Origin of the sequence: Poseidonocella sp. HB161398, assembly GCF_005870025.1 — a bacterium.
Classification (GTDB): Bacteria; Pseudomonadota; Alphaproteobacteria; order Rhodobacterales; family Rhodobacteraceae; genus Mangrovicoccus.
In genome coordinates this window covers 57,672-170,585 of record NZ_VATA01000006.1, presented here as the reverse complement: position 1 = coordinate 170,585, position 112,914 = coordinate 57,672, and the positions used below count along the sequence as shown (strand labels likewise).

Here is a 112,914-nt window from a genome sequence, read left to right as displayed (position 1 = left end):
GAGATCACCGCCCTGCGCGGCGCGGACCGCCGCCGCTGGCAGAGCCGCTGCGCGATGATCTTCCAGCAGTTCAACCTGGTGCCGCGGATGGACGTGGTCTCGAACGTGCTGCACGGCACACTGAACCGCCGCTCGACGCTGGCCTCGCTGTTCAACCTCTACCCCGAGGACGACATCCACCGCGCCATCGGCATCCTGGAGCGGCTGGGCATCGCCGAGCACGCGCCGAAGCGGGCCGAGGCGCTCTCGGGCGGGCAGCAGCAGCGCGTCGCCATCGCCCGCGCGCTGATGCAGGAGCCCGAGATCATCCTGGCCGACGAGCCGATCGCCTCGCTCGACCCGATGAATGCCCAGGTCGTCATGGACACGCTGCGCCGCATCCACGAAGAGGACGGCCGCATGGTGATCGCCAACCTGCACACGCTGGACACCGCGCGGCGCTACTGCGACCGGGTCATCGGCATGCTCGACGGCCGCATCGTCTTCGACGGCACGCCTGCGCAGCTGACCACCGGCGTCGCCCGCGACATCTACGGGGCCGGCGCGGATTTCTCGGAACACGCGACCTCGACCGCCATCGCCCCGGCAGACCGCGCCTGGCGCGAGGCCGAGGCCTATCTCTGACCCCGTTCAACCGGCCGCGTCCCGGTCCGGGGCGGCCTTCCCAAGGAGAGAGAAGATGAAAGCTCTTGCACTTGCCCTGGCCGCCTCCACGGCCCTCGCCTCCGCTGCCTCCGCCCAGGAGATCAGCGAATTCCGCCTCGGCATCCTCGGCGGCGAGAACGCCCAGGACCGCATCGCCAACAACGAATGCCTGGCCGAGCAGCTGAGCTCGTCGCTCGGCGTGCCGGTCAAGATCTTCGCCCCCGCCGACTACAACGGCGTGATGCAGGGCCTGCTGGGCGGCACGATCGACGCCGCGATCCTCGGCGCCTCGGGCTATGCCGGCGTCTACCTGCAGGACCCCGAGGCGGTCGAGCCGGTGCTGGTCAAGACCAACCTGGACGGCTCCTACGCCTACTACTCCATCGGCTTCGCCCGCAAGGACAGCGGCATCGCCACGCTGGCCGGCGCCAAGGGCAAGGTCTTCGGCTTCGGCGATCCGAATTCCACCTCGGGCTACCTGATCCCCTCGGTGGAGATCCCCGCCTCGAACCCCGAGATCCCGGCCGCCGCGATGCAGGACGGCTCCTCCGACTATTTCGCCGACGTGAAATTCACCGGCGGGCACGAGCAGACCATCGTCGCGGTCTATAACGGCGATATCGACGCCGGCGTGACCTGGGCCGACGGCCAGGGCGCCTGGGAGGACGGCTACAATTCGGGCGCGCTGCGCAAGGCCGTGGATGCAGGCCTCGTCGACATGAACGACATGGTCGAGATCTGGAAGTCGAAGCCGATCCCGGAAGGCCCCTTCGTGCTGCGCAAGGCGCTGCCCCAGGACGTCAAGACCGAGGTCACCGCGATCATGGACAACCTCTACGAGACCGACGCGGACTGCGCCTATGGCGTGGCCGGCGGCGACACGCTGGGCTTCAGCCCGATCACCCATGACGCCTACGAGTCGATCATCGCCGTGCGCCGCGCGAAGATCGAGCAGGGCTCCTGACGCCTGGCCTTTCCACCGCAGGCCCGGCCCCGCGCCGGGCCTGCGCCGTTCCGCGAGTCTCTGCATGACCGACCTAGCCTCCCCGCCCCCCGGCGCGATCCGCGACAGCTACATGGCCGAGCTGCGCCGCCGCAGGCTCTATGGCGGGCTCGCGCTGCTGGTCTTCGCCGCGCTGATGATCGCGGGCTTCCAGACGGCCAATGACCGCAATGCCGGCGGCTTCCTCGACGGGCTGCACCGGATCGGCGACTATCCCGCCATGGTGCTGTCCGAAGCCTGGGAGAAGCGCGCCCAGCTGCCCGGCAAGCTGCTGGAATACCTGCCCGACCTGGTCGAGACCCTGAACATCGCCGCCGTCGCCACCCTGACCGGAGCGATTGCGGGCACGGTTCTGGCCTTCCTGTCGATCCGCGGGCTCGCGCCCTGGCCGCGGGCCGTGCCGCTCTTCCGCCGGCTGATGGACATCCTGCGCGCCATCCCCGAGATCGTCATCGCGCTGATGCTGATCTTCGTACTGGGCGGCGGGCCGGTGCCCGCGGTGATCGCCATCGCCTTCCACACCGCCGGCGCGCTCGGCAAGCTCTTCTCCGAGGTCGCCGAGAATGCCGACCAGAAGCCGGTCGAGGGGCTGGCCTCGGTCGGCGCGCGCTGGGGCCAGCGCATGGCGCTCGGCGTGCTGCCGCAGGTCGCGCCGAACTTCCTCAGCTACGCGCTCCTGCGGTTCGAGATCAATGTCCGCGCCTCCGCCATCCTCGGCTTCGTCGGCGCCGGCGGGATCGGCTACGAGCTCAAGAACGCCATGGCCTGGGGTCCGGGCCGCTTCGGCGATGCCGCGGCGATCTTCCTGCTGCTCTTCGGCGCGATCGTGCTCTTCGACCAGCTCTCGGGCCATCTCCGCCGCCGCCTCGTCGAAGGAACCCGCGCATGACCGCCATCGACACTGCCGATCTGCGCGCCTCCGCCGGACGCCTGTTCCGCCGCAAGCAGCTGGCGGGGTTCGGGCTGCTGGCGGGCGTGATCCTCTATCTCGCCTATGCTGCCGTGGCCTTCGACATCGCCGGGCTGATGGGCCGGGCGCGCTGGGACAATGCCGTCGTGCTCGCCTCCGACACCTGGAGCTACAAGACCCATGTCGAGCGGCAGCACCGCTCGGGCGATATCGAGATCGCCATCGAGGGCGAGCGCCGCGGCACCTATGCCCCGGGCACATCGCCGGACTGGATCGTGCTGGGAGACACGGTGACGGTCGATCTGGGCCATGGCGCCACCGCGCGGCTGCTGCCCGGCAATGTCACCGAGCTGGACATCCCCGGCCACGGCACGGCGCGGATGGCGCTGCAGGGCCGCAGCATCTCCGGCGATTTCGGCGAGGTGCCGCCCGATTGGATCAGCGCCTCGGCGAAGCGCGTGATGATCACCCTGCCCGGTGCGCGCGTGACGATGACCCCGGCGCGGACCGAGATCTTCCGCTATTTCTTCGGCTGGGACCTCTTCTGGTTCACCCTCGACAGCCCGTATTTCGGCCATGGCCCGGCCGAGATCCTCTTCGGCCCGCGGATCGACCCGCAGCGGGGCAACATCGCCGGCGCCGCCCATGACTGGTGGACCAACGCCGTCTGGCACCACAAGGACGTGGCCTGGGCGATCGGCGAGACCATCCTGATGGCCTTCCTCGGCACTTTCGGCGCGGCCATTGCGGCGCTGCCCCTGGCCTTCCTCGCGGCGCGGAACTTCACCCCGGTCTGGCTGCTGCGCGGCGCGGTGCGCCGGGTCTTCGACTTCATCCGCGGGGTGGACTCGCTGATCTGGACCATCGTGCTGGCCCGCGCCTTCGGCCCCGGCCCGCTGACCGGCGCGCTGGCGATCCTGGTGACGGACACCGGCACCTTCGGCAAGGTCTTCTCCGAGGCGCTGGAGAATATCGACGGCCGCCAGGTCGAGGGCATCCGCTCCACCGGCGCCAATGCCGTGCAGCGCGCGCGCTTCGGCGTGCTGCCGCAGCTGGTGCCGGTCCTCCTCAGCCAGGTGCTCTACTTCCTCGAGTCGAACACCCGATCGGCCACGGTCATCGGCGCCATCACCGGCGGCGGCATCGGGCTCCTGCTGACCCAGGCGATGCAGACCCAGAAGGACTGGGAGGAGGTCAGCTACTACATCCTCCTGATCGTGCTGATGGTGATGGCCATGGACTGGCTCTCGGGGCGGCTGCGCGCGCGGCTGATCGGCCGCGGGAGCGCGCGGTGATGGCGCGGCTCGGCCCCGATCCCCTCGTCCATCCCGATTGCGAGATCACGGAAAGCCGTCTCGGCGCCTTCTGCGAGATCGGCCGCGGCAGCCGCCTGTCGCGGGTCGGGATGGGAGATTACAGCTATTGCGACCGCCAGGCCGATATCGCCAATGCCCGGATCGGCAAATTCGCCAATATCGCCGCCTTCGCCCGGATCGGCGCCACCGACCACCCGCTGGACACCGCCGCCTGCCACCACTTCCTCTACCGCTCGGACGACTACTGGGACGATGCGGCGCCGGATGCCGATTTCTTCGCCCGCCGCCATGCCCGGATCGCGGTGATCGGCCATGACACCTGGATCGGCCATGGCGCGATGGTGAAGCCCGGGGTGACGCTGGGCCATGGCGCGGTCGTCGCCGCGGGCGCGGTGGTGACGAAGGACGTCGACCCCTACATGATCGTCGCGGGCCTGCCCGCCATGCCCCTGCGCGAGCGCCTGCCGCGGGCGCTGGCGGCGCGGATGATCGCGCTCGGCTGGTGGGACTGGGACCATGCAAGGCTGCGCGCCGCGCTGGAGGATTTCCGCAGCCTGCCGGCAGCGGCCTTCCTCGAGCGCCATGGCGGCTAGCTGTTCGACCCCACGGTTTGATGGCGCGATCCATTCTCTGGAATGGAAGGAAGCCCTACGGGACAGGTTCGTCACGGCAGCGCCACGATCGGTTGACCGGCAGGCGCATGCGCCGGGAGGAGCGCACGCCATCCGGCTGCACTGCAGCGATCGCAAGCCTCGACCGCGGCGCCAGGCCGGGACCTCGGGATCCATCCGGAGACGGTCGCAACGTGGCGCAGGCGCGAGACGGCCGAGGATCGCAAGACCGGTCCGAGGGAACCGCGCCCGACCGTTCCCGGCGAGACCGGTGAGGCGACGATCGCCGCGTTTCGAAGGCACGCGCTGCTGCCACTGGACGATTGTCTCCATGCCCTTCAGCCGTCGTCCCCGCACCTGGCCCGCTCCGCGATGAGCCATGATGCGCCACTGGGTCAAGCACCATGACGAATGCATCTCTCGCCTGCCGGATGTGCAAGGCGGCAAGCCCGAGAGACAGCGCTTCGATAGCTGCCCCGTCCATGCCCGGCAGGCGATTGCGAACCAATCTGCCGAGAGGGGGGCTTTCACATGGAGATTGCAGAACTGCAGACCGCCGAGGGAAGGCGCTATCTTTTCCTTGCCATCGGCCGGACCGGCAAGGCCGCGGCTGCCCAGCCGGCCGAGAAGGCCGGCAGGCGGACAGCATGGGAGGTCCTGGAGTTCCGTCCGGAGGCCGTTCCCTGCCGCATCCGCACGATTCCGACCGAGCGGGCCATCGGTCCGAGCCCGATGGCGAGCGGTATCCAGGTCGCCGAACAGCCGCGCAACCGGAACACCGCCCAGCCCCGGCAAATGCGCCTCGACATGATCCGCAAAGCCAATGGGATCGAAAACCGGCTGGCAAAACCCGATCATCCATGTAGCCACGAGGATCAGGAAACGGTCCGGGGGACCGTTTTCCCGAGAGGCGGCCAGGTCGGGCGGATGAACCGGACGGTCAAAGACGCCACCGTCAAACGCTTCCGCTTCGGCAGCCATGATCAGCTTCGCAGTCACCTCGCCGACGTCTTGAATGCCTGCAACGTCGCCCGCCGGCTCAAAACACTCAGCGGGCCCACGCCCTGCGAATGCATCTGCAGAATCCGGGCTTCAGAGCCGCACAGAGTCATCGCCGGTCCGATCCACCAGATGCCGGGACTGAACAGCTAGCCCTCCTCGCCGAGGGTCAGGGTGATCCGCTCTCCGGCCCACCAGGTGCGGCCATGCTCGACCGGGCGGCCCTCGGGGTCGCAGTTGAGGCTGGTGGTGACGATCAGCGGCGCGCCCTCGGGCAGCTCCAGCAGCCCCGCCTGCGTCGCGCTGGCCGGAACGGCGGTGATCCGCGTCCAGGCGCGGGTGTAGTCCGCCACCCCCGCCGCGGCCAGCGCCCGCGTCACCCCTTCCCCCGCGGCCAGCGCCTCGGCGATGCCGGGCAGCCGTGTCACCGGAAAGAGCGACTCCGCAATCGCCAGCGGCCGCCCGTCGGCCAGCGAGCGGCCCCGGCTGACCAGCAGCAATTCGCCCGGCGCGAGGCGGAGCCAGCCGGCCTCCTGCTCCGTCGCCGCGCGGGTCTCCTGGCCGAGGCTCTCGCGGCCGGGCCGGCGCCCCTGGGCGAGGAGGTTCTCGGTGAAACGCGTGCGGCGGGTGATCGGGTAGTCCGCGGGACGCCCCGCGACGAAGGCCCCCGCCCCGCGGCGGCTGCGCACGAGCCCCTCCGAGGCCAGCGCGGAGAGCGCATGGCGCACGGTGTGGCGGTTGACGCCGAAGCGCGCCGCCATCTGCGCCTCGGTCGGCAGCTTGTCGCCCGGCTCGTAGCCGCCCTCGGCGATGTCGCGCCGCAGCGCACGGGCGATTTCTGCCCAGATCGGCGTCTTGTTACCCAAAATTCACAAATCCCCTCTCGCGCCGCGGCGGCTGTTCCGGCATAATGTGTCTAGTTGTATAGTATAGCGGGAAGTTGTCGGGATGGAAAGCCGCGACGCAGATCGGAAGGCCTGGATGGGCCTCCTGGCCAAGGCGCCCCCGGGGCGCGCGGCCGGTCTTCTCGACGCCGCGATGGCGCGGCCGGACTTCGCCTGGCTGCGCGCGCCCGAGACCGGCAGCGTCATGGTCCGCGGCCGGGCGGGCGCCACCGGCGCGCCGTTCAACCTCGGCGAGATGACGGTCACCCGCTGCAGCCTGCGGCTCGGCTGCGGCACGGTGGGGCACGCCTATCTGCAGGGCCGCTCCAAACCCGATGCCGAGGCCGCGGCGCTGATCGACGCGCTGATGCAGACGGACCGCGCCGGGGCGCTGCAGGCGGCCGTGCTCGGCCCGCTCGCGGCGGAGCGCGCCGAGGCCCGCCGGGCCCGCGCGTCGAAGGCGGCGGCGACCAAGGTGGATTTCTTCACGATGGTGCGGGGAGAGGACTGATGCAGGCGCAATCTCTCGAAGGCGGCTTCGCCGACCCGGCGCTGGAGGCCGCAAGCGGCTTCCGCGAGCTGATGGAATGCATGGCCCGCCCCGGCCGCATCGTCGAGGTGGCAGGCGCCCGCCCGCCCGCGCCGCTCTCGCCTGCGGCGGGGGTGGTCCTGCTCCTGCTCTGCGATGCGGACACGCCGCTGCATCTGGCGGGCGCGGCCGACTGCCCGGAGGTGCGCAGCTGGGTCGGCTTCCATTGCGGCGCGCCGCTGGTGCCTGCCGCGGACTGCGCCTTCGCGCTCGGGGACTGGGCAGCGCTGGCGCCGCTCGGCCGCTACCGGGCCGGAACGCCGGACTATCCCGACCGCTCCGCGACGCTGATCGTCGAGCTGCCCGACCTCGCGCCCGGCGGCACGCGCCTGACCGGGCCGGGGATCGCGGAGGAGGCCCGGCTGCCCCTGCCCGATCCGGAGGCCCTCCGCGCGAACGCGGCGCGATTTCCGCTCGGGCTCGATGTCATCTTCACCAGCGGCACGCGCCTTGCAGCGCTGCCGCGCAGCACGCGGATCGGCTGATGTATGTCGCAGTGAAAGGTGGCGAGCGCGCCATCGCCAATGCCCATGCCTGGCTGGAGGAAGAGCGCCGCGGCGACCCGGCCGTCGCCGAGCTCTCTGTCGCGCAGATCCGCGAGCAGCTGGCGCTTTCGGTCAACCGGGTGATGGCCGAAGGCGCGCTCTACGATCCGGACCTGGCGGCGCTGGCGATCAAGCAGGCCCGCGGCGATCTGGTGGAGGCGGTGTTCCTGATCCGCGCCTACCGCACGACCCTGCCGCGCTTCGGCGCCTCCCTGCCGGTGGATACCGGCGCGATGGACTGCGACCGGCGCATTTCGGCGACCTTCAAGGATCTGCCCGGCGGACAGGTGCTGGGTCCGACCTTCGACTACACCCACCGCCTGCTGGAATTCCGCCTCGCCGCCGAAGGCGGGGAGGCGGCCGCCGCCGCGGAGCGCCGAGCCGAACCCGCCCCGGTGCCGCATGTGGCGGAATTCCTCGGCCGCGACGGGCTGATCGAACCGGCCGGGGACGGCGGAGAGACGCCCCCCGACCTGACCCGCGCGCCGCTGGAACTGCCCGCGGAGCGCGCGCTGCGGCTGCAGGCACTGGCCCGGGCCGACGAGGGCTTTCTGCTGTCCCTGGCCTATTCGACCCAGCGGGGCTATGCGCGCAACCATGCGTTCGTGGGCGAGCTGCGCATCGGCCGGGTGGCGGTCGAGATGGAGATCCCGGAGCTGGGATTCGCGGTGGAAATCGGCGAGCTGGCGCTGAGCGAATCCGAGACGGTGAACCAGTTCAAGGGCTCGAGGACCGAACCGCCGCAATTCACCCGCGGCTACGGGCTGGTCTTCGGGCAAACCGAGCGCAAGGCGATTGCCATGGCGCTGGTAGACCGCGCTCTGCGCTGGCAGGAACTCGGCGAGGCGTTCACCGGCGCGCCCGCGCAGGACGCGGAATTCGTCCTGAGCCATGCCGACAACGTGCAGGCGACGGGCTTCCTCGAGCATATCAAGCTGCCGCACTATGTCGACTTCCAGTCCGAGCTGGAGCTGGTGCGCAAGCTGCGCGCCGAAGCCAGAACGGAGGACGGGCGATGACCCCCCTCACCCCGGCCCTCTCCCCGGCGGGGAGAGGGAGCCATCGCATCGGCAAGCAATCGGCGTTAACCAGCCCTTTGCCATTCATGCCGACCCTCGGAACCGTCAGGAACCTCCCTCTCCCCGCCGGGGAGAGGGCCGGGGTGAGGGGGAAGCGGCAGATCAGGAACCATACCGTCGACATCCACAATGCGCGCCTTCTGCGCCACGCCGCCCCGCCGGGCGAGGCCTGGCTCTGGGAGCAGCTGCGGAACCGCCGCTTCCACGGGCTCAAGTTCCGCCGCCAGCCCGTGCTCTGCGGGCTCTCCGCCAGCTTCTCCTGCCCCGCACGGCGGCTCGTGCTGCAGATCGACCGTCCCGATGCGCGAACCGAGGCCGGGTTCCGCCGCCTCGGCCATGCCACGCTCCATCTCACCGGAACCGCGATCCTGGCCGCGCCGGACGCGGTCCTCGACCGCATCGCGCAGGAGGTCCTGCCATGACCGACGCCGCCTATAATTTCGCCTATCTCGACGAGCAGACCAAGCGGATGATCCGCCGCGCCATCCTCAAGGCGCTGGCCGTCCCGGGCTACCAGGTGCCCTTCGCCAGCCGCGAGATGCCGATGCCCTATGGCTGGGGCACCGGCGGCGTGCAGCTCTCGGCCGCCGTGCTGACCCGGACCGACCGCCTCAAGGTGATCGACCAGGGCGCCGACGACACCACCAACGCCGTTTCGATCCGCAAGTTCTTCGAGCGCACCGCCGGGATTGCCACCACCACCCGCACCGCCGAGGCGACCGTCATCCAGACCCGCCACCGCATCCCCGAAACACCTCTGGCCGAAGGACAGATCCTCGTCTTCCAGGTGCCGATCCCCGAGCCGCTGCGCTTCCTCGAGCCGCGCGAAACCGAGACGCGGCGGATGCATGCGCTCGGCGATTACGGGCTGATGCATGTCAAGCTCTACGAGGACATCGCCCGCCACGGCCATGTCGCCACCGCCTATGCCTATCCGGTGATGGTCGAGGACCGCTACGTGATGGACCCCTCGCCGATCCCGAAATTCGACAACCCGAAGCTGTCGGACTGCCCGGCGATCCAGCTCTTCGGCGCCGGGCGGGAGCAGCGCATCCATGCGCTTCCGCCCTGGACCAGGGTCGCCAGCCTCGATTTCGAGGACCACCCCTTCGAGCCCTCGAAGCCCGACCACCCCTGCGCGCTCTGCGGCGCGACGGAGAGCTATCTCGACGAGGTGATCACCGACGACCAGGGCACGCGGATGTTCGTCTGCTCCGATACCGACTACTGCGAGACCCGCCGCGCCGGAAGCCCCGGCAATGCGCGCCGCACGGACTCCCCGGAGACTGCGCGCCGCACGGGCGCGACAGAGGTTGCGCGCCGAACTTGCGCGACGGAGGCCGCGAAATGACCCCGATCCTCTCGGCAAGGCAGCTCTCGAAATCCTACGGCGCGCAGCTTGGCTGCCGCGATGTCTCCTTCGATCTCTGGCCGGGCGAGGTGATGGGCATCGTCGGCGAGAGCGGCTCGGGCAAGTCGACGCTTCTGAGCTGCCTGGCGGGCCATCTGGCCGCGGATGCGGGCCAGGTCGTCTTCGACACGCGCGATCACGGCCCCCGCGACGTGCTGGCCATGGCCGAGCCCGAGCGGCGGGCGCTGTCGCGCAGCGACTGGGCCTTCGTCCACCAGCATGCCCGCGACGGGCTGCGCATGGGGGTCTCGGCCGGCGGCAATGTCGGCGAGCGGCTGATGGCGGCCGGGGCGCGGAACTACGGCGCGATTCGCGGCACGGCAGAGGACTGGCTCGGCCGCGTCGAGATCGACCCGGGGCGGATCGACGACCGGCCCTCCACCTTCTCGGGCGGGATGCAGCAGCGGCTGCAGATCGCGCGCAACCTCGTCACCGGGCCGCGGCTCGTGTTCATGGACGAGCCGACCGGCGGGCTCGATGTCTCGGTGCAGGCGCGGCTCCTCGACCTTCTGCGCGGGCTGGTGCGGGACATGGGGCTCTCGGCCGTGATCGTCACCCATGACCTCGCCGTTGTGCGGCTGCTGGCCGACCGGCTGATGGTGATGAAATCCGGCGAGGTGGTCGAGCAGGGGCTGACCGACCAGGTGCTCGACGATCCGCAGCACGGCTATACCCAGCTGCTGGTCTCCAGCGTGCTGGCGGCCTGAGGAGGCAGGATGGAGAACGGACAGATGATCGAGATCGCGGGCGTTTCCAAGCGCTTCGTGCTGCACAACCAGGGCGGGGCGGAGATCCCGGTGCTGTCGGGCGCGGGCTTCTCGGTGGCGCGCGGCGAATGCGTGGCGCTGACCGGTTCCTCGGGGGCGGGCAAGTCGACGCTGATGCGGATGATCTACGGCAACTACCGCACCGATCAGGGGCGCATCGCCATCGGCGGCATAGAGATCGCCGGGGCCGCGCCGCGCGAGGTGATCCGGCTGCGCCGCGAGGTGCTGGGCCATGTCAGCCAGTTCCTGCGCGTCGTGCCGCGGGTGCCGACGATCGAGGTCGTGGCCGAGCCGCTGCGCCTCCTCGGCATGGCCGCGGAGCCCGCCCGCGACCGCGCCGCGGCGCTGCTGGCGCGGCTGAACGTCCCCGAACGGCTCTGGGGGCTCTCGCCCACCACCTTCTCGGGCGGCGAGCAGCAGCGGGTCAACATCGCCCGCGGCTTCGTCCATCCCTATCCGGCGCTGCTGCTCGACGAGCCCACGGCCAGCCTCGATCCGGCGAACCGCGCCGTGGTGCTGGACCTCATCCGCGAGGCCAAGGCGCGCGGCACGGCGATCGTCGGCATCTTCCACGATGCCGCCGCCCGCGCCGAGATCTGCGACCGCGAGATCGACATGACCGCCTTCGCCCCGGAGCGGGCGCAATGAGCCGGCCGGGGCGGCTGGTCGCCGTGGTCGGCGCCTCGGGCGTCGGCAAGGACAGCCTGATCCGCGCGCTGGTGCGGGCGGCGCCGCATCTCGCGCCGGTGCGCCGCGTCATCACCCGCGCGCCGGGGCTCGGCGGCGAGGAGTACGACGCCGTCACCGAGGCCGAGTTCCGCGCCCGCGCCGCCGCCGGGGGCTTCTGCCTCAGCTGGGCGGCGCACGGGCTCTGCTACGGCATTCCCGCGGAGGTGGCGCAGGACGTCGCCCGCGGCAACGGGCGGATCGCCAACCTGTCGCGCCGGGTGCTCGGCGAGGCGGCCGCGGTCTTTCCCGGCCTCGCCGTCCTCAATGTCACCGCGCGCACCGAGACGCTGGCCCGCCGCCTGACGGGCCGCGGGCGCGAGGACCCGGCCGCGATCGCCCGGCGGCTGGCCCGCACCGCCCCGCCGCTGCCGCCCGGCCTCGACGCCGTCACCCTCGCCAATGACGGACCGCTCGAGGACACCGTCGCCCGCGCCCTGGCCATCCTGGCCGCCGACCCTGCCTGACGGCGCCCGCGCCGCTCCTTCTCCCGAGGATCTCCGATGAACCAGATCGCCCCCGCCGCCCTCGAACCCGCCATCGCCGCCGGCAGCCTGTGCCTCGGCAATGCCCGCCTCGTGCTGCCCGACCGGGTGGAGACCGGCTGGATCGCGGTCGAGGACGGCGTGATCGCCGCGACCGGCAGCGGCGCGGCGCTGCCCGCGGGCGCCCTCGACTGCCGCGGCGACCTGGTGATGCCGGGGCTCGTCGAGCTGCATACCGACAACCTGGAGCGCCATATCGAGCCGCGCCCCGAGGTCGCCTGGCCGCACCGCCCGGCGCTCCTGGCGCATGACGGCGAGCTGGCCTCGGCCGGGATCACCACGGTCTTCGACGCGCTGCGCGTCGGCTCGATCACCTCGCAGGGGCAGGGCTACGGCAAATACGCCCGCAGCGTCGCCGACGAGCTGATCGAGCTGCGCCGCGCCGGCGCCTTCCGGATCTCGCATTTCGTCCATCTGCGCGCCGAGATCTGCTCGGAGACGCTGCTGGAGGAGCTCGCCGAATTCGGCCCCGGCGACCGGATCGGCATCCTCAGCCTGATGGACCACACGCCGGGCCAGCGGCAGTTCCGCGACATCTCCAAGCTGAAGGCCTACTGGGCGGGCAAGCGCGGCTTCAGCGACGCGGCCTTCGACGCCCATGTCGCCCATCTCTACGCGCTGCAGGAGCGCTTCGGCGCGGCCAATGAGGCGGGCGCGGCGGCAGAGGCGCAGAGGCTGGGCGCGGTGCTGGCCAGCCATGACGACACCACGCCGGAGCAGGTGGCGCAGTCGAAGGGCAAGGGCGCGGCCTTCGCCGAGTTCCCGACCACCGCCGAGGCCGCCGCCGCCTGCCGCGAGGCAGGCATCGCCATCATGATGGGCGCGCCGAACATCGTCCGCGGCGGGTCGCATTCGGGCAATGTCGCGGCGCTGGCGCTGGCCGGGGACGGGCTGCTCGACATCGTCTCCTCGGATTACGTGCCGTCCTCGCTTCTGCTCGCCGCCTTCCGCCTGGCGGCCCATTGGGAGGATCTGCCCCGCGCCGTGCGCACCGTGACCGAGGCGCCCGCGCGGGCGGCGGGACTGGCCGATCGCGGACGGCTGGAACCGGGGCAGCGCGCCGACCTCCTTCGGGTCGCCGGGATGGGCGGCCAGCCGGTGCTGCGCGGTGTCTGGAGCCGCGGGCTGCAGGTCGGCTGATCCCCCGCGCCCCGCGGGGTCAGGAGACCGGCCGGGCGGCGAAATGCGACATCATCTGGGCATCGGCCGTCTGCTGCCAGCCCTCGGAGATGTCCTTGCCGATATAGGTGACGACCCGGCCCTTCGTGGCCCCCGGCACGACGCGCAGCCCGCGGGCGAAGCGGTTCTCGAACCGCGCCCGCAGCCGGCTTTTCAGCTGCAGGGTGTGGCGCAGCGAGAAGGGCGAGACATAGTCGATGAACCACAGCCGGTCGCCCGAGGTCCAGTCCTCCAGCCGGATCGCGGAGGGCGTCTTGATATAGCGCAGCTCCGCCTCCTCCGAGAAGAAGGCCCAGCTTGCATAGGCGACGGGCACGCAGCCCTCGCGCAGGATCTCGTACTGGCCGAGGCTGACCGGCGGGATGACATTGCGCATCATCAGCCGCGTGCTCCAGTCGGCATGGAGGCCCGAATTCATCCACAGCCAGGAGATCTGGCCGAGCTCGCCGAAAGTCTGATCGTTCTTCATGGTCCTGTCCTTTCCGTCACATGGTCCCGCGGCGGGCGGACCCTTGCGGCCCGCCCGCGCTGCCGGGGCTAGCCGAGGTCGAAGTCGTAGAGATTTGCGGTATTGAGATTGTCGTCGTCCCAGGCGCCCTTCTCCTGGCGGATCAGGTCGGCATCGCCGTCGCCGTCATAGTCGCCGGAGATCAGGTTGGTCAGGTGCTGCGGCGTGGCGATGTCGAAGCTCGCCTCATGGGCGAAGCCCGGCACCAGCGCCTGCGCGAGATAGACGTCCAGCGCGCGCTCGCCGTCCTGCACCAGGATGTCGTCGCGCCCGTCGCCGTCGAAATCGTCAACGGTCAGGGTCGTGTCGCCGCCGCGGAACGGATTGCCGGACTGGCCGGTCAGCGCGCCCAGATCGCCCAGCAGCTCGAAATCGCCGCCGCCCGTGGCCAGGTAGATCTCGGTGGTGAACTGCCCGTCGCCGCCCGCCGCCTTGTCCTGCCGCAGAAGGTCGTCCAGCCCGTCGCCGTTGAAATCCCCGGCGATCAGCAGCGTCTCGTCGCCCTTGAACGGATCGCCCGATTGCCCGGTGGCGGCGTTCAGGTTGGCATGGAGCGCGAAGCCGCCATCCGCCGTCGACAGGTAGACCTGCGCGGTGTTGGCGTCGTCATCGTCCCAGGCGCCCTTCTCCTGCTTGATCAGGTCGTCGCGCCCGTCGCCGTCGAAATCGCCGACGATGATGTTGGTCAGGTCGCCCTTGAAGACATCGCTGCGCCCGGCCAGCTGGTTCACGTGTCCGGCCCGCTCGAAGCTGCCGCCGCCGGTCGCCAGGTAGAGCTCGGCCGTGTTCTTGCTGTCGTTGTCCCAGCTGCCCTTTTCCTGGCGGATGAAGTCGTCGAGCCCGTCGCCATTGAAATCGCCGACCAGCAGATCGGTCAGGTCGCCGCGGAACCGTCCGGAATTCATCCCGGAATTCTGGTAGAGCAGCCCGTCGAAGGCGAAATCGCCGTCGCCCTGCGACAGGAACACCTTGGCCGGGGCATCGCCGGTGCTGCTCTGCACGATGTAGTCGTCCTTCCCGTCGCCGTCGAAATCGCCCGAGACGATCTTCGTCCGGTCGCCCTTCAGCCCCGAGAGCAGGCTCTGCAGCCCGAAGAAGCCGCCGCCCGCACCGGAAAGATCGGCCGCCTTCTCCAGCGTCAGCGCGCCGCCGCTGCTGCGGGCGATGAGCCCGGGGATCTCGCCGAAGCCGGCCGACCCCTCGCCATAGGCGCTGTCGAAGGAGAGGACCGGGCCGGCCTGGCTGGCGTCATAGGCCTCGGTGAAGAAGGACTCGATGACCACGGTGGCGGTGCCGCTGGCCACCACCAGATCCGTCCCGCCCGCGACCGAGAAGGAGAGATCCGCCGTCGGCAGGTTCGTCAGGTCGAAGCGGAACGTGTCGCCCAGGGTCTGCGTGCCGAAATCGGTGACCCCGTCCTCGAGGCTGAAATCCACCAGCGAGACGGTCGTGTCCGCGTCGAGCGACATGTCGAAGAGGAAGCGGTCCGCCCCCTCGGCGCCGATCAGGACATTGCTGCCCGCGCCGCCGTCGAGCACGTCGTCGCCGTCGCCGCCGAAAAGCAGGTCGGCGAAGGCGCTGCCGATGATGCCCTCGCTCTCGGCGGTGCCGCGGATCGCGTAGCCGATCTGCTGCCCGCCTTCGGTGGCGGTGGCGGCGAGGCCCGAGGCGTCATAGGTGATGATCCCCTCGTAGTCGCCGACCGTGCTGCGGTCGAGGATCGCGCGGGCAGCGTCGCGGAACTCGCCCAGGTCGAGATTGCCGCCAAGCGCCGCTGCCTCCTCGCCATAGACGACGTCGATCATGCCCTGCAGGTCCCAGGTCACGTTCTCGATCCCGGCGAAGGCGAGGATCGAGGTCATCGCCCAGCCGTCTTCGGACAGAAGGTTGGCGATGGTGGCGACCGCGATGTCCTCGCCCAGTTCCGAGGCCAGCTCCGCGGGCATCAGCGCGTCCATCAGTTCGGGGTCGTCCTCCAGGATCTGCCCCGCCACGAGGTAGTGCGCGCCGAGCTTGAAGAGCGTCTCGCCCCAGGCGCCGTTCAGGAGGATCGTGTCATGGCCCGCGCCGCCGTCGATCTCCACCGTCTCGGGCAGGTCGGTGTCGGTCTCGCCCACGGTCGAGAAGCCCCGCGCCGGCAGGAAGGTGTCGTCGCCCTCGCCGCCCAGGGCGGCATGGCCCTGGCCGAGCTTGATGAAGTCGTCGCCCTCGAGCCCGGCGAGCAGCAGCGCCTTGTTGTAGTTGGCGACCAGGATCACGTCATCCTGCTGGCTGCCCGCCAGCATCTCGATGTCCTTGAGCTCGTCATGGAGCGTCGTGATCTCGCCGACCTCGCTGACCGTGATGTAGCTGTACTCGATCCGCTCGGTTTCCTTGCCGCGCTTCACCTCGGTCGTGCCGATGGCGCCCTCGAGGATGGTCGTGTCCGCGTCGAGCATCTTGCGGACCACCAGATTGCCCGCGCCGTTCGTGGTGACGCGCAGCCCCTCCGCCAGATGGGTGAGGTTGGCATAGGTGACGGAGTCCTGCCCTTCGCCGCCGTCGATATTCGGCCTGCCGCGGGTCGCCGCCGAGGTGCCCGAGGTCTCGGTCATCAGGAACATGTCGTCCCCGGCATTGCCCTCGATCTTCATCGGGACCTCTTCCAGCGCGGCATTCCGGGCCTCGCGGGCCTGAGTGACGACATTGCGCAGGTCGAAGGTCGTGCTGTCGCCGCCGTCGATCAGCGTCCAGCCCGAGAGATCCTCGATCTTCAGCGTGGTCTCGTAGGAATGCTTGCCGGTCTTGTCGCGGTCGAGCTCCTCGTCGCCCGAGGCCGCCATCGGCGTGATGAATTGCAGCAGCGTCTGCTTGCCGGTCGCCTCCTCCGCCGCGTCGCCGAGCAGGATCGTGCCCTTCTCGATCAGGATCTCCTCGCGGTCCCAGTCGCCGGTGCCGAGGTCGCCTTCCTCCAGATGGCCGGCGAAATGCGCCTGGGTCTTGCCCATCTCGCCGCCGATCCCAGCGAGCCCGGCCAGCTCCAGGTCGCTCGCCGTCATCTGCACCGAGCCAAGCGCCGAGACGCTGTCGAAGCCGCTCTCGATCAGCGCCTGGGCCTCGGCGAAGAAGTCGTCGAGCTCGCGGTCGCTCTGGAAGTCGAAGCTCTGGTCGAAGAACCCCTCGACGCCGCCGTCGAAGTCGCGGATCTTGTCGGCGATATTCTCCGCCGCCTTGTTCAGCGCGGCCTGCTTGGTCGCCGCCAGGATGCCCTGAAGGCCGGCCGTGATCCCGGCAATGGCCAGCGCGACCGGCGCGCCGACCCCGGTGGCCGCCGCCGCGGTCGCGCCGACGCCGCCGGACACGCCGACCGCCGTTTCGGCGACATAGAAGCCGACATCGATATTGCGGAAGGTCTCCAGCAGCTGTCCAAGATAGTCGGCGCTGGTCTCGTAGGCGGCGCTCTCGATATCGGCCTTGTCGCGGACATCGTCGAGATGGTCATTGGCCTGCGAGAAGGACGCCCATTGCAGCGGGTTCACCGCCGAGGCGAGCGAGGCCATCACCCCCAGCACCGGCACCGCCGAGGACACGGTCGTTCCCGCCATCGCCGCGTAGCTGGTGAGCGCGCCGATCGCCAGGCCCATCGCCAGGTTGGCGCCCTGCACCACGGCCTCGCCGATATAGTAGCCCTCCATCCCCTCCGGCGCGTCCTTCAGGTCGATGATCGACTGCGCGAAGGTGGCGATCTGCGGGCCGACGCCCACCACGCCCGAGAAGGCGCCCGCGCCGGCCTGGAAGTTCTTGGCCGCGTCCCGGTACTTCTCCACCGCCGCGAAGAGATCGGCCAGATCGGCCGCCATCGACATGCCCCCGGCGACATAGCCCGTCGTCGTGGCGGTGTCGCCGACGCCGCTGGCCACCATGCCGGAGATCGAGGAGCCGAGCGACAGGAGCTTGTAGCTGCCCTCGCCGAGCGCCACGGTCCGGGAGGCCGCCTTGAAATCCTCCGCCGTGCCGTCCAGCGCCTGGCCCAGATCGGTGTATTCGTCGATTGCCAGCCTGCGGTTGTCTAGATCGGCCTGCGTGTCGGCAATGCCCTGGTTGAGCACGTCGATTTCGCCCTGCAGCGCCGCCTTCTCCCGGTCGAGCGCCGCCGACGCTGCCGCGACCGGGATATCACCCCCGGTCAGCGCCGCCTTGCGGGCCTCCAGCTCGGCGATCTCCGCCTCCTTGGCCTCGATCAGCGCGGTCTGCGCGCGCATCTCCTCTTCGAGCCCGGGGCGGTCCGCCGCAAGCTCCTCCTGCATGCGGGCCAGATCCTCCGCCAGCGACTCCGCCAGCGCCTTCAGCCCGGTCTTGTAGTCGGGATACTTGGTCTCGCCGTCCGCCTCGACAGGCTGCGTGGTCAGCGATCCGCCGACCGGATCGGCCGTGACCCCGGCGAGGAAGGCGTTGATCGTCCCGCGCAGCCCCGCATCCTGGATCTCGAGCGCCGAGAGCGCGTCGAAGCTCTTCTGCGCCAGCCCCTCGGCCAGGCCGACATCGAAGATCATCTTGGCCTGGGTGGCGGTCTTCAGCGCGTCGAGCGCGAAGGTGGCGATCTGGGCGCCCTGCCCGTCGCCCTCGGCAAAGAGCGAGTCCGAGGAACCGATCTGGCGGCCGAGATTCTTCGCATTGTCGATGACCGAGAGCGTGTAGGCCATCTCCTTGCGGAAGACGTCGACCTGGGATTTCTTCGCGGCCGCATCCGTCCATGTCTCGGGCCGCTCCGGGGCGGAGAGCGCCTTCATGACCACGCTGCTGTTGTTGAAGACCTTGTCCATCGCCGAGACCATGGCGGCGGCGCGGGCCTTGTAGGACAGGTCTGCCTCCTCTCCGATCGCGCCCGTGTCGGGCCCGAAGATGGTGCCTGCGATCTCGGCCATCTGCTGCTGCAGCGTCTCGCCCACCGCGGCCTGCAGCTCGACGAGGCTCGCGGCCCCCGCGCCGGGGGCCGAGACGCGTTCGCCCAACATGGCGAGCTGGCTTTCCAGCAAGTCGCGGTCGAAGCTGCCGGGGTCGAGATCGAGCCCGTCGAGGGTCTCGAGAATGCCGGCGAGATGCGCGCTCCAGTCCTGCGGAGCCGCGTCGGTCGGGGGGGTTGCGTCTTCGGTCATGTCGGGTGCCTCGTCCTTTGGGATGGGGCTCGCGCAGGGACGTCCGGGCGAGCGACAACCGTTGGTCGCCGCAGCTCGGCAAGAGGTTCATTCTTTTCCCGAACTTTCCTCCGGCGCCCGCCGGGGACAGGCCCGCACGGCGCCGCAGGGCGAGCCGGAACCGCACGGGGCGGCGCAGGCCCCCGAGGCAGGAAGAGCGGCCCGGCGCGTTGCCGGTGCCGCTCTTCCCATTTTCAAGATACTGAAATCATTAAGCAAAAACTTGGAAAAATTGGTGACCGCCGTTTCCGGCGGCCACCGGCTTTCACAAAAGAAATCGCGGGCCCCCTCCAGCCCCGGCCGGGACCGGCTACCGGAGGAGGGTTCGAAATTGAGCCCCGCTACCTTGTTTATCCGTCTTATCCGGAGGTCTGCGGAGCATTGCCCCGCTTCGTCCGTGAAGGTCTTGGTCAATCAATGTGTTAAACTTGTAGCCCCGAGGCACCTTCACATTGAAGGCCCGCGAAGGGGTGAACCGACCGGCAAGACGGATCGATTTCCTACTCCTTCGGGTAGCTTGCCGCGCCCGATGCGCGCCGCCTGCCCCCTTGCGTGGTCAGGGGCATAGGTAGAATCGCCTAGGCCGGTGCCCGGGCCTCCGACACGCGGCAGACGCCCGGAGCGCAGGCCCCTCCGGCCGGCTTCCGGGGCAACCACCTTTGGTGGAGTGATTTCGACAGCAGTTCGCGTTTTTGGAGTTCGCCGGGATCCGGTGGGAACGCCGATGGCTCCCACGCGAAACACGCCGGACGGGCCTCTTGGAGCCCGCTCTTCCGGCTCCCCGTCCCGCTCGCGGTTCCGAGCCAGCGCGGTGCGATCTTCTTCAGCCTGACGGGCACCCGTCGCCCGCGGACCGGCATCGGGCCCTTCGCGATATGCCTCGGCCTGCCGGCGCCGCTGCCTGCCGGGACCAGAGCGGCAGAGCGCGGCCCGGAGGAACCGGGCGCGCGCGCCGCCGCCCCCCCCCCGGGAGGCGGGGCTCAGGGCGCCGCCGCGCCAGAGAAGCGCAGGAGCAGCGGGCCGCCGCCGGGCGCCGCAGGCTCTGGCTGGAGGCCGTCCGCCTTCAGGAGCGCCAGCGCCGCGGCCTCGGCCCGGGCCGGCGCCGCCCCGTCATGGCGGCCCTCCGCGGCGAAGGCCCAGGCCACGACCGGCGCGCCTTCCGGCGCCTGCCCCGCCAGCCACAGCCGCAGGAGCCCGCCCGGCGCGGGCGCGCGCAGGGTCGCCCCGGCCGGCTGCGCATCGAGAAAGGCCAGCGGCGCCGTCGCCCCGGGACGCGGCGCATCGGCGAAATCCTGGCGCAGGGCGGCGAGGCCCGAGGCCAGCCCGGGCGGCGGCACCCGGCTCCAGCCCCCGGCCTCCAGCCGGGCCGCAATCGCCTCGATCCCCGCCCCGGAGGAGAGGAGGCCCACCCCCGGCAGGGCATCGCCCGCCAGCGTCACCACCCCGAGCGGCAGCCCGCCCTGCGCCGCCTGCGCGAGATCGGCGATGGGGGCGGGATGCGCAGCATCGCGCGCGACCGGCTCGGGGTGATGGCGCACGGCGATCCAGAGCGCCGCCGCCAGGCAGGCCCCGGCCGCCGCCAGCCCGGCAAACGGCCGCGGCCGCGCCGCCCGCCCCGGTCCCGGACGCAGCGCCTCGGCGATGGCGAAGCCGATCACCATCCAGATCGCGCCGATCACCCAGCCGTTCAGCACGTCGGAGAGGAAATGCTCCACCAGGTAGATCCGCGTCATCCCCAGCGCGGCGGCCATGCCGACCCCGGACCAGATCGCCAGGGTCGGGCCGATCAGCCGCTCGCGCCACAGCAGCAGCGCCAGGCTGCCATAGAGCGCCACCGAGATCGCGGCATGGCCGGAGGGGAAGCTGTGCGAGGTCTCGAGGAAATAGGAGATCTCCGGCCGTGCCCGCCCGAAGGCGAGCTTCAGCAGCGTCACCGTCACCGCATTGCCCGCCACCGCCGCGGCCAGCCCGATCGCCGCCGCGCGGCGCCCGGCCAGCGCGAAGCCCAGTACCCCGGCCAGCGCCGCGAGCGCCGCCACCGGCACATGGCCTGCCTGCGTCACCCAGCCTGCCAGCGACAGCCCGGCCGGCGTCCAGTAGGCATGGGCCAGGTTCGAGACCCGCGCATCGAGCGCCGCCGTGTCGGGCACCAGCGCGAGATCCAGCGCGCCGTCGACGAAGACCCCGGCGAGATAGAGGAGCAGGAGCACGATCCCCGTGGCCAGGAGCCCGCCGCCATGGGACGGGTCGAGCCTGCGGTGCAGGAAGGCGGTGCTGCGCGGATGGCGCGCGACCAGCCTTGCGGCGGGCGGCCAGGCCGCCAGGCGCTGGCGCAGCACCGAGAGCCCGGCCCTCAGCGCGGGCGCGCCGCGGCGCGCCTGCCGCGCCACGATCCAGGTCACGAGGACAAGCGCCGCCAGGACGCCCAGGGGCAGCGCCAGCCGCGGCAGATAGGGGGCGATCCGCGCCAGCAGGTCGCCTGCCGCATAGCCCGCGGCGACATGGACCAGCGCATAGACGATGCCGCTGACGATGTTCCACAGGTGGAAGCGCCGCCGCTCCATCCCCGAGAGCGCCGCGGCCAGGGCCGCGAGGCTGGCCACCGGCCCGAGGAACCGCCCCAGGACCAGCGCCAGCGGGCCGCGGGTCCGCACCAGCTCCTGCGCGCGGCGGAAGGCGCGGCTCTCGGGCAGCTTCACCCGGCTGCCGAGCCAGCGCCCGGTCAGCCAGCTTGCCTCGCCGCCGAGGATCGCGCCGACCGCCACGAACCAGGCCAGATCGAGGAAATCGAGATGGCCGAGCCGCACCAGCGCGCCGCCGGCATCGACGATCACCGTGCCCGGCACGATCACCCCGGTGACCCACCAGCCCTCCAGCATCGCGGCCAGGCCGATGATCCAGTAGGACCAGACCCCCAGCGAGTCGAGGGCCGGGAGGAGATGGGAGAGGAAGGCATGCATCTGGGATAGGTCCGGTCTGGCGTGTCGTCTGGCAGGGGGCGGGCAGGCCGCATCGTCAGGGTCTGGCCCGGGATCTGTGTCCCGGTCCGGCCTTTTGCCACGCGGAACCGCCGCGCGGCAGTCACGATATCGGCAAGTGCCATCGGCCCCGGCAGCCAATCAGCCCGCGCCGGGCCGCGGCGTCAAGAGCCCGGGCGCCCGATCCGCCGACGCGATGACGCCCGTCTGCGCAGCGTCCGGCGCGATCTGCCGGTCTGGCTCCTCCCGCGGCCCGCCACTTCCGCGCCTGCCCCGGCCGCCAAGGGGGGCTGTCCCTGCGGCCCGTGATGGCCGTCCGCGCCGAGGCGGTCCCGAGCGGCTGCGGGACATCCGTCCGCGCCCAGGCCGAAAATCGCTCGCCTCCGGGGCGGCTTTCGCGGCAGCCGGACTTCTTTGCCCTGACCGCTCGCGATCCTTTCCCCGGGGCCGGCAGAGCCGTGCCCTCGGCCCTCTCCGCGATGTCCGGGCTGGTCGGGCTGGTGCTCCGTCAACGGCGGCGGCGGGCCTCGCGCAGCACCGCCTCGGCCAGGACGCCGAGACAGAGGAGCACCAGCGCAGCCCCGCCCGCGAGCGGCGGCAGGAGGCCGGTGCCGAGCCCCGCCCCCGCCAGCGCCACCCCCGCCAGCGTCGCCAGGGTCAGCCGCAGATCGGCGACGAACATCTTCAAGAGCTCCCGCAGGACATCGCCGAGAAGCGTCATGCCGCGCTCCCTTCCGCCTGGGCGCGCGCCAGCCGCGCCAGGCCGAGCCCCGCCGCCAGGAAGAGCGCCGCAAGCGGGACCAGCGCCAGATCGCCGCCGGGCCAGTCCGCGCCGAGACCCTCGCCCGTCCAGAACACCCCGAAGGCGGAGAGCATCACGCCGACGCCGAATTTCAGCGCGTTCTCCGGCACCCGCGCCAGCGGGCGGCGCAGGAGGAACCCGGCCGCCAGGACCAGGAGGCAGGCGCCGAGCGCACCGAGCGCCGCCTCGCGCAGCAGCCCCTTGCCCGCGCCCACCGCGACGACGATGAAGGCGACCTCCAGCCCTTCGAGAAGCACCGCCTTGAAGGCGGCGATCCCGGCGATCCATTCGAGCGTGCGGGCCCCGCCTGCCTGCCGCCCGAGCGCCGCGGTCTCCTGCGCGAAGGCCGCCTCCTCGTCATGCAGCGCCAGGATGCCGGCGGCGCGCAGCACCGCCTTGCGCAGCCAGCCCATGCCGAAGAGCAGAAGGAGCACGCCGACGGCAACCTGCAGGAGCCGGATCGGGACCAGCTGCAGCGAGGGCCCGAGCAGCGCCACGACCGCCGCCAGAAGCGCCAGCGCCGCGCCGGTCCCCGCCAGGGCCGGACGCCAGCCACGGGTGAGCGCGACGGCCAGAACGATGGTGAAGGCCTCCACCACCTCGACGACCGAGGCCAGGAAGGCGGCCGCGACGGCCGGGAAGAGGACAGTCCAGAAATCAGCCGGCATGGGGCATCCCCGCACTTGTAATGATTGCGACTCGACTGTAGTCATTACTACATCACGGGACGGCACAGCGCAACGGCCGCCCCGGAAGGGGGCTCCGCCGATGACCGATGACAGCTTTCCCGCCCGGCTCGCCGCGCTGCGCGACCGGCTTTCCCCGGCCGAGGCGCGCGTGGCCGGCTGGCTGGCGGAGAACCGCGAGACGATGCTTTTCGCCCCGGCCGCCGAGATCGCCCGCGGCGCTGCCACCAGCGACGCGACGGTGGTGCGCACGGCGCGCAAGCTCGGCTATGGCGGGCTCGAGGCGCTGCGCCGCGCCATGGCGGCCGAGCTGCGCCGCGACCTGACGCTGGCGGACCGGATGGCGCGCGACCTGGCGGACGTTCCGCGGGAAAACGCGCTCGCCGTCTCGACCGCAGCGCTGCGCGAGGCGCTGGCGGCGATCGACGCGCTTGGCGCAGAGGATATCCGCCGGGCCACCGAGGCGATGGCGGCGGCGCGGCGCATCCATGTCTTCGGCATCGGCCCGTCTGGCTTCATCGCGGGGTATTTCGCCGCCCAGCTGGCGCGGCTCGGGCTGGACGCGCGGGCCGTCACCCGCACCGGGCTGCAATTCGCCGACGATCTGGTCGGGATCGGCACCGGCGACATGGTCGTCGCGCTGGCCTATGACCGCGCCTATCCCGAAATCCGCGCGCTTTTCGACCGGGCCGAAGAGCTGGAGCTGGCCTCGGTCCTCGTCACCGCGCAGGGGCCCGTCCTGCCCGACAGCCGCGCGGGACTGGTGCTGCGCGTGCCGCGCGGCCGGCCCGGCGGGGTCGGGCTGCATGCCGGGACGGTGGCGCTGCTCGAGGGGCTGCTGATGGTGCTTTCCGCCGCCGATCCCGACCGCGCGCGCGCCGCGCTCGAGGCGGTCAATGCCTGGCGGAGCGCCCTGGCGGGCGGCGGCATGGAGCTCTGAGCCCCGGTCAGGGACGGCCCAGCCCCTCGGCCATGGCATGCAGAAGCCGGTCCGCCGTTTCCGGATCGGTTGCCAGCGGCAGGCGCAGCCCGCCCTTCTGCACGCCCTCGCTGCGCTCGTAGACCAGCCTGCCGTCCTTGATCGTCGCCATCACCCGCAGCTGGTCCAGCGTCTCGGGATCGACCGCGGTCGGATCGCCCGAGAGCAGGACGAAATCCGCGCGCTTGCCGACCGCGATGCTGCCCTTGCTGTCTTCCTCGAACTGCTGCCAGGCGGGCCAGATCGTCATCGCCCTGAGCGCGGTCATCACGTCGACCCGCTGCGCCGGGCCGAGGATGTCGCCCGAGCGGGTGCGCCGGGTGACGGTCGCGTCGAGGATGCGCATGCTGTCGGGGAAGGCCACCGGCGCGTCATGGTGGCTGCCGAACATCATGCCGCGCTGGCGCACCCAGCCGGTGGGCGAGATGTTCTCGGCATTGACCGGTCCGACGGTATGCTCGCGGTGCCAGTCGCCCCAGTAGAAGGTGTGCATCGGGAAGAGCGAGGGGAAGACGCCCAGCCGCTGGTAGCTGTCGACCTGGTCCTCGCGCAGGAACTGGCCGTGGATCAGCACCGGGCGGTTGCCCGGATCGCCGTATTCCGCCTGCGCCGCCCCGAGCGCCGCGATCAGCATGTCCGAGGCGCCCTCGCCATTGGCATGGGTGATCACCTGGATGCCGCGGGCATAGCACCAGTCCACCGCCTCCTGCACCTGCGCCATGGTCACCGCCGAATAGCCCGCATAGCCCGGCGAGTAGTCGCCCACCGGATCGTAATAGGGCCGGTCGCGCAGCGCGGTGAAGCCCTGGGGCGAGCCGTCGATGGTCAGCTTGCAGCCGCCGGTGCGCACATGGCCGTCATAGGTCTTCGAGACCGTCGCCTCGATGAAGTCCTTCGCCTCCAGCACGTCGGGATAGGCGATCACGTCGACCGGCAGGCGGCCTGCGGCATCCACCGCCCGCAGCGCCTCGACCACCCCGGCCGAGGACCGCCCGTCCTGCGCCGTGGTATAGCCGTAGCTCGCCCAGAGCTGCCCGCCCGCCTCGGCGAAGGCGGCGATCCCGTCCGGGCCGAGCGACGCCAGGAGCGGGACGATCGCGGTGAAGAAGGCATATTCCTCGAGCACGCCATTGGGTGCGCCATCCGCGGCCCGGCGGATCACGCCGCCATCGGGATCGGGAGTGCCGGCGCCGATCCCGGCCAGCTCCAGCGCCTTCGAATTGGCGACGCCCAGATGGCCCGACTGGTGGACGATCATCACCGGCAGATCGGCCGAGACCGCGTCGAGCTCCTCCCGCAGCGGGTGGCGCAGCTCGGCGAGCTGGGCATTGTCGTAGCCGAAGCCGATGATCATCTTCACCTCGCTGACGATCGCGGCATTCTCCGCCGCCCAGGCGCGCAGCGTTTCCTGCAGGCTGGCGATGTCGGTGACGCGGCCATCGGGCGGCGCCAGCAGATTGGCCGAGAGCGCCTGCAGCCCGCCCATCACCACATGGCCGTGGCTGTCGACGAAACCCGGCAGCATGGTGCGTCCGCCGAGATCGAAGACCTCCGTCGCCTCGCCCTGCAGATCGACCATGGCGGCGAGCGGCCCGACCGCGATGATCCGGCCGTCCCGGACCGCGACGGCCTCGGCCCTGGGCTGCGCCTCCACGATGGTCAGGATCGGGCCGCCGGCATAGATCGTGTCCGCGGCCTCCTGTCCCTGCGCCGCCGCAGCGGCGGATATGGCGGTGCCGAGCAGAACGGCACGGCGGAACCTGGCAGTCATGGCGATTTCCCTCCTCCGCGGGGACGCACCCCGGCCCTTGCGCAAGAGGCTACACGACAGACCCGCCGCCGCGAAGCGGCCTTTGGCGCGGCGGCCTCCCGGAACGGTCCGGTGCAACTCGCGGAGCCGCGCGGCGGCGAACCGCGACGCCGGGGCGCGCCCGATGTCCCCGCCCTTGTGCCGGGCGCTTGCCCGGGCGGCGGCATGCCCGGGAACGCGCGGGCCGCGGGCCAATCCCGGTCCCGTCCGGCCTCCCCAGTGCAATGCAGCACCCGGTGGAGGCCGCGGTGCCGGCCAAGCGCCGCGCGGCATCGCCACAGCCGGCCGGAAGCCGTTTGACAAAGCCGGATTGCCGATTGACAATTGTCGCCAATCGAGACGGGACCTATTCTGGAACTGGTCGCCGGAGGCGGACAGTGGCAGACAGGCAGGCAGCGGAGAGGGCGATGCAGGCACGGATGACAGCAGAGGGGCGCGCGGCATGAGCGTGGCAGCCCTGCAGAGCCAGGGCGCCGGCGTGCCGGGCTATTTCCGCAACCGGGACATCCTGGCCGGAGCCGGCGAGGCCGGACTGCGGCGCCAGCTGCTCGACATTGCCGAAGCCGGGCTCGCCGCGGCCGATCCGGGCAGCGCCGCGCAGGCGGCGATTGCGCTAGAGCCCGGCGGGCTCAGGCTCGGGGCGCGGCTCCACCCGCTTCCCGCCGAGCGGCAGGTCTTCGTCATCGGCGCGGGCAAGGCGAGCCTGCCCATCGCCACGGTGCTCGACCGGGTGCTCGGCGCGCGGATCACCGGCGGGCTCGTCACCGTCAAGCGCGGCGCGGCCGCCCCCCTGCCCCATATCCGCGTGATCGAGGCCGACCATCCGCTGCCCAGCGACGCGTCCCTCGAGGCGGCGCGGCAGACCCGGGCGCTGCTGTCGCGCGTCGGGCCCGGCGATCTGGTGCTGGCCTGCTTCACCGGCGGCTCCTCGGCGCTGTTCTGCGACCCGGTGCCGGGGCTGGCGCTCGCCGATCTTGCCGCGGCCTCGCGCATCCTGCTCGGCTGCGGCGCGGGCATCGTCGAGATCAACGCCGTCCGGAAGCACATCAGCACGGTCAAGGGCGGACGTCTGGCGCGCAGCCTGCCCGCAGGCGCCACGCTGGCGAACCTGACCGTCTCGGACGTGATCGGCGACCGGCTCGACTGCATCACCTGCCCGACCGTGCCCGACGGGTCGCGCTTCGCCGATGCCGCCGCGGTGCTCGGCCGCTACGGGCTGCGCGACCGGCTGCCGCCTGCGGTCATCGCCCATATCGACCGCGCCGATCCCGCCGAGGAAACCGCCACGGCGGCGGATCTGGCGCATCTCGAGCTGCAGACCGAGCTTCTCGTCACCGCCGATGCCGCCTGCCTCGGCGCCGCGGAAGCCGCCCGGGCGCAGGGGATCGCGCCCCTGATCCTGTCGACCGCCTTCGAGGGCGAGAGCACCGCGCTGGCGCGCGCGCTTTCGGCCATCGCCCGCGAGATCCGGGACCACGGACGGCCCGCCAAAGCGCCCTGCCTGCTTGTCGCGGGCGGCGAGACCACCGTGCTGCTCGGCCCGCTGACCGGCGCGCAGGCTGCGGGCGGGCCCAACCAGGAATTCGCCGTCCAGGCGGCGCTGGAGATCGACGGGCTCGACGGCATCGCCGCGCTGGCCATGGACAGCGACGGCACCGACGGGCCGACGCCCTTTGCGGGCGGCCTTGCCGATGGCGCCAGCGCCGCCGCCTTCCGCGCCGCCGGACTGGATGCCGCCTCGGCGCTGGCCCGCCACGATGTCGCGCCGCTCCTCGAGGCGACGGGCCATGCGCTTGTCACCGGCCACACCGGCACCAATGTCAACGACCTCAAACTGCTGCTGATCGCACCCTCCGAAAGCTGACCCGATGAAAGACCAGGATCCCGCCATGACGCCCCGCCACGTGCCCACCATGGTCAACGGCTTCGACCCGGCGAAGACCGCCGGGCTGGAGCCCCGCATCCGCCAGGCGGTGGAGCGCCGCGCAAAGCTGCTGGGCCCGGCCTACCGGCTGATGTATGCCGAGCCGGTGGAGATCGCCCGCGGCGAGGGCTCGAAGCTCTTTGACAGCGAGGGGCGCGACTATCTCGACGCCTATAACAACGTCCCCTCGGTCGGCCATGCCCATCCGCGCGTGGTCGAGGCGGTCAGCCGCCAGATGGCGTTGCTGTGCACCCATACGCGCTATGTCGGCGACGGGATCCTGGATTTCGCCGAGGCCGTGCTGCCGAGCTTCGGCGGCGGCATCGAGCACTTGATGTTCACCTGCACCGGCTCGGAGGCCAACGACCTGGCGCTGCGGCTGGCCTGCCACCACACCGGCAAGCGGGGGGTGATCATCACCTCCGAGGCCTATCACGGCAATTCCTTCATGACCGCGGGCTTCTCGCCCTCGCTCGGGCCGCGCTCGCCGCTGGGGACCTGGGTGCGCCGGGTGCCGGCGCCGGACAGCTACCGGATGGATCCCGCCGGGATGGGCGCCCGGATGGCCGCCGAGGTGCAGGCCCAGATCGACGACCTGGAGCGCCATGGCGACGGGCTGGCCGCCTTCTATGCCGACAGCGTCTTCTCCTCGGACGGGATCTATTCCGACCCGGTCGGGCTGCTGGCGCCGGTGGCCGAAGTGGTGCGCCGCGCGGGCGGGGTCTTCATCGCCGACGAGGTGCAGTCGGGCTTCGGCCGCACCGGCGAGGCGCTCTGGGGCTTCCAGCGCCACGGCATCGCGCCCGACATCGTCACCATGGGCAAGCCGATGGGCAACGGCTTTCCGGTCGCCGCGGTGGCGCTGCGGCCCGAACTGGTCGAGCGTTTCGGCCGCGAGATGCGCTATTTCAACACCTTCGGCGGCAACAACGTCGCGATCGCGGCGGCGCAGGCGGTCTGGGACGTGCTGCACGAGGAGGAGCTGCAGGCCAATGCCGCGCGGGTGGGCCGTCATCTGCGCGCCGGACTGCGCGAGCTGATGGCCCGCCACGAGGGCATCGGCGACGTCCGCGGCACCGGGCTCTATACCGGGGTCGAGTTCGTCAAGAACCGCGAGACGAAGGCGCCGGACGGCGATCTGGCCCTGGCGGCGGTGGCCGGGCTGCGCGCGCGGCGCGTCCTGATCTCGGCGACCGGCTTCCATTCGAACACGCTGAAGATCCGCCCGCCGCTGTGCTTCTCCACCGCGGATGCCGACCGCCTGGTGACCGAGCTGGGCGCCACGCTCGACGCGCTCGGCGCCTGACGGCGCGGCCCGTTGCGGACCGGCGCGCGCCCAGGACGGCGGCGCCGGCCCGCGAAAGGCCGGACTGCAAGTTTTAATCCTCAAGAAAGCGTTTCCGTTGCCGGGAGTTACCCCGGAATCCGATGATATGTATCAAAATATTACGTTGCGAAAACATGTCTCCATGGCTAGGTTTTCCGCCAGGGAGAGGTGCATTGGATATCATAAACAAACGCGAGGGCCCGCGTCCCGAGGACGTGCGAGCGAAACGCCTGATATCTGAGAACGCGGCGACAATCCGGAAGCTTGCGGACCAGATAAGCGGCGGCGGCTATTCTGCAATGCAGAACCGCCAGAAACAGGAGGCGCCCAGGCCGGACGGGCTCGTCCTTCACGACATGGGCGGGGCGGCGAAAGCGCTGGAACCCGAACCCTATGTCAGGATCAGCCTGAATGGGCGCGTGGTTCTGACCTGCCGGAGAACCGGCCGGCAGATCCAGCTTCTGGGCGAAATCAGGCACGGATTTCCCGCCGGGACCTTCCGGATCGCAACTGCGGAGCGCGGCTATCTCTCGCCGGTGGCGGACGAAATGCTCGGCGCCATCGGAGAGCTCGACGGCTGCGAGATCGGCTCCGCCATGCCGGAGGCGGACCTTGCCGCCGAGCTGGAGCGGCGCCTCGGCCTCGGCTGACGCCCTCACGAGACATAGGCCGCCACGTCGCAAGACCCGGAAATCAATGAGAGATCCATGTCACGCAGCAGCTACTTCGACAAGATCCGGAAGACCGGCCCGGGGCCGGCCGCGGAACGGGACTATTCCGAGGCGAGCACGCGCAAGGCCTGGGAGACCTATGTCTCGGGCGCCTGCGACGATGGCAGGCCGCTGCCGATGGTTCGCTCGGAGATCGTCCAGTCCTGGCGGCGCAGCCTGATTTCAGGGGTCGACGCCTCGCGGGCGGCCTCGCGCAAGATCGTCGAGTCGAACGAATTGGCGCGGCTCCGGCGCAAGAACGAGGCGCTGCGCAATGCCGCCCGGGCGGCGTTTTCGCGGCTGGCCCCGCATTTGTCCGAAGCCAAGGCCATTCTGATCCTGACCGACCGGAATGGCGTCATCATCGAGGCGATCGGCGACAATTCCGTGATCGACCAGGGACGGGAAATCCACCTGGAAGTCGGCGGGGTCTGGAGCGAAAATGCCATCGGGACAAACGGAATCGGCACGGCGCTGAAAACCGGAAAGCCGACCTATGTCCATGCCGCAGAGCATTTCTGCGAGGGCGTCAAAAGCTGGACCTGCGCCGGGGTGCCGATTTTCGATCCTTTCGACCGCAGCGTGATCGGCGTGGTGGATCTGTCCGGCCCGCCGCAGATCTTCCGCAAGCACAATATCGCGCTGGTCGTCGCCGCGGGACGGGAAATCGAGATCGCCCTGGCCGAACACCAGCGGCGCGAGCGCACCATCCTGCTGGAGGCGTTCCTGAATTCCGAAACCGGCCTTTCGAGCCGCAGCGTGCTCCTGCTCGACAATAGCGGGCGCATCGTCTACCGCCGCGGGCTCGAGGACCGGCTGGAGCTGCCGAAGCCCGAATTCGCCGTCGGCCGCCAGCTGCTGCCGCTGACCTCCTCCATGTCCGAGCCCGATATCCGCGCCGCGCTGCCGCCCGATCTGGAGACCTCCGGGATCGAGCGGCTGACCTGCGACGGCCGGCTGCGGGGGGCGGCGCTGTTTCTCGGCGACGGGCGGCGGCCCGCGCCGCGGGCGGACAGCCATGTGCGCATCAAGCCGCGCGCCAATGTCGACGAGGACGAGATCGTCATCGTCGGCGAGGCGCCGAAGATGCTCGAGGCGATCGAGCTGGCCGAGCGCGCCGCCGAGGCCAATGTCACCATCCTGGTCCATGGCGAGACCGGCGTCGGCAAGGAGCTCTTCGCGCGGCTGGTCCATAGCCGCCTGCCGGGGCGGACCGCGCCCTATGTCACCGTGAACTGCGCGGCGATCTCGAAGGATCTGGTCGGCGCCGAGCTCTTCGGCCATGTCGAGGGCGCCTTCACCGGGGCGGTGCGCGGCGGCAAGCCCGGCAAGTTCGAGCTGGCCGATGGCGGCGTGCTGTGCCTCGACGAGATCGGCGACATGCCGATCGAGCTGCAGCCCTACCTGCTGCGCGCGCTGGAGCAGCGGGCGATCTACCGCATCGGCGACAGCACGCGGCGCCCGGTCAATGTGCAGCTCGTCGCGATGACCAACCGCGACCTGCGCAACGACATCGATACCGGCCGCTTCCGCCGCGACCTGTTCTACCGCATCGGCATCATCACCATCGACGTGCCGCCCCTGCGCGAGCGCGGCGCGGATATCCGCCAGCTCCTGCGCTATTTCAACGAGATGTTCGCCCGCCGTTTCGAGCGCGAGCCGCTGGCCTTTTCCGATCCGGCGGTGGCCTGCCTCGAGGCGCATCGCTGGCCCGGCAATGTCCGCGAATTGCGCAACCTGATCGAACGGCTCTACCTGCTCAGCGTTTCGGGCCGGGTCGGCCCCGGGGACCTGCCGCGCGAGATCCGCGACCCGCAGATCGGGCTGATGGCGATGGACATCTCGGGCGAGGAGGCGGCCGTCTCCAGCCTGGAGAATGTCGAGCTGATGGCGATCCGGCGGGCGATGCGCTCGGCCAACGGCAATCTCACGCGGGTGGCGGCGGCGCTGGGGATCTCGCGGCCGACGCTCTACCGCAAGATCAAGCAGTACGGCATCCCGCGCTACTGACCGCGCTATTGGCCGCGCTATTGGCCGGGACGCGCGGAAGCGCCCCGGCCGGATGGTCAGAGATTGCCTGCCGACATCTCGCTGGCGATATGGTCGGCCTGGCGGATGGCCAGCGCGACGATCGTCAGCGTCGGGTTCTCGGACGCGCCGGTCGTGAATTGCGACCCGTCCGAGACGAAGAGATTGGCGATGTCGTGGCTCTGCCCCCAGCGGTTCACCACCCCGTCGCGCGCATTCTCCGACATGCGGTTGGTGCCGAGGTTGTGGGTCGAGGGATAGGGCGGCGTCGGGAAGGTCCGGGTCGCGCCGACCGCCTCGTAGATCGCCTTACCCTGGGCATAGGCATGGGCACGCATCGCCAGGTCGTTGGCGTGGTTGTCGGAATGGACATTCGCCGCCGGCAGCCCGTAGGCATCCACCAGATCGGCATTGAGGGTGACGCGGTTGGTCTCCTGCGGCATGTCCTCGCCGACGATCCAGAGCCCGGCCATGTTCTCGTAGGAATCGAGCGCGGTGGCGAATTCGCGGCCCCAGCCGCCCGGATCGAGGAAGGCCGCCATGAAGGGCAGGCCCAGCGACAGCGTCTCCATCTCGTAGCCGCCGACGAAGCCGCGCGAGGGATCGTGCCGCGCCTCGTCCTGGATGATCCCGGCCATGGTGGTGCCGCGCCACATCCGCACCGGTTTGTCGAAGGTCGCGTAGACCGAGCCCGTCAGGTGGCGCATGTAGTTCCGCCCGACCTGGCCCGAGCTGTTGGCCAGCCCGTCGGGGAATGTCGAGGAGGCCGAGTTCAAGAGAAGCCGCGGGCTTTCGATCGAATTGCCCGCCACGCAGACGATCCGCGCCTTCTGCATCTGCAGCGCGCCGTCGGCGTCGAAATACTCCACCCCCGTCACCTTGCCCGTGTCGTCATGCAGGATGCGCGCGACATGGCTGCGCTCGCGCACTTCGAGATTGCCGGTCGCCTCGCCGCGCGGGATGTCGGTATAGGCGGCCGACCACTTGGCGCCCCATTTGCAGCCCTGGAAGCAGAAGCCGGTCTGCTGGCAAGCCATGCGGTCGTCATTCTCGGCCGAGTTGATCGCCATCCGGCCGGTATGGACCTCCTTGTAGCCGAGCGCCCGCGCCCCGGCCTCGAGCACCTTGAAGTTGTTGTTGCCCGGCAGGCCCGCGCGGCCGCCGGTGCGGGTGACGCCCAGCTTCTCCTCGGCCTTGTCGTACCAGGGCGCCATCTCGGCGGCGTCGATCGGCCAGTCGATCAGGTTCGCCCCCTCCACCGCGCCGTAGCTGCTCAGCGCCTTCCACTCGTGCTCCTGGAAGCGCAGCGAGGCGCCCGCCCAGTGAATCGAGGTGCCGCCCACCGCCTTGACGATCCAGGCGGGCAGACCGGAGAAGTCGCGCGCCACGCGCCAGTCGCCGCTGGTGCTGCGCGGATCGAGCCAGGAGAGCTGGCCGAAGGCCTCCCATTCGTCATTGACGTAGTCGTCGGGCAGGTAGCGCGCGCCGGCCTCCAGCGAGACGACGCTGACGCCCTTCTGGGCCAGCTCGTTGGCGAGGACGCCGCCGCCCGCGCCGGTTCCGATGATGACGACAACGCTGTCGTCGTTCATGTCAAATGGTGCAGTCATTCCGGTTCCCTCCCCTCAGAGCCAGGAAATGTCGTCGAAGCCGCGGTCGATATAGCCGCCCTTCGAATAGCTCTCGCCCTCGTAGCCGAAGATCGGCCAGACGGCTTTCTGGTTGTAGAGCCCGGTGACCAGCCCGCCGCGGACGGTCTGGAAGAAGGCGCTGTCCTCCATGCCGCGCAGGATGTCGACGCGGTCGCGCTCCCATCCGGTGCCGAGATAGGAGCCGAAGCCCTTCTCCGCGGCGGCCGCGTCCAGCGCGGCGACCCCGGCTTCGATATCCGCCGAGACGGCCGGATCGTCATAGCCCTTGACCGCGATGGCGTAGTTCTCGTCCGGCACCTTGTCATGGGGGTAGATGTCGCGCGCCATCTGGATCAGCGTCGCCATCGTCCCGGGCGCCAGTGTCGTCACCTCCAGCGCCCAGGCGCCGGATTTCCCGGCGACATAGCCCGCGCCCACCAGGAACGCCGTTCCCGCCGCCATGCTCCGTGCCAGGAGCTGGCGCCGCGTCATCGCGCGCGGGTCTGCGTTAGTATCCTTCGGCATAGTGTCCTCCTCCCTGAAGACGTCCGCTAAAAGGGAGCCGGTTCAGGCGAACCGGCCGCTGCGTTGAAGCACTTCGATCTGGTATCCGTCGGGATCCGCCACGAAGAAGAAGCGGGCGATCAGCGTGCCGTCCCGCTCGAATTCGACGATCTTGCGCGGCTTGAAGCCGGCCGCCTCGAAGCGGGCATGCTCGGCATCCAGATCGTCGACGCTGAAGGCCATGTGGCCGTAGCCGCTGCCCAGCTCGTAGGGCTCTTGCGTCCCCTTGTTGATCGTCAGTTCCAGCTCGAACGCCGCCTCGCCGTTCCACAGGTAGACGAGCGTGAAGCTGTCGAAATCCAGCCGGTCGCTTTCGGTCAGCCCGAAGGCCTCGCGGTAGAACGCCACCGAGCGTGCCTCGTCGAGCACGCGGATCATCGAATGTATTGCCTTGGCCAAGTTCCCTCTCCTCCGGTCCCTGACTGTCCAGGGTCCCAGGATAGCCGCGGCTGCGCCCCGCCCTGGTAGTAAGCTGCTACTACGGCGGGCGGAAAATGCGCTATTCGGCGGCAACCCCGAGCCCCGGCCCGGCCTTGGCCTCGATATGCACGAGGCAGGCGCAGCGCAGCAGCGAGGTGAAGTTGCTGGGCTCCCCGCGAAGCTGCAGCACTTCGGAATGAAGCGTCGACAGGAAGACCGGCGTGCTCAGGCCCTGTCCGGCCGCGATCTCGTCGATGATCGCCCAGAAGGAGTTCTCGAGCCGGATCGAGGTGCTCTGCCCGTTGAGCCGCAGCCGCCGCGTGGTGGAGGCGTATCGCTGCGGGTCCTGCCCCGAGAACATCTGGCACATGGTCTGGCTCCTCGCTCTGCCGTCCCGGGCGGTGCCCGGCGCGGAGATGACGGCAGCCTGTCGTCCATGGGTAAGGAGGCCGGAGGGCCCTGTCCACCGAGACATTGGTATCCGCTCCGGCACCGGATCCCGCCGGCCTGCCGGTCAGGGGACGATCACGCCGCGGCCCGTGAAGCGGCGGTGCTTGAAGTCGTCGATCGCCTGGTTGATGTTCGCCAGCTTGTACTCGGTCTGGTGCATCCGCACCTTGCCGTCGGCATTCAGCTCCATCAGCTCGACCAGCTCGGTATAGTCGCCGACCAGGCTGCCGCCGATCTTGATCTCGTTGACGACCAGTTCCAGCGTCGGGATCTCGATCTTGCCGCCATAGCCGACGACGATCATCTCGCCGCCCTTGCGCAGGAGCTTCCAGCAGATGTTCTCCACCCCCAGCTCGCCGACGAAGTCGATCACCACATGCGCCCCGCCGCCCGTCAGGTCGCGGACCTGCTCCACCAGGTCCGGCCCGCCATCGAGCACCGTGTCCGCGCCAAGCTCCTTCGCCAGCACCTGCGCCGCGGGCTCGCGGTCCACCGCGATGATGCGCGCGCCGCTGGTGTGCTTGAGGCATTGCAGCGCGATATGGCCGAGCCCGCCGACGCCCAGGATCACGCAGGCCGCGCCGGGATGCATCAGCCCCGCGGCGCGCTTCGCCGCGCGGTAGGCGGTGATCCCGGCATCGGCCATCGGCGCCACCTCCAGCGGCGTGATCCCGGTGTTGAGCTTGATCAGCGAGCGCTCCGAGGTCTTGAAGTACTCGGCGAAGCCGCCGTCGAGACCGAGCCCGGGAAACAGGCTGTGCTCGCAGTACATGTCATGGCCGTAGCGGCAGTTCAGGCAGATGCCGCAGCTCTGGTGCGGATGGCAGATCACCGCGTCGCCGGGCTTGACCGAGGTCACGGCGCTGCCGACATCCTCCACCCAGCCGGCATTCTCGTGGCCCATCACATAGGGCAGCAGGCTGCCCTTGGCGTCCATGATGTCCTTCCAGACGCCTTCGATGATATGCAGGTCGGTGCGGCAGAGCCCGGCCGCACCGACCTTCACGACCACCTCGTCCGGGCCCGTGACCGTCGGAGGAGACACGTCTTCGATCCGGAGCTCGACATTCATCGCGGGGTCGTATTCGTAGAGTCTTGCAGCTTTCATCGGTTCCTCCCCTGAGCTGGCATGGCAGGCCCGCGCCGGTCGCGCGGGCCGGAGGGATCAGGCGCGGCCGAGCCGCTCGGCACCGCCGCCGAGCGCCGGACCCTCGGTCGGGTCGGCCTCGCCCTCGGCAAGGTCGCCGACCAGCGTCTCGGTGGTCAGGATCAGCGTCGCGACCGAGGCGGCATTGACCAGCGCGCTGGCCGGCACCCGCGCCGGGTCGATGATGCCGGCCGCGAACATGTCGCCATAGCTGCCGTCGGCGGCGTTGTAGCCATGGCCCGGCGCGCCCTCCTCGGTCACCGCGCGGACGACGCTGGCCACATCCGCCCCGGCATTCGCGGCGATGCGCATCATCGGCTGGGTCAGGACCGAGCGCACCAGCGCCACGCCCTTGCCGACATCGCCAAGCACATGCACCTCGTCGAGCACGGGGGCGAGCTGCGCCAGCGCCACGCCGCCGCCTGCCACGACCCCGTCCTCGGCCGCCGCCTTCACCGCGCAGAGCGCATCCTCGATCAGCTGGATCTTGCGCTTCTGCTCGACCGGGGTGAAGCCGCCGGCATAGATGATCGCGCTGCCTCCCGAGAGCTTGGCCAGCCGCTCGCGCAGCTTGTCCTGCTCGATATTGGGCGGCGCGGCGTCATGCTGGCGCTGCACCTGCGCCCGGCGCGCGGCAATCGCGGCGCGGTCGCCCTCGCCGCGCAGCACCGCCGTGACCGAGGCCGTCGCGCGGACCATCTCGCAGCCGCCGAGCTGCGCCAGGGTGACATTCTCCAGCTTGCGGCCAAGATCGCGGGCCAGCACCTCGCCGCCCGTCAGGATCGCCAGGTCGTCCATCATCGCCGAGCGCCAGTGGCCGTATTCCGGCGGATGCACGATCAGGTACTTGCCCGCCCCGCCGTCGTCGAGCAGCGAGACCACGACCTCGGGCGCGATCTCCTCGGCGACGATCATCAGCGGGCGCTTCTCCGCCGCCGCGATTTCCCGCGCCCGGTCCAGCATGGCGGGCTTCAGGATCTTCTGGTCGGTCAGCAGGATCAGCGGGTGGCGCAGAACCGCGGCCATGGCGTCGCGGTCGGTGACCATGTGGTGCGAGATATAGCCCCGCTCGAAGGACATGCCCTCCATCACCTCCATCGTGGTCTCGATGGTGACGCCGAAATCGGCGCTGATGACGCCCTCGCGCCCGACCTTGCGATAGGCCTCGGCGACGAGATCGCCCAGCTCGGCCTCGGTCGCCGAGACCCGCGCCACGGCATCGAGATATTCGGGATGCTCGGCGCAGTCGCGCGAGGAGGCGTCGAGCGCGGCCACGACCCGCTCCACCGCCATGTCGATCCCGCGGCACAGATCGACCGGGCGCGCGCCGTTCTCGGTCAGCACCACGCCCTTCTGGATCAGCGCATTGGCGAGCACGATGGCGGTGGTGGTGCCGTCGCCCGCGACCTCGTTGGTCTGCATCGAGACCTCGCGCACCACCTGCGCACCCATGTTCTCGAACCGGTCGGCCAGCTCGATCTCGCAGGCGATGCTGACCCCGTCGCGGGTGATCAGCGGGGTGCCGACCGGGCGGTCGACCATCGCGTTCAGCCCCTTGGGGCCCAGCGTCGGCTCGACCGCGGCGGCCAGCCGCGCCACGCCGCGCGCCAGCGCGCTGCGCGCCGAACGGCCGTGAACTAGTAGTTTCGACATATTGTCCTCCCTTCACCCGGCGGGATGCCGCGGGTGCCTTCCAGGTCGTTTCGTTGGTGTCAGGACCGGCCCTCCGCCGCCTCCCGCGGCGGCACGCGGCCGACGATGAAATCCACGAGCGTCGGGCCCTCGGGCCCGATCTCCACCTCCTTGTAGCGGGCCGCGGCCAGTCCCCGGCAGAGCGCGCCGTTGAACTCCATGTTGATCCGCGTCGCCCGCAGGCGTGCCAGATGCGCGGGCAGTTCCGCGGCGCCGATCGCCCCTCCGTCCCAGCGGGGAAAGGCCGGATCGTCCGGCGCCCGCGCCAGCCCCCGCTCGAGCAGGAGCGCGCGGTAGCGCGGCCGCTGCCGCGCCGCCTCCGCCCCGGAAAGGCCCGCGCGATCCAGATCGCCGAGCGTCATTGCCGCGATGGCCGCGTCGTCCCGGCCCGCGGCCCGAAGGCCGAGGATCACCGCCTCCTGGCGGCGGTCGAAGGCCTTCGCCAGGAAGGTCCCGGCCACGTCCGACAGGTCCGCCCCGTCGCAATGCGCGGCGAAGACCTCGGCGAAGTCGCGCCCGCCATTGACCGCCTCGTTCACCTTCTCGCCGAGGCAGTGGTCAAGCAGCGTCACCCTTGCGGCGCGCACCCAGGGCAGGGCCATGATCTCCCGGCGGATGCCGATGCTCATGAGAAAGGCGAAATTGGGCGAGCACCAGTAGGTCGGCAGGCGGAAATCGACCTCCACCCGGCAGGCATCGGCGACCGCTACGCGCTCGACGAAGCCCATTTCGGTCACCGGCTCGTCGAGCTCGGGATCGGTGACGCGCTCCAGCACCTCCCAGATCTCGAGCTCGAGCCCCTCGCGTATGAAGCGCCGCAGCATCGGCCTACTCCGCCGCCATGGCGACCGGCCGGGCGCCGAGCTGCTTCATCTTGGCCTCGACATCGATGCCGTAGAGCCGCGCCGCGTTCAGCCCCAGGATCTTCTCCTTGACCGCATCGGTCAGCTGGACGCCGCGCTCCTCGGCGATGTCCCCGGGCAGCTGGAAGTTCCAGAACCGCTCCACCAGCCATTTCGGCGTCCAGATCGCGTAGTCCGAGCCGAACAGGATCTTGTCCTCGCCGATCCAGAACAGCAGCTCCGCCAGCACCTCGGCGAAATAGCGCGGCCGGGTGTGGATGAACGGCAGCGCCACGGCGAGCCCGCCGAAGACATTGGTCTCCTGCGTGGCGATCCAGCAGAAATCGTCCAGCCGGGGCAGGCCGCAATGCTCGACGATCCAGTTGAGGTTCTGGAAATCGGTGGCGGCATAGTCCACATCGGCCACGTCGAAGGCGTCGCGCGACAGCGGCAGGATGGTCGGCCCCTTGTGGACATGGATGTTGCGGATCCCCAGCTTGTCGCAGAGCTCGAAGCAGCGGTAGGCGGCGGGATCGTTCAGCGCCCAGCCCTTGCTGTCGCCGTTCCACTCGGCCGTGTACATCTTCACGCCGGTGATATCGAACTCCTCCTTCATCCAGTGGATGTATTCCAGCGCCTTCTCGCCGTCGCGCGGATCGAAGGTGCCGTTGATGATGAAGCGCTCGGGATGGCGGGCGGCCATGGAATGGCTTCGGCCGATCTCGGAGAAGCCGGTCTTGTAGAAATCCGACAGGTAGGTCGACTGGATGATCGCCATGTCGTCCGGCCCGTCGACGAAGAGGTCGCGGTAGACGTCGTCCTCGGTCGGCTTCTCGAACCGCGCCTTCTCCCACAGCTCCTCCTTCGGGCTGAGATTGGCGTGATAGGCGTAGAAGCAGTCGATGAACTGCTTGCCGTGGACATTCGCCTGGTTCTCCGGGCTGCCGTCCCAGAAATGGGTGTGGCCGTCGAGAACGAAGATCTCTTTTCCGTCGGGTGTCTTGTACATTCTGTCCTCCCATGTCGTCGCGGCTGGCTGCACGGGGACCGGCGCGCCGCACCGGCCCCCTGGCGGGCGTGGCGGCGATCAGATGTATTCCATGACCTCGTCCATGTTCCCGAACAGGATCACGGTGTTGTCGTCCACGCGGACCATGCGGCCGTAATGGGTGGAGGTGTTGACCTCGAAGGTCTCGGCGGTCATGTCGCGGCCGAGGAACTCGCTGATCTCGTCCATCTTGAAGATCAGCTTGCCCTCGCCGTCGAGCCGGATCGTGGCCGGGTTGTAGGTCACGGTCACGCCGGGGTCGTTCTCGCTCATGAACTCGGCGATGGCCCGTGCCTCGACGGAGTCGTTCATCGTCACCCCGCATTGATGCGAAATCGACTGGTCGAAGGTGATGTCCTTCATCGACTTGAAGATATTGCCCTTCGATGCGTCGCGCGCAGTTGTGGACATGGCGGTCTCTCCTTGATGCTGGGAAGGGTTAGCGCGAGAGCCCGAGCTCGCCGAGGATCTGGCCGATGCGCTCGTGCGACACGGCCCTGGCATCCTCGAAGGAGACGGGCTTCGAATGCGGCTGCGACCAGATCGGCTGCAGCGCGGCGGCGGCGGCATCGGCCAGCGCGCCGTGGCGGGTGACCCAGGCCTGGAAGAGCTCGCGGTTCTGCGCGCCGTATTCGGCGTCATTGGCCAGCAGGTAGACGAGGTCGATCGTGTTGGCGAGGTTGCGCTCGTAATCCGCCTCTGCCGCCGCGATCACCGAGGGGGTGATGAAGTCGTTATTCGCCGCCCCCGCCTGCATGAAGAAGCCCGAGCGGACGAGCTCGCCCACCAGCGGCTCGAAGACGATGTTGATGGCGAAGTACTGCTCCAGGTAGTCGGTCGCCCCCATGATCGTCTCGACCGCCTCGCGGGTCGGCTGCCAGATCGGGTCCTCCAGCCAGGCGGTCTTGCCCTTCGTGTCGTCCCAGCCGGGGATGTCCATGCCGATCTCGGCGAGATAGAGCGTGATGTCCTGGCTGAGCCGCATCTTGTAGGAGGAATTGGTCAGCGTGGCGTTGTTGATCATCTGCGTGTAGCCGTAGCGCTGCGCCTGCATCAGCGAAGTCGCCAGGCCGAATTCGGCATGCTTCCAGGCGCCCAGGTGCTTCTGCAGGATCTCGGTCCAGGCCCGGTCGAAGGCCGCGGGCGCGCCCGCCTTGCGGGCATTGGCGATGACGCTCTGCACCGTGGTCTCGATCTTCGACTGGCGCTGGAAATGGGTGCGCTCCCATTCCTGGTCGGGCGCGCGGAAGGCGTGCCAGTTGGACGACTTCACCGCGGTCGAGTCCTTGGTATAGGCGCCGCTGCCCTTGCCGCCCTCGAACGAGATGATCCAGTCCTGGATCAGGTAGCGCTCGGGATCGGGCTGGACGTCGACGGTGACGTCCTCGTAATGCGTCGCGCGCTTGCCGCGCGGCTCGTAGTAGTTGTACTTGCGGCTCCTCGATCCGATGAAGGTCGCGGCACCTGCCGCCCCGGATCCCACCGAGCTTGATGTTGCTACCATGTTGGCCTCCCTGAAGTGTTGGTTCGTGTCACGGGTCGCGCCCCGGCCGGTCAGGCCGCGGAGCCTGTCGTCGGCGTGAACTTGTCGTAGAAGATCCGGTCCGTATCGAAGTCCTGCATGAAGAGGACCGGGGTCAGCGCGTCGATCATCGGCGGCGGGCCGCAGGCATAGACGTCGCCCTGCCCCTCGAGCCCCAGCTCGCGCAGCCGCCGGTCGACCACCTCGTGGACGAAGCCGGTCTCGCCCGCCCAGCCCGCATCCTCGCCGGCATGGCTGAGCACCGGGATGAAGGTCACGCCGGGGTTCGCCTCGGTCAGCGCCGCGATCTCGTCGAGCTTGAACAGATCGGCCTGCGTGCGGGCGCCGTAGAAGAAGAAGACCGGGCGGTCCTCGCCGCTGGCGAGGTGGTCGTTGAGGATCGACCAGACCGGCGACATGCCCGATCCCGCGCCGACCAGGATCACCGGTCCTTGCCGCTCTTCGCGCCGGAAGCACATCCCGTAGGGTCCGCAGACCCGGACCTCGGCTCCGGCGCGGATTCCGCCGTCGTCGAGCTCGTTGGAGAAGCGTCCGTCGGGGTACTTCTTGATGATGAAGGAGAGCTTCTGGGCTTCGCCCGGCGAATTTGCCATGGAGAAGGACCGCGTAATCTCCTCCCCTTTTTCGGTCCTGACGGTGATGTCGACATACTGGCCCGCCCAGAATTTGAGAGGCGCATCCAGCTCGATCTGCACGCCCCGGATGTCATGGGTCAGCTTGCGGAACTCGGTGATCCGGCCGCTGAACTCCTTCACCGGAATGGACTTCGACAACAGCTCCTCGTCGTAGTTCAGAAGCTCGATCTCGATGTCGCTATGCGCCATCGTCCGGCACATCAGCACATGGCCGCTGTCGCGCTCCATGTCGTTGAGCGCGAAGGTCGAGTATTTCAGCATCTCGGACTCGCCGTCGAGCTGGACGCATTTGCAGGCGGAGCACTGCCCCTCCTTGCAGCCATGCGGCAGCGCGATGCCCTGCCGGAAGGCCGCGTCGAGGATGGTCTCGTCCTCCTCGACCTCGAATTCCACGTCGACAGGCATCAGCCGGACCGTATAGGTCTCTGCCATGTCCCTTCCCTCCCTGGTCGTGGGTGCGCCCGCGGGCGCGCGTCGTCCGGAGAGGGCCGCGACCGCGGCCCCCTCCCGCCTGGTCAGTTGCAGGGGTTGATCGCGAAGCCCGCGCGGTACTCGGCCAGATGCGCCTCGCGCGCCGCCGGGTCCATCGCGCGCAGCGCGTTGAGCGGCGAGCCCAGCGTGTGGCCGCGGACATGCTCCAGCTTCCACATGTCCTTGTCGTCGAAGCGCAGATGCGGCTGCGGCACCAGCGTCTGGCCGTCCTCGCGCACGAAGTTCAGGTCGACGATCGCATCGGCCAGGTCCCAGCCGTCATAGAGCGTCTCCCATTCGCGCTTGCCCGAGAACTTGCCCATCGCCGGGGTCGGCCGGCCCTGGTACTCGTCCGAGAAGGCCTCGACCGCGGTCCAGCGGTCCAGCTCGTGGGCGAAGGTGTGCAGCTGGCCGTCGATCTCGTCGACCACCAGATCCTCGCGGATGACGCAGGGCACCAGGCTCGACCAGCAGCGGTGCGGATAGACGTAGCCGACATCCTCGTTGAAGGTGATGATCTTTTCGCCGGGCTTCGACAGCTTCCCGTACCAGTTCCAGAAGTCGCCGAACTCGGCATGCCAGCCCGGGTACTTGTGCTCGAACCACTCGAAGTCCTTGTCGGTCTGCGCCTCGATCCGCCAGAAGTTCACCGGCCAGCCGACCGCGAAGAACTGGGCGATCTTGTGGACGTAGTTCTTCTCGGTGATCCGCTTCCAGGCCTCCTGGACGTCGTCGTGATGCACCTTCACGCCGTATTTCTCCAGGGGCAGCATGTAGGTGCGGTAGTAGTCCTCGAAGATCCAGCGGTGCCACATCTCCGCGTAGGATTCCTTCTCCTTGTCGCGGTTGGTGGTGCCGTATTCGATGAAGGTGCCGATGGCGGCATCGACGATGGCGTGGTTCTGCCAGAAGGCGTAGCGCAGGTCGCGCTCCAGCAGCTGGTGGTTCTCCGGCTCCTTCAGCGCCGCCATCAGCATCGAGTGGCCGTTGCCGATATGGCGGCTCTCGTCCGACTGCACCGACAGGAACACCGTGGGCAGGGCGTAGTCGCCGTTGCGCGCGGCCTCGGACGGCATCGCCACGAAGAGCGTGTTGGTGAAGGCGGTCTCCGCGACGACGGTCAGGTACATGCAGGCCGCGGTCATCGTGTCGCCGGTGATGAAGCCCTCGCCGAACTGCCGCCCGATCGTGGTGGCGTAGCACTTGCCGAAGGCTTCCTCGGTGATGTCGAACCCGGCGGGGTCGATGTAGTTCTCCATGTACCATTTCTTCAGGTTCATCTGGATCGTCGAGTGCCGGAACTCGTCGACCATCTGCATGGTGAAGCCGGTGCGCAGATCCTCGCCCGGCGCCAGCCGCGCGACCATCGCCATCGAGCGCGCCGCGGAGATTTCCGGGAAGGGGATGATGGCCAGGAACAGCTTCATCCACTCGATCCAGCGCGGCTCGACATTGCGGAACATGTCGCCGCGCAGCGCCGCGTCGAGCGCCCCGTAGACGCGGTTGTCCTTCTCCTCCTCCATCGGGAAGTAGGAGCGCAGCACCTGCTTCATCGGATCGCGCGGCGCCTTGGTGATCTTGTAGTCGGTGGGGAATGTCGCGGCTTCCTGGACATAGCTGGGGTTCCAGCCCAGATCCGAGATCTTCTTGGTTGCCTCCCCGACGGAGATGCCACGCTGGGACGTGATCTTGTTTAGCGTCAAAGTCATGCCATGAGCCTCCTTTCAAGCTCGGTGACCGGCAGCCCGGCCACGCAGTATGGCGGCAGGCGCCGCCTGGATCGGTCGGCCGGTGCGCCCCTGGCACTCCGGCTCTGCGTCACGGCAAAGGTTGCGGGACGGCCGCCCGGCCCTTCGGCGTCGCGGCATTGCAGCGTCCTGTCCTTCGTTCTTCGGATCCGCCCGGCCGATCCGGGCGGCGTCTTGTGCAGAAGGGATGTGCAAGCGGCTGTCCAGAACGGGCCGTCCGGCCGGTTTTCCGCGTTTTTTTCCGCCCGCCGCCTGCCAAGATGCTGTTCTGTCGGGAAATGAATTTTCGCGATGCATGTTTTCCCGGCGGGGCCGCTCTTCGCCGAAGGCCGGAGGCCCCGGACGCTCCGTCTCCTTCCGTTACAGCCCTGCGTTACAGCTTTCCGGGGTGTTACAGCGCCCGTGTCGCGGCGGCGCGCGCGAGGCGGCGGGATCAGGCGCGCAGGCGCCGCGATGCAGCAGAGGCGAAGCCCGATCTCGCGCGGTATCTCGCTGCCATGCGGCGCGAGACCTCGATGCCCTCGGCTGCCAAGAGCTCGGCCAGGCGGGTGTCGGAGACCGGCGCGGCTGGGTCCTCGCGGCGCAGGATCTCGGCGATGCGCGCCCCCACCCGCGCGCTGGAACAGCCCGAGCCCGATTTCGACACCGCCCCGCAGAGCAGATCGCGCGCCGCGACGATCCCCTGCGGCCCTTCGATCAGGAAGCCGTTCAGGACGCGGCTGACCGTGCTGGCATGGAACCCGGTGGCGGCGGCGATGTCGGCCAGCCGCAGCGGACGCAGCGCGGCGCGCCCGTCCCGGAAATAGTCCTTCTGCATCGAGACCAGCGCGGCGATCACCTCGCGCAGCGCGCCCTGGCGCAGCTCCAGCGCCTGGCAGACCGCCCGCGCCTCCTTCAGCGCCGCGGCCATTTCGGGGCTGCGCGGCCCCGGCGGCAGGGCCGCGACCCTGACGCGCGGCTGCGCCTCCTGCCCGAAGGCCAGCTCGGGCCCCTCCGGCCCCAGCGCGACGACCGCATCCGGCGGGCGCATCGGCACCGGATCGTCCTGGAACCGCGCGCCCGGCTTCGGGTCGAGCCGCCGCAGCCGCGCCAGGCAGGCCGCCAGCACCTCCTCGCCGATCCCCGCCCGCCGCGCCAGCGCGCGCGGCCCGCCGGTCTCGAGCTCCCCGAGATTGCCGAGCACCGCGCGCATCTGCGGATCAAGCGCGCCTTCCTCCTCGAGCTGCAGCGCCAGGCATTCGCCGAGCGAGCGCGCGAAAAGCCCGGCGGGGCTCGCCATCCGCTGCACCTTGCGCAGCACGGCCTCGGCCGTCTCCGCGCTCTCGCCCAGCTCGCGGGCGATCTCTCCGGGCGCGCGGCCGAGCCAGCCGGTCGGCTCCAGCTCGCCGATCAGCGCCAGCACCAGCCGCGCCTCGGGCCCGTCGCGCGCCAGCAGGCCGTGAAGCTCCTGCATGACATGCGCGATCAGCGAGGGCTGCGCCTCCGCCGCCATCGCCTCCAGCCGGTCCGACGCCCCCTGTCCGCTCCAGCGCCCGGCGCGCGGGCGCGCCAGCACCAGAAGCGGGTTGGCGGCGGCCAGCGCCGCCAGATGCGCCTCCAGCTCCGCCGCGGGCAGCGCCAGAAGCGACACCGACAGGCGCAGCGCAAAGCCCTGCCGCAGCCCCTGCTGATGGGCCAGCGCGACCGCCATCGCCCGCTCCGCGGCCTCCGCTAGTGGACCTGGTCGGCGTCCTTGCCGAGCTTGCCCTCGCGGATCCACTGCGCGGCGAGGATCAGCGCCCCCATCGCGAAGTCGCGGCCATGCGCGTCGATCATCTCCTGCGAGATGCCCGCGAGCGCGCCGAAGAACCCGTCCTTGCTCCGCTCTTCCTTCGTAAGTTCCAGCGTCATGATCTTCCTCCCTGAAAACCCTGTGGTTGCTACTTGAACATGTCCTTCGGGAAGGTCGCGATCACGGCGCGCCCGTCGGCGAAGCCGATCGCCAGATGCGCCCCGTCCGCCGACCAGCCGAGCGCCGTCACCGCCGCCCCGGTCCCCTCGTGCAGCATCAGCTCGTCGCGCCCGCCGATCGTAGCGACCGTGACCAGCCCGCTGGCATAGCCCGCCGCGCAGAGGTCGCGGGCGGGATGCACCGCCACACGCTCGACCAGCACGAAGCCCGGCCTGCCGGTCTCGAGCGGCCGCCCCGGATGGCCCGCCGCGGGCAGATCCGGCCCCGCCCAGCCGATGACGCGGTAGCCGCCCGAAGCGACCAGCGCGCCCGTCGGCCCGCGGCTGAACCCGGCGCTCGCCACCGGCGCGGGAAATCCCTCGATCCGCTCCGCGCGATGCGCCCCGGTCTCGACGAGCGCCAGCGCCCGGTCGCGCGTCCCCGCCGCCAGCCAGCGCCCGTCGGGCGACCAGGCCAGGCCCGCCGCCCCGCCCGGGCAGGCGATCCGCGCCTCAATCCCGAGATCGCCGGAAAGCAGCGTGACGCCCTCCGCATCCCGGGCCGCGAACCCCCGCCCGTCCGGGCGCGCGGCCAGTTGCTGCACCGGCGCGCCGAGCCGGGCCGTGGCGATCGCCTCCAGCCCCTCTGCCGCCCGCAGCTCCAGCCGGTCGCCGCGGGCGAGACAGATCCGCGCCGTCCCGGCCGCGCAGAGCGCCGAAATCTCCCCCGCCTCGCCGCGCAGGGCCGGCACCGCCTGGCCGCGCGCCGTCACCCGCCACAGATCCGCCCCGCGCGCCACGGCAAAGCCCTGCGCGCCCAGCGGGCAGATCCCCGGCGCCTCTGGCGCCAGCAGCGGATCGGTAAGCTGCGGCGGCGGCAGCGGCGCCTTGCGCGGCCGGATCGTCGTCCGGCCCAGTTCCAGCTCGCGGCGCATCCGCGTCTCGGGATGCTCGGCATCGGCCACCGGCAGAAGCGCCAGCCGGCCGTCCTTCAACCGGCAGGCCACCGCCGAGAGCGCCGCGTTGAACGCCATCTCCGTCACCGGCTGGCCCAGCGGCCAGGCCCGCGCCAGCAGATCGAACAGCGTGATCGCCCGGATGGGCTTCTGGTCCGTCATCGGTCTTGCTCCTTCCCTGCCGCCGCCAGCTGCGCGTCAAGCGCCGCGATCCGCGCCTCCGCCCTGGCGATCTGCCTGTCGCAGGCCGCCAGCGCGGCCTCCGTCTCCGCCAGCGCCGCCTCCTCCCGGCCGCCGCCGAGCGCCCGGATGCGAAGCCCGGCCCCGGCCTGGCTCAGCCGCAGATGCTCTGCCATCAGCGCCGAGACCGCCTGCACCGCCTCCAGCCGCAGCCGGAGAAGCTCCTGCAGGGGCGCCGCGCCGGTCATGGCCGCACCGGCGGGCGCGGCAGATCGGGCATGGGACGGCTGGAACGGGTCGGCTGCATGGGGTCGCTCTGGCTCCTCTGGTGGCCGCAGAGCGTACAGAGCGGGCCTTGCCGCGCAACGGAAACCCATATTCCAGATGGGGATTTCGCCGGTTTTCCGCCTGTCTCCGGCCGGTCCGTAACGCGCCGTTACACCGCCCGCGGCGGGTCGTAAAACCCTGTGCCGCCATCTGCCCCGCCGTGCTGCGGAGCGGCGGCGTTTCTCGCGCGTGCGGCGAATCACGGCGGCGGGCCGGTCGCCTCAGGAAGGCGCCCGGCCAGGGCCCCCGCCTGTCCGTCCGGCAGGCAAGGCCGGGGCCCGGTGTCTCGGCCCGGCGCATAACGGACAGGCATTTCCGCCAACTTGATCGGCAAATCGCGCCATTTTCGCCTAAAAAGTGATCTTCAGATGCAGGAATTCCCGCCGGAATGCAGAATCCTGTTTGCGAACCTGTCTGTACCTGTACGTTTACAGGGAGAGACAGGAGACCGCATGCCCCCACCCGCAGCAGAGACCAAGTCAGAGCGCATCGCGCGGCTGCTCGAGGCCGAAATCCGGTCGGGCGCGCTGCATGACGGCGCCGCTCTGTCGAGCGAGAGCGCGCTGGTCGTCCGCTTCGCCGTGTCCCGCGCTACCATCCGCAAGGGGCTGAGCATCCTGTCGGAAAAGGGCCTGATCCGCACCAAGGTCGGGATCGGCTCCTTCGTGACCTTCGGCGGCGCGGTGATCGACAGCGGCCCCGGCTGGAGCGTCGCGCTGTCCGGCGGCGAGGCCCGGCTGGGCGCGCGCATCCTGCGGATCTCGCGCATCGGCATGGATCTGGACCTGCCGCATATCCCCGCCGGAACCGAGGTGCTGGCCGTCGACCGGCTGCGCTTCCGCGAGGAGACCGGACAGGGGCTGACGCTGGAGCGCGCCCGTGTCCCCTGGCGCGCGGATCTGGCGCCGGTGCTCGAGGCCGGGCTGGAACAGGGCTCGCTCAGCCGCACGCTCGCCGCGCGCGGGCTGGTCCCCGCCTCGGGCGAGGAGCGCGCCAATGTGCTGCTCTCGCTGCCTGCCGCCGACGCGGCGCTGATGGGCCGCCGCCCCGGCGAGCCGATGCTCCGCCTGCGCCGCCTGACGCGCGATGCCGAGGGCGGAATCGTAGAATTTGTCGAAAGCCTGCTCGATCCGGGCGTTTTCGGCCTGCACGTGGAATTCTGAAGATGACTGACACCTCCCCCTTCCCGCGCGCGCTGGCGGCGCTGACCGGCCTGGCCATGGGCGACGCGCTCGGCATGCCGGCCCAGACGCTGCCGCGCGAGACGATCCGCGCCCGCTATGGCCGCATCGAGGATTTCGTCGCGCCCTTCGACGGCCATCCGGTCTCGCACGGGCTCGGCCCCGCGCAGGTGACCGACGATACCGAGCAGGCGCTGCTCTTGGCACGCCGCCTGATCGCCGAGCCGGGCGGCTTCGACGACCGCGGCTGGGCGCAGGACCTGCTGGACTGGGAGGCCGATATCCGCGCCAAGGGGCTGTCGGACCTGCTCGGCCCGTCCTCGCGCCGCGCGATCGACGCGCTCCTCGCCGGGGCGGCACCGGAAGAGACCGGCCGGACCGGCACCACGAACGGCGCGGCGATGCGCATCGCGCCGGTCGGCATCATGACCCCGCCCGTCCCGGCGGAGATCTGCGCCGCCACCGCCCGCACCTGCCGGGTGACGCATAATACCGGCGAGGCGATCGCCGCCGCCGCCGCCGTCGCCATGACCGTCAGCTGCGGCATTGCCGGGATGGATTTCGAGATGGCCATCGGCCGGGCGCTCGAGGCGGCGCGGCTCGGCCAGTCGATGGGCGGCGCCACCGGCGAGCCCGACATGGCCGGGCGGATCGAAGCCGCGCTGAAAGTCGCCGAAACCGGCGATATCGAGGCGCTGATCGCCGCCACCGGCACCTCTGTCGCCAGCCGCGAAAGCGTCGCCTGCGCCTTCGGCCTCCTCCGCCTGGCCGGAGACGACCTCTGGCAGGCGCTGGTCGCCGCGGCCAATATCGGCGACGACACCGACACGATCGGCGCCATCACGGGCGCCATGGGCGGCGCCACCGGCGGCCGCCTGCCCGGCGCCGCCACCGACCGGATCCGCGCCGCCAACGACCTGCCGCTGGAAGATATCGCCGAGGGGCTGCTGGCGCTGCGCGCCCAGGCGGAGGTGCAGGCCTGATGGGCGCGCTCCTGCAGATGACCGGCCCGGTGATGGACCTGGTCTACAAGGTCCGCGCCCTGCCCCGGCGCGGCGAAGAGGCGGTCGTCACCGGCTTCGCGCTCTGCCCCGGCGGCGGGTTCAACGCCATGGCCGCGGCCCGCGCCGCGGGCATGGAGGCGGCGCTCGGCGGCTCGCTCGGCACCGGCCCGATGGCCGCGACGCTGGCACAGGCGCTGGCCGAGCAGGGCATCGCCTGCGCCCGCCCCGCGCTGCCGGACCGCGACCAGGGCTGCTGCAGCGTGCTGGTCGAACCCGATGGCGAACGCAGCTTCGTCGGCTTCCCCGGCGCCGAAGGCGAGGTCACGGCCGACGCGCTGGCCGCGATCGACCTGTCCGGCACCGGCTGGGTCATGGCCTCGGGCTATTCGCTGCACTATCCCGGCGCGCGCGGCGCTCTGGCCGCCTGGCTCGGGGCGCTGCCCCCGTCGGTCCGCCTGCTCTTCGACCCCTCGCCGGTCGTGGCCGAGCTGCCGCAGGAGGCGCTGGCCCCCGTGCTGGCCCGCGCCGACTGGATCAGCGCCAATGCCGCCGAGGCCGAGGTGCTGACCGGGCTGGACGATCCCGCCGAAGCCGCCGCCGCGCTGGCATCGGGGCGCGCGGGCGCGCTGGTGCGCCGCGGCGCCGATGGCTGCCTCCTGGCCACCGCCGCGGGCATCGAGACCATTCCCGGCCATCCGGTGGACCCGCTCGACACCAACGGCGCGGGCGACTGCCATATCGGCAGCTTCATCGCCGAGCTCGCCGCCTCGGGCGATCCGCTGCGCGCCGCGCGCTACGCCAATATCGCCGCGGCCCTCTCGACCACCCGCGAGGGCCCGGCCACGCCGCCCGCCCGCAGCGAGGTGCTGGGCCTCATGCAGGCCTGAAACCGCCAACGACAAGCGGGCCGCCAATGCCCCGGACCCATTCCGACAAGGAGACCAACATGAAATCCGCCTTCCTTCTCTCCCTCTCCGCGCTGGCGCTTTCCGCCTCCGGCGCGCTGGCCGACGAGATCCGCGTCCTCAACTGGCAAGGCTACGGCACCGATCTCGACTGGTCGCTCAAGGCCTTCGAAGAGGCCACCGGCCATACGGTCGTGCACGAGTACTTCAACTCCGAGCAAGAAATGCTCACCAAGATGCGCACCAATCCCGGCGCCTATGACGTCGTGCTGGTGAACGCGATCTACAACCCGCAGGCCACCGAAGAAGGCCTGCTGGCGCCGATCGACACCTCCGCGCTGGAGAACTACGCGGGCATCCCCGCCGATTTCGCGGAAAGCGACCTGGTGACCGAGGGCGGCGAGGTCTACGGCGTGCCCTGGACCTGGGGCGTGACCTCCTTCGCGGTGAACACCCAGGTCTTCGACCCGGTGCCCGACACGCTGGACGTGCTGTGGGATCCGGCCCATGCCGGGCGCGTCTCGATCCGCGACGACGCGGTGGAGGCGATGCAGATCGGCGCGCTGGCGACCGGCCAGGGGATCAACGACATCCAGGATCTCGACGCGGTGAAGGCCAAGCTCGAGGCGCTGATGCCGCAGGTCCGCACCTTCTGGGGCAGCGAGAACGACTGGAACCAGTACATGGCCGCGGGCGAGTTCGACGTGGCGACCTACTGGTCGGGCTCGGCGGCGCGCTCCGCCGCGATGGGGCTGCCGGTGGAATTCGTGGTGCCGAAGGAAGGCGCGATCGGCTGGCTCGACAGCCTGACGATCCCGGCCACCTCCGAGCACAAGGAGGCCGCCGCCCAGTTCATCGACTGGATGATCGACCCGGAATTCTACGTGAAATGGGACGCCGAGGGCGCGCCCGCCTCGGCCAATGCCGATGCCGCGGCCGCGCTCGACGAGACCGCCTTCAACCGCCGCGTGCTGGGCGATCCCGAGGTCGCCGCGCGCGTCCAGTTCCAGACCCCGGTCGATGACGACACCCGCCAGCAGTACCTGGAGATCTGGCAGGCGCTGAAGGCCGCCCAGTAAGCCCGAGCGGCACCCAAGGAAACGGAGGACCGGCATGGCCGAACTCGTCACCCCGGCGGAACGCAGGCGCCTATTCACCCTGCTCTCCCCGGCCTATCTCTGGCTGTTGGTCGCGGTGTTCCTGCCGCTCTCGGCCATGCTGTTCTTCAGCTTCCTCACCGATATGCCCCAGGACGCCCCGGACTGGGGCGTCACGCTGGGCAACTACGCGGAATTCCTGACGAATCCGACCTACTCGACGCTGCTGGCGAAATCGCTGAAGCTCGCCGTGACGGTGACGTTCTTCTGCGTGCTGATCGGCTATCCCTGCGCGCTGGTGCTGGCGAAATCCATCAAGGGCCGCTCGCGCGAGGCGCTGTTCCTGATGGTGATCCTGCCCTTCTGGTCGAACTCGCTGGTGCGCATCTTCTCCTGGGCGATCGTGCTCAGGGGCAATGGCGTGCTGGAGCGCGCGATCAACTTCGTGCTGCCCTTCGACGTGCGGCTGAACCTGATGTTCACCACCGACGCGGTGGTGATCGGGCTGGTGCACAGCTACCTGCCCTACGTGATCCTGACCTTGTACCTGGCGCTGCAGGCGGTCGATGACGACCTGATCGACGCGGCCCGCTCGATGGGCGCCTCGAAACTGACCATCCTGCGCCGCATCCTGCTGCCGCTGTCCCTGCCGGGGCTCCTCGCCGGCGCGGTGCTGGTCTTCGTCCCGGTGGTCGGGTCCTTCATGGAGCCGCGCATCCTCGGCGGCCGCATGGGCACCTATTACGGCACCGTCATCGAGGACCAGTTCGTCGCCGTCTACAACTGGCCGCTCGGCGCGGCGCTGTCCTTCATCCTGCTCGCCGTGGTCATCGTGATCCTGGCCGCCGCGAGCCCCGTGCTGAAAAGGGCGCAGACATGACCCGCTCCCCGCTCGTGCTCCTCGGCAAGATCTGGCTCGCGCTGATCCTGGTCTTCCTCTACGCGCCGATCCTCGTGATGGCGGCGATGTCCTTCAACGCCTCGCCCTTCTACCAGCTGCCCTTCCAGTTCTCGACCGACTGGTACGCCAAGATGGCCGGGAACCAGCAGATCATCACCGCCGCGATCCGCTCGGTGCTGATCGCCTGCGGCACCACGGTGATCGCGACCTGCCTCGGCACCGCCGCCTCGGTCGCGCTCTTCCGCTACGAGTTCCGCGGCAAGCGCATCCTGCAGGTGCTGCTGTTCCCGCCGATCGCGATCCCGTGGCTGATCACCGGCACCGCGATGCTGGTCTTCTTCTTCGCCATCGGCATCGGCCGCGGCACCCCGGCCGTCGTGATCGGCCATGTCGCGCTGGCGCTGCCCTATGTCATCGTCACCGTCTCGGCGCGGCTCTCCAGCTTCGACGTCACGCTGGAAGAGGCCGCGCGCTCGATGGGCGCCAATGCCTGGACCGTGCTCAGCCGCGTCACCCTGCCCTGGATCGCCCCGGGGATCGTCGCGGGCGCGCTCTTCGCCTTCGCGGTCAGCTTCGACCAGTTCGTGGTCAGCTACTTCCTGTCCGAGCCCGGCGACAGCACCCTGCCGGTGCTGATCTACACCGCGATCCGCAAGGGCTTCACCCCCGAGATCAACGCGATCTCCACCATCATCGTCACCGTCTCCATGGCGGTCATGTTCCTCGCTGCCCGCTTCTCGAAATTCGGAGGGTCCCGCTGATGTCCCGCGTCGACGTTGCCAATGTCACCAAGAAATTCGGCCAGGCGGTTGCTCTGGACGACGTGTCGATCACCTTCGAGGATGGCGGGTTCTTCGCCCTTCTCGGCCCCTCGGGCTCGGGCAAGACCACGCTGCTGCGCACCATCGCCGGGTTCTACTTCCCCGAAGCGGGCACGATCCGCATCGGCGAGCAGAATGTCGAGACCGTGCCGGTCGAGAAGCGCGACATCGGCATGATGTTCCAGAACTACGCGCTCTTCCCCAACATGTCGGTCGCCGACAACGTGGGCTTCGGCCTGCGCGTCCGCAAGACCCCCGCCGCCGAGGAGAAGCGGCGCATCGCCGAGGCGCTGGAGCTGGTCCAGCTCGGCGCCATGGCCAACCGCAAGCCCTCGCAGCTCTCGGGCGGCCAGCGCCAGCGCGTCGCGCTCGCCCGCGCCATCGTCACCAATCCCCGCGTGCTGCTTCTCGACGAGCCGCTCTCGGCGCTCGACAAGACGCTCAGGGTCGACATGCAGATCGAGCTGAAGCGCATCCAGCGCGAGATCGGCATCACCACGATCTTCGTCACCCATGACCAGGAAGAGGCGCTGACCCTGTCGGACCGGATCGGCATCCTGAAGGCCGGGCGCATCGTCCAGGCGGGCCCGCCGCGCGAGGTCTATGACCGCCCAATCGACGCCTTCGCCGCTGGCTTCCTCGGCGAGGCGAACTGGCTGCCCGAGGCGGCGCTTTCCGGCCTCTCGCTGCCCGGATCGCCCGGCGGCCGCCGCTTTGCCACCCGCCCCGAGATGCTGTCGATCTCGGCCGAGGCGCCGGGCGAGGGACGCAACGCGGTCAAGGGACGGCTGCAGCAGCGGGTCTTCGCCGGGGCGATGGCGACCTGCCTCGTCGATGTCGCGGGCCAGCAATGGAAGCTCGTCGCCCGCGACCGCGACATCCCCGAGCTGCCCGGCGGCGGCGAGGTCTGGCTGAGCTGGGATCCCGCCGACACGCTCGCGGTCCCGGCATGAGCGACTGGCTCCTCGTCGTCGACATGCAGCCGGGCTTCGGCCATCCCGACAGCCCCTGGTGCACGCCGGGCTATGACGCGGTGGCCGAGCGGACCGGCCGGCTGGTGGCCGCCTATGGCGAGCAGGTGCTCTTCACCCGCTTCCTGCCCCCCGCCGCGCCGCAGGGCGCCTGGCAGCCCTATTACGACCGCTGGCCCTTCGCGGTCGATCCGGCCCGCGCCGCGCTCTGGGATCTGGATCCCCGCTGGGCCGGGCGCAGCAGCATCTCGAGCCCGCGCTTCGCCAAATGGCGCGAGGCCGCACCGCATCTGCCCGGCGATGCCACCCTGGCGATCTGCGGCGTGGCCACCGATTGCTGCGTGCTGGGCACCGCCGTCGAGGCGGTGGATGACGGCCGCCATGTCCGGCTGATCGCCGATGCCTGCGCCGCCGGGACGCCCGCGCTGCACGAGGCGGCGCTGACGGTGATGCGGGACCGCGCGCCGATGCTGGTCCTGACCGACACCGCCGCCGAGCTGGCGCTGCGGGCGGGCTGAGCTCAGCCCGCCTCCGGCAGCATCCAGATATCGAGCCGCTGCCAGTCCGCCGAAGGCGGCAGCTTGACCGCGGCCATCCCGCCCGGCGCGGGCTCCAGAACGGCCCCGCCGCAGCGGATCTGCACCAGCCGCGCCGCCGCCACGCCGGGCAGCTCCAGCCGCGCCCCGGTCTGCGAGGGCGAGACCTGGCAGCCCAGATGCCCCGCCCCGATCCGCAGCTGCCGCAGCCGGCCCGGATGATCGGTGCGCAGCACCGCGCCCTGCGGCCCCTCGAGGCTCAGCCAGCCCGCCTCGCGCCGCACCACCGCGGGCCCGATCGGGGTCTCCAGCGGGCCCAGCTCCGCCTCTGCGCCGTTCGACAGGGTCCAGCCCTCCCAGGGCGAGATCCCGCAGATCTCCTCCACCCCGATCATCGGCAGCAGCGCCGCCCAGGTGTAGAACGGATCGGCATCGCCCTGGTCGAGCGCCTCGCCGGTTTCGGCATTGAAATTCTCGCCCGCCACCCGGTCCTGCCAGTTGCGCATGAAAAGATCGCGGCTCTGCGCCGCCAGGCGCGCGGCCGCCTCGTCCTGCCCGGCGCGGCAGAGCCCCATCCAGACCAGGAAGTTGACATTGGGCCAGACGCGCCCGCGCCAGTAGACATTCTCGCCATAGGCCGCCTCTGAGCGCGCCGCGTTGGGCAGCGGGAAGGGCGTGCCGAAAAGCTGCGGATCCGCCAGATGCGCCAGCAGATGCGCGGTCTGCCCGGCATCGGCGGCGCCGCAGAGCAGCGGATAGAAGGCCGTCGGCGCCAGCGCCCGGACGAAGCCGCCGGCAAGGTGGCGGTTGGCGAAGATCTTCCGCTCGGGATCCCAGAGCCGCTCGCGGATGGCCGCGCGATGCGCCTCCGCCAGCGCGGCCATCTCGCCGGCAATGGCGGTCTCGCCCAGCTCGGCGGCGATCAGGCCCAGCATCTCGGCATCGAGCGCGACGGCGCAGTTCAGCCCCAGATCCCAGGTGGCGAGGCAGCCGGTCGCGGGGTCGATCTGCGCCTCGTCATGGGTCGCGGAATTGTCCATCCCGGTCTCGTTGCGGGCGGCGAAATGGGTGCCCTTGTAGAGCGCCGTGCCGACATCCGAGCTGCCGCAGGAGACAAGCCCCGTGCCCTGCGGATCGCGCATCGCGCGCCACCAGCGCTGATGGCGCAGGAGCGTGCCGAATTGCGCGGCGAGCCCCGCCCGGTCGCCCGAACGCTGGTAGATCATCCAGGCGATCAGCCCGCCCAGCGGCGGCTGGCTGCGGTCCGTCCAGGCGTCATGCGAGGACACGAGCGCGGCGAGATTGCCCTGCGGCGTGGCGATGCCGAGGGCGATGGCGAGGTTCTCGCGCGCCAGCTCCGGGTCGAGCACCGCGGCCAGCAGCGCGGCATAGGCCTGGTCATTGGCGAAGACGGCATAGTCGCCGAGATTCCACACCCGCGAGACGGTGGTATAGCGGCGGCGGTTGGCGGCATCCCAGACGGTGTTCCAGCCGAGGATGTCGCGGATCGCGTCGAGCCCGCCCTCCCCTGCCCCGGCCTGGCGCGGACGCAGAGGCAGAGGCAGAGGCGCCGGGTCGAGCCCGGCGCGGGCCTGTTCCAGCGCCAGCCCGGGCGCATCGGCGACAGCGGCGCACCAGCGGCCCTCTGGCATCATGTCGAGATTGAAGCGCAGCCCCAGCACCGGCGCGGCCTCCGCCCGCGTGGCGAGGCTGAAATAGCCGTTCGCCTCCAGATCCGCGGCAAGCGCCGCGACGCTGTCATGGCCCGAGACGAGGATCGGCGGCGCGGCCGTGACGATCGCCGCCCAGCGGCTGCCGCAGCGGATCATCACCGCCTGCGCCGCCGCATCGTAGCGCAGCTCGTCCGCCGCCTCCGCCGAGACGGCGAGCGTCAGCCAGAAGCGCGCGCCCCATTCGCCCGCCTTGCGCCGCTGCCAGCCGCCGCGCTGCACGAAGGGCCCGGCCGGATCGAGCGAGAGGGCGAGCCGCGTCCCGGCCAGCTCCGTCTCCAGCTCCGCCCGGCAGGTGCCGAGCCCGTGCGGCCCCAGGCGGACCGGATCGCGGCGCGGCGCGATCTGCGACACCGCCCGCGCCCGCGTCGAATAGAGCAGCGGCGCGATGCGGATCCCCAGCGGCTGGAACACTGCCTCGGCCGGGCGCTCCGACCAGGTGTACCACTGGACATCGGGCGGCAGGGTCGGGGTCAGGGTCATGGCAGATCCTCGGTCAGCAGGCGGGGCGGGCGGGTCAGCCCGGACGGGTCGGGGCAGGCGCCGCCGAAGGACGTGCCCGCGAGAAAGCGGTTGGCGGCAGTATTGGCAACCGCGATCTGCAGCCGGTGGCGCCCGGCGCCGACCCGGCCGAGCGGCAGGCGGAAGGGCGGATGCCAGACCCGGCCGGCCACTGCGCCGTCCAGCCGCACCTCCGCCCAGCAGGCGAGCCCGGGCAGCTCCAGTACCAGGGTCAGGGCGCGCTCCAGCGCGAACTCCGTCTCGTAGAGCCCGGTCCCCGACCAGTCCGGATCGCCCTGCGCTTCCCAGCCGCGATCGACCCGCACCGGCCGTGCCGCGCCGCTGGTCCGCAGGCGCCAGCCCTCGGCCAGCTCCGCGGCCAGCCGCAGCGGCGGCGCGGCCCCCAGCCGGGCGCGCGGGGTCGCCGCCGCCGCCTCGCGCAGCTCCAGGCACAGAAGCTCCTGCGGCGCGAGATGCAGATCGACCGCCTGCGCCTCCACCGACGCGCCGCCCGCCCGGCAGAGGAGACCGCTGCCCAGCCGCAGCACCGTCGCCGCCTGCGCCTCGCTGTCATTGAAGACCGCCAGCCGCCACCAGCCCGCGGCATCGCGCCCGGCCAGGCGGTGGCGCAGCCCCGGCACCGGGTCGAGCACCGGCCCGCCCTCCGGAAGCCCCGCCAGCTCCGGCGCGCCGCGCAGCACCGGCAGCCCCGCCGCCTCCAGCGCCGCGATCCGCGCCGCGCTCGCCGGATCGGCGAAGGCCGTCACCGCGGGCAGCACCAGCGCCGCCAGCTCCGTGCCGTCGATCCGGGCCCCCTGCCCCGCGTCCTCGATCCGCGCCAGCCCGGCCTCGTCGAGGATCCGCGGCGGCTGCCCGGCCGCGCAGAGCGCCTCGCACCAGGCGCCGAACCGGGCCGCATGCGCATGCCGCGGCCCTTCGCGCAATGCCGTCTCGTAGGGATAGAGCACCGCCACCTGCCGCTCCGGCGCCGCGCCCTCGAGGAACGCCGCCAGCTGCGCCGCCTCCGCCGCAATCGCGCCCATTGCCGGCCACCAGGGCTGCAGGTTGTAGCCCGGCGGGAAATCGAAGCGCAGATTGCCCAGCGGCTCCGGCCGCGCATCGCCCGCCTCCGCGAAGAGCGCATGCAGGATCACCCGCGACGCGCCCAGAAGATGCAGCCGCAGGAGCTGCGCGCGCAGTGCGGCGGGTGTCATCTCCCACTGGCCGGTGGCGCGGGCCTCGTTCCGCGTGGACGTTACGTAAAGCTCGACCTCGCAGCCCTGCCGGCCAGCCGCCTGCGCCACGCTCTGCCCCAGCACGGGGGCAAGCTGCGGCACCAGGTTGTTCGCGTCGACCGCGGTCACGTCGCGGAACCGGTCGGTGCCGAAGAAATCCGCCCCCAGAGAGACCCGCGGATCGATGCTGCGGAAGCCGCCATTCAGCTCGAAACTGCCGATATGCGGCAGGATCTCGTGGCCCGACAGCGCCAGCCCGTGCCGGTCGCAGAACCGCCGCAGCGCGCCGAGGAACCCGTCCTGCATCCGCGCCGTCACCTCGCGGTAGACGAAGCTGCGCGTCGCGCCGGTCCCGGGCCCGCAATCGTCCAGAAGCTGCGCGAGCTGCGGCGCCACCCTGCCGCGCGCTTCGAGCGCCCTGCGCAGCCCGCCGCTCCAGGGCAGGCTGTTGCCCAGATTGCCCGCCCGCTCCGCCCAGTCATAGAGCCCGGGTGCCGGCTGATCGAAGAACACCCGGTCGAGCGTGCCCGGCATCAGCGGCCCCAGCGCGCGGGCGAAGGGCGCCAGCCCGACCTCGACGAAGCGCTCCCCCGCCTCGGGCAGCAGATAGTTGACGATCCGCGAATTGACGGCGCGCGCGGCGGCGAAAAGCGTCCAGGCGGCGCCCGCCGGCAGGTCGGCGCCAAGCTCCGCCTCGACGCCCTCCTCCCCGGCCCGGATGATCCGCACCTCGTCCGTAACGTCGCGCAGCCCGCCATCGGCCAGATGCATCACCGCCCCGGCGATTTCCCAACCGCCCCAGCGCGGCACGCCGCCCTCGTGGATCCAGTGCCGCGCCGCCGGACCGAGGCTCGCCCCCAGCGTCGCGCGGATGCCGCTGACCGCGGCGCGGCGGCCCCCGGCGCGCGCCCAGAAGAGATGCCGCTCGCGCAGATGGTCCGCGCCCTCGACGCTGCGCCCGCCGGCCTGGCCGCTGGTCCAGGCATAGTCGTCATAGAGCCCGGCGCGCAGCCCGGCCTCCGCCATGATGCCGACCGCCCTTGCATAGGCATCGAGGAAGGCGGGCGACAGATAGAGCTCCCGCGGCATGGACAGCCGCGCCTGGATGTAGATCCGCCCGAAGCCCGCCGCGCGGAACTCCGCGAGCTGGCGGCGCATCTCGGCCTCGTCCGGCAGGCCGGACCAGAACCAGTAGGCGTCGAGCCGTGTGCCGCCATCCGGCATCGGGAGGGTTGTCTGGCTTGGCATTGTGTCCGAGCGCGGGGGGCTGATCCGCCCTCCGGTTCTAGCCGCCACCGTGCCCCCTGTCAGCAGAAAGTTGGCACACTAACAAGTTTTCCGCCCCGCTCTGTCTCGCGTTGCGATGTCCTGCCGTGTTTCCGGGGTGGTGCCGCGACGGCGCTTTTTGGCGTTTCTGCCGAGGATCTCCGCCGCCTCCTGCCGCTCTGCGCTATGTCCGGTAATCTTCCGGAACCGCGGGCTGCAGGATCGTCGCGCAAGAACCGCTGATCCGGCTGCTGCGCGTGTCTCCACCCTATCCGTTTCCCGCTATGAAGGCGACCGGAAAGAGCGTCTCTTCCCTGCGGCAAGACCGGCATTGGCACAGATTTGCCACGGCCTCTGCTCCCCTGCCCGCCCTTCGAAGCAGGATCGGCGGAGGGCTCCCGCAGCGCTGCTTCTTGCCAGAGAAGCCTCCGGAAGAAGCCGACGCAGCGCATATTCCAGGCCCTTTGATGGATCGTCTCTCCGGGCTCCCGGCCACGCGGTCCCCGAGACCGGCAGGTCGGCAGGTCGGCAGGTCGGCAGGTCGGCAGGTCGGCAGGTCGGCAGGTCGGCAGGTCGGCAGGTCGGCAGGTCGGCAGGTCGGCAGGTCGGCAGCGACCAGTTTCACCGCCCTTGACAATCCGCAACCCCATTCTCCGCACAAGTGTCAGCCGCGCGCCAAGGGAGCCTCTTTCCCGCGGACAAGGCCCCGAAGGCAACCGCCCAACCGGCCATGTCCCAACCGTCTCCCCGAAGACGAGCAGGCCATCCCCCTGCCCGCTCGCGTCTCGCCACTCCGGCCATGCACCTTATGGCACCCACGAAGACCGGAGCCATCCCTTTCCTGTCGGGCTGCTCGCTCAGGCAGCATCCGCCGCATCCCGTCGCCGTATGCCCCTCCCAAGCAACCTCCCTACCCCTAGCGTACTCCGCCAACGCCACCGTGCGATCCAGTCCCGCGCCGGGCTCGACCCGGCGCCTCTTCCTCACGCCCGGGCCGACCTCGACGCTTGATGCGGTGCCGTCGTGTCCCCCGGAGGTCCGGATCAATCCGAGCCCAGGAGCACCAAAACAGCGCCGCGAACCAATTGCGCTCAAGATCCCGCGGGTGCGATGGCCGACGTCGAGGCCAAGCCCGGCAAATGGAACGCAACAGATCGCCCGGTTCCAATTGGCGTGAAGATCGGACCCCGAAGCATGCGACGCCGGAAATCCCTCGCTACCGTCCGGCCGCGACACAGGCCGCAGGATGCCTATCCTTTGCGGAGCTTCGGTTTCCGGAGCGGCCAAGACGGCCGGAATGCCTGATCGGATGCGCCGTCTGTCTGCGGCAGAGCCACGTGGAGTCCAGCATTAGATATGGCCTCCAGGAACAGCGCAGTCTTAGACGACTGGTCGAAGGACGCCAAATTTCAAGGCAGCACCGGTCGGCAATGTCGCTCGCTCGGCACGTCCACTCGAAGGACGCTGCCCCGCGCTCTGCCTTTCCCGGCGTCCTGTCAGGCACAATTCCCATTCTCTGAGTCGGCGCCTCGGGCGGCGCCCAAGGCATGCCGTTGCGGCGGTACTGGTCGCGTCTCGACCCGACGGAAGAACAGCAGTCACCATGGCCTATGACCGCGGTCATGTCCGCATCGGCCAAGTTATGACCGCGGTCATATTCTCATGCCGGAGCGACAGTCATGAACCGAGCCGCCATAGTCACGGCGTACACGCCCGGTCCAACGAACGGAGGCGCAAGCCTCCGCGGTTATGACCGCGGTCATATTGCCTGCCGTTTCGCGCCGATCCGCGTTCCGGTCCATCGTAATTCGCCAGCATCGATCGCAGATAGGCGGCGGGGTTGTCGATCCTGGAAAGACGGCCAAGAAGCATCTCCAGCAGTCTAAGCATGTCCGGGATCGGGATCCGCGCTAAGGCCTCCACCGCGCTGGATCCCTTCACTCCAAGAAAACCAAGAAAATCCAGAATCCGCCGCAGGAGGTCATCGCGGTCACGAAGAGGGTCGGGGAAATAGGCGGCTAATCGCGGTGACGCCTGCCAGAGCTTCCAGATGTCGGATTCTCGCGCGGGCTTTATAGTTTCTTTTTCTGGGGACTCTTTGGAACGGACAGAGTGTCCGGCAATGGCGGCCTGTCTGTCCGGCTGCGGCGCGGGGTCGGACGTTGCCTGCTCCAGTCCGGCTTCGGCGGCATCGAGCTGGCGCTCGGCTGCGGCGAGCTCGCAGAGGCTGGCGCGGGCGCGGCGGCAGAGGCGCTGGAGGGCGTCGAGACAGGGCAGGGCGGCCTCGGCTCCCTCGCGGCGGAGCGCCGATAGGCGGGCGCTGATCCGGCTGCGCAGGGCGCGGCGGCGGGCGTCCTCCTCGGCCAGGCGGGTGCGGATCTCCTCCAGCTCCGCGGCGCGCAGGAAGAGCGGGCGCAGGTCGATCCCGTAGGCGTCGACGATCTGTCCGCGGCCATCGCGGACCGGGTAGCGGCGGCCGTTGCCGGAGAGCTTGCGCGTCACCAGGCCGATCTCGGCCAGGCGGGCCTCGCCGCGGCGGAAGCGGCGCTCGTCCATGCAATTGGCGCGCTCCAGCAGCCCGCCGATCTCGGCATAGGACATCAAGAGCTGGTTGGCGCGGACCGGGCCCTTGGGCAGGACGCTGAGATGGGCGGCCAGGACGGCGATCTCGCGTTCGCCCAGTCCGAGCGCGCGGGAGGTGTCCTTGACCAGTTGCAGAACCTGCCAGCGGTCCAGGATGAACGCGCCGGGGCGGGGGGCCGGAGACAAAGGATCTCCGTGCCCGGACGGAAGATCCGCCGGGATAACCTGTGTCATTCCTCAATCAGACGGCAAAACTTCCCCGTTCACCGAAATCCGGTGTTGCCTTGGATTCGCTTTTTCGGGTACCAAGAGGATGCTACAAATCTCGGAAGCCCTTCGGAGCCTCGGCTTTGAGGGGTTTTCTTTTGCCTGCTGTCTGCTCCTTCTCTCGTTTCGGTTGGGTCCCGGCGCTCTGATGGCGCCGCTGCTCGGGACCGGTGGATTGCCCCCGGAGGGGCGTCAGTCGCCCTCGGTCTCCCCGGGCGCGCTGTCGTAGAACTGGTGCAGGAGGCCCGGCAGGCAGGCCTCCACGAAATCAAGGAATTCCGCGGGCACCGCCTCGCCGGTCTGGATCACCAGGCGGCGGCCCTTGCGGGTGGTGCTGAGCGGTTTCGACATGTCCTTCGGCGCCGGGTCGCGCCGCGGCTTCTCCGCTTTCGGGGCGGGGGCAGGGGCGGCGTCTTCCATCTGGCCGAGAAACGCCTCGAATCGCTCGGCGCTATCGGCGATGCCCGCGGGCACCTCGGAGGCCAGTGCGGCCGCCGCGCGGCCGTCGGCGCGGACCAGGGTCAGAAGGCGGTCCCATTTGCGCCGTCCGATGCCGCGGGCCGGGCCGATCGCCAGCACCAGATCCTCGCCCAGGCCGGTATAGATCGACTTCATCCGCGAGATCATCGTCTGGTCGACGCCGAGGAATTTCTCCACCTGCGTCTGCGAGAACCCGGCTTCGAGCGCCGACAGGATGGTGCGCGCGCGCTCGATGAAGGACGTCTCAAGCCTTGCGTTGTTCTCGACCCCCTGGGCGACGAAGGCCTCTTCGTCGGACATCGGCCGGACGAAGGCCTGGATCGTGCCGCGGCCCAGATCGCGCATCGCCTGCAGGCGGCGGCGGCCGGTGACGATCTCGTAGCGCTCCGAGCCGGGCTTCGGCCGGACCAGGATGGGGATCTGCTGGCCGTCCTCCTCGAGGCTGCGTTTCAGCGTGTCGAGATTCTCGGTCAGGTCGATCCGGTCGCGGATCGGCGAGGGGTCGATCAGCTCCAGCGCCAGGTTGCGGTACATCCGGTCCTCGGCCGCGGCCGAGCGGGCGGCGGTGTCGAGGCTGGCGGCGCCCTTGGCGAACATCGGGGCCCGGCGCGCAGCGGTTGCGGGCTTGTCCTCGCCGCCGCCGGTGGCGGTCGGAAAGGCCTGTCTGGGACGGCGGACCATCAGCTATCCTCCCGTTCAAAGGGCGTGCGGTTCCAGGCGCGCAGGATCTCGGCATCGACCTCGTCGGCGATGCCCGACAGCGAATCGAAGATCCGGTCGTAGGTCTTGCGGTGGAAGCTGCCGGGATCGAGTTCCAGCAGCGGATTCATGGTGTTGCCCGCATCCGCGATGGCGGTCGAGCTGACGAAGTCGTGCTTCAGCATCGCGCCGCCCAGATGGCTGCGCAGGAAGGAGCTGAGCTGCAGCTGTGCCGGATCGGAGGCGGAATAGCGGGTCAGCACGAAGCGGATGAAGTCGTAGCGCTTGTCCTGGTGCTGCTCGACGACCTGCATGGTGGAGGCGGCGAGTTCCAGGAATTTCGCCAGCGAGACCACGTCGAGCATCCCTGCCGAAAGCGGGATCAGCATGCCGGTGGCGGCGAAGACCGCCGAGATGACCGCAAAGGACATGTGCGGCGGCGTGTCGAAGAGGACGAGGTCGTAATAGTCGTCGACGAGGTCGAGCGCATCGGTGATGCGGCGGTGGAAGGGCGTGCCGTCGCCGTTCTGCCGGAAGGAGGCCGAGGTCTCGTACTCGAATTCCGTCATCGCCATCGAGCCCGGGACGATATCGATGTTTGGCACGTAAGTGGCTTGAATCGCGTCAGTAATCGGGATCGGACCCTCGCCGGTGGCCGGGTCGGCATAGCGCAGGACGTCATAGACGGAGGGCTGGCCGTCGAGGTCGGCCTGGATGTCGAACATGTCCGAGAAGCTGGCCTGCGGGTCGAGGTCGACCGCGAGGATGCGGTAGCCGCGCAGCGCCAGGAACTGCGCCAGGTTCACCGAGAGCGAGGTCTTGGAGACGCCGCCCTTGAGGTTGTAGACCACCAGCCGCGCCTGCTTGTCGCCTTGCTGGCGGCGGGGGTAGCGCTCCGGCCCGATCTTGCCCTCGCGGTAGAGGACTTCCTGGATCTGGTTGATCTCCTCGGCGGAGAAGAACTTGCGGTTGCCGGATTCCAGCGTGCCGGCCGGCATGCCCTCGAAGGCATTGAGATACTGGCGCAGCGAATTGTACTTCACTTTCAGCGCATGGCTGACCTCGCGCACGGAGAACGGGCGCAGCGGCTTGTCGGATTTCCGCTGGTCCGGCGCATAAAGCAGTTCGCGCTGCTGCGAGAGCGCGGTATCGATGATCGAGCTGAAGGACATCAGCTGTTCGGAGGCCAGGATTCCGGCTGACATGTCTGCCTCTAAGATTCTCTTTTGCCTTTCCATATCACGTTTTCCCCCCAGATCTATAGTTTGCTGACATGAACGCGCTCGGCGGACAGAACCGGCGAATGCCGAGATCGGGGCTCTGGCCGCGACATGGCGCTGCGGACCGGGCGCGGTGCACCCGCCGGAGGGCGGTTTGCGCCATGTTTCGCAGGGCGGCGCGGCGATGTCGGGATGGTGCGCGCGGGTGGCGCCGGACCGCCGGGCGGGCCGGGATCCGTGGCGAAATTGCCGCGCCGCCGCGGGCCTGAGCGGCGCCTGCCGCGAGGGCGGGGGCGCCGGAGAGGGAATCGGCGGCGCTTTTCCGGGGTTTATCGGACGTGCGGGCCGCGGGGAGGGGACGGCGCCAGATCCGCGAATGACGCCGGAGAAGCGCCGTCCCGTACCGGGTCAGGGGGCCGGGGGCAGGGCGCCGGCCGGGGCGAGGGTGTCGGTCTCGTCCTTCAGCGCCACGCCGGAGAGGCCGCGGGGCAGGGATTCGCAACTCAGGAACAAGAGCTTGTGCGTCTCTGCGTCATAGGGGAGCCCGGCAGGGCGGATATTCGAGACGCAGATGCGGCGTTCGTCGGTCAGTCCGGGCCGGGGGGCGTAGGTCAGGCAGGCGCCGAGGCTGTCGGGCGAACTGAGCCCGGGCCGGTCGCCGATCAGCATCAGCATCAGCCGCGGGAGGGCGACCGGACGTAGTTCCCGGCCGCGGGCGGCGACGGCCCGAAGGAGCGCAGCGAGAAGCGGCGCGGCATTGGCGGCGACCGCGGTGGCCGAGAGCCTGTCGCCGGTGAAGCGCATCGCCTGCGGCAGCGGGGCGTTGATACTGGCCAGCGCCGTCCAGTCGCCCGCGCCGCCGGCGAAGACCGTCACGCCGAGCGCCAGCGCCGCCAGCGTCAGGATGCCGAAGAGAAGGGCCCGCGGGACCCAACGCTTGGGGGCCCATATCTTCGGCGGCCATGGCCACGTCCTCGATGGCGAGGAAGACGCGGATCGCGAAGGGAATCGCGGCGAAGATGCCCGAGACCGCGGTGATCGAGACCGCGTCCGCGCCCATCCAGCCGCCTGCGGTGAAATTCGCCCGGGAGAAGCCCGGCGCGACGACGCCCATGAAGACCAGCTCGAAGGTCGCGGCGAGCGACACGCCGAGGATGCTGAGCGCCATGAGGATCACGCAGGCGCCGACCGCCGCGGTCTTGGGATCGAGCCCGGGGAACTGGATGTCCAGGTGGGCGCCATCGCCAGCGTGATCGCGGGCGGCGCGAAGAGGAATTCGATCAGCGTCGCCATGCCGGCGAAATAGGCGCCGGTCCCGCCCAGCCCTGCGCGGGCATGGGCGAAGGGGCCGCCGGCATGCGGGATCGAGGTGGCGAGCTCGGTGAAGCTGAAGATGAAGGTGGTGCACATCGGCGCGACGAAGCCCGCGGTGCCGAGGAAGCCCAGCGTGCCGGCCGTGCCCCAGCCGTCCAGCCGAAATGCTCGCCCGGGATCACGAGGCCGGCGGCGATGCCGCAGAGCTGGACGGTGCCGCGCGACTTGCTCAGCTGGTGATGCTGTGTCGAGGACATCTGCGTTCCTCGCCGCTGCCTGTGCGCGGAACCGGTCGGACCCGCCGCGCCGGGTACTGGGCGGGCAACAGCACCGGCAGGCGGCAAAGCACGTCCGGGCAAACCTGCCTTGGCGGCGGGATTGCCCGGACGTGCTTTGCCGCCTGCCCATGTGCCATGCGGCCGTTCGCGGTTCTGGACCAGTAATCGGAACGCGTCCCGCGTCCTGGCGGAGACCCCGCCGCACGTCCAGCCTGCCGGACCGGATCCGGCGCTGCGGGAGACTCCGTCCGACCCGACCAGAGCGCGCTGCCCATGCCACCGGAGCTGCCATCCCGGGACCCGCCGCTGACGCGGTTCAGCCGCACCTCGGATATCGAGGCGCCGTCGGCGCTGCTCGAGGGCTGGACCCAGAGCTGCAGCCAGCTTTCGGGCGGGGCGTTCCCGGGCGAGCTGGCCGGCGCCCATCTCTTCCGCGAAGTAGCCAGCCATTCCCTGCTGCAGGCGGGCCAGCTCGGCGAGGGCATGGTCGCGGTCGGCCTGCTGCTGGCGATCCGCGGCGCGGCGAGCTTCTGCGGCGCGCGCTGCGGCGGCAGCCGGCTGCATCTGTTCCCGGGCGCCACGGGTTCGAGGTCCACACGCCCGAAGGGCTCGACATGGCGGTCGCGGTGGTCCCGCGGCGGCTGCTGGCCACCGGGGTCGGCGGGGCGGACATGGCGCGGCTGGGACGGGCGCAGCTTCTGGGGGTGGAGGCGGAGGCCCTTGCCGGGCTGCGCCAGGTGCTGGCGGAGCTGCTTGGCGGGCACGCTGTCGCCCGGGCAGATGGCGGCGCTTTCGGGTGAACTGGCGCAGCTGCCTGCTGGCCGAGCCGACCGGGGCGGCGGCTGCGCCCGAGGGCGGCCGGGCCGGCACGCTGCGGCGGCGCATGGAAGTGATCGCCGCGGTGGAGCTGGCCGATGGCGAGGAGGAGCGGAATATCGAGCTCCCCTGCCAGCGGATCGGCATCAGCCGCCGCACGCTGCAATGCGCCTGCGAGGAAGAGCTGGGCTCGCGCCCGGCCGCCTGTATCCGCGCACTGCGGCTGAGCCGCGGCGGGGCGAACGTCACCGATGCGGCGACGGGCTCGGGCTTCTGGCATTTCCGCCGCGTCGCGAAGGACGATGCCGGGCTCTTCGGCGAGCGTCCCCCGGAGACGATGCGCGGCCTCGCCGGGCGGCGCGGGGGATCCCCGGCGGGGCCGGTCCCGCCCGCATTTCCCATGTCCGGAAAAGGCCGTGAACGGGGCGCGCCGCGCCGCGGATGCTGCGCTGCGACGAAATCGGCTTTCGCAGTTGCAGCACCGGAATCCAACGGTTTTTTCCGCCTGCGTTTCACGATGTCGACTCGCATGCGATAATGGCAATTTTTCTTGATCCGCGGGGGGCGTCTTGAGAAGCTTGCCCCAAGAGGAGCCTAAATCATGAAATTGGTAGCGGATGACCGTTACCCGCACGACATCGCGTCGGGCGGGGCGGGGATAGATGCGACCCAGAGGGAGAGCGCGGTCAGGACCATCCAGTCCGTCGAGCGCGCGCTGACCCTGCTGGAGCTGGTGGCCCAGCATCCCGAGGGGATCAGCCTGTCGGATCTGGCCGCGGCGAGCGGGTTGAAGACCTCGACCTGCCACCACCTCGCCGCCACGCTGGTGGCGCGCGGCTATGTCGAGCAGTACGGCCGCAACCGCACCTATGTCATGGGCCACCGGATCCGCGACCTCAACGAGATGGCCGAGGCCAAGCGCGACCCGGCGGTGATCCTGCGCGATCCGCTGCGCGAGCTGGGCCGGCGGCTGGCGCATGCGGTGCAGATGGCGGTGCTGTCGGAAAGCAAGCTGCTGACCAAGCTGAGCATCCCCGATCCGAACGGCCGCACCGTCGAGCCCGACGAGGTGGAGAAGATGGGCGCGGCCCATGCCACCGCCACCGGCAAGGCGATCCTCGCCTGGATCCCCGATACCGAGCTGGTCCGCGTGATCTCCGCGAACGGGCTGGCCGCCTATACCCCGCGCACGATCACCAGCCTCAGCGGGCTGGTCGAGGAGCTGCGGCTGACCCGGCGGCGCAAATACGCGCTCGACGACGAGGAGTTCCGCGAGGGCACGGTCTGCATCGGCGCCTCGCTGAGGAACGGCGCGGGCGCGGTGATCGGCGCGATCTCGGTCTCCTATGCGACGGCCGAGGACAGCGACGCCTACCGGCGGCACCTGGTGACCCAGATGATCGCGGCCGGCAACGACTTTTCGAGACTGCTCGAGGCCGCGCAGCGGCCGCGGGCCTGACAGCAACGGAGGAGATGCTGCATGTCACTGCCTGACAACGTGACCACCCATGAGGATTTTCCGGTCCCCGAGACGATGAAGGCCTGGGTGCTGGGCGATCCCGGGGAGCTGACGCTGGCCGACAAGCCGGTTCCGGCGCCGGGCAAGGCGGAGGTGCTGGTGCGCATCGACGCGGTGGCGATCTGCGCCACGGATCTGGAGATCATCCATCACGGCCCGCCCGCGATGATCCAGGGCGGCGATCCGTTCAACAAGAACTTCACCCCCGGCCATGAATACATGGGCACGGTCGTGGCGCTCGGCCCGGGCGTCGACGAGTACCGCATCGGCGAGCGGGTGACGGTCGAGATCCATGCCGGCTGCGGCCAGTGCAAGCGCTGCCGCCAGGGGATGTACACCTCGTGCCACAATTACGGCAAGAACTACGGCGATGTCGACAAGGGCCACCGCGCCAACGGCTTCACCACCGATGGCGGCTTCGCCGAATACGCGGTGAACAACATCAACACGCTGATCCATGTCGATGACGGCATGACCGACGAGGAGGCGACCCTGGTCGTCACGGCCGGCACGGCGATGTACGGGCTGACCGAGCTCGGCGGGCTGGTCGCGGGCGAAAGCGTCGTGGTCTCGGGCCCGGGCCCGATCGGGCTTCTCGGCGCGGCCGTGGCCAAGGCGCTCGGCGCGCAGCCCGTCATCCTGACCGGCACGCGCGACAACCGGCTGGAGATCGGCCGCCAGCTCGGCGCCGACCATGTCATCAACGTCCGCAACGAGAATGTCGTCGAGAAGGTCCGCGAGCTGACCGGCGGCAAGGGCGTCGACTATGTCGTCGAATGCTCGGGCGCGCCGCAGGCGGTGAACGAGGCGGCGCAGATGCTCAACCGCGGCGGCAAGATCTGCCTGGCCGCCTTCCCGGGCAGCGCGCCCGAGGTCGATGTCGCCTATCTGGTGCGCAACAACATCTACCTCTACGGCATCCGCGGCGAGGGCAAGACCGCGACCCACCGCGCCGAGGCCTTCATGCGGCAGAAGCGCTTCGACGCCTCGCTGATCCACACCCATACCTTCGACATGGAGGATCTGGCCGAGGCGCTGCGCTATGCCAAGGACCGGGTGGAGGACGCGATCAAGGTCGTGGTGAAGAACAAGCACGCTGCCGCCCGGCAGATGGCTGCGGAATAGGCGGGGGGAGACGGGCATGCTGACCTGCGACGCCTATCACCGCCCGCGGAGCCTGGCTGACGCGCTCGCCCTCTGGGGCGCGGCGCCGGAGGGCAGTCGGCTCGTCTCCGGGGCGACCGACCTCTATCCCGCGGCGCGCGACGGACGCGCCGGGGATGTCCACCTGCCCGCGCTGATCGACCTGTCGGCCGTGCCCGAGCTCGGCGGCTACGAGATCGCCAAGGGCCGGGTGCATCTGGGGGCGGGCACCGTCTACCAGGATTTCCTGACTGATCCGGTGCTGCGGCAGAACCTGCCCTGCATGCCGCATGTCGCGATCTGGTTCGCCGACGACCAGATCCGCGAGGTGGCGACGCTGGCGGGCAATCTGGTGAATGCCTCGCCGGTGGCCGACGGCACGCCCGCGGCGGTGGCGCTGAACGGCGCGATCGAGCTGGCGCGGCTGGAGCAGGGCGGCATCCGCCGCCGGACGGTGGAGCTGGAGAGCTTCATCCAGGGCCCGGGCCGCACCGTGATCGAGCCGGGGGAGATCGCCACGCGCGTCAGCCTGGACAGCTGCTGCGGCTATGGCGGCGCCTTCCAGAAGGTCGGGCAGCGCCGGTCGCTGGTGATCTCGGTCGCCTGCTGCGCCGCGCTGGTGCGCACCGATGCCGAGGGGCGGATCTTCGAAGATGTCCGCCTGGCGCTCGGCGGGGTCGGGCCGGGCCCGATCCGGCTGCGCGAGGCCGAGCGGCTGCTGCGCGGCAACCGCATCGACACCGAGACCATCCTGCGTGCCGCCGATGGCGCGGCCGAGCATGTCGCCTCGCGCTCGCGCCGCGACTACCGCCGCGAAGTGGTGGCGAATTTCGTGCGGGCCGCGCTGGAGGAGGCGCTGGACGCGCGCCCGAACCGCGCCCCGTCGCATGACCAGACAAAGGAGACCATGGCAAATGCCTGAGCTGGACCTCGCCTTCACCGTCAACGGACGGCCGGTGGCGCGCCGGGTGGCCGCGCATAAGCGGCTCCTCGACGTGCTGCGCGACGATCTCGACCTGACCGGCACCAAGGAGGGCTGCGGCGCGGGCGAATGCGGCACCTGCAGCGTCTTCGTCGATGGCCGGCTGGTGAAATCCTGCCTGATGCCCGCGGGCCGCGCCGAGGGCGCGGTGATCGAGACCGTCGAGGGGCTGGCGGGCCGCGGCTCGCTGACCGCGGTGCAGAAGGCCTTCCACAAGACCGGGGCCAGCCAGTGCGGCTACTGCATCCCCGGCATGGTGATGGCCGCGACCGCCTGCCTGCGCGACAACCCCGCCGCCGGGCTCGACGAGATCAAGGAGCGGATGGGCGGCAATATCTGCCGCTGCACCGGCTACACCAAGATCCTCGAGGCGGTGGAGATCGCCCGGGATGTGCTGGCCGGGCAGGCCGATCCGGCGCTGCTGGAGGCCGGCGAGGCGCCGGAGGGCAGCTATATCGGCCATAATGTCCGCCGCATCGACGCGCCGGCCAAGGTGACGGGGCGGCTGCGCTATGCCGCCGACATGAAGCTTGTCGGCATGCTGCAGATGCAGGTTCTGCGCAGCCCGCATCCGCATGCGCGGATCGTCTCGATCGACACCTCGGCGGCCGAGGCGATGCCGGGGGTCGAGTGCGTGATCACCGCCGATGACGTGCCCGGCACGGACGGGTTCGGCGTCTTCGTCCATGACCAGCCGGTTATGGCACGCGGCAAGGTCCGCCATGTCGGCGAGGCAGTGGCGGCCGTCGCGGCGGAGGATCTGGTGACCGCGCGCCGCGCCTGCGCCGCGATCAAGGTGGAATACGAGCTGCTGCCCGGCCTCTACGATCCGGAGGAGGCGCTGACGCCCGGCGCGCCGGTGATCCACGACTACGCGCCCGGCAACCTGGTCAAGCACATCCCGCTGCGCAAGGGCGACATCGCGGCGGGCTTCGCCGCGGCGGATGTCATCCTGGAGGAGCGCTTTTCCACCCAGCAGGTGGAGCATGCCTATCTGGAGCCCGAGGCCGGGATCGCCTTCGTCGACCATGACGACGTGGTGACGGTCCACAGCCCCAGCCAGAACATCACCCATCACCGCCACATGCTGGCCGAGATCCTCGGCCTGCCGATCAACAAGGTGCGCATGGTGATGTCGCCGGTGGGCGGCGGCTTCGGCGGCAAGGAGGACATGATCTACCAGGGGATGCTGGCCATCGCCGCGATGAAGACCATGCGGCCGGTGCAGCTGAACTTCACCCGCGAGGAAAGCCTGGTCGCCTCGGCCAAGCGCCATCCGAGCCGGGTCGCCTACAAGATGGGCCTGACCTCGGACGGGCGGATCACCGCGGTGAAATTCGAGATGCTCTCGGACGGGGGCGCCTACGGGATGAGCTCGGAGGGGGTGATGCGCAAGGCGGCGATCCTCAGCTGCGGGCCCTACGAGATCGACAATCTGGAGGTCGACACCCGCGCGGTCTACACCAACAACACCCCGTCGGGCGCCTTCCGCACCTTCGGCGGCATGCAGGCGCAATTCGCCACCGAGAGCATGATGGACATGGCGGCGGAGCGGCTGGGGCTCGACCCGTTCGAGATCCGGCGGATCAACATGTACCGCGCGGGCTCGCTGACCCATACCCAGCACCGGCTGGACCGGGCCTCGCTCGATCAGGTGCTGGACGCGGCCGAGGCGGCGAGCCGCTGGGAGACCGGCGTGCCTTCGGTGCGCGGCGCGCTGCGCGGCGATCTGGGCGGGCCGGACACGCGCAGGCCCTGCACGCTCGGCGCAAGGCTGGCGGGCGGACCGGCGACGGCGGCAGCGACGGAGGCGGCAGAATGAACGCGATCACCGAAACCCGCGCCGAGACCCGGCGCAAGCGCGGCCGCGGCATGGCCGCCAGCTGGTACGGCATCGCCCGCACCGCGACGATCGACCGGGCCGGCGCCTGGGCGGAGATCGACGACGGCGGCACGGTGAAGATCGTCACCGGCGTCACCGAGATCGGCGAGGGCATCCTGACGGTTCTGGCCCAGGTCGCCGCCGAGGAGACCGGCACCCGGCCCGAGGATGTCACCATCGGCGACAACGACACCGCGCGCTCGCCCGAGGCGGCCCATGCCGGAGCGACGCGGCAGACCTACATGATCGGCAATGCCGTGGCGCTGGCCTCGCGCGAGGCGCGCGAGGTGCTCTTCGAGAAGATCGCCGAGTACTGGGAGGTGGCCGCGGGCGCGCTGCGCGCCTTCGACGGCGAGATCTGGGCGGAGGGGTCGAACCTGCGCATGTCGATGGCCGATGCGGTGGCGATCTGCAAGGCGCGGGGCACCGTGCCCGTCGGCTCGGCGAGCTTCACCGCGAACGGCACCGGGCTCGACCCCGAGGACGGCCGCGGCAGCCCCTGGCAGACCTATGTCTTCGGCACCCAGGTCGCGGAGGTCGAGGTCGACACCTGGACCGGCGAGGTGCAGGTGCTGGGCATCTGGGCGGCGCATGACGTCGGCCGCGCGATCAACCCGCGCGGCGTCGAGGGCCAGATCGAGGGCGGCGTCGTGCAGGGGCTCGGCCAGGCGCTGATGGAGGACTACGTCACCGTCGAGGGCCATGCCGAGACCCACGGCTTCGCCAAGTACATCCTGCCGACCGCGCTCGACGTGCCGCAGATCAACTGCGTGATCGTCGAGGACGAGGACCCGACCAGCCCGCTGAGGGCCAAGGGGATCGGCGAGCCCGCGCTGGTGCCGACGGCGCCGGCCATCATCAACGCGATCTACGACGCGATCGGCGTGCGCATCACCGCGCTGCCGGCAACCCCCGAGAAGATCCTGGCGGCGCTCCGCCTGCAGCAGCCCTGAGAGGCGGCGCGGGACGGAGCCGGCAGAGAGGACGCGCGGGCCCCCAGGGAGGGCAGGCCGGCGCATCATGGGCGGCCTGCGGCGGAAGAGGAGAGCCGCTGCAGGCCGCCGGCCAACAAGAAGAAATGGGAGGATGACATGAAGATGAGAACGGCTATGGGCGGGGGCATCGCGGTCCTCGCAGCGGCGGCGGTCCTGGCAGCGGGCGTGCCGCAGGCGCGCGCGGAATTCCCCGAGAAGCCGGTCGAGATGACCGTGCTCTTCGGCGGCACCGCCAGCACCATCGCGCAGGTCCTGTCCGAGACGATGGCGGGCGAGCTCGGCGAGCCGGTCGTGCCGGTCAGCCGCACCGGCGGCGGCGGCGCGGTGGGCTATTCCCATGTGATGGCCACGGCGCCGGACGGCTATTCGATCGTCTGGAACTCCAATTCCGTCAACACCACCGCCCATATCGGCCGCGTGCCCTACAGCTACGAGGATTTCGTGCCGATCGCCCGCGTCTCCGAGGAGACCCCGGCGCTGGCGGTCAGCGCCGAGAAGGGCTGGACCGGGCTGCAGGACATGGCCAGGGCCGTCTCGGGCTCGGACGACCACCTGAAGGTCGGCATCTCGGGCAAGGGCAGCTTCACCCATCTGGTCTCGGCCGCGCTCTTCGACGCGATGGGGATCGCCGACAATGTCACCTTCATCGCCTATGGCGACGGCAAGGCGCCGGTCGAGCTGCTGGCCGGGCGCATCGACGCCGCCATCCAGTGGCCCGGCCAGTTCAAGTCCTATCTCGACAGCGGGGACTTGAACGTCCTGGCCGTGACCGGGGCGAAGCGCATCGACCTGCTGCCCGACGTGCCCACCGCACAGGAGCAGGGCGTCGATATCGACATCACCATGTGGCGGGGGCTGGCCGCGCCGAAGGGCACGCCCGCGCCGGTCGTCGCCCGGCTCGCCGCCGCCGCCGAGGCCGCCACGCAGAGCGAGGAATTCCGCAAGGCGGCCGGGAATATCGGCTTCATGCCGGCCTATGCCGGACCGGAGGAATTCGCCGCGGTGATCGCCCGCGACGACGCCTTCTATGCCGGGCTGCTCGACAAGCTCGGCCTGGGCAAATGAGCGCGGGGGATGGCGCAATGACCGGCTCACGCAAGGATCTGGTGCTCGGCTCCGTGCTCTTCGCGCTCGGCGCGGCCTGGAGCTGGGCGGCCTGGACGACGCTCTCGCCCGGCTTCGGCGGCGGCGATATCGGCCCGCGGGCCTTTCCGCTGGCCTTCGGCGGGCTGCTGATGGGGCTCTCGGCGCTGTTTCTGGGCGTCACGCTCTCCCGCGACGGGGCGGCGGCCGCGGAGGCGGAGGAGGAGCGCATCCTCTGGGGCCCGGCCCTGCTCCTGATGGCGGAGATCGGCCTCTACGGCGCGCTGCTCGAGCGGATCGGCTTCCTGCTGGCGACGCCGCTCCTGGTGCTGGCGGTGCTGGCGCTGAACCTGAAGGTCCGCAGGCCCGCCGTGCTGATCGGCATGGCGGCGGGGATGACGCTGGGCTGCTGGCTGCTCTTCGGCCAGCTCCTCGGCATCTACCTGGCCCGCGGCAGCTGGATCAACCTGGGGTAGCGCCATGGAGATGTTCCTTCACGCCGCGCAGCTCGCGCTCGACCCCTGGGCGGTCGGCGCGGTCGGGCTCGGCACCTTCATCGGCCTGGTCTTCGGCTCGATCCCCGGGCTGACCTTCACCGTCGCGCTGGCGCTGGCGCTGCCGATCACCTTCGCGATGGACAGCATCCCGGCGACCGGGCTGCTTCTGGGGACCTATATCGGCGGCATGACCGGCGGCTCGGTCTCGGCGATCCTGCTGGGCATTCCCGGCACGCCCTCGGCGGCGGCGACGGTGATCGACGGCCATCCGATGGCCAAGCGCGGCGAGGCCTCGATCGCGCTCGGCGCGGCGGTGGTCGCCTCGGTCTTCGGCGGGCTCTTCTCGCTGCTGGTGATGATCGTCTCGGTGAACCTGGTCTCGCGGCTGGCGATCGGCTTCGGCCCGGCCGAGATCTTCGCGCTGGTGGTCTTCGGCCTCTCCACCATCTGCGGGCTCTGCGGCGGCTCGATGCTCAAGGGGCTGCTCTCGGGCGTCGTCGGGCTGATGATCATGACCGTCGGCATGGACCAGATCGAGGGCGTGCCGCGGATGACCTTCGGCTCGATCAGCCTGATGCAGGGGGTCAGCCTGCTGGTGGCGATGATCGGCCTCTTCGCGGTGCCCTTCATCATCGAGGCCTCCTCCGGGACCGGCGGCGCCGCGGATGCGAGGGCGACGCGGGTGCGCGCGGAAATGCCGGGGCTGCGGCTTCTGATGTCGAAGGGCTGGCTGATGGTGCGCTGCGCGCTGCTGGGCACCGGGATCGGCGCGATCCCCGGCACCGGCGGGGCGATCGCCTCCTTCCTGGCCTATGACCATGCGCGGCGGATGTCGCCCGAGAAGGCGAGCTTCGGCAAGGGCAATCTCGACGGGGTGATCGCGCCCGAGACCGCCAATAACGCGGTGACGGGCGGCACGATGATCCCGCTGCTGTCGCTGGGCATCCCGGGCGATCCGGCCACCGCCATCGTGCTGGCCGGGCTGATGATCCACGGCATCTCGCCGGGCCCGGCGCTGTTCATGAACCACGCCACCGAGGTCTACGGCATGTATGCCGCCATCGTGCTGGCCTATTTCTGGGTGCTCGGGCTGCAGCTCGCGGGGATCCGGCTTTTCGTCCACGTGCTGAAGATCCCGCGGGAGCTTCTGGCGGCGGGCGTTCTGGTGCTGTGCCTGATCGGCGCCTGGTCGGTGCGCAACTCGGTCTTCGACATCTACGCGATGGGGGTGATCGGCGTGCTGGCCTACCTGCTGGTGGCGCTGCGCGTGCCGATCACGCCGATCATCCTCGGAATGGTGCTGGGCCCGACCATCGAGAACGAGTTCCGCACCGCGCTCATGCTCTCGGGCGGCAGCAGCGACATCTTCCTGCACTCGCCCGTCGCGCTTCTTTTCCTCGGCCTCGCGGCCCTCGTGATCGTCCTGCAGACGGTCGGCGAGCTTCGCCTGCGCGCCTACAAGCAGAAGGTCAACGCATAATGCTCGACAAGAACCGCACCACCGGCGCCGCCCAGGGCGCGCCGCAGGTCCGCGCCCGGGCAGAGCGCCTGGCCCAGGGCCGCTTCGAGGAGGCCTTCGACGGGCCGGTCGCGACCATGAGCCTGTCCGAGGCGCTGGTGGTGGCGCTGCTCAAGCAAGGGGTCCGGCAGTACTACGCGATCTTCGGCCATGGCTCGACCGATCTGGGCGAGATCCTGCGGATCTACAGCGAGGAGGGCGTGGTCGAGGTCGTCAACTGCCGCAACGAGGTGGAGATGGCCCATGCCGCCACCGCCCATGCCTGGATCACCGGCAGCACCCCCGCGGTGGTGACCTCGATCGGGCCGGGCGGGCTGCAGGCGATGGCGGGCTCGCTCGCCGCCGCCTCGAACGGGGTGGGCGTCTACCATATCTACGGCGACGAGACCACGCGCGGCGAAGGCTACAACATGCAGCAGGTGCCGAAGCCCGAGCAGGGGGTCTTCGGCAAGATCGGCGCGCTGATGGGGCAGAGCTACACGCTGCACACGCCCGGGGCGCTGCGCGAATGCATGCGCCGCGGCACCGCCTGCGTGCACCATCCCTACAAGGCCGGGCCGTTCTACATCCTCGCGCCGATCAACACCCAGCCGCAGGAGGTGGCGGTCAATATCTCCACCCTGCCGGGCCGCCAGTCCGTGCCGGCGGTGCAGCCCGTCGCGGGCCCGGCGCTCGAGGCGGCGGTGGCGCTTCTGCGCGGCACCGACCGGCTGGTGCTGAAGGCCGGGGGCGGTACGCGCGGCCATGCCGAGGCGGTCCGGCGGCTGGCCGCCGCGGCGGGGATCCCGGTGGTGCTCTCGCCCGGCTCGACCGGGGTGATGCCGGATGCCGATCCGCTCAACATGCATGTCGGCGGCTCCAAGGGCTCGATCAGCGGCAATTTCGCGATGGCGGGCGCCGAGGCGGTGATCTTCGTCGGCTCGCGCGGGGTCTGCCAGGCGGACTGCTCGGGCATCGGCTATCCGCAGGCGCAGGCGGTGCTGAACATCAACGGCGATCTCGACGACCTGCAGCACTACGCGAACACGATCGCGCTGCCCGGCGACATCACCGCGGTGACGGAGCTGCTGCTCGGGGCGCTGGGGACGGAGACCGGCGCGGCGCGGCGGGCGCAATGGCGGGCGGACTGCGCCGCGAAGAAGCGCGACTGGACCCGGTTCAAGGCGGCGCGGCTGGCGGCGGAGCCGATCGGCGACGCGGTCTGGGGCCAGCCGGTCCTGCCGCAGCCCGCCGCCATCCACATGGTCGCCAGCGCGGCGAAGGCCCGCGGCGCGGTGAAGTTCTTCGATGCCGGCGACGTGCAGGCCAACGGCTTCCAGATCGTCGAGGACGACGCGCCGGGCGAGACCGTGACCGAGACCGGCGCCTCCTACATGGGCTTCGCGGCCTCGGCGCTGCTCGGCCTCGCGGGGACCGGCGGGGCGCCCTATGGCGTGGCCTTCACCGGCGACGGCTCCTTCATGATGAACCCGCAGATCCTGATCGACGCGGTCGAGCACCGGGTCCGCGGCATGGTCGCGCTGTTCGACAACCGGCGGATGGCGGCGATCACCGACCTGCAGATCGCGCAGTACGGCGCCGAGTTCCGCACCAATGACAGCGTCGCGGTCGACTACGTGGCGCTGGCCGGGGCGGTCTCGGGGGTGCGGGCGATCTGGGCGGGCACCACGCGCGGAAGCCTGGCCGCCGCGCTGGAGGAGGGCTTCGCCCATGACGGGCTGAGCCTTCTGCATATCCCGGTCTATGCCGGGCGCGACCCGCTGGCGGGGATGGGCGCCTATGGCAGCTGGAACGTGGGCAACTGGGTGGAAGACGTGCAGGCGAAATACATCGCCGCGCCGATCTGAGGGACTTCGAGCGAGGACGACATGTATCACGATCTCAATCTCTATATCCGCGGCAACTGGCGTCCCGCCTCGGACCATGCGACGAAGCCGGTCACCGATCCGGCGACCGAGGACGCGCTGGGGCTGGTGGCAGTGGCCAGCGAGGCGGATGTCGCCGACGCGCTCGCCGCCGCCGCCGAGGGGTTCCGCATCTGGAAGGCCACCGGCACCTGGGAGCGGGCGGCGAAGATCCGCAGGGTCGCCGACCTCTTGCGCGAGCGCGCCGACGGCATCGCCATGCTGATGTCGCTCGAGACCGGCAAGCCGCTGGCCGAGGCGAAGGGCGAGACGATGGGCGCCGCCGACCAGTTCGAATGGCAGTCCGAGGAGACCAAGCGCATCTACGGCCAGATCATCGGCAGCCGCACGCCCGAGAGCCGCATGGCGGTGATCTACCAGCCGGTCGGCGTGGTCGCGGCCTTCTCGGCCTGGAACTTCCCGGCGCTGCTGCCCGCGCGCAAGATCGCCGCGGCGCTGGCGGCGGGCTGCTCGATCATCGTCAAGCCGGCGGGCGAGACCCCGGCCTCCTGCGCGGCGTTGGTCGAGGCCTGCCATGACGCGGGCATCCCGCCGGGCGTGGTCAACATGGTGACGGGCGCCTCCTCGGAGATCGCCGCGCAGCTGATCGCCTCGCCGATCGTGCGCAAGGTCTCGGTCACCGGCTCCGTCCCGGTCGGCAAGCAGATCCTGCGCCTGGCCGCGGAAGGGGTGAAGAAGGTGTCGATGGAGCTCGGCGGCCACGGCCCGGTGATCGTCTTCCCCGATTTCGACCCGGTGGCGGCGGCGGATGTCTGCGCGCCGACCAAGTTCCGCAATTGCGGCCAGGTCTGCATCTCGCCGACGCGCTTCTATGTCCACGAGGACAGCTATGACCGCTTCTCGGACCGCTTCGCCGAGATCGCCCGCGGGCTGAAGATCGGCCGCGGGCTGGAGGAGGGCGTGCAGGTCGGGCCAATGGCCAACCGCCGCGGGCTGGAGACCATCCAGCGGATGACCGAGGACGCGCTGTCGCGCGGAGCCGAGCTGCTGGCCGGCGGACGCGTGCCCGCGGGGTCGAACAAGGGCTTCTTCATCGAGCCGACCGTGCTGGGCCGGGTGCCCGACGACGCGCTGGTGATGACCGAGGAGCCCTTCGGCCCGATCGCGCCGATCACCACCTTCCGCAGCTATGACGAGGTGATGGCGCGGGCCAATGCGCTGCCCTTCGGGCTTGCGGGCTATGTCTTCTCGAACGACCTCGGCACCGCGACGCGGGCCTCCGAGGATCTCGAATGCGGCATGGTCGGCGTCAACGAGATGCTGCTGGCGACCGCCGAGGCGCCCTTCGGCGGCATCAAGGAAAGTGGCATGGGGCGCGAGGGCGGCAGCCTCGGCATCCATGACTACCTGGATGCGAAATACGTCAAGATGCGTCTGGGGGCGCCGGCATGAGCGATACCGACCAGGGCCTGGCGCGCGGGCTGACGAATTACGGCGACCGCGATTTCTCGGTCTACCTGCGCAATTCCTTCGCCGCCTCGATGGGCTATTCGCGCGAGATGCTGAAGCGGCCGATTGTCGGCATCGCCAACAGCTTCTCGGGCTTCAACAACTGCCACCGCCACTTCCCCGAGCTCGTGGAGGCGGTCAAGCGCGGCGTGCTGATGGAGGGCGGGCTGCCGATCGAATTCCCCACCATCTCGCTGGGCGAGGTCTTCCTGTCGCCGACCTCGCTGAAATTCCGCAACCTGATGTCGATGGACACAGAGGAGATGGTCCGCGCCCAGCCGATGGATGCCGTCGTGCTGATGGGCGGCTGCGACAAGACCGTGCCCGCGCAGCTGATGGGCGCCGCCTCGGCCGACCTGCCCGCGGTGCAGCTGGTGGCCGGGCCGATGATGACCTCGCGCTACCAGACGGAGCGGCTGGGTGCCTGCACCGACTGCCGCCGCTTCTGGTCGAAATACCGCGCCAGGGAAGTGACGACGGAGCAGATCAACGACATCGAGGGGCGGCTGGCGACGACGGCGGGGACCTGCGCGGTGATGGGCACGGCCTCCACCATGGCCTGCATCGCCGAGACGCTGGGCATGTCGCTGCCCGGCACCGCGGCGATCCCGGCGGTCCATGCCGACCGGCTGCGCGCGGGCGAGGAGTCGGGGCGCGCCGCGGCGCGGATGGTCCGGACCCCGATCAGGCCGAGCCAGGTCATCACCGCGAAATCGGTGGAGAACGCGATGCGGGTGCTGCTGGCGCTCGGCGGTTCCACGAATGCGATCATCCACCTGACCGCGGTCGCCGGACGGCTGGGCATCCCGGTCTCGCTGGAGAAGCTCAACGCGCTGTCGGACACGACGCCGGTGCTGGTGAACCTCAAGCCCGTCGGCACGAACTACATGGAGGATTTCTTCTTTGCCGGCGGCGTCGGCGCGGTGCTGCGCGAACTGAAGCCGCTTCTGCATCTCGACACGCTCGATGTCGCCGGGGGCACGCTGGGCGACCGGCTGGAGCAGGATGCCGGCTGGGTCGACCACCGGGTGATCGCCAGGGCCGCGGAGCCGCTGGAGCCCGAGGGCGGGCTGGTCGCGCTCTTCGGCAATCTCGCGCCCAGGGGCGCGATCCTGAAGCGCTCGGCCGCCGATCCGGAGCTTTTCGAAAAGGAGGGCAGGGCGGTGGTCTTCACCTCGCTCGAGGATCTGGCGGCGCGGGTGGACGATCCCGATCTGGACATCACCGCCGACGATTTCATGGTGCTGCAGAATGCCGGGCCGAAAAGCGCCTCGGGCATGCCCGAGGCCGGCTACCTGCCGATCCCGCGCAAGATCGCCGAGACCGGGGTCAAGGACATGGTGCGGATCTCGGATGCGCGCATGTCCGGCACCGCCTTCGGCACGATCGTGCTGCATGTCTCGCCCGAGGCCTCGGTCGGCGGCCCGCTGGCGCTGGTGCGCAATGGCGACCGGATCCGCATCTCGGTGAAGAACCGCCGGATCGAGCTGCTGGTCGACGAGGCCGAGCTTGGCTGCCGCCGCGCCGCCTGGGCGACGACGAATGTGCCGGCCGCGGAGCGCCGCGGCTATGACCGGCTCTATGCCGAGGAGGTCACGCAGGCCGACGAGGGCTGCGACTTCGGCTTCCTGCAACCCGTCCAGACCGAAACCTGAGACAAAGACAGGAGACACCCGATGATATTCGGAGTGCCGAGAGAGGTCTCGCCCGGCGAGGCCCGGGTCGCCCTGACCCCGAAATCCGCCGGAGACATCCGCAAGCTGGGCTACGAGGTGATCGTCGAAAGCGGCGCGGGCCTGCCGGCGCGCTTCGCCGATGACGACTACCGCGCCGCGGGCGTGCGCGTCGTGCCCGATGCCGCCAGCCTCTGGGGCGAGGCGGAGATCGTCGCCAAGGTCCGCCCGCTGACCGAGCTGGAGGAGGCGCATCTGCGCGCGGGCCAGACGGTGGTCAGCTTCTTCTACCCCGCCCAGAACGGCGGGCAGCTGGAGCGGATGCGGGCCAGGGGCGTGACCACCGTGGCGATGGACATGGTGCCCCGCATCAGCCGCGCGCAGAAGATGGACGCGCTGAGCTCGATGGCGAATATCGCGGGCTACCGCGCGGTGATCGAGGCGGGGAACTGCTTTGGCCGGTTCTTCACCGGGCAGGTCACCGCGGCGGGCAAGGTGCCGCCCGCGAAGGTGCTGATCGTCGGCGCGGGCGTCGCGGGGCTGGCCGCCATCGGGGCCGCGACTTCGCTGGGGGCGGTGACGCTGGCCTTCGATGTGCGCCCGGAAGTCGCCGAGCAGATCGAGAGCATGGGCGCCGAATTCGTCTATCTCGATTTCGAGGAGGAACAGGCGGACGGCGCGTCCTCCGGCGGCTATGCGGCGCCCTCTTCCCCGGAATTCCGCGAGGCGCAGCTGAAGAAATTCCGCGAGCTGGCGCCCGATATCGACATCGTCATCGCCACCGCGCTGATCCCCGGCCGGCCCGCGCCGGAACTCTGGACCGCGGACATGGTGGCGGCGATGAAGCCCGGCTCCGTCGTTGTCGACCTCGCCGCCGAGCGGGGCGGCAACTGCGCGCTGACCGTGCCGAACGAGCGGATCGAGACCGGAAACGGCGTCACCATCCTGGGCTATACCGACCTGCCCTCGCGGATGGCGGCGCAGAGCTCCGAGCTCTATTCCACCAATATCCGCCATCTGCTGGCCGACCTGACGCCCGGCAGGGACGGGCGGGCGGTGCATGACATGGAGGATGACGTGATCCGCGGCGCGACGGTGACGCATCGCGGCGCGACCACCTTCCCGCCGCCGCCGCTGAAGGTGCAGGCGATCGCCGCCTCGCGGCCGCGCGCCCCCGAGAAGACCCCGGAGGAGATCGTCGCGGCGGCGGCAGCGGCGCAGCGCGCGGCCGGGCGGCGGCAATGGGCGCTCCTGGGCTGCGGCGCGGTGCTGATGGCGGTGATCGGGCTCTATGCGCCGCCCGCCTTCATGCAGCATTTCATCGTCTTCGTGCTGGCGGTCTTCATCGGCTTCCAGGTGATCTGGGGCGTGGCGCATGCCCTGCACACGCCGCTCATGGCGGTCACCAACGCGATTTCGGGGATCATCATCCTCGGCGCGCTGCTGCAGACCGGCGCCGACCTGCCGCTGGCGCGGATCCTCGCGCTCATCGCGGTCGGCATTGCCACCATCAATATCGTCGGCGGCTTCATGGTGACGCGCAGGATGCTCGCCATGTTCCGCAGGTCCTGAGGAGGAAGGGACATGAACGGGGAACTTCAGACGGCCGCCTATATCGCCGCGGCGGTGCTCTTCATCCTCAGCCTCGGCGGGCTGAAGAACCACGAAAGCGCCAAGACCGCGGTCTGGTTCGGCATCATCGGCATGGCGCTGGCGGTGGGCGCGACGGTCGCGGGCCCGCAGGTGCCGCTCGGCCCGGTCCTCGGCGCGGTGCTGGTCCTCGGCGCGGGGATCGGCGCGGTGGTCGCGCGGCGGGTGGAGATGACCGGCATGCCGCAGCTCGTGGCGCTGCTGCACAGCTTCGTCGGCCTGGCGGCGGTCTTCATCGGCATCAACTCGGCGCTGGTGCCGCCCGCGGGGCTGGCCGGGGCGGAGCGCGCGATCCACGAGGTCGAGGTCTTCCTCGGCGTCTTCATCGGCGCGGTGACCTTCACCGGCTCGCTGGTCGCCTGGGGCAAGCTCGCCGGGCGGCTCGACGGCAAGGCGCTGGTCCTGCCGGGCCGGCACCTGCTTAACGCCGCCATGGCGGCGGCCTCGCTGGGGCTGATGGCGGTGTTTCTTAGCGGCCATGGCGGGGCGGAGGTGCACTGGGCGCTGTGGCTGATGACGGCGCTCGCGCTGGCCATCGGCGCGCATCTGGTCCTGGCGATCGGCGGGGCGGACATGCCGGTCGTGGTCTCGATGCTCAACAGCTATTCCGGCTGGGCGGCGGCTGCGACCGGGTTCCTCTTGGGCAACGACCTGCTGATCGTCACCGGCGCGCTGGTCGGCGCCTCGGGCGCGATCCTCAGCTACATCATGTGCCGGGCGATGAACCGGCAGTTCCTGTCGGTGATCCTCGGCGGCTTCGGCACCACCGCCTCTGCCGCAGCCGCGATCGAGGGCGAGCAGATCGCCATCGATGCCGACGGCGTGGCCGCCGCGCTCGAGGAGGCGGAGCGGGTGGTGATCGTGCCGGGCTACGGCATGGCGGTGGCGCAGGCGCAGCAGGCGGTCAGCGCGCTGACCCAGAAGCTGCGCGCCGCCGGCAAGGAAGTCCGCTTTGCCATCCATCCGGTCGCGGGGCGGCTGCCGGGGCACATGAACGTGCTCCTCGCCGAGGCGCGGGTGCCCTATGACATCGTGCTGGAGATGGAGGAGATCAACGAGGACTTCCCCGAGACCGACGTGGTGATCGTCATCGGCTCGAACGACATCGTCAACCCGGCCGCGCAGGAGGATCCGGGCAGCCCGATCGCCGGCATGCCGGTCCTCGAGGTCTGGAAGGCCAAGCAGGTCTTCGTCTCGAAGCGCGGCCAGGGCACCGGCTATTCGGGCATCGAGAACCCGCTTTTCTACAAGGAGAACACGCGGATGTTCTACGGCGACGCGCGCGCCTCGATCGACCAGCTCCTGGCCAAGGTGGCCTGAGCCAGACGGCAGCGGGCGGGCGGGACGGTCCCGCCCGCTTTCGCGCCCATCCGGAGGGAAACGGCATGATCCACCAGCTCATCTATGTCAGCCAGGCGCGCCGCCCGTTCGGGGCGGAGGCGCTGGCGGCGCTTCTCGGCCACAGCCGCCGCGCCAATGCGGCCGCGGGGGTGACCGGGCTCCTGATCTACCGCGAGGACCCCGCGCATGCGCGCGGCCATTTCCTGCAGGTCCTCGAGGGGCCGGGGGCGGGGCTCGAGGAGATCTGGGACTGCGTCCGCGCCGACCGGCGCCACCATTCGATCCTGGTCCTCTCCGAGACGACCGTGCCCGCGCGCATGTTCGCCGACTGGAGCATGGGCTTCCGCAATGTCGACGCCGAGGATCTCGCCGGGTTCGAGGGGTTCCGCGATCTGGGCTCCGACGCCTTCTGGGCGCGCGCCCGCCGCGACGGCCTGCCGGGCGCGATCGAGCTGCTGCGCAGCTTCTACGAACCGGCCTGAGCTCCGCTCCCCGGCCGCCTTGCAGTCAGCACGCTGCCCGGCAGGCCGCTGTCCCGTGATCGGATGGGCAGCGATTGCGTTCGACCCTGTCCCTGGCTGCGCTGCTGCCCGTTTTCCGGCGGGGTGGAGCGGCAGGCCGGCCAGTCGCCGACTCACGTCGGGTCAGACACGAGACGCAGCCGGCGCGGTTGATGCCGTCGCCGGTCGAATGGTCGGCCCGGTGCTCCAGCCCGTCCACGGTGGAGCTGGCACAACGGACAGCCGGAGAGCTTGATCCCGTCGCCTTTAGTACGGGTGATCGGCCCGGTGCGGCACACCGGTCGGCAGACCGCCCGCGATGGAGCCGGCACAACCGATAGCCGGAGCGCTTGATCCCGTCGCCGGAAGTGCTGTCGCCGGTGCGGTGCTTGACCGGCGGGGCAGGCCAGTCGTTGGCGGGCCTGCGAAGGGACCGGCACGCCATGCAGACAGTGCGCTTGCTCCCGTCGCCGGGTGCACTCTCGGCGGTCGGCTGGCGCGGCACGTCGCCCGGTCGCAGGCCCCTCGATCAGGCGGGCGCGGCCCGCAGCCGGAGCTGTTGATCCGGTCGCCAGGAACGCCGTTGCCGGTCGGGCCTCGGGGCGGGGCACTCGCGGAAGTAGCGCGGCCCGAGCCGGGCCCGCCGTCACGTGTTTCGGTGCGGCGGTCCAATGGGACTGGGGGCGGCGAGCCTGAGCGCTCGTGACGATCTTGCGGCCCCGCAGGTTGTCCGCCTGACGGCCGCGACCTGTGCGGGGCGTCGGAGACGGCGCAATTCTAGCGGCCGGAGCGGCAAGAGCGACTTGCTCGCCGACGTCTAGATGGCGGAGCTCGGAACCTGCCCGGACGGAGGAACGCGGGTCCGCGGCGCCCTTGCCGGTGTCTGCCGGGCTGGCTGCTGCCTTTGCCGCTGGCAGGTCCGGAGGCCGCGCGCTGGGGCGGCGGTCCCAGGGATATGGCGGGCGCGACGGGCGCAGCGGATGGGCTCTGCCATCCGACCGCAGGCGCTGCCCTATGGCGAGCGAGATGCCGCGGAGGACCGGCCGGCAGGGTCCGGCGGTCACGTGCCGGGGGCGTCAGAGCGTGAAGGACTCGTGCGCCTTCGGGATCGCGGTCCGCGCCGGGGAGAGGCGCCGGGCCAGCGCCTCGAGCGCATGCGGCTCGCCATGCACCAGGAAGGTCCGCGACGGCGTGCCGGTGCGGGCGTGCCAGCGCGCCAGCTCGCTCGCCCCGGCATGGGCGGAGAAGCCGTTGATCGTGTGGATCCGCGCCCGCACCGGCACCGCCTGGCCGAAGAGCTTCACCTCGCGCGCGCCGTCGATGATGATCCGCGCCAGCGTGCCTTCGGCGGCGAAGCCGACGAAGATCACGTGGCTCTCCGGATTGCCGAGATTGTGGCGCAGGTGATGGCGCACCCGCCCGCCGGTGCACATGCCCGAGCCCGCCATGATGACCTTGCCGCCCTTGCCGCGGTTGAGCTCCATCGAGTCGCGCGCCTCGCGCACGAAATGCAGCCCCTTCATCCGGAACGGGTCGCGCCCGGCGCGCAGCGCCTCGCCCAGATCCGCGCGCATCGCATCGGGGTGGCGGCGGAAGATCCGCGTCGCCGAGATCGCCATGGGACTGTCGAGATAGACCGGCAGATCGGCGGGCAGCGTGTCCGTCTCGATGCCCTGCCGGATCACCCAGAGCAGCTCCTGCGCGCGCTCGAGCGCGAAGGTCGGGATGATGACATTGCCGTCATGCTCGATCGCGCGGCGCAGCGCGGCGTGGAACTCGGCCACCGTGGCGGAGAAGGCGCGGTGGTCGCGGTCGCCATAGGTCGACTCCATCACCACGACATCGGCCTCTCCCGGCGGGGAGGCCGGGTCGAGAAGCGGCCGCTCCTCCGGGCCGATATCGCCCGAGAACAGCACCCGGCGGCGGCGGCCCTCCTCTTCGAGCTCGAGCAGGATCGAAGCCGAGCCGAGGATGTGCCCGGCGGGAAAGTAGGTGGCGGCGATGCCGGGGAAGAGCTCCAGCCGCTCGCCATAGCCGGGCTTGCGGCCGAAAAGGTCGACGGCGTCGAGCGCGTCGAGCGTGTCGTAGAGCGGCTCGGCATCGGCATCGCCATGCAGCCGGTCGCGCCTGGCGTCCTCCTCCTGCAGATGCGCCGCGTCCATCATCACCAGCCGCGCCAGGTCAGCGGTCGCGGGGGTGGAGACGATCTCGCCGTCGAAGCCGCGCGCGGCCAGCAGCGGCAGCCGCCCGCAATGGTCGAGATGGGCATGGGTCAGCAGCACCAGGTCGAGCGCGCGCGGCTCGAAGCCGAAGGGCGCGGCATTGTCCTGGCGCAGGTCGCGGCGGCCCTGGAACATGCCGCAATCGACCAGGATCCGCTTGCCCGCGCATTCGACCAGATGGCAGGAGCCGGTGACCTCGCCTGCTGCCCCGTGGAAGGTGATCTTCATGTCTCTCCCCTTTCGTCGCCCGCTGCCTCCAGCGGATTGCCCCGGCGGCGGTACCAGCCGAGGATCGCCTCCCAGATCTCCGCCGCCGTCTCGGCATGGGCGAAGAGCCCGCCATCCTCCGGGCCGATCACGCCCTCCTCTGCGAGGAAGCCGATATCGACGGCGCGGTCCCAGAAGGCGCGGCCAACGAGGATGACCGGCACTGGCCGGATCTTGCGGGTCTGGATCAGGGTCAGCGTCTCGAACAGCTCGTCGAGCGTGCCGTAGCCGCCGGGAAAGACGACGAGCGCGCGGGCGCGCATCAGGAAATGCATCTTGCGCATGCCGAAATAGCGGAAGGCGAGGCAGAGCTCGGGCGTCAGGTAGGGGTTCGGCCGCTGCTCCTTCGGCAGCGCGATATTCAGCCCGACGCTCTTCGCCCCGGCTTCGAGCGCGCCGCGGTTGGCGGCCTCCATGATGCCGGGCCCGCCGCCGGTGACGACGGCCAGCCGCCCGCCGTCGCGCATCTGCGCGGCGCCGGCGATCCGGCCGAAGGCGCGGGCGGTCTCGTAGTAATGGCTCTTCTCCGCCAGGCGGCGGGCGATGGCGGCGCAGCGCGCGGCGCCCGGATCGGCGGGATCGCGCAGGGCCGCGGCCTCGCAGCGGGCGAGGGCGGCGCGGGCCGCCTCCGGTGCCGGGATGCGCGTGCCGCCGAAGACGACGACGGCATGGGCGATGCCATGCGCCGCAAGCAGCGTCTCGGCCTTCTGGAAATCGAGCTGCAGCCTGACGCCGCGCATCTCGTCGCGATGCAGGAAATCGAGATCCTCGTCCGCCCGCAGGCAGCTCTCTCCCGCGTGGCGGGCGGCATCGGCATCGCGTTCGTCCATCGGACCTCCTCCGGTCCGCGCGGCCGCCCTGCCGGGACGCGGCCGCGCCCCGTAGCGAGACTGGCGCGCCCGGGGCGTTTGCGCAACTGCCGTCGCGGAGATTTTCCGCCGCGCGCCTGCCGCCGCGCGCCATGGCATCCGCCCGGCAATCCGCCTATAGTCGCGCGGATCTGCAAGGAGAGCTCCCGAATGGCCCGCAAGTCATTGCCGAAAATCGAGCGCAAGCCGGTCGAGGTCCAGGCGATCGAGACGCTGCGCGAGGCGATCGTGACGGGCGCGATCGAGCCGGGAGAGCGGATCACCGAGATCAACCTGTCCGAAGAAATGAACCTGTCGCGGGCGACGCTGCGCTCGGCGCTGCACCAGCTGGCGCAGGAAGGGCTGGTGACGCTGGTGCCCTATACCGGCTGGCGGGTGCTGTCGCTGGGGCCGCAGGACGTGCGCGAGCTCTATACGCTGCGCTCGGCGCTGGAGCGGCTGGCCGCGCAGCTTGTCGCCGCCGGGCCCGGCGGCGCGATCCGCGAGAGCATCGGCGCCGCACTGGCCGATCTGTCGGCCGCCTGCGCCGGCGGGACGGGGGACGAGATCGCCGAGGCGGATTTCGCGCTCCACAAGGCGATCATCGCGGCGGCCGGGCATGGGCGGCTGATGTCGCAGTACCGGCTGATCGAGCAGCAGATCCGCATGTACATCCGCTCGAGCGACGCGCTCCTGCCGGGCGGGGCGGAGATCTACGCCCAGCACGTGCCGATGGTCGAGGCGATCCTTGCAGGCGATGCCGAGCGCGCGGGCCAGCTGGCCGAAGAGCACAACCTGGCCGAGGGGCGGAAGCTGACCGCGCATCTGGCGGCCCGGACGGCCCCGGCCTGAGGGCCGGCGCTCAGGGCGCGCCGCCGCCGTCGAGCCCGGCCGTGCCGGGCAGCATCCGGTGCGCCATCAGCCAGCGCAGCCCGCGCCGCCAGGCCTCGTCGGTATTGCCGCGGATGTCGGTCTGGTAGAGCGCCAGCACCTCGCCGCTCTCTGCATCGGTCTCGCGGATGATGATGGTCTGCACCAGCACCGAGAGCTTCTGCACCGCACCGGTGAAGGAGCGCTCGGCGCCCAGGTCTCCGGCGATCCCGGCCTCGCAGGCATTGCAGCTGAACGGGTTGCCATGGAGCGCGACCGCCGCGCCGGCGGGGCCCGTGTCGACCAGCCGGTAGCGGCCGCTTTCCGCGAGCAGCCTGCGGTACTCGGCCGAGAGCATCTGCGCGCGCGCCTCCTCGGCGCTGGTATCGGCGCCGAACTCGGCCTCCTGGCTGAAATTGATGAACTGGATGTCGAAGACGGCGGCGGGCAGCGGCGCGGCGCGGGCGGGCGCAGCGGCCAGCAGGGCAGCGGCCAGCAGCGGGGCGAGACGTCTGGCGGTCATGGGCGGGTCCTCCTCGGGCCGATCCTAGCGCAGCGGCGGCTTTGCGCGCTTGCCATTTCGTGCCACCCTTCCGCTGGGGAGGCGCGGAGATGGGCGGATATGTGAGGGCAAGCGCGCTGGCGCCGATCCGGGCCTGCGTGGAACATGCCGGCGGGCGGATCGCCCCGGTGCTGCGCGCCGCGGCGCTGCCGCCCGAGATCCTCGACCGGCCCGATCTGGTGCTGCCGCTGGCGGACCATTACGCGGTGCTCGAGGCGGCGGCGCGGGAGACTGGGCGCGGCGCCTTCGGGGCGCGGATGGGGGCGGCGGCGCGGATCGGCATGCTGGGTCCCTATGGCGCCCAGAGCCTCGCCGCCCCGACGCTGGGCGCCGCCATCGCCCGGGCCGGGGCGCTGCTGAACGCGATGATGCAGACCGATACCGACCTGGTGCTGATCCGCCTGCGCGACGGGGTGAAATGGTCGATGGTCTTCCACACCCGGGGCGGGGCCGGGCGCTACCAGAACGAGCTCCTGGCGATCGGCTACCAGCTCGACCTGATGCGGCATTTCCTTGGCCCGGGCTGGCGGCCCGCCTGCCTGCACCTGCGCCCCTCGGGGGCGGCGCCGCGCGCGGAGCTGGAGCGGATCTTCCGCGCGCCGGTCCGGATCGGCGAGGCGGTGCCCGGGATCGCCTTCGACCCGCGCTGCCTGGCGACGCTGGCCCCCGCCGGGCCGGAAACGGCAGAGGCGGCGGCGGCCGAGCCGATGCCGGCCGATGCGCTGCCGACGATCCGCGCGGCGATCCGGCTGGAGCTGCTATCGGGGCGGCCGGGCATCGACCGGGTGGCGGCGCGGATGGGGATGTCGCGGCGCAGCCTGCAGCGGCGGCTGGCGGCGGCGGGGTCGAGCTATGGCGGCCTTCTCGGCGCAGAGCTCTGCCGCGAGGCGGGGGCACTGCTGGCGGCGGGCGGTCCGGTCGGCGAGATCGCGGACCGTCTGGGCTATGCCGACCCCGCGCATTTCACCCGCGCCTACCGCCGCTGGACCGGCTTCGCCCCGCGAGAGCACCGTCTCCTGCTCGCGCAAAAGGGGAATCAGCCCGGCGCAAGCTGAGCCGTGCCGCGCCGCAGCAGGATGCGCCGCCCGGTTGGCAGCGCGCAGCCGTCCTGTCCATCGCCGCAATGTCGCGCCCGCGCTTCCGCGGGCCTGCCGCAGGGGCAGGGGCATTCCCTGCCGGCGCCGCGGCTGCTGGCCGGAGGGCCGTGGCAGGGCGCCCGCGGCGCGGCGGCTTGCGGCCGGATGCCGGACCGCAGGCAGAGGACGGACGCAGCGGCAGCCGGGCGCCCCGCGGGGCGCGACCTCCCTGATTTCCGGCGGCAAAACGCGCGGCGCACCGCGGCCCGTCCGGAGGCTCCCTGTGCCGTGCCTGACCTGCCTGGCCCGGCCGTTCGCGCCGGCCGAAAGGCGGGCGCGGCGTCCCGCGATGGCGGTCGCGTCCCGCCCTGACCGCGCCGCCTGCGCCATGGCGCCGCGGGTCCCGCACGGCCTCCGCCCTGCCCGTTTCCGGCCGGGGATGAGCGGAGCCCCGCCGATTTCCGGGCTTCCTGTTTGACCCCCGGGGGCGCACGCCCTACGCCGCTGCGGCTGCCGGAGGCCTGCCGCCCGGAGCTAGCTGCAACCCCGGAGTCCCATGCTGAAGTTCCGCCTGTCCTGCCTCGCCCTCCTTGCCCTTCTCGCCGCCTGCAGCACGCCTCCAGGATCGACCAAGACAGCATCGGAGGCGCTGCCGGTCAGCGTCCCGGAACGCCTGATGCAGGATCTGGAGACCGATTTCTCGCTGCCGCCGCAGAGCGCCGCGGCCATCGCCGGCAATCTTGCCCATGAATCGGGCAACTTCCGCATGCTGCAGGAGATCAACGGCGGCTGCTACGGCTACTCGCAATGGTGCGGCCCGCGCAAGCGCGCCTTCCGCAGCTTCGCCCAGACACGCGGCGGCCAGCAGACCTACGAGGCGAATTACGGCTATCTTGCCTACGAGCTGAAGACCCAGTACCCCGCCATGATCGACCGGCTGCGCCGCACCGAGGATGTCGACACCGCGGCCAGCATCTTCATGAAGGAATTCCTGCGCCCGGCGCCGAAGACGGCGAACCTGGCGCGGCGCATCCGCTTCGCCAAGCGCTTCCTCTTGTCGGATTTCACTGGCTCCGCCTGCTACTCGCATGCCGAGATGGACGGCGTGCATTCGCCCGCGCCCTGCCCGGTGATCGTCAAGGCCGCCGAGGCCGAGGCCGCGAAGCCCGCCGCCGCGAAGAACTGAGACCGCGCAGGCGCGGTCCCTTTTCCGTCAGGTATCTTCCAGAGAAACGGCCCGCCACGGGGGCGGGCGGCCGGGCTCAGCCGCGGCGCTCGAACCGGTAGACCGAGGCCGGCGGCAGGTTGCCGAACGTGCCGCCGATGCGCACCGCGGCCAGATCCAGCGCCTCGAGGATGTCGCGCGACACCGGCGGGCGCGGCCCGTAGGTGAACTGGTAGAACGTCCCCTCCGGACGCAGCACCTTGAAGGCGCCGCCGAGGATGCGCGCGCGCAGCGCCGCGGGGATGGACAGCAGCGGCAGCCCGCTGACGACATAGCCCGGGCGGCGCCCCGGCCAGTCGGAGAGCTCGTCCAGCCGCGCCGCATCCATCTGCAGGATCTTCGCCGCCGGAAAGCGGGCATGCAGGGCGGGGATGAATTCCGCGCCGTATTCCACCAGCGTCAGATCCGGCTCGGGCACGCCGCGGGCGAGCAGCGCGCGGGTGAAGACGCCGGTGCCCGGGCCGAGCTCGATCACCGGCCCGCCGGCAGGGTCGATCTCGCGCGTCATGATGGCGGCGAGGCGGCGGCCCGAGGGGGCGATGGCCGAGACCCGCATCGGGTTGGCCACCCAGGAGCGGAAGAAGCGCGCGAAGTCGCCATCCGGCCTGTCCGGGGCCGCCGGCATCTTGCTGCAAGTCTGTCCCATGGGTCTGCTCGTTCGCCTCAGCATCAATCACCTCGTCCTGGCTGGATCCGAGCCTAGGCCGCAGCCGGGGGCAACGGCAAGCTTGCCGCGATCACGGTCACGCGTGCGCATGGCGCGGCGCGCGGGCTGCCGAAGGATGCGGCAACGCGCGGGTGCGCCGCCGGACGGCCCCAGGGGACGGGGCCGCCGTCAGGCGGGACGGGAGAAGAGGCGGCGGCTGCGCGCCGGCGGCGTGTCCGGCCGGAACGATCCGAGGGGCGCTCCGTGCCTGCGTGCCGCGGGAGCGGCCGCGCGATTTGCCGCGGGTCATGGCGCGGGCGTTCAGGCGCCGGGTCAGGCCGGGACGGGGGCCGTGGCGGGGAGCGTCTCGAGCCAGCTGCAGAGGTCGTCGGCGATGCCCTCCGAGATCCAGTGGCCCAGCCCGTCATGGAGCCGCAGCTCCGCCCCCGGGACCAGCTCTGCCGCGCGCTGGCCGCAGGCGACCGGCAGGCAGGGATCCTCGGTGCCGTGGAGCACCAGCGCCGGGACGTCGAGCTGCCGCAGCTCCGCCTCCCAGGCCGGGGTGTCGGTGATCGCGAAGGCCTGGCGCAGATAGCCGCCTTGATCGCCGCCGCCCGCCTCCATCCGCGCGATCAGCGCCTCGGCCCCGGCGCGCGTCTGCGGCGCATCGGCCGGGGCGCTGCCGCCGGAATAGAAGGCGCTGCTCTCGCAATAGGCCTCGAGCAGCGCCGCGCGGGAGGGCGCGGGCAGGAAGAAGCGCTCGATCATCTCGTCATTTTCGGCGGTCCCGGCCACGACCGGCTCTCCCGCGCAGCTGGAGAGCGAGGCCAGCGCGGTGACCCGTCCGGGCGCGAGGATCGCCGTGGCCTGGGCGATCATGCCGCCCATCGAGAAGCCCGCCACGGCGAAGCGGCCGATGCCCAGATGGTCGGCCAGCCCGAGCAGGTCGCGCGCCATGTCGGGAATGTGGTAGGGCGCCGCGACGCTGTGGCGGCTGATCCAGCGGAAGCCCTCTGGCAGCCGGTCATAGCTCTGCCCGGTCCGCGCCGAGAGCCCGGTGTCGCGGTTGTCCATGCAGATCACGCGGAAGCGGCGGGAGAGCCGCTCGACCATCGCCGCGGGCCATTCGACAAGCTGCATGCCGAGCCCGACCACCAGGAAGAGCGCGGGCGCCCCGGCGGGGCCGGTCTCGCGGTAGCAGATCCGCAGCCCGTTCACCTCGGCGAAGCGGTCCGTGCTCACAGCCCGAGCTCCGCCTTCGCCGCCGCCAGCGCCGGGGCGCCGTCGCGGGTCTCGACCCCGTCGAGCCAGGCGTCGAGCATGCCCGGGTTCTCTTCCAGCACGCGGGTGGCGGCCTCGGTCTCGGTCATGCCGTCATCGAGGATGTAGCCCATGCCGACATTCTCCATGTCGACGGTGAAGGCGAGCTGCTCCAGCAGGCGGCCGACATTGGGGCATTCCGCGCCATAGCCCTTGCGGAACTGGGTATGGACGGTCGCGCCGCCGAAATGCGGGCCGTAGAACGCGTCGCCGCCAGTGAGGTAGCGCATGTCGAAGCGGGTGTTCATCGGGTGCGGCGCCCAGCCGAGGAAGACGATCCAGTCCTGCCGCTTCACCGCGCGCTGGACCTGGGCCAGCATGCCCTGCTCGGAGCTTTCCACCACGTCCCAGTCCTCGAGCCCGAACCCGCCGGTCTCCTTTGCCGAGATCATGCTGTCATTCGAGCCCGGCGAGAGCCCGTAGAGCTTGCGGTCGAATTCCTGCGGATGGGCGGCGATATCGGCGAAATCCGTGACGCCCGCCTCGTAGACATAGGCGGGGACTGCCCAGGTGTATTTCGCGCCCTCGAGGTTCTGCGACACGGTCTCCACCTCGCCCGAGGCGCGGTAGGGGGCGTAGTACTTCTCCATCGCCGGATCCCAGTAGCCGAGGAAGGCGTCGATCCGCCCGGAGGTCATCGACTCGTAGATGATCGGGATGCTCAGCAGGTCGACCGAGGTCTCGTAGCCGAGGCTGTCGAGCAGGATCTGGGCGATGCCCGAGGTCAGCGCGAGGTCGCTCCAGCCGGGCTGCGCCAGGCGGACCTGGCCGCAATCGGCCTGGGCCAGGGGCGCGATGGACACGAGGGCGCCCGTGGCGAGCGCGGCCTTCAGGATGTTCACGGCAAACTCCGTTGGTTGCAGGGTCAGTAAATTGACCCGTTGGTCAATAAACGCGACGGATAGAATAGATTGACCATCGAGTCAATCTATTCTACCGCTACCGGCCTCAGGGACGGGACGGGCATGGGACGCAGGGCACTTTCGAAGATCCGCCGCAAGGAGCTGGCCCGGGCCGCGCATGCGAGCCTGGCGCGGCATGGCATGGCCGGGACCACGCTGGCGCGCGTCGCCGAGGAGGCCGGCGTGTCGAAGGCCAGCGTGCTGCACTATTTCCGCACCAAGGAGGATCTGCTGGAGGCCGCGCTGCGCCATGGCAACAGCCGGCTGCGCGACGAGGTGGCGGCGCTGATGCGGGTGGCGCGCAATCCCTGGGAGCGGATCTATGCGGTGATCGAGGCCAATCTCTCGCCGCGGGCCTTCCGCCCGCCGATCGCCCATGGCTGGATTTCGCTCTCGGCCGCGGTGCCGCACAATCCGCAGTACCAGCGGATCCAGACGGTGATCTACGCCCGCACGCGCAGCAACCTGGTCGGACCGCTGCGCGCGCTCTCGGATCCCGCGACCGCCGAGCTGATGACGGCGGCGGTCATTTCGGTGATCGACGGGGTCTGGCTGCGCTGCTCGCTGAGCCTCGGCGGCATGTCGGCGCCGGAGGCGCGGGCGCAGTTCGAGCTGCTGCTCGATGCCCGCTTCCCCGACAGCCCCGAGCGGCAGGCCGCGCGCGCCGCGATGGCCGAGGCCTGCCGGGTGCTGATGGCCAGCCGGGGCATCGAGAGCTGAGCCGGGCCGGGCGCTCGCAGGCTGCTGAAAATGGTCTTCAGGGCGTCGTCGCGGAGGAAATGCTTCCGGATTTGATCAAGGCGTCTCCCTGAATTCGGAAATTCCAGCCGCCGTCAGGACCATCTTCCCAGCTTTGCGCCGAAGCGCCGTGGCCGAACGGACTTTTTCCGCCCCCTGCTAGCGCGCCGCCGCGGCCAGGGTCTCGAAGCGCAGCCCCTGCGCGCTGCGGTCCGGGAAGCCCGTCCAGTAGGTGTCCGCGCCGCTGCCGTCCTTCGGCCGCACGCCGTCGGCGCTGTCGGGCACCAGATCCAGATAGGCGTCCATGCCGCTGTCGCCCTTGAGGTACTTGCCCAGCCAGGCCGCCGCGAAATGCGCCGAGACGTTGTTCATCCGCACATTGTCCCAGACGAAATCCATGTAGTGCAGCGCCATGTTGAAGCCGAGCGCCTCGTCATAGCGGCGGGCCTCTTCCGGCGGCGCCATCGGCGCGCCGACATTGTGGTTGGCGTTCTCGAAGGTCAGCAGCGCCCGGTCGGAATTCACCGCCGCCTCCCAGGTGGCGCGCACGCCGCCCTCGTAGCCGACCACGTCGTCGCGCGAGCCGCCGATGAAGAGCACCGGGATCCGGATGCCCGCCAGCGTCTCGTTGTCGAAGAAGCCGACCGAATAGCCCGCCGGGGCGAAGGCGATGACGGTCTTCACCCGCGGATCGAGATGCGCCGCATAGGCCTCCGAGCCCGCGCGGAAGAGATCGAGCGACCCGGCCGGCGCGCTCCACATGCCCTCGCGCGCGGTCACCGCCGCCTCGGTCAGTCCGGCCCCGGCCGAGACGAGCGCGCCGTAGCCGCCCATCGAATAGCCGATGATCGCGCTCTGATCCGGATCGGCCAGCCCGTGGAGGAAGCTGCCCGGCTCCGCCGCCATCCGCGCCAGTTCGTCCAGCACGAAGAGCTGGTCGCGCGAGCGGTTGGCCAGCGCCGAGGGGAAGGAGCGCAGCGTGCTGTAGGTCGTGTCGGTATGGTCGATCGCGGCGACGACATAGCCCTTGGAGGCCAGGCTCTCGGCCAGCGGCGCCATCAGGAAGCGGTTGCCGGGATAGCCGTGCGAGACGATCACCAGCGGGAAGGCCGTGCCGGTCTCGGGCGCGGCATCGAACACGGCGCGGCCCTCGAGACCGACCTCGGTCTTCCCGTCGCGGATGAAGGCGCGCAGGGTCGTGCTGCCCTCGGCGCCGGGCGCGGCGGGATACCAGATCTCGACCGGCAGCGGGCGGTCGGCGCGCGGCTGCGCATCCGGCGGGGTGGTGATGTCTTCGACGGCCGCGATGTCGATCTGGTCCTCATGGACGAGATCGAGCCGCCGCACGCCGACCGCGTGGGTGCCATAGGCGGCCAGCTCCGGCGCATCGGCGCGGATCGTGTCGATGCGGTTCTCGGCCCCGGCAAGCGCGGGCGCGAAGGCAAGCGCCGCCAGGAGCGGCGCGCAGCGGAATGCAGATCTCAACTTGTCCTCCTCAGGATACGGACGCCCCCCGGGAGTCGCGGGTTTTCCGCGATTCACGCAAAGGTAAACGTTTTCCTAACGCGGAGACTAGCGGCGGGCTTCCGGCCTGGCAAGCGCCCGGGGACCGGGCTGCGGCAATCCGGCTTTCCCTTCGCGGGATGCGCGGCTAGCCTTGCCGCGACCACCGGAGCCCGCCCATGACCGCCCAGTCCCGCCCGCCGAAGACGCCCGCCTCGCTGACGATGCTGGCGCGCCATGCCGGCGTCTCGATCGCCACCGCCTCGCGGGTGATGAACGGGGTGACGAACAAGGCCTCGGCCGAGACCGTCGCCCGGGTGCGCGCCGCGGCGGCCGAGCTGAACTACCGTCCGGCCGGGGCGGGCCAGGCGCTGCGCCGCCGCGAAAGCCGGATCGTCGCCATGCTGGCCGCGGCGCTGGCCAATCCGGTGATGGGCGCCATCGCCTCCTCGGTGGAGATCGGGCTGCGCGGCGAGGGGCTCGTGATGTCGCTCTGCGACACGCGCGAGCAGGCGGCGGTGCAGGATGCCTATCTGGAGGAGATGCAGGCGCAGATGGTGCGCGCCGTGGTGCTGGCCGGGGCGGTAGACAGTCCCGGGCTCGACCGGATGCGCGCGGAGGGGCCGCCGCTGGTCTTCGTCAACCGGCCAGATCCGGGCGATCCGGGCTCGGCCTATGTCGGCATCGACAACCGCGCGGCGGGGCGGGATCTGGCGCAGGCGGTGCTGGGGCTCTGCTGCGGGCCGGTCGCGCTGGTCCACGGGCTGCTCGACCGCACGGCGGGGACCTACCGGCGCCAGGGCATTCTGGAGGCCTTCGCCGCCGCCGGGCGCGGCGCGCCGGAGCTGGCCGAGATCGCCGCGCCGGGGCTGAACCAGCTCGAGGCCGGACGCGCGGCGATGGCGCAGGCGCTGGCCGCCGGGCTGCGCCCCGCCGCGGTGATCTGCCTGAGCGACGCGCTGGCCTATGGCGCGCATCGCGCGCTGGAAGAGGCGGCGCTCCCCGGCGGGGAGGCGGTGCGCTTCTTCGGCTTCGACGACCTGATCTTCAACGACTGGGTGGCGGGCTGGCTCAGCTCGGTCGCCGTGCCGCGGGACCTCTACGGCCCGGCGGTGATGGAGGTGCTCGGCCAGCTCTGGCAGGGCGCGCCGCCCGCGGGCCCGGTCTATCTGCCCCACCACCTGAGCCTGCGCGGCGGGTAGGCGGGGCCGGTCGGCCGTTCTCGCGCGGCCGGTATTCAGTTCCCGTCTGCCGTGGCCGGGGGCGGCGGTGTCCGCCGCATCCTTCCCGGGCGCGGTCGGAATGGATCCCTGGCCGTCATCCCCCCTACCGGGCGCAGCGGCCCGCTGGCCGGTGCGGCCGCTGTCAGGCCAGCAATGCAGCCAGCCCGGCAGGGTCGTCGGTGGTGATCTGGTCGGTGCCGAGCGCCGCCAGCCTCTGCGCCAGCGCCGCGGCCTCGGGCGTCGCGCCGGTGATCGTGTAGGCATCGACCATCCGCCCGGCGGCATGGAAGGCGGCCACCGGGTCGAAGCCGCGGCCGAGCGCGCCGAGGATCAGCGCGATGTCGAGATAGATCATCTCCGCCTTGCCGGCATCCTGCAGCGCCCGCTCGACGAAGCCCGCATCGTCGCCTGTCTCCGCCAGCGCCCCGGCCGCACCGAAATGACAGGGATCGTAGCCGGTGCGCATCCCCGGCAGCGCATCGGCGAGCCGCGCCACCGCGTGCTTGTCGCCGCCCGAGAGGATCACGCGATCGGCCACCGGGGCCACGGCGGCGGCGAAGGCGGCGGCGTCGGCGGGGCCGAGCGCGCCGGCTTCCTCCTTCAGGTCGAGCTGCAGGAGCGCGCCCGGCACATGCGGCTGGGCGGCCATCGCCGCGCAGAGATCGCCCAGCAGCGCCACGCGCACGCCGGTCTCTGCGCCGTCATTGCCGCGGCGGCGGAGCTGGCGCAGCTCTTCGGCGGTGCGCTCGGCGACGCGGCCGGTGCCGGTGGTGCTGCGATCCAGCGAGAAGTCGTGCAGCACCGCGAAGCCGCCGCCGGCATGGGCGACGAGGTCGATCTCGACCGAGGCGCCCGCCGCCATGCCCTCGAGGATGCGGTCGGGGTCGAATTCCATGTCGGCGGCCATGCGGCGGCCGCGATGCCATTTCAGCCGCGTTTCGCCCTTGGCATGGCGCAGCGTGGTTGCCGGATCAGGCATGGAGCGCTCCTTCGCGCAGATGGGCGGGCGACGCCTCGGCGCGCCTTCCCTGCTGGTAGGCCGAAAGCTGCCGCGCCGAAAGCCGCATCCGCTGGCCGGGGGCGGGCCGCGCCTCGGGCGGGCAATGCGCCTTCAGCCGCTCGCCGTCGTCGGTTTCCAGATCGGCCAGCACATGGCTGCCGTAATCGGTGACGCGGCGCACCCGCACGGGCCCCTCGGCGTCCGGTGTCAGCCGCAGCGCCTCGGGGCGGATCGCCAGCTCGGCCGGGCCGTCGGGCAGCGCCAGCGGCACCGCGAAGAGCGGATGGTCGGCGCGGCCGCGGCGGATGTCGCAGGCCAGGAAGTTCATCGTGCCGATGAAGCCCGCGACGAAGCGCGTCGCCGGGGCGCGGTAGAGCACGTCCGGCGCGTCCGCCTGCTCGATCCGCCCGTCCTTCAGCACGACGATCCGGTCGGCCAGCGCCAGCGCCTCGTCCTGGCCGTGGGTGACGAAGAGCGTGGTGATCCCCAGCCGCTGCTGGATGTCGCGCAGCTCCTCGCGCATGCGCTCGCGCAGATGCTGGTCGAGGCTGGCGAAGGGCTCGTCGAGAAGCAGGATCTGCGGCTCCAGCACCAGGGCGCGGGCGATGGCGACGCGCTGCTGCTGTCCGCCGGACAGCTGCCAGACCTTGCGCGCGCCGTAGCCCGCCAGGCCGACGAGCTCCAGCACCGCCTCGACGCGGCTCCGGATCTCGGCGCGGGGCAGGCGGCGCAGCTTCAGCCCGAAGGCGATATTGCCCGCGACGCTCATGTGCGACCAGAGCGCGTGGCTCTGGAACACCATCGCGGTCGGGCGCTTCTCGGGGGGCATCCGGGTGACGTCGGCGCCGCCGATCCGCACCGTGCCGCGGTCGGGCATCTCGAACCCCCCGGCCATGCGCAGGAGCGTCGACTTGCCCGAGCCCGAGGGGCCGAGCAGGCAGACCAGCTCGCCCTCGGCGATGTCGAGATCGAGCCCGGGGATGACATCGGCGCCGCCGAAGGACTTGCCGATTGCAGATAGCGAAAGCGTGGCCATGGTCAGACTCCGAAGCCCTTGGCGAAGGATTGCGACCCGACGAGCCGCCGCGTGAAGAGGAGGGCGAAGAAGCTCGGCACCCACAGGAGCACCGACAGGACCGCGCCGTACTGCACCACGATCTGGTTGTTGATGAAGGTGATCATCAGGACCGGCATGGTGCGGATCTCGGGCGCGCCGATCAGCCAGGCGCCCTCGGTTTCGTAGAAGGTGCCGACGAAGCTGAGCATCAGCGCGGCGAAGATCGTCGGCGCCGCCTGCGGCAGGCTGATCGACCAGAAGACCCGGACCGGGCCCGCGCCCGCGTCGCGCGCGGCCTCCTCCATCCGGCGGTCGACCGACTGGAAGGCGGCGACGGGGATCCAGATCATCATCATCAGCGTGCCGACGAGCTGGATCAGCACCACGCCCCAGAAGGTCGAGATCAGCCCGAGATTGAGGAAGATCCCCGCGATCGCGACGAGCAGCCCGAATTTCGGGAAGGCATGGCTGGCCAGGAAGGACAGGAACAGCCAGTTGCGCCCCGGGAAGTCGAGCCGCGCGAAGGCATAGGCCGCGGGCAGGCAGATCAGCGCGGAAAGCGCCGTGACGGTGACCGAGAGGCGCAGCGACATCGACATCGCCGCCCAGACATCCGGGCGCGCCAGCGTGGCGTTCCAGAAGCGCAGGCCGAATTCCTGGGGCAGCACGCTGGGATAGCGCCAGACCTCGGCGAAGGCCCAGATCGCGACCACGACCAGCGGCACGACGATGACGAGCCCGAGGACGGCCGCCAATAGGATCCCCGTCCAGTCGGTGCGGCGGCTCATCGGCTTGCCTCCCGGTTGCGGGCGATGGAGCGGACATAGAAGGCGCCGAAGCCCGCGCAGATCGCGAAGGTGATGACCGCCTGGGTGATCGCCATGCGCGGATCCTGCACGTCGGTGAAGGTGCGCTGCATGAAGGGGCCCATCATCTCGGGCGAGGCGGGGCCGAGCACGTAGGGCAGCGTGAAGGCGGAGAAGATCGACAGCACGGTGAAGGAGAGCACGACCAGAAGCGCATTGCCGATCTGCGGCAGGATGATGTGGCGCAGCAGCGCAAAGGGCCGGGCCCCGGCATCGCGGGCGGCCTCGACCGCATTGTCGGAGACATTGCCGAGCCCGGCGACCAGCATCAGCACGGTCAGCGGAATGTTGTCCCAGACGAGCCCGATCACGGGCCCCGCGGGCGTCAGGTAGGGCGAGGCGATCTTGGGCAGCCCCGCCGCGTTCAGCACCAGGTCGACCGCACCGTTCGGCCCCAGCGTGCGGATCAGCGCATAGGCGAGGATCACCGACGGCACGAACATCGGGAAGAGCGCCAGCCCCTGCACCAGCGCGGCGATGCGGGATTTCGCGAAGCGCAGGTAGAGCGCGATCGGCAGGCACACCGCCAGCAGCAGCACCGCGCAGAGCGCCGTCACCCAGAGCGTCAGCCAGAGATTGGCCAGCGAATAGCCGTCGGTGAAGAAGAAGCGGTAGGTCTCGAGGCTCAGCGCCGGGCCGGTCCCGGTCTGGACGACCAGCGTGCGGATCACGGCGCGCAGGATCGGATAGAGGATCAGCCAGGCCAAGAGCCCGACCGGCAGGAAGACGAGAAGGAGGCCGGTCAGCCCCCCTCCGCGCGGGGCGGCCCGGACCGGCCGGACCGCGATTGCTGCATCACTCACGCGGATCAGCCCCGGCTGATGCCCGGCGCGACATTGCGGTACCAGCCGTCATTCACCGCCGCGTCCCAGGGACCCGAGGGGAAGGTCGGGATCGTCGCCGGGATGACATCGGCATACGCTTCGCGCAGCGCCGGATCGACATGGTCCCAGGAGACGCCCGGGAAGCCGCCGAGCCCGGTGATGATTTTCGACTGCACCTCGGCCGACAGCACGTAGGAGGCCAGCTCCAGCGCCGCGGCCTTCTCGGCGGCATTGACCGGCACCATCATCCGGCTGAACCCGCCGCAGAGCGCCAGATCCTGCAGCTGCACCAGCCCGGTCGTCTCGGGCAGCACGCCCATCGACACCGCCTGCAGCACCTGGTCCGACCAGACCGGGGTCATGCTGACCACGCCCTGCGCCAGCAGCTGGATCGACTGGGTGTTGCCCGAGGTATAGGCGCCGCCCTCGTAGAGATCGGGGGCCATCGCGTTCAGGATGTCCCAGGCCGGGGCCAGCGCCTCGGCCGCGAAGGCCTCGCTATAGGAGGCGATGGTGAAGGCCTTCGGGTCGCGGCCATTGGCCTCGTGGATCGCGCGGCGGACGAAATTGCCGCCCGAGCCGCCCTTGTCGGGGCGGTTGTAGATGAACTGCCCGGGATTGGCGGCGATCCAGGCGGTCAGCGCCTCCCAGCTCCTGGGCGCCTCGGCGGGGTCGATGCGGGTGGCGTCATAGGCCAGCAGCACCTGGCTGCCGCGATAGGGCAGGTCGAGATCGGTCTGCTTGGCCTCCGGGTTCACCCGGTCCCAGCCGTCGATCCCTGCTTCGGCGAAATCGACCCAGAGCCCGGCCTCGACGCCGCCGGCGGTCTGGTCGGGGGTGAAGGCCTCGAACAGCTCCACCTGCGGGTCCTTGCCGGTGCCGAGCGCGGCCAGCGCGCGGTCGGCGATGGCGCGCAGCCCGGCGCTGTCGCCGGCATCGACGACGCGGACATTGACGGAGCCGTTCTGCGCGCGGAAGCCCGGCAGGATGACATTGGTCCAGAAGTCCGAGATGTTGCTGTCGGACCCGGTATAGACATTGACGGTGCCGTCATCGGCAAGCGCCAGGCGCGGCATCAGCGCGGCGGCGGCGGCAGTGGCGCCACCGGCCTGGAGAAAGCGGCGGCGGGTCGGATGGGCGGTCATGGCAGGTCCCTCATGGTCGGTCCGGCCGGGAGGCTGCCGGACATGCGCTGCGGATGACGCAGCGGCCTAGTGCCGCTTGATGTCAGTTCCGCGACGGTTTCGTGACATGTCGATTAACTTCGCCGGGCGGGGCGCGGACCCCTTGGCAGCGGCCCGCCGCTGGTGTCTTGGGCGCGTGCGGCGCACCGCCTGCGCCGTCCGGAAATCCCGTCCGGAATGCCCCTTGCCGAAGTGCCCGACCCGATGCCGCCCGTCCTTCTGCCCGCCGCGATCTTTCTTTTCAACGCGCTCGCCTTCGCGACCTTCTACTCCCGGCTGCCCGAGGTCGCGGCCGGGCTCGGCCTGGCGCCGGGACCGCTCGGCCGGGCGCTGATGGCGCAGGCCGCGGGCACGGTGGCGGGGTTTCTCGCCGCGCCCGCGCTGGTGCGGCGGCTCGGGCCGCGCGCGGCCGCGGGGCTCTGCCTCGGCGGCGGGGCCGGGACGCTCTGGGCGGCCGCATCTGGGCTCGCCGGTCCGGGCGCGCTGCCGCTGGCGGGGCTTCTGGGGCTCTACGGCGCGCTGATGGCGGTGCTCGAGGTCGCCAAGAACCTGATCGCCGCGCGGATCGAGACCGCGGCCGGCCGCCCGGTCCTGTCCGTCTGCCATGGCGCCTGGTCGGCGGGGCTGCTCGGCGGCGCGCTGCTTGGCGGGCGGGCGGCGGCGGCGGGGATCCCGGTTGCGGCCGGGCTCGCCTGGCTCTGTGCCGCGATCCTGCCGCTGGCGGCACTGCTTCTCCTGCGCCCGGGCCCGGCCGAGGCGCCCCGGCGCAAGGGCGCGCCGCGGATCGCGCGGCCCGACGGCTTCGCCTTCCGGCTCTTGCTGCTGGTGGCGGGCTTCGCGGTGACTGAGGGCGCCTTCTACGACTGGTCGATGTTCCATCTGCGCGAGGACCGCGGCATCGCGCCCGAGGCGGCCGCGCGCATCTATGCCGCCTTTGCGCTCGGCATGATTGCGCTGAGACTGGCGGGCGACCGGCTGCGGCAGCGCTGGCCGGTGCCGGTGCTCCTGCGGGCCATGGCGGCGGCGGTGCTCTGCGGGCTCGTCCTGGTGCATCTGGCGCCCGGGGAGGCCGGACAGGCGGCGGGCTTCGCGCTCTGCGGGGCCGGGGTCGCGCTGGCGGCGCCGGTCGCGGCGGGGCTGGCGCTCTGCCATCCGTCGCGCCCCGCGGCCGAGACCATGGCGGCCTTCTCGGTCGTCTCGATGCTGTCGCTGATGGCCGTGCCGCCGCTTCTGGGCGGCATTGCCGGAACCGCCGGGGCGGCCTGGGCGCTTGCCGCCGCCGCCCCGATCCTGGCTTTCGCGGCGCTCTTCGCGCCGCAGATCACCGCCGCGATGACCCGCGGCGACGCGTTTCCACCCGCCGGCCAGAGGAGCCTGCCATGACCCGCGACCACCTTCCCCCCGACGCCTCGCCGGAACTGCGCGCGATTGCCGCCGCGGCGCTCGCGGGCGGGGCCCTGGCCCGCCGGATGCTGCAATCCGGGCGCGGCGCGGCGCTCGCCTCCAAGGGGCGGGCGGACTACCAGACAGAAGCCGACCGCGCGGTCGAGGCCGAGATCGCTGCCGCGCTGCGCGCCGCCTTCCCCGGCTGCGGCATCGCGGGCGAGGAGCAGGTGGCCGATGCCGCCCCCGCGCCCGGCCAGCCGGTCTTCGTCATCGACCCGATCGACGGCACGACCAATTTCGCCTGGGGCATCCCGCATTTCGCCGTGGTCATCGCCGAGCTGCGCGACGGTGCGCTCTGCCGCGGCGTGACCCTCGACGCGATGCTGGGCGAGCTCTTCGCCGCCGAGGCGGGGCAGGGCGCCTGGCTCGACGGCCAGCGGCTGGCGCTCGTGGCGGGCGGGGCGCTGCCGGATGTGGTGATCGGCGCCGGGCTGCCGATCCGCGGCCAGGTCCGCTCGGTCTCGGAGGCGCGCTACCACGCGGCGCTGGCGCGGGCGATGGACGAGACCGCCGGGGTGCGGCGGCTCGGCAGTTCGGCGCTGTCGATCGCCTATGTCGCGGCCGGGCGGCTCGACGGGTTCTTCGAGGACATGCTGTCGCTGCATGACTACGGCGCCTCGGCGCTGATCCTGCGCGAGGCGGGCGGCACCGTCACGGGGCTCGATGGCGGGCCGCTGCAGGACCCGGGCGGCGTTCTGGCGGCCGCGCCGGGGCTGCATGGCTGGCTGCTCGACGGGCTGGCGGGCTGAGCCGCGGGGGGCTAGCCGGCCAGGTGCTCGAAGAGCCGGGCGACCGCCTCGGCGCCCGGATCGGCATGGCCCGAGAGCTGGCCCGCGCCGATATAGGCGGCGCGCCCGGCCTGGGCGCGGGTCAGCGTCGCGGTGTAGTCGGCGCCCTCGCGCGCGGCCCTTGCGGCCGGGCCGATGCCCTGGGCCAGCGCCTCGAGCGCGGGCTTGAGCGCGTCGACCATGGTGCGGTCCCCGGGCTGGGCGCCGCCGATCTCCTGCATCCGCTCCAGCCCGGCGGCCAGCGCCTCGCGCATCGGCAGGCCGGAGGAGGCGGCATCCCCCACCGCGGCGAAGAAGATCGCCAGCAGCACGCCCGAGGAGCCGCCCATCGTCTGGCTCAGCTCCTGCTGAATCGCCCGGAACAGCTGGGTGTGATCCGCCAGCGGCAGCGCGTCGAGCGAGCCCGCCAGCGCGCGGGCGGCATTGGCCAGGGTCGTGCCGGTATCGCCGTCGCCGGTCTTGGCATCGAGCGCGTTGAGGTCGTCCTCCTGCGCGATCAGCAGGTCGCAGCATTTCTGCAGGAAGGCGCGGGTGGGCGCATGGGCCGAGGGCATGGCGCGGACCGGCGCCAGCCCGTCGGGCAGCCGCAGAACCCGGTCGGGGGCGAGCGCGACGGTGCCGGGCCAGGCGCGCACCCCGCAGGGCGCGGCCAGCAGCGCCAGCTCGGCGGCATCCGCCTCGAAGAGCGAGAGCGAGAAGCCGTGCATGTCGAGCGAGGTCATCAGCGCCGCCGGGCCGACCAGATGGGTGATCCGCGGGCCGAGCGCGGAGCGGCGCAGCTCGGCGGCCAGCACCGACATCTCCAGCACCGAGGCCGCGCCGAGATTGTTCAGGAGCGCCACGCAGGGCGCGCCGCCGGTCGCCTGGGCCAGCCGGTCGCACATCGCCGCCATCGCCTGGCGGGCGCCGTCATAGGCGAGCTGCTCCACCCCCGCCTCGCCATGGATGCCGAGCCCGAGCTCGGCCATGCCCTCGGGAATGCGGCTTTCCTTCGGCGAGCCGGGCACGGTGCAGGTGTCGAGCGACATGCCGATGCTGGAGATCTTCGAGATGGCGCGGCGGGCGCCCTCGGCGACCTCGGCCAGGGGGGCGCCGCTCTCGGCCAGGGCGCCCGCGATCTTGTGGACGAAGAGCGTGCCGGCCACCCCGCGCGCCTGCGGCAGGTCCGGAAGGGCGACATCGTCATCGACGACAACCATCGCGACATCCAGACCGAAGGCGCGGGCCCGCTCGGCGGCGAGGCCGAAATTCAGCCGGTCGCCGGTGTAGTTCTTGACGATCAGCAGGCAGCCCGCGGGCCCGGTGACGGCAAGGATGCCCGCCAGCACCGCATCGACCGAGGGCGAGGCGAAGACGTCGCCGCAGACCGCCGCGGTCAGCATGCCCGCCCCGACGAAGCCCGCATGGGCCGGCTCGTGCCCCGAGCCGCCGCCCGAGACCAGCGCCACTTTCGAGCGGTCCCAGTCAGCGCGCAGCACCACGCGGATATGCGGATAGCCGTCGAGCCGCGCCAGCGCGCCGCCCGAGGCGGCAAGGGCGCCGTCGATGGCCTCGGTGACGATGTCTTCCTTGCGGTTCATGAAATGGGTCATTCTGGTCTCCCTCAGCCGAGCCTGGCGCCGGCGGCGTCGAAATAGAGCGGGTCGCGCGGCCGGATGCGGACGATGTCCCCGGCCCCCAGCGCGGTATGCGGATCGGTCACCGTCACCAGGTCCCGCCCGCCCAGCGTCAGGTGCAGCCGCGTCTGGTCGCCCAGATGCTCCACCCGCGTCACCCGGCTTTCCCGTCCCTCGCCCTGGGCGATATGCTCGGGGCGCAGCGCGATATAGGCGGCGCCGGGCGGGGCGCCGGCGAAAGTGTCGGCCGGCAGGACATTGATCCGCGGCTGGCCGAGCCGCCCGGCGGCATAGAGGCTGACCGGATCCTCGTAGATCTCGCGCGGGGTGCCGAACTGGACCAGCCGCCCGCGGTCGAGCACGCCGACATGGGTCGCCATGGTCATTGCCTCGATCTGGTCATGCGTCACGTAGAGCAGCGTCGCCCCCGAGACCGCCTGGATGTTCTTCAGCTCCACCCTCAGATCGGCGCGCAGCTTGGCGTCGAGCGAGCTCAGCGGCTCGTCCATCAGGTAGACCGCCGGGTTGCGCACCAGCGCGCGGCCGATCGAGACCCGCTGCATCTCGCCGCCCGAAAGCGCGGTCGCCCGGTTGTCCAGCTTGTGCGAGATCTGCAGGATTTCGGCCACCTCGCCGACCTTGCGGTCGATCATCTCGCGCGGGGTGCGCAGCACCGGCGATTTCAGCGGGAATTCCAGGTTCTCGCGGACCGTCAGATGCGGGTAGAGCGAATACTGCTGGAAGACCATTGCCACGTCGCGCTGCGCGGGCGCCAGCCCGGCCATGTCGCGCCCGCCGATGCGCACCGTGCCGCTATCGGGCGAGTCGAGCCCCGAGACCATGCGCAGCGTCGTGGTCTTGCCCGCGCCGGTCGGGCCCAGCAGCACGACGAAGGCGCCGTCGGGGACGGTCATGCTCAGATCCTGAAGCGCGGTCTCGGCGCCGAAGCGCCGGGTCACGCGGAGCAGCTCCACCTCAGCCATGGGCCAGCACCTCCCTGTTGGCGTCCGAGACCAGCGCCCGGCCGGTCGTCGCGTTGAAGACGCTGAGCGTGCGCGCGTCGAAATCAAGCCCGGTGCGGGCCCCGGGGCGGACCGGCTCGGCGGAGGGACGGCGCGCGCGGACCCGGCCGAAGGCGGTGTCGAGCGTCACGATCTGCGTGGTGCCCAGGTACTCGGTCGCGATCACCTCGCCGCGGAAGGGCGCGGCATCGTCCAGCCGGACATGCTCGGGGCGCACCCCGAGGGTCAGCGCGCCGCGCGCGCCCTCCAGCAGCCGCGGAACCGCGATGGCGGCCGTGCCGAGCTCGACGCGGTCCTGGCCCTCATGCACCGCGCCCTCGAAATCGAGGAAGTTCATCGGCGGCGAGCCGATGAAGGCGGCGACGAAGCGGGTGGCCGGCCAGTCGTAGATCTGCTGCGGCACGCCGAACTGCTCGACCACGCCATGGTTCATCACCACGATCTTGTCGCCCATCTGCATCGCCTCGAGCTGGTCATGGGTGACATAGACCGTGGTCGCGCCCATCCGGTCATGCAGCGCGCGCAGCTCCTCGGCCATGTGCTCGCGGAATTCGGCATCGAGCGCGCCGAGCGGCTCGTCCATCAGGAAGGCCTTGGGGCGGCGGACGATGGCGCGGCCGAGCGCGACGCGCTGCCGGTCGCCGCCCGAGAGCCCGCCGACGGGCCGGTCGAGCAGCCCCTCGATGCCGAGGATGCGGGCGACCTCGGCGACCTTCTTCCTGGCCTCGGCGCGGGGCATGCCCTGGCTGATCAGCGGGTAGGCGATGTTGCGGCCGACATTCATGTGCGGGTAGAGCGCGAACATCTGGAAGACGAAGGCGATGTCGCGCTGGCTGGCGGGCTTCATGCCGACCTCCTCGCCGCCGATATGGATGCTGCCCGATGTCGGCAGCTCGAGCCCGGCCATCATCCGGAGCGTCGTGGTCTTGCCGCAGCCCGAGGGGCCGAGCAGCATGAAGAACTCGCCGTCCTCGACGGTGAAGCTGGAGGAGCGGACCGCGGTGAACGATCCGAAATCCTTGCGCAGGTTCTCGATCCTGATCTGGGCCATGGGTCAGTCCGGGAAATGGCTGGAGATGATGAACATCACCGTGCCCGCCAGCGTGACGAGGAAGGACCAGGTGAAGAGCGCCATCACCCAGGGCTGCATCAGCATCGCCACGCCGCAGGCGATCAGGGCGCTGGCGACCAGTTCCCAGGGGCCGCGGCGCAGGCGGGCGAGGTCGCGGAGGAAGGCGGTCATTTGCGCACGGCTCCGAAGGTGATCCCCCGCAGCAGGTGCTTGCGCAGGAGGATGGTGAAGACCATGACCGGGACGAGGAAGATCGTCGCCCCGGCGGCGACGGCCGGCCAGTCCTTGCCGCCGGTGCCGATGATCGTGGGGATGAAGGGCGGGGCGGTCTGCGCCGTGCCCGAGGTCAGCAGAACCGCGAAGGCGTATTCGTTCCAGGCGAAGATCAGGCAGAAGATCGCGGTCGAGGCGATGCCGGTCGCGGCCTGCGGCAGCACCACCTTCCGGAAGGCCTGGAAGCGGGTATAGCCGTCGATCAGCGCCGCCTCCTCGTATTCGACGGGGATCTCGTCGATGAAGCCCTTCAGCAGCCAGACCGAGAGCGACAGGTTCACCGCCGTGTAGAGCAGGATCATCCCCAGATGGGTGTCGTTCAGCCCGATCTGGCGGAACATCAGGAAGATCGGGATCGCCACCGCGATCGGCGGCATCATCCGGGTCGAGAGGATGAAGAACATCAGGTCGTCCTTCAGCGGCACGCGGAAGCGGCTGAAGGCATAGGCGGCGGCGGTGCCGAGCACCATGCACAGCGCGGTCGAGCCGAAGCCGATGATTACCGAATTGAGGAAGCGCTCGCCATAGCGCGAGGGCCCGGCGATCACCATGCCCTGGTCGCGGACGATTTCCTCGTACCAGGTGCCGGGCGGGGGCAGGGCGGCGAAATCCGCCTCGGCGATGCGGGTGCGGGTGGTGAAGAGATTGACATAGCCCTCGAGGCTGGGCTCGAAGAGCACCTTGGGCGGATAGGCGATGGCGTCCGCGGGCGACTTGAAGCCGGTGGCGATGATCCAGGCCAGCGGCAGCAGCGTGACGATGGCATAGAGCGCGACCAGCAGGCCCGCGATCCAGCGCGCGGCGGGCGAGGGGGCGGTGACGGAGAAGCTCATCTCTCTTTGACCTTGTTCAGGGCCTTCACGTAGATCGAGGCCAGGCCGAAGACGGTGACGAAGAGGATCACGGCATAGGCCGAGGAATAGCCGGTGCGCCAGCGCTCGAAAGCCTCGCGCTTGAGGTCGATCGAGGTCAGCGTGGTGGTGTTGCCCGGGCCGCCGCCGGTCAGCTGCACCACGAGGTCGAACATCTTGAAGTTCTCGATCCCGCGGAACAGCACGGCCAGCATCAGGAAGGGCAGCGCCATCGGGATGGTGATGGTCCAGAACTGCCGCCACTTGCTGGCGCGGTCGCATTCGGCCGCCTCGTAGATGCTCTCGGGGATGGATCTGAGCCCGGCGAGGCAGATCAGCATCACGAAGGGCGTCCACATCCAGGTATCGGCGATGATGATCGCCCAGGGCGCCAGCGCCACGTCGCCGATCATCGAGAAGGAGGCCGGATCCGCCCCGGTGAGAAAGCCGATCGCGTAGTTGAAGAGGCCGATCTGCGGCTGGTAGAGGAAGGTCCAGAAATTGCCGACCACCGCCGGGCTCAGCATCATCGGCAGCACGATCGCCGTGGTCCACAGGTCGCTGCCGCGGAACTTCCTGTTGATGAGGAAGGCCAGGGCGAAGCCGATCAGCACCTGCAGGACCAGCGTCCAGATCAGGAAATGCGCGGTGGCCTGCATCGTCGCCCAGATGCCGTCATCGGTCAGGATGCGCTCGTAGTTGCGCAGGCCGACCCACTCCACGTCGCGGTTCGGGCGGTTGACGCGGTAGTCGGTGAAGCTCAGCCGGACCGTCCAGATCAGCGGGAAGATGTTCACCGCCAGCAGCAGGAAGATCGAGGGCGCGACGAAGATCCAGGCGATGGCGCGGTCCGACAGGCCGCTGATGCGGCGCGCCACCGGCCGCGGCGTCGCCCGGGCGAGCTTCTCCATCGGGGCATGGGTCATGGAACGGGTCCTTCAGGGCATGGACGGCGCCCCGGCGGGCGGGGCGCCATGGCGGGCTGCCGGGGCGCGCGGGCGCCGGCAGCGCGGGCTCAGATCTTGCCTTCGTCCTCGAAGATCACGGTCCATTCCTCGACCAGCCCGTCGAGCGCCTCCTGCGCGGTGCCGTTGCCGGCGACCACGTAGTCATGCACCTTCTCCTGCATCGCCAGAAGGAGGTCGGCATAGGCGGGTTCGGCCCAGAAGTCCTTCACGATCGCCATGCTGTCGAGGAAGGTCTGGGCATAGGGCTGGCTGTCGGCGAAGCCCGGATCCTCGACCACGGCCTTCAGCGCCGAATAGCCGCCGAGCTCCCACCAGCGGGCCTGGATCTTTGGCTGGGCGAACCACTTGATGTATTCCAGCGCCGCGTCCTGCTTCTGCGAATAGGCGACCACCGAGATGCCCTGCCCGCCGAGCTGGGCGAACTGCCCGGCCGGGCCCGGGGGATTGGCGAAATAGCCCGACTTGCCGCCGCCGACATTGGGATCGGCCTCGACCCCCGGCCAGATGAAGGCGAAGTTCATCTGCAGCGCCACCTGGCCCGACTTGTAGGCGTCGATATCCTCGGCCATGTACCAGTTCGACGCGCCCGGCGGCGTCGCGGTGTCGTAGAGCTCCTTGTAGTATTCCAGGCCGGCCACCGCGCCCGGCGAGTTGACGAAGCCCTCGAGATCGTAGGGGGTCTCCGGGTTCTCGTACTCGAAACCGTAATTGTAGAGCGCGTTGGTCACGCCCATGGTGATGCCCTCCGAGCCGCGCTCGGTATAGATCGCCGCGCCGTAGACGGTGGTGCCGTCGATCTCGCGGCCCTGGAAGAACTGGGCGATGTCCTTCAGCTCCTCCAGCGTGGCGGGCACGCCGAGGTCG

Annotated in this window: 99 protein-coding genes and 1 pseudogene (2 of these 100 running past the window's edge); 51 read left to right on the top strand and 49 right to left on the bottom strand. The window is 70.7% G+C overall.

Annotated elements, in window-relative coordinates; genetic code table 11:
* From phnC to FGX59_RS38620, 6 genes are all read left to right on the top strand, one after another.
* Positions 1-624, top strand: the 3' portion of a protein-coding gene (gene phnC, locus FGX59_RS07400; RefSeq protein ID WP_138465888.1) for a phosphonate ABC transporter ATP-binding protein. The gene continues 189 nt to the left of window position 1, outside the view; only the last 624 of its 813 coding nucleotides appear in the window; its start codon lies off the left edge, out of view; the stop codon is at positions 622-624.
* Positions 625-679: 55 nt separating this feature from the next.
* Complete coding sequence (gene phnD, locus FGX59_RS07395; protein WP_138465887.1) at positions 680-1,609, top strand: phosphonate ABC transporter substrate-binding protein; 930 nt, start codon at positions 680-682, stop codon at positions 1,607-1,609.
* 64 nt (positions 1,610-1,673) lie between these two features.
* A complete protein-coding gene (phnE, locus tag FGX59_RS07390) occupies positions 1,674-2,537 on the top strand; it encodes a phosphonate ABC transporter, permease protein PhnE (RefSeq protein ID WP_138465886.1) in 864 nt (287 codons plus the stop codon).
* Positions 2,534-3,853: a phosphonate ABC transporter, permease protein PhnE gene (phnE, locus tag FGX59_RS07385; RefSeq protein WP_138465885.1), complete on the top strand. Its 1,320-nt coding sequence runs from the start codon at positions 2,534-2,536 to the stop codon at positions 3,851-3,853. Before phnE (FGX59_RS07390) ends, phnE (FGX59_RS07385) begins: the two co-directional genes overlap by 4 nt.
* Complete coding sequence (locus FGX59_RS07380; protein ID WP_138465884.1) at positions 3,853-4,467, top strand: DapH/DapD/GlmU-related protein; 615 nt, start codon at positions 3,853-3,855, stop codon at positions 4,465-4,467. The genes phnE (FGX59_RS07385) and FGX59_RS07380 overlap by 1 nt, the downstream gene beginning before the upstream one ends.
* Positions 4,468-5,016: 549 nt before the next feature.
* Positions 5,017-5,637 carry a hypothetical protein gene (locus tag FGX59_RS38620; RefSeq protein WP_240722304.1) on the top strand — a complete coding sequence of 207 codons (621 nt, stop codon included), beginning with the start codon at positions 5,017-5,019 and terminating at the stop codon, positions 5,635-5,637.
* On the opposite strand, the gene phnF is transcribed toward FGX59_RS38620, so the two are convergent.
* On the bottom strand, positions 5,634-6,350 hold the full coding sequence (phnF, locus tag FGX59_RS07370; RefSeq protein ID WP_240722302.1) for a phosphonate metabolism transcriptional regulator PhnF: 717 nt from the start codon (positions 6,348-6,350) through the stop codon (positions 5,634-5,636). The genes FGX59_RS38620 and phnF overlap by 4 nt on opposite strands.
* A gap of 82 nt (positions 6,351-6,432) precedes the next feature.
* Here phnF and phnG point away from each other — a divergent pair, with 82 nt between their 5' ends.
* From phnG to FGX59_RS07325, 9 genes are all read left to right on the top strand, one after another.
* Entirely contained in the window at positions 6,433-6,879 is a 447-nt protein-coding gene (gene phnG, locus FGX59_RS07365) for a phosphonate C-P lyase system protein PhnG (RefSeq protein WP_138465882.1), read from the top strand.
* The gene (phnH, locus tag FGX59_RS07360) at positions 6,879-7,442 is read left to right on the top strand and encodes a phosphonate C-P lyase system protein PhnH (protein WP_138465881.1); all 564 of its coding nucleotides are present in this window, start codon (positions 6,879-6,881) and stop codon (positions 7,440-7,442) included. The genes phnG and phnH overlap by 1 nt, the downstream gene beginning before the upstream one ends.
* Positions 7,442-8,521 carry a carbon-phosphorus lyase complex subunit PhnI gene (locus FGX59_RS07355; protein WP_138465880.1) on the top strand — a complete coding sequence of 360 codons (1,080 nt, stop codon included), beginning with the start codon at positions 7,442-7,444 and terminating at the stop codon, positions 8,519-8,521. The genes phnH and FGX59_RS07355 overlap by 1 nt, the downstream gene beginning before the upstream one ends.
* Positions 8,522-8,664: 143 nt before the next feature.
* Positions 8,665-9,003, top strand: a complete 339-nt coding sequence (locus FGX59_RS07350; protein WP_171060550.1) for a DUF559 domain-containing protein — start codon at positions 8,665-8,667, stop codon at positions 9,001-9,003.
* Positions 9,000-9,932: an alpha-D-ribose 1-methylphosphonate 5-phosphate C-P-lyase PhnJ gene (locus FGX59_RS07345; protein WP_138465878.1), complete on the top strand. Its 933-nt coding sequence runs from the start codon at positions 9,000-9,002 to the stop codon at positions 9,930-9,932. Before FGX59_RS07350 ends, FGX59_RS07345 begins: the two co-directional genes overlap by 4 nt.
* Entirely contained in the window at positions 9,929-10,699 is a 771-nt protein-coding gene (gene phnK / locus FGX59_RS07340) for a phosphonate C-P lyase system protein PhnK (RefSeq protein WP_138465877.1), read from the top strand. Before FGX59_RS07345 ends, phnK begins: the two co-directional genes overlap by 4 nt.
* Positions 10,700-10,723: 24 nt before the next feature.
* Positions 10,724-11,407, top strand: a complete 684-nt coding sequence (gene phnL / locus FGX59_RS07335) for a phosphonate C-P lyase system protein PhnL (protein WP_138465925.1) — start codon at positions 10,724-10,726, stop codon at positions 11,405-11,407.
* Positions 11,404-11,952 carry a phosphonate metabolism protein/1,5-bisphosphokinase (PRPP-forming) PhnN gene (gene phnN / locus FGX59_RS07330; protein ID WP_138465876.1) on the top strand — a complete coding sequence of 183 codons (549 nt, stop codon included), beginning with the start codon at positions 11,404-11,406 and terminating at the stop codon, positions 11,950-11,952. The genes phnL and phnN overlap by 4 nt, the downstream gene beginning before the upstream one ends.
* A gap of 36 nt (positions 11,953-11,988) precedes the next feature.
* Complete coding sequence (locus FGX59_RS07325; protein WP_138465875.1) at positions 11,989-13,170, top strand: alpha-D-ribose 1-methylphosphonate 5-triphosphate diphosphatase; 1,182 nt, start codon at positions 11,989-11,991, stop codon at positions 13,168-13,170.
* Positions 13,171-13,189: 19 nt separating this feature from the next.
* On the opposite strand, the gene FGX59_RS07320 is transcribed toward FGX59_RS07325, so the two are convergent.
* The 5 genes from FGX59_RS07320 to FGX59_RS07300 all read right to left on the bottom strand — a co-directional run bounded on the left by FGX59_RS07320 (position 13,190) and on the right by FGX59_RS07300 (position 23,339).
* On the bottom strand, positions 13,190-13,678 hold the full coding sequence (locus FGX59_RS07320; protein ID WP_138465874.1) for a toxin-activating lysine-acyltransferase: 489 nt from the start codon (positions 13,676-13,678) through the stop codon (positions 13,190-13,192).
* A 68-nt stretch (positions 13,679-13,746) separates the two neighbouring features.
* Positions 13,747-18,852: an FG-GAP-like repeat-containing protein gene (locus tag FGX59_RS07315; RefSeq protein WP_138465873.1), complete on the bottom strand. Its 5,106-nt coding sequence runs from the start codon at positions 18,850-18,852 to the stop codon at positions 13,747-13,749.
* Positions 18,853-19,871: 1,019 nt separating this feature from the next.
* The gene (locus tag FGX59_RS07310) at positions 19,872-21,851 is read right to left on the bottom strand and encodes a phosphatase PAP2 family protein (RefSeq protein ID WP_138465872.1); all 1,980 of its coding nucleotides are present in this window, start codon (positions 21,849-21,851) and stop codon (positions 19,872-19,874) included.
* Positions 21,852-22,377: 526 nt separating this feature from the next.
* On the bottom strand, positions 22,378-22,590 hold the full coding sequence (locus FGX59_RS07305; RefSeq protein WP_138465871.1) for a hypothetical protein: 213 nt from the start codon (positions 22,588-22,590) through the stop codon (positions 22,378-22,380).
* Complete coding sequence (locus FGX59_RS07300; protein ID WP_138465870.1) at positions 22,587-23,339, bottom strand: COG4280 domain-containing protein; 753 nt, start codon at positions 23,337-23,339, stop codon at positions 22,587-22,589. The genes FGX59_RS07305 and FGX59_RS07300 overlap by 4 nt, the downstream gene beginning before the upstream one ends.
* Before the next feature lie 100 nt (positions 23,340-23,439).
* Between FGX59_RS07300 and FGX59_RS07295 the strand changes: the two genes are divergently transcribed.
* Positions 23,440-24,297 carry a MurR/RpiR family transcriptional regulator gene (locus FGX59_RS07295; protein ID WP_171060549.1) on the top strand — a complete coding sequence of 286 codons (858 nt, stop codon included), beginning with the start codon at positions 23,440-23,442 and terminating at the stop codon, positions 24,295-24,297.
* 7 nt (positions 24,298-24,304) lie between these two features.
* Here FGX59_RS07295 and FGX59_RS07290 read toward each other — a convergent pair whose 3' ends face one another.
* Complete coding sequence (locus tag FGX59_RS07290) at positions 24,305-26,107, bottom strand: amidohydrolase (protein WP_138465868.1); 1,803 nt, start codon at positions 26,105-26,107, stop codon at positions 24,305-24,307.
* A 481-nt stretch (positions 26,108-26,588) separates the two neighbouring features.
* Here FGX59_RS07290 and FGX59_RS07285 point away from each other — a divergent pair, with 481 nt between their 5' ends.
* The 4 genes from FGX59_RS07285 to FGX59_RS07270 all read left to right on the top strand — a co-directional run bounded on the left by FGX59_RS07285 (position 26,589) and on the right by FGX59_RS07270 (position 32,117).
* Positions 26,589-28,010, top strand: a complete 1,422-nt coding sequence (locus FGX59_RS07285; protein WP_138465867.1) for a glycerate kinase — start codon at positions 26,589-26,591, stop codon at positions 28,008-28,010.
* Between the two features lie 25 nt (positions 28,011-28,035).
* The gene (locus FGX59_RS07280; RefSeq protein WP_240722300.1) at positions 28,036-29,376 is read left to right on the top strand and encodes an aspartate aminotransferase family protein; all 1,341 of its coding nucleotides are present in this window, start codon (positions 28,036-28,038) and stop codon (positions 29,374-29,376) included.
* A 122-nt stretch (positions 29,377-29,498) separates the two neighbouring features.
* Entirely contained in the window at positions 29,499-30,047 is a 549-nt protein-coding gene (locus tag FGX59_RS07275) for a hypothetical protein (RefSeq protein WP_240722298.1), read from the top strand.
* 57 nt (positions 30,048-30,104) lie between these two features.
* Positions 30,105-32,117 carry a sigma-54-dependent Fis family transcriptional regulator gene (locus tag FGX59_RS07270; RefSeq protein ID WP_138465866.1) on the top strand — a complete coding sequence of 671 codons (2,013 nt, stop codon included), beginning with the start codon at positions 30,105-30,107 and terminating at the stop codon, positions 32,115-32,117.
* A gap of 56 nt (positions 32,118-32,173) precedes the next feature.
* On the opposite strand, the gene FGX59_RS07265 is transcribed toward FGX59_RS07270, so the two are convergent.
* The 16 genes from FGX59_RS07265 to FGX59_RS07190 form a co-directional block, all read right to left on the bottom strand.
* Positions 32,174-33,745 (bottom strand): GMC family oxidoreductase, encoded by a 1,572-nt coding sequence (locus FGX59_RS07265; protein WP_138465865.1) that lies wholly within the window; start codon positions 33,743-33,745, stop codon positions 32,174-32,176.
* A 15-nt stretch (positions 33,746-33,760) separates the two neighbouring features.
* Entirely contained in the window at positions 33,761-34,291 is a 531-nt protein-coding gene (locus FGX59_RS07260; protein ID WP_138465864.1) for a Twin-arginine translocation pathway signal, read from the bottom strand.
* Positions 34,292-34,333: 42 nt separating this feature from the next.
* A complete protein-coding gene (locus FGX59_RS07255; protein WP_138465863.1) occupies positions 34,334-34,729 on the bottom strand; it encodes a VOC family protein in 396 nt (131 codons plus the stop codon).
* 100 nt (positions 34,730-34,829) lie between these two features.
* Entirely contained in the window at positions 34,830-35,120 is a 291-nt protein-coding gene (locus FGX59_RS07250; RefSeq protein WP_138465862.1) for a ribbon-helix-helix domain-containing protein, read from the bottom strand.
* 144 nt (positions 35,121-35,264) lie between these two features.
* A complete protein-coding gene (locus tag FGX59_RS07245; protein WP_138465861.1) occupies positions 35,265-36,308 on the bottom strand; it encodes an NAD(P)-dependent alcohol dehydrogenase in 1,044 nt (347 codons plus the stop codon).
* 57 nt (positions 36,309-36,365) lie between these two features.
* Complete coding sequence (groEL, locus tag FGX59_RS07240) at positions 36,366-38,000, bottom strand: chaperonin GroEL (RefSeq protein WP_138465860.1); 1,635 nt, start codon at positions 37,998-38,000, stop codon at positions 36,366-36,368.
* 59 nt (positions 38,001-38,059) lie between these two features.
* Positions 38,060-38,863, bottom strand: a complete 804-nt coding sequence (locus tag FGX59_RS07235) for an iron-sulfur cluster assembly protein (RefSeq protein ID WP_138465859.1) — start codon at positions 38,861-38,863, stop codon at positions 38,060-38,062.
* A gap of 4 nt (positions 38,864-38,867) precedes the next feature.
* Positions 38,868-39,890, bottom strand: a complete 1,023-nt coding sequence (locus FGX59_RS07230; protein ID WP_138465858.1) for an amidohydrolase family protein — start codon at positions 39,888-39,890, stop codon at positions 38,868-38,870.
* 78 nt (positions 39,891-39,968) lie between these two features.
* Positions 39,969-40,340 carry an MmoB/DmpM family protein gene (locus FGX59_RS07225; protein WP_138465857.1) on the bottom strand — a complete coding sequence of 124 codons (372 nt, stop codon included), beginning with the start codon at positions 40,338-40,340 and terminating at the stop codon, positions 39,969-39,971.
* 28 nt (positions 40,341-40,368) lie between these two features.
* Entirely contained in the window at positions 40,369-41,433 is a 1,065-nt protein-coding gene (locus tag FGX59_RS07220) for an aromatic/alkene monooxygenase hydroxylase subunit beta (RefSeq protein WP_138465856.1), read from the bottom strand.
* Positions 41,434-41,483: 50 nt separating this feature from the next.
* Positions 41,484-42,539, bottom strand: coding sequence for a 2Fe-2S iron-sulfur cluster binding domain-containing protein (locus tag FGX59_RS07215; RefSeq protein ID WP_138465855.1), 1,056 nt, complete (start codon positions 42,537-42,539; stop codon positions 41,484-41,486).
* Positions 42,540-42,622: 83 nt separating this feature from the next.
* Positions 42,623-44,287, bottom strand: a complete 1,665-nt coding sequence (locus tag FGX59_RS07210; RefSeq protein ID WP_138465854.1) for an aromatic/alkene/methane monooxygenase hydroxylase/oxygenase subunit alpha — start codon at positions 44,285-44,287, stop codon at positions 42,623-42,625.
* Positions 44,288-44,759: 472 nt separating this feature from the next.
* Complete coding sequence (locus FGX59_RS07205; protein ID WP_138465853.1) at positions 44,760-46,016, bottom strand: RNA polymerase subunit sigma-54; 1,257 nt, start codon at positions 46,014-46,016, stop codon at positions 44,760-44,762.
* A 20-nt stretch (positions 46,017-46,036) separates the two neighbouring features.
* Positions 46,037-46,216 carry a hypothetical protein gene (locus FGX59_RS07200; protein ID WP_138465852.1) on the bottom strand — a complete coding sequence of 60 codons (180 nt, stop codon included), beginning with the start codon at positions 46,214-46,216 and terminating at the stop codon, positions 46,037-46,039.
* A 29-nt stretch (positions 46,217-46,245) separates the two neighbouring features.
* Positions 46,246-47,373: a WD40 repeat domain-containing protein gene (locus FGX59_RS07195; protein ID WP_138465851.1), complete on the bottom strand. Its 1,128-nt coding sequence runs from the start codon at positions 47,371-47,373 to the stop codon at positions 46,246-46,248.
* Positions 47,370-47,639 (bottom strand): hypothetical protein, encoded by a 270-nt coding sequence (locus tag FGX59_RS07190; protein WP_138465850.1) that lies wholly within the window; start codon positions 47,637-47,639, stop codon positions 47,370-47,372. Before FGX59_RS07190 ends, FGX59_RS07195 begins: the two co-directional genes overlap by 4 nt.
* 531 nt (positions 47,640-48,170) lie before the next feature.
* Between FGX59_RS07190 and FGX59_RS07185 the strand changes: the two genes are divergently transcribed.
* From FGX59_RS07185 to FGX59_RS07150, 8 genes are read left to right on the top strand one after another with little or no spacing between them, the layout of a single operon-like run.
* A complete protein-coding gene (locus tag FGX59_RS07185) occupies positions 48,171-48,881 on the top strand; it encodes a GntR family transcriptional regulator (protein WP_138465849.1) in 711 nt (236 codons plus the stop codon).
* A 2-nt stretch (positions 48,882-48,883) separates the two neighbouring features.
* Positions 48,884-49,882: an ADP-ribosylglycohydrolase family protein gene (locus tag FGX59_RS07180; protein ID WP_138465848.1), complete on the top strand. Its 999-nt coding sequence runs from the start codon at positions 48,884-48,886 to the stop codon at positions 49,880-49,882.
* Complete coding sequence (locus FGX59_RS07175; protein WP_138465847.1) at positions 49,882-50,790, top strand: PfkB family carbohydrate kinase; 909 nt, start codon at positions 49,882-49,884, stop codon at positions 50,788-50,790. The genes FGX59_RS07180 and FGX59_RS07175 overlap by 1 nt, the downstream gene beginning before the upstream one ends.
* A 59-nt stretch (positions 50,791-50,849) precedes the next feature.
* Positions 50,850-51,887, top strand: coding sequence for a PotD/PotF family extracellular solute-binding protein (locus tag FGX59_RS07170; RefSeq protein WP_138465846.1), 1,038 nt, complete (start codon positions 50,850-50,852; stop codon positions 51,885-51,887).
* Between the two features lie 34 nt (positions 51,888-51,921).
* On the top strand, positions 51,922-52,785 hold the full coding sequence (locus FGX59_RS07165; RefSeq protein ID WP_138465845.1) for an ABC transporter permease: 864 nt from the start codon (positions 51,922-51,924) through the stop codon (positions 52,783-52,785).
* Positions 52,782-53,567, top strand: a complete 786-nt coding sequence (locus FGX59_RS07160; RefSeq protein WP_138465844.1) for an ABC transporter permease — start codon at positions 52,782-52,784, stop codon at positions 53,565-53,567. The genes FGX59_RS07165 and FGX59_RS07160 overlap by 4 nt, the downstream gene beginning before the upstream one ends.
* Positions 53,567-54,580, top strand: a complete 1,014-nt coding sequence (locus FGX59_RS07155) for an ABC transporter ATP-binding protein (RefSeq protein ID WP_138465843.1) — start codon at positions 53,567-53,569, stop codon at positions 54,578-54,580. Before FGX59_RS07160 ends, FGX59_RS07155 begins: the two co-directional genes overlap by 1 nt.
* Entirely contained in the window at positions 54,577-55,116 is a 540-nt protein-coding gene (locus FGX59_RS07150; RefSeq protein ID WP_138465842.1) for a cysteine hydrolase family protein, read from the top strand. The genes FGX59_RS07155 and FGX59_RS07150 overlap by 4 nt, the downstream gene beginning before the upstream one ends.
* Positions 55,117-55,118: 2 nt before the next feature.
* Here FGX59_RS07150 and FGX59_RS07145 read toward each other — a convergent pair whose 3' ends face one another.
* From FGX59_RS07145 to FGX59_RS39600, 7 genes and pseudogenes are all read right to left on the bottom strand, one after another.
* Positions 55,119-57,347: a trehalase family glycosidase gene (locus FGX59_RS07145; RefSeq protein WP_138465841.1), complete on the bottom strand. Its 2,229-nt coding sequence runs from the start codon at positions 57,345-57,347 to the stop codon at positions 55,119-55,121.
* Positions 57,344-59,848, bottom strand: a complete 2,505-nt coding sequence (locus tag FGX59_RS07140) for a carbohydrate-binding protein (RefSeq protein ID WP_138465840.1) — start codon at positions 59,846-59,848, stop codon at positions 57,344-57,346. Before FGX59_RS07140 ends, FGX59_RS07145 begins: the two co-directional genes overlap by 4 nt.
* A 1,716-nt stretch (positions 59,849-61,564) precedes the next feature.
* Positions 61,565-62,683 carry a helix-turn-helix domain-containing protein gene (locus FGX59_RS07130; RefSeq protein ID WP_138465838.1) on the bottom strand — a complete coding sequence of 373 codons (1,119 nt, stop codon included), beginning with the start codon at positions 62,681-62,683 and terminating at the stop codon, positions 61,565-61,567.
* A 225-nt stretch (positions 62,684-62,908) separates the two neighbouring features.
* On the bottom strand, positions 62,909-63,877 hold the full coding sequence (repB, locus tag FGX59_RS07125; protein WP_138465837.1) for a plasmid partitioning protein RepB: 969 nt from the start codon (positions 63,875-63,877) through the stop codon (positions 62,909-62,911).
* Positions 63,877-65,100: a plasmid partitioning protein RepA gene (repA, locus tag FGX59_RS07120; RefSeq protein ID WP_171060548.1), complete on the bottom strand. Its 1,224-nt coding sequence runs from the start codon at positions 65,098-65,100 to the stop codon at positions 63,877-63,879. The genes repB and repA overlap by 1 nt, the downstream gene beginning before the upstream one ends.
* A gap of 423 nt (positions 65,101-65,523) precedes the next feature.
* Positions 65,524-65,784 (bottom strand): ethanolamine ammonia-lyase light chain EutC, encoded by a 261-nt coding sequence (locus FGX59_RS39605; protein WP_370295855.1) that lies wholly within the window; start codon positions 65,782-65,784, stop codon positions 65,524-65,526.
* A gap of 129 nt (positions 65,785-65,913) precedes the next feature.
* Positions 65,914-66,686 (bottom strand): annotated as a pseudogene (locus FGX59_RS39600) (ethanolamine permease); the annotation flags it as partial.
* Between the two features lie 635 nt (positions 66,687-67,321).
* Between FGX59_RS39600 and FGX59_RS07105 the strand changes: the two are divergent.
* The 16 genes from FGX59_RS07105 (at position 67,322) to FGX59_RS07035 (ending at position 85,663) form a co-directional block, all read left to right on the top strand.
* Complete coding sequence (locus FGX59_RS07105) at positions 67,322-67,507, top strand: hypothetical protein (protein ID WP_138465833.1); 186 nt, start codon at positions 67,322-67,324, stop codon at positions 67,505-67,507.
* An 83-nt stretch (positions 67,508-67,590) separates the two neighbouring features.
* Positions 67,591-68,061: a helix-turn-helix domain-containing protein gene (locus FGX59_RS07100; RefSeq protein ID WP_206078303.1), complete on the top strand. Its 471-nt coding sequence runs from the start codon at positions 67,591-67,593 to the stop codon at positions 68,059-68,061.
* A gap of 63 nt (positions 68,062-68,124) precedes the next feature.
* Entirely contained in the window at positions 68,125-68,982 is an 858-nt protein-coding gene (locus FGX59_RS07095; RefSeq protein WP_138465831.1) for an IclR family transcriptional regulator, read from the top strand.
* 21 nt (positions 68,983-69,003) lie between these two features.
* A complete protein-coding gene (locus FGX59_RS07090) occupies positions 69,004-70,167 on the top strand; it encodes a zinc-binding dehydrogenase (RefSeq protein WP_138465830.1) in 1,164 nt (387 codons plus the stop codon).
* A 16-nt stretch (positions 70,168-70,183) separates the two neighbouring features.
* Positions 70,184-71,107 carry a xanthine dehydrogenase family protein subunit M gene (locus FGX59_RS07085; protein WP_138465829.1) on the top strand — a complete coding sequence of 308 codons (924 nt, stop codon included), beginning with the start codon at positions 70,184-70,186 and terminating at the stop codon, positions 71,105-71,107.
* Positions 71,100-72,989 carry a molybdopterin cofactor-binding domain-containing protein gene (locus tag FGX59_RS07080; RefSeq protein ID WP_171060546.1) on the top strand — a complete coding sequence of 630 codons (1,890 nt, stop codon included), beginning with the start codon at positions 71,100-71,102 and terminating at the stop codon, positions 72,987-72,989. The genes FGX59_RS07085 and FGX59_RS07080 overlap by 8 nt, the downstream gene beginning before the upstream one ends.
* On the top strand, positions 72,986-74,002 hold the full coding sequence (locus tag FGX59_RS39275; RefSeq protein ID WP_171060545.1) for a xanthine dehydrogenase family protein molybdopterin-binding subunit: 1,017 nt from the start codon (positions 72,986-72,988) through the stop codon (positions 74,000-74,002). Before FGX59_RS07080 ends, FGX59_RS39275 begins: the two co-directional genes overlap by 4 nt.
* Before the next feature lie 138 nt (positions 74,003-74,140).
* Complete coding sequence (locus tag FGX59_RS07075; protein WP_206078302.1) at positions 74,141-75,109, top strand: tripartite tricarboxylate transporter substrate binding protein; 969 nt, start codon at positions 74,141-74,143, stop codon at positions 75,107-75,109.
* A gap of 17 nt (positions 75,110-75,126) precedes the next feature.
* Positions 75,127-75,603 carry a tripartite tricarboxylate transporter TctB family protein gene (locus tag FGX59_RS07070; RefSeq protein WP_171060544.1) on the top strand — a complete coding sequence of 159 codons (477 nt, stop codon included), beginning with the start codon at positions 75,127-75,129 and terminating at the stop codon, positions 75,601-75,603.
* A 4-nt stretch (positions 75,604-75,607) separates the two neighbouring features.
* Complete coding sequence (locus FGX59_RS07065; protein ID WP_138465827.1) at positions 75,608-77,104, top strand: tripartite tricarboxylate transporter permease; 1,497 nt, start codon at positions 75,608-75,610, stop codon at positions 77,102-77,104.
* Positions 77,104-78,990, top strand: coding sequence for a thiamine pyrophosphate-dependent enzyme (locus FGX59_RS07060; RefSeq protein ID WP_138465826.1), 1,887 nt, complete (start codon positions 77,104-77,106; stop codon positions 78,988-78,990). Before FGX59_RS07065 ends, FGX59_RS07060 begins: the two co-directional genes overlap by 1 nt.
* A gap of 21 nt (positions 78,991-79,011) precedes the next feature.
* Positions 79,012-80,460 carry an NAD-dependent succinate-semialdehyde dehydrogenase gene (locus FGX59_RS07055; RefSeq protein ID WP_138465825.1) on the top strand — a complete coding sequence of 483 codons (1,449 nt, stop codon included), beginning with the start codon at positions 79,012-79,014 and terminating at the stop codon, positions 80,458-80,460.
* On the top strand, positions 80,457-82,172 hold the full coding sequence (locus FGX59_RS07050) for an IlvD/Edd family dehydratase (RefSeq protein ID WP_138465824.1): 1,716 nt from the start codon (positions 80,457-80,459) through the stop codon (positions 82,170-82,172). The genes FGX59_RS07055 and FGX59_RS07050 overlap by 4 nt, the downstream gene beginning before the upstream one ends.
* 21 nt (positions 82,173-82,193) lie before the next feature.
* A complete protein-coding gene (locus tag FGX59_RS07045) occupies positions 82,194-83,762 on the top strand; it encodes a Re/Si-specific NAD(P)(+) transhydrogenase subunit alpha (RefSeq protein ID WP_138465823.1) in 1,569 nt (522 codons plus the stop codon).
* A 12-nt stretch (positions 83,763-83,774) separates the two neighbouring features.
* Positions 83,775-85,160, top strand: coding sequence for an NAD(P)(+) transhydrogenase (Re/Si-specific) subunit beta (locus FGX59_RS07040; RefSeq protein WP_138465822.1), 1,386 nt, complete (start codon positions 83,775-83,777; stop codon positions 85,158-85,160).
* Positions 85,161-85,225: 65 nt separating this feature from the next.
* On the top strand, positions 85,226-85,663 hold the full coding sequence (locus FGX59_RS07035; RefSeq protein ID WP_138465821.1) for a BLUF domain-containing protein: 438 nt from the start codon (positions 85,226-85,228) through the stop codon (positions 85,661-85,663).
* Between the two features lie 1,094 nt (positions 85,664-86,757).
* Here FGX59_RS07035 and FGX59_RS07030 read toward each other — a convergent pair.
* Positions 86,758-88,131, bottom strand: coding sequence for an MBL fold metallo-hydrolase (locus FGX59_RS07030; RefSeq protein ID WP_138465820.1), 1,374 nt, complete (start codon positions 88,129-88,131; stop codon positions 86,758-86,760).
* Positions 88,128-89,000 (bottom strand): TIGR00730 family Rossman fold protein, encoded by an 873-nt coding sequence (locus FGX59_RS07025; protein ID WP_206078301.1) that lies wholly within the window; start codon positions 88,998-89,000, stop codon positions 88,128-88,130. The genes FGX59_RS07030 and FGX59_RS07025 overlap by 4 nt, the downstream gene beginning before the upstream one ends.
* Positions 89,001-89,189: 189 nt before the next feature.
* Here FGX59_RS07025 and FGX59_RS07020 point away from each other — a divergent pair, with 189 nt between their 5' ends.
* Positions 89,190-89,870: a GntR family transcriptional regulator gene (locus tag FGX59_RS07020; RefSeq protein WP_138465818.1), complete on the top strand. Its 681-nt coding sequence runs from the start codon at positions 89,190-89,192 to the stop codon at positions 89,868-89,870.
* A 10-nt stretch (positions 89,871-89,880) separates the two neighbouring features.
* Here the strand turns inward: FGX59_RS07020 and FGX59_RS07015 are convergent, their stop codons facing one another.
* A complete protein-coding gene (locus FGX59_RS07015) occupies positions 89,881-90,411 on the bottom strand; it encodes a DUF3280 domain-containing protein (RefSeq protein WP_138465817.1) in 531 nt (176 codons plus the stop codon).
* An 89-nt stretch (positions 90,412-90,500) separates the two neighbouring features.
* Between FGX59_RS07015 and FGX59_RS07010 the strand changes: the two genes are divergently transcribed.
* A complete protein-coding gene (locus tag FGX59_RS07010) occupies positions 90,501-91,505 on the top strand; it encodes an AraC family transcriptional regulator (RefSeq protein WP_138465816.1) in 1,005 nt (334 codons plus the stop codon).
* 577 nt (positions 91,506-92,082) lie between these two features.
* Complete coding sequence (locus FGX59_RS07005) at positions 92,083-92,712, top strand: phage tail tip lysozyme (RefSeq protein ID WP_138465815.1); 630 nt, start codon at positions 92,083-92,085, stop codon at positions 92,710-92,712.
* Positions 92,713-92,788: 76 nt separating this feature from the next.
* Here FGX59_RS07005 and FGX59_RS07000 read toward each other — a convergent pair whose 3' ends face one another.
* From FGX59_RS07000 to choX, 3 genes are all read right to left on the bottom strand, one after another.
* Complete coding sequence (locus FGX59_RS07000; RefSeq protein WP_138465814.1) at positions 92,789-93,397, bottom strand: class I SAM-dependent methyltransferase; 609 nt, start codon at positions 93,395-93,397, stop codon at positions 92,789-92,791.
* 333 nt (positions 93,398-93,730) lie between these two features.
* The gene (locus FGX59_RS06995) at positions 93,731-94,639 is read right to left on the bottom strand and encodes an alpha/beta fold hydrolase (protein ID WP_138465813.1); all 909 of its coding nucleotides are present in this window, start codon (positions 94,637-94,639) and stop codon (positions 93,731-93,733) included.
* Complete coding sequence (gene choX / locus FGX59_RS06990; RefSeq protein WP_171060543.1) at positions 94,636-95,559, bottom strand: choline ABC transporter substrate-binding protein; 924 nt, start codon at positions 95,557-95,559, stop codon at positions 94,636-94,638. Before choX ends, FGX59_RS06995 begins: the two co-directional genes overlap by 4 nt.
* A 123-nt stretch (positions 95,560-95,682) precedes the next feature.
* Between choX and betI the strand changes: the two genes are divergently transcribed.
* Complete coding sequence (betI, locus tag FGX59_RS06985; protein ID WP_138465812.1) at positions 95,683-96,339, top strand: transcriptional regulator BetI; 657 nt, start codon at positions 95,683-95,685, stop codon at positions 96,337-96,339.
* A 177-nt stretch (positions 96,340-96,516) separates the two neighbouring features.
* Here betI and FGX59_RS06980 read toward each other — a convergent pair whose 3' ends face one another.
* The gene (locus tag FGX59_RS06980) at positions 96,517-97,842 is read right to left on the bottom strand and encodes a dienelactone hydrolase (protein WP_138465811.1); all 1,326 of its coding nucleotides are present in this window, start codon (positions 97,840-97,842) and stop codon (positions 96,517-96,519) included.
* A 197-nt stretch (positions 97,843-98,039) separates the two neighbouring features.
* On the opposite strand from FGX59_RS06980, the gene FGX59_RS06975 reads away from it, so the two are divergent.
* The gene (locus FGX59_RS06975; RefSeq protein ID WP_138465810.1) at positions 98,040-99,062 is read left to right on the top strand and encodes a LacI family DNA-binding transcriptional regulator; all 1,023 of its coding nucleotides are present in this window, start codon (positions 98,040-98,042) and stop codon (positions 99,060-99,062) included.
* Between the two features lie 163 nt (positions 99,063-99,225).
* Here FGX59_RS06975 and FGX59_RS06970 read toward each other — a convergent pair whose 3' ends face one another.
* From FGX59_RS06970 to FGX59_RS06950, 5 genes are read right to left on the bottom strand one after another with little or no spacing between them, the layout of a single operon-like run.
* Positions 99,226-100,062: a glycerophosphodiester phosphodiesterase family protein gene (locus FGX59_RS06970; RefSeq protein WP_138465809.1), complete on the bottom strand. Its 837-nt coding sequence runs from the start codon at positions 100,060-100,062 to the stop codon at positions 99,226-99,228.
* Positions 100,055-101,119, bottom strand: coding sequence for an ABC transporter ATP-binding protein (locus tag FGX59_RS06965; RefSeq protein WP_138465808.1), 1,065 nt, complete (start codon positions 101,117-101,119; stop codon positions 100,055-100,057). The genes FGX59_RS06970 and FGX59_RS06965 overlap by 8 nt, the downstream gene beginning before the upstream one ends.
* A 2-nt stretch (positions 101,120-101,121) precedes the next feature.
* Positions 101,122-101,928, bottom strand: coding sequence for an ABC transporter permease (locus FGX59_RS06960; protein ID WP_138465807.1), 807 nt, complete (start codon positions 101,926-101,928; stop codon positions 101,122-101,124).
* Positions 101,925-102,809: an ABC transporter permease gene (locus FGX59_RS06955; protein ID WP_171060542.1), complete on the bottom strand. Its 885-nt coding sequence runs from the start codon at positions 102,807-102,809 to the stop codon at positions 101,925-101,927. The genes FGX59_RS06960 and FGX59_RS06955 overlap by 4 nt, the downstream gene beginning before the upstream one ends.
* Positions 102,810-102,814: 5 nt before the next feature.
* Entirely contained in the window at positions 102,815-103,975 is a 1,161-nt protein-coding gene (locus FGX59_RS06950; RefSeq protein ID WP_138465806.1) for an extracellular solute-binding protein, read from the bottom strand.
* 216 nt (positions 103,976-104,191) lie between these two features.
* On the opposite strand from FGX59_RS06950, the gene FGX59_RS06945 reads away from it, so the two are divergent.
* Together FGX59_RS06945 and FGX59_RS06940 are read left to right on the top strand one after the other, a co-directional pair.
* Entirely contained in the window at positions 104,192-105,397 is a 1,206-nt protein-coding gene (locus FGX59_RS06945; RefSeq protein ID WP_138465805.1) for an MFS transporter, read from the top strand.
* Entirely contained in the window at positions 105,394-106,209 is an 816-nt protein-coding gene (locus FGX59_RS06940; RefSeq protein ID WP_138465804.1) for an inositol monophosphatase family protein, read from the top strand. The genes FGX59_RS06945 and FGX59_RS06940 overlap by 4 nt, the downstream gene beginning before the upstream one ends.
* 11 nt (positions 106,210-106,220) lie before the next feature.
* Here FGX59_RS06940 and FGX59_RS06935 read toward each other — a convergent pair whose 3' ends face one another.
* The 7 genes from FGX59_RS06935 to FGX59_RS06905 form a co-directional block, all read right to left on the bottom strand.
* Positions 106,221-107,840, bottom strand: coding sequence for a dihydroxyacetone kinase subunit DhaK (locus FGX59_RS06935; RefSeq protein ID WP_138465803.1), 1,620 nt, complete (start codon positions 107,838-107,840; stop codon positions 106,221-106,223).
* A gap of 11 nt (positions 107,841-107,851) precedes the next feature.
* Positions 107,852-108,847: an ABC transporter ATP-binding protein gene (locus FGX59_RS06930; RefSeq protein WP_138465802.1), complete on the bottom strand. Its 996-nt coding sequence runs from the start codon at positions 108,845-108,847 to the stop codon at positions 107,852-107,854.
* The gene (locus tag FGX59_RS06925; RefSeq protein ID WP_138465801.1) at positions 108,840-109,937 is read right to left on the bottom strand and encodes an ABC transporter ATP-binding protein; all 1,098 of its coding nucleotides are present in this window, start codon (positions 109,935-109,937) and stop codon (positions 108,840-108,842) included. The genes FGX59_RS06930 and FGX59_RS06925 overlap by 8 nt, the downstream gene beginning before the upstream one ends.
* 3 nt (positions 109,938-109,940) lie before the next feature.
* Positions 109,941-110,129 (bottom strand): hypothetical protein, encoded by a 189-nt coding sequence (locus FGX59_RS06920; protein WP_138465800.1) that lies wholly within the window; start codon positions 110,127-110,129, stop codon positions 109,941-109,943.
* Complete coding sequence (locus FGX59_RS06915) at positions 110,126-111,064, bottom strand: carbohydrate ABC transporter permease (RefSeq protein ID WP_138465799.1); 939 nt, start codon at positions 111,062-111,064, stop codon at positions 110,126-110,128. Before FGX59_RS06915 ends, FGX59_RS06920 begins: the two co-directional genes overlap by 4 nt.
* Entirely contained in the window at positions 111,061-112,008 is a 948-nt protein-coding gene (locus tag FGX59_RS06910) for a carbohydrate ABC transporter permease (RefSeq protein ID WP_138465798.1), read from the bottom strand. Before FGX59_RS06910 ends, FGX59_RS06915 begins: the two co-directional genes overlap by 4 nt.
* An 89-nt stretch (positions 112,009-112,097) precedes the next feature.
* A protein-coding gene (locus FGX59_RS06905; protein WP_138465797.1) for an ABC transporter substrate-binding protein crosses the window boundary here: on the bottom strand, positions 112,098-112,914 show its 3' portion. It continues 506 nt past the right edge of the window; 817 of the gene's 1,323 nt are visible here — the last part of the coding sequence; its start codon lies off the right edge, out of view; the stop codon is at positions 112,098-112,100.

Excerpts from the sequence above, each read along its gene's own strand:
- phnD (WP_138465887.1), top strand. The coding sequence starts at position 680 with ATGAAAGCTCTTGCACTTGCCCTGGCCGCCTCCACGGCCCTCGCCTCC.
- phnE (WP_138465886.1), top strand. The coding sequence starts at position 1,674 with ATGACCGACCTAGCCTCCCCGCCCCCCGGCGCGATCCGCGACAGCTAC.
- phnE (WP_138465885.1), top strand. The coding sequence starts at position 2,534 with ATGACCGCCATCGACACTGCCGATCTGCGCGCCTCCGCCGGACGCCTG.
- FGX59_RS07380 (WP_138465884.1), top strand. The coding sequence starts at position 3,853 with ATGGCGCGGCTCGGCCCCGATCCCCTCGTCCATCCCGATTGCGAGATC.
- FGX59_RS38620 (WP_240722304.1), top strand. The coding sequence starts at position 5,017 with ATGGAGATTGCAGAACTGCAGACCGCCGAGGGAAGGCGCTATCTTTTC.
- phnG (WP_138465882.1), top strand. The coding sequence starts at position 6,433 with ATGGAAAGCCGCGACGCAGATCGGAAGGCCTGGATGGGCCTCCTGGCC.
- phnH (WP_138465881.1), top strand. The coding sequence starts at position 6,879 with ATGCAGGCGCAATCTCTCGAAGGCGGCTTCGCCGACCCGGCGCTGGAG.
- FGX59_RS07355 (WP_138465880.1), top strand. The coding sequence starts at position 7,442 with ATGTATGTCGCAGTGAAAGGTGGCGAGCGCGCCATCGCCAATGCCCAT.
- FGX59_RS07345 (WP_138465878.1), top strand. The coding sequence starts at position 9,000 with ATGACCGACGCCGCCTATAATTTCGCCTATCTCGACGAGCAGACCAAG.
- phnK (WP_138465877.1), top strand. The coding sequence starts at position 9,929 with ATGACCCCGATCCTCTCGGCAAGGCAGCTCTCGAAATCCTACGGCGCG.
- phnL (WP_138465925.1), top strand. The coding sequence starts at position 10,724 with ATGATCGAGATCGCGGGCGTTTCCAAGCGCTTCGTGCTGCACAACCAG.
- phnN (WP_138465876.1), top strand. The coding sequence starts at position 11,404 with ATGAGCCGGCCGGGGCGGCTGGTCGCCGTGGTCGGCGCCTCGGGCGTC.
- FGX59_RS07325 (WP_138465875.1), top strand. The coding sequence starts at position 11,989 with ATGAACCAGATCGCCCCCGCCGCCCTCGAACCCGCCATCGCCGCCGGC.
- FGX59_RS07320 (WP_138465874.1), bottom strand. The coding sequence starts at position 13,678 with ATGAAGAACGATCAGACTTTCGGCGAGCTCGGCCAGATCTCCTGGCTG.
- FGX59_RS07315 (WP_138465873.1), bottom strand. The coding sequence starts at position 18,852 with ATGACCGAAGACGCAACCCCCCCGACCGACGCGGCTCCGCAGGACTGG.
- FGX59_RS07310 (WP_138465872.1), bottom strand. The coding sequence starts at position 21,851 with ATGCATGCCTTCCTCTCCCATCTCCTCCCGGCCCTCGACTCGCTGGGG.
- FGX59_RS07305 (WP_138465871.1), bottom strand. The coding sequence starts at position 22,590 with ATGACGCTTCTCGGCGATGTCCTGCGGGAGCTCTTGAAGATGTTCGTC.
- FGX59_RS07300 (WP_138465870.1), bottom strand. The coding sequence starts at position 23,339 with ATGCCGGCTGATTTCTGGACTGTCCTCTTCCCGGCCGTCGCGGCCGCC.
- FGX59_RS07295 (WP_171060549.1), top strand. The coding sequence starts at position 23,440 with ATGACCGATGACAGCTTTCCCGCCCGGCTCGCCGCGCTGCGCGACCGG.
- FGX59_RS07290 (WP_138465868.1), bottom strand. The coding sequence starts at position 26,107 with ATGACTGCCAGGTTCCGCCGTGCCGTTCTGCTCGGCACCGCCATATCC.
- FGX59_RS07285 (WP_138465867.1), top strand. The coding sequence starts at position 26,589 with ATGAGCGTGGCAGCCCTGCAGAGCCAGGGCGCCGGCGTGCCGGGCTAT.
- FGX59_RS07280 (WP_240722300.1), top strand. The coding sequence starts at position 28,036 with ATGACGCCCCGCCACGTGCCCACCATGGTCAACGGCTTCGACCCGGCG.
- FGX59_RS07275 (WP_240722298.1), top strand. The coding sequence starts at position 29,499 with ATGATATGTATCAAAATATTACGTTGCGAAAACATGTCTCCATGGCTA.
- FGX59_RS07270 (WP_138465866.1), top strand. The coding sequence starts at position 30,105 with ATGTCACGCAGCAGCTACTTCGACAAGATCCGGAAGACCGGCCCGGGG.
- FGX59_RS07265 (WP_138465865.1), bottom strand. The coding sequence starts at position 33,745 with ATGACTGCACCATTTGACATGAACGACGACAGCGTTGTCGTCATCATC.
- FGX59_RS07260 (WP_138465864.1), bottom strand. The coding sequence starts at position 34,291 with ATGCCGAAGGATACTAACGCAGACCCGCGCGCGATGACGCGGCGCCAG.
- FGX59_RS07250 (WP_138465862.1), bottom strand. The coding sequence starts at position 35,120 with ATGTGCCAGATGTTCTCGGGGCAGGACCCGCAGCGATACGCCTCCACC.
- FGX59_RS07245 (WP_138465861.1), bottom strand. The coding sequence starts at position 36,308 with ATGAAAGCTGCAAGACTCTACGAATACGACCCCGCGATGAATGTCGAG.
- groEL (WP_138465860.1), bottom strand. The coding sequence starts at position 38,000 with ATGTCGAAACTACTAGTTCACGGCCGTTCGGCGCGCAGCGCGCTGGCG.
- FGX59_RS07235 (WP_138465859.1), bottom strand. The coding sequence starts at position 38,863 with ATGCTGCGGCGCTTCATACGCGAGGGGCTCGAGCTCGAGATCTGGGAG.
- FGX59_RS07230 (WP_138465858.1), bottom strand. The coding sequence starts at position 39,890 with ATGTACAAGACACCCGACGGAAAAGAGATCTTCGTTCTCGACGGCCAC.
- FGX59_RS07225 (WP_138465857.1), bottom strand. The coding sequence starts at position 40,340 with ATGTCCACAACTGCGCGCGACGCATCGAAGGGCAATATCTTCAAGTCG.
- FGX59_RS07220 (WP_138465856.1), bottom strand. The coding sequence starts at position 41,433 with ATGGTAGCAACATCAAGCTCGGTGGGATCCGGGGCGGCAGGTGCCGCG.
- FGX59_RS07215 (WP_138465855.1), bottom strand. The coding sequence starts at position 42,539 with ATGGCAGAGACCTATACGGTCCGGCTGATGCCTGTCGACGTGGAATTC.
- FGX59_RS07210 (WP_138465854.1), bottom strand. The coding sequence starts at position 44,287 with ATGACTTTGACGCTAAACAAGATCACGTCCCAGCGTGGCATCTCCGTC.
- FGX59_RS07205 (WP_138465853.1), bottom strand. The coding sequence starts at position 46,016 with ATGGCGGTCGCGCTGGCCCATCAGCAGGGGCTGCGGCAGGGCTTTGCG.
- FGX59_RS07200 (WP_138465852.1), bottom strand. The coding sequence starts at position 46,216 with ATGACGCTGGAACTTACGAAGGAAGAGCGGAGCAAGGACGGGTTCTTC.
- FGX59_RS07195 (WP_138465851.1), bottom strand. The coding sequence starts at position 47,373 with ATGACGGACCAGAAGCCCATCCGGGCGATCACGCTGTTCGATCTGCTG.
- FGX59_RS07190 (WP_138465850.1), bottom strand. The coding sequence starts at position 47,639 with ATGACCGGCGCGGCGCCCCTGCAGGAGCTTCTCCGGCTGCGGCTGGAG.
- FGX59_RS07185 (WP_138465849.1), top strand. The coding sequence starts at position 48,171 with ATGCCCCCACCCGCAGCAGAGACCAAGTCAGAGCGCATCGCGCGGCTG.
- FGX59_RS07180 (WP_138465848.1), top strand. The coding sequence starts at position 48,884 with ATGACTGACACCTCCCCCTTCCCGCGCGCGCTGGCGGCGCTGACCGGC.
- FGX59_RS07175 (WP_138465847.1), top strand. The coding sequence starts at position 49,882 with ATGGGCGCGCTCCTGCAGATGACCGGCCCGGTGATGGACCTGGTCTAC.
- FGX59_RS07170 (WP_138465846.1), top strand. The coding sequence starts at position 50,850 with ATGAAATCCGCCTTCCTTCTCTCCCTCTCCGCGCTGGCGCTTTCCGCC.
- FGX59_RS07165 (WP_138465845.1), top strand. The coding sequence starts at position 51,922 with ATGGCCGAACTCGTCACCCCGGCGGAACGCAGGCGCCTATTCACCCTG.
- FGX59_RS07160 (WP_138465844.1), top strand. The coding sequence starts at position 52,782 with ATGACCCGCTCCCCGCTCGTGCTCCTCGGCAAGATCTGGCTCGCGCTG.
- FGX59_RS07155 (WP_138465843.1), top strand. The coding sequence starts at position 53,567 with ATGTCCCGCGTCGACGTTGCCAATGTCACCAAGAAATTCGGCCAGGCG.
- FGX59_RS07150 (WP_138465842.1), top strand. The coding sequence starts at position 54,577 with ATGAGCGACTGGCTCCTCGTCGTCGACATGCAGCCGGGCTTCGGCCAT.
- FGX59_RS07145 (WP_138465841.1), bottom strand. The coding sequence starts at position 57,347 with ATGACCCTGACCCCGACCCTGCCGCCCGATGTCCAGTGGTACACCTGG.
- FGX59_RS07140 (WP_138465840.1), bottom strand. The coding sequence starts at position 59,848 with ATGCCAAGCCAGACAACCCTCCCGATGCCGGATGGCGGCACACGGCTC.
- FGX59_RS07130 (WP_138465838.1), bottom strand. The coding sequence starts at position 62,683 with ATGACACAGGTTATCCCGGCGGATCTTCCGTCCGGGCACGGAGATCCT.
- repB (WP_138465837.1), bottom strand. The coding sequence starts at position 63,877 with ATGGTCCGCCGTCCCAGACAGGCCTTTCCGACCGCCACCGGCGGCGGC.
- repA (WP_171060548.1), bottom strand. The coding sequence starts at position 65,100 with ATGTCAGCCGGAATCCTGGCCTCCGAACAGCTGATGTCCTTCAGCTCG.
- FGX59_RS39605 (WP_370295855.1), bottom strand. The coding sequence starts at position 65,784 with ATGCTGATCGGCGACCGGCCCGGGCTCAGTTCGCCCGACAGCCTCGGC.
- FGX59_RS07105 (WP_138465833.1), top strand. The coding sequence starts at position 67,322 with ATGGCGGTCGCGGTGGTCCCGCGGCGGCTGCTGGCCACCGGGGTCGGC.
- FGX59_RS07100 (WP_206078303.1), top strand. The coding sequence starts at position 67,591 with ATGGAAGTGATCGCCGCGGTGGAGCTGGCCGATGGCGAGGAGGAGCGG.
- FGX59_RS07095 (WP_138465831.1), top strand. The coding sequence starts at position 68,125 with ATGAAATTGGTAGCGGATGACCGTTACCCGCACGACATCGCGTCGGGC.
- FGX59_RS07090 (WP_138465830.1), top strand. The coding sequence starts at position 69,004 with ATGTCACTGCCTGACAACGTGACCACCCATGAGGATTTTCCGGTCCCC.
- FGX59_RS07085 (WP_138465829.1), top strand. The coding sequence starts at position 70,184 with ATGCTGACCTGCGACGCCTATCACCGCCCGCGGAGCCTGGCTGACGCG.
- FGX59_RS07080 (WP_171060546.1), top strand. The coding sequence starts at position 71,100 with ATGCCTGAGCTGGACCTCGCCTTCACCGTCAACGGACGGCCGGTGGCG.
- FGX59_RS39275 (WP_171060545.1), top strand. The coding sequence starts at position 72,986 with ATGAACGCGATCACCGAAACCCGCGCCGAGACCCGGCGCAAGCGCGGC.
- FGX59_RS07075 (WP_206078302.1), top strand. The coding sequence starts at position 74,141 with ATGAAGATGAGAACGGCTATGGGCGGGGGCATCGCGGTCCTCGCAGCG.
- FGX59_RS07070 (WP_171060544.1), top strand. The coding sequence starts at position 75,127 with ATGACCGGCTCACGCAAGGATCTGGTGCTCGGCTCCGTGCTCTTCGCG.
- FGX59_RS07065 (WP_138465827.1), top strand. The coding sequence starts at position 75,608 with ATGGAGATGTTCCTTCACGCCGCGCAGCTCGCGCTCGACCCCTGGGCG.
- FGX59_RS07060 (WP_138465826.1), top strand. The coding sequence starts at position 77,104 with ATGCTCGACAAGAACCGCACCACCGGCGCCGCCCAGGGCGCGCCGCAG.
- FGX59_RS07055 (WP_138465825.1), top strand. The coding sequence starts at position 79,012 with ATGTATCACGATCTCAATCTCTATATCCGCGGCAACTGGCGTCCCGCC.
- FGX59_RS07050 (WP_138465824.1), top strand. The coding sequence starts at position 80,457 with ATGAGCGATACCGACCAGGGCCTGGCGCGCGGGCTGACGAATTACGGC.
- FGX59_RS07045 (WP_138465823.1), top strand. The coding sequence starts at position 82,194 with ATGATATTCGGAGTGCCGAGAGAGGTCTCGCCCGGCGAGGCCCGGGTC.
- FGX59_RS07040 (WP_138465822.1), top strand. The coding sequence starts at position 83,775 with ATGAACGGGGAACTTCAGACGGCCGCCTATATCGCCGCGGCGGTGCTC.
- FGX59_RS07035 (WP_138465821.1), top strand. The coding sequence starts at position 85,226 with ATGATCCACCAGCTCATCTATGTCAGCCAGGCGCGCCGCCCGTTCGGG.
- FGX59_RS07030 (WP_138465820.1), bottom strand. The coding sequence starts at position 88,131 with ATGAAGATCACCTTCCACGGGGCAGCAGGCGAGGTCACCGGCTCCTGC.
- FGX59_RS07025 (WP_206078301.1), bottom strand. The coding sequence starts at position 89,000 with ATGGACGAACGCGATGCCGATGCCGCCCGCCACGCGGGAGAGAGCTGC.
- FGX59_RS07020 (WP_138465818.1), top strand. The coding sequence starts at position 89,190 with ATGGCCCGCAAGTCATTGCCGAAAATCGAGCGCAAGCCGGTCGAGGTC.
- FGX59_RS07015 (WP_138465817.1), bottom strand. The coding sequence starts at position 90,411 with ATGACCGCCAGACGTCTCGCCCCGCTGCTGGCCGCTGCCCTGCTGGCC.
- FGX59_RS07010 (WP_138465816.1), top strand. The coding sequence starts at position 90,501 with ATGGGCGGATATGTGAGGGCAAGCGCGCTGGCGCCGATCCGGGCCTGC.
- FGX59_RS07005 (WP_138465815.1), top strand. The coding sequence starts at position 92,083 with ATGCTGAAGTTCCGCCTGTCCTGCCTCGCCCTCCTTGCCCTTCTCGCC.
- FGX59_RS07000 (WP_138465814.1), bottom strand. The coding sequence starts at position 93,397 with ATGGGACAGACTTGCAGCAAGATGCCGGCGGCCCCGGACAGGCCGGAT.
- betI (WP_138465812.1), top strand. The coding sequence starts at position 95,683 with ATGGGACGCAGGGCACTTTCGAAGATCCGCCGCAAGGAGCTGGCCCGG.
- FGX59_RS06975 (WP_138465810.1), top strand. The coding sequence starts at position 98,040 with ATGACCGCCCAGTCCCGCCCGCCGAAGACGCCCGCCTCGCTGACGATG.
- FGX59_RS06970 (WP_138465809.1), bottom strand. The coding sequence starts at position 100,062 with ATGCCTGATCCGGCAACCACGCTGCGCCATGCCAAGGGCGAAACGCGG.
- FGX59_RS06965 (WP_138465808.1), bottom strand. The coding sequence starts at position 101,119 with ATGGCCACGCTTTCGCTATCTGCAATCGGCAAGTCCTTCGGCGGCGCC.
- FGX59_RS06960 (WP_138465807.1), bottom strand. The coding sequence starts at position 101,928 with ATGAGCCGCCGCACCGACTGGACGGGGATCCTATTGGCGGCCGTCCTC.
- FGX59_RS06950 (WP_138465806.1), bottom strand. The coding sequence starts at position 103,975 with ATGACCGCCCATCCGACCCGCCGCCGCTTTCTCCAGGCCGGTGGCGCC.
- FGX59_RS06945 (WP_138465805.1), top strand. The coding sequence starts at position 104,192 with ATGCCCCTTGCCGAAGTGCCCGACCCGATGCCGCCCGTCCTTCTGCCC.
- FGX59_RS06940 (WP_138465804.1), top strand. The coding sequence starts at position 105,394 with ATGACCCGCGACCACCTTCCCCCCGACGCCTCGCCGGAACTGCGCGCG.
- FGX59_RS06935 (WP_138465803.1), bottom strand. The coding sequence starts at position 107,840 with ATGACCCATTTCATGAACCGCAAGGAAGACATCGTCACCGAGGCCATC.
- FGX59_RS06930 (WP_138465802.1), bottom strand. The coding sequence starts at position 108,847 with ATGGCTGAGGTGGAGCTGCTCCGCGTGACCCGGCGCTTCGGCGCCGAG.
- FGX59_RS06925 (WP_138465801.1), bottom strand. The coding sequence starts at position 109,937 with ATGGCCCAGATCAGGATCGAGAACCTGCGCAAGGATTTCGGATCGTTC.
- FGX59_RS06920 (WP_138465800.1), bottom strand. The coding sequence starts at position 110,129 with ATGACCGCCTTCCTCCGCGACCTCGCCCGCCTGCGCCGCGGCCCCTGG.
- FGX59_RS06915 (WP_138465799.1), bottom strand. The coding sequence starts at position 111,064 with ATGAGCTTCTCCGTCACCGCCCCCTCGCCCGCCGCGCGCTGGATCGCG.
- FGX59_RS06910 (WP_138465798.1), bottom strand. The coding sequence starts at position 112,008 with ATGACCCATGCCCCGATGGAGAAGCTCGCCCGGGCGACGCCGCGGCCG.